This window comes from Marinobacter sp. DUT-3, assembly GCF_050379435.1.
GTDB lineage: Bacteria > Pseudomonadota > Gammaproteobacteria > Pseudomonadales > Oleiphilaceae > Marinobacter.
In genome coordinates this window covers 227,007-342,349 of the sequence record NZ_JBNRMG010000004.1, presented here as the reverse complement: position 1 = coordinate 342,349, position 115,343 = coordinate 227,007, and the positions used below count along the sequence as shown (strand labels likewise).

105 protein-coding genes and 2 pseudogenes (2 of these 107 cut by a window edge) are annotated in these 115,343 nt (G+C 59.5%); 49 read left to right on the top strand and 58 right to left on the bottom strand.

Annotated elements, in window-relative coordinates:
* From ACQUWM_RS09900 to ACQUWM_RS09835, 14 genes are all read right to left on the bottom strand, one after another.
* Window positions 1–269, bottom strand: the start of a protein-coding gene (locus tag ACQUWM_RS09900; RefSeq protein ID WP_428922022.1) for an ankyrin repeat domain-containing protein. Its footprint begins 865 nt before the window's first position; 269 of the gene's 1,134 nt are visible here — the first part of the coding sequence; its start codon is at window positions 267–269; its stop codon lies off the left edge, out of view.
* Window positions 270–384: 115 nt separating this feature from the next.
* Window positions 385–1,197 carry a hypothetical protein gene (locus ACQUWM_RS09895; protein ID WP_406998755.1) on the bottom strand — a complete coding sequence of 271 codons (813 nt, stop codon included), beginning with the start codon at window positions 1,195–1,197 and terminating at the stop codon, window positions 385–387.
* The gene (locus ACQUWM_RS09890) at window positions 1,194–1,643 is read right to left on the bottom strand and encodes a YcfL family protein (protein ID WP_428922021.1); all 450 of its coding nucleotides are present in this window, start codon (window positions 1,641–1,643) and stop codon (window positions 1,194–1,196) included. Before ACQUWM_RS09890 ends, ACQUWM_RS09895 begins: the two co-directional genes overlap by 4 nt.
* Window positions 1,644–1,662: 19 nt before the next feature.
* Entirely contained in the window at window positions 1,663–2,892 is a 1,230-nt protein-coding gene (locus ACQUWM_RS09885; RefSeq protein ID WP_428922020.1) for a hypothetical protein, read from the bottom strand.
* Window positions 2,873–3,514, bottom strand: coding sequence for a penicillin-binding protein activator LpoB (locus tag ACQUWM_RS09880; RefSeq protein ID WP_406998761.1), 642 nt, complete (start codon window positions 3,512–3,514; stop codon window positions 2,873–2,875). The genes ACQUWM_RS09885 and ACQUWM_RS09880 overlap by 20 nt, the downstream gene beginning before the upstream one ends.
* A gap of 60 nt (window positions 3,515–3,574) precedes the next feature.
* Window positions 3,575–4,930, bottom strand: a complete 1,356-nt coding sequence (locus tag ACQUWM_RS09875; protein WP_428922019.1) for a hypothetical protein — start codon at window positions 4,928–4,930, stop codon at window positions 3,575–3,577.
* Window positions 4,931–5,211: 281 nt separating this feature from the next.
* On the bottom strand, window positions 5,212–5,412 hold the full coding sequence (locus tag ACQUWM_RS09870) for a hypothetical protein (RefSeq protein WP_428922018.1): 201 nt from the start codon (window positions 5,410–5,412) through the stop codon (window positions 5,212–5,214).
* 65 nt (window positions 5,413–5,477) lie between these two features.
* Window positions 5,478–7,475 (bottom strand): ribonuclease R family protein, encoded by a 1,998-nt coding sequence (locus ACQUWM_RS09865; RefSeq protein WP_428922017.1) that lies wholly within the window; start codon window positions 7,473–7,475, stop codon window positions 5,478–5,480.
* A 135-nt stretch (window positions 7,476–7,610) separates the two neighbouring features.
* Complete coding sequence (locus tag ACQUWM_RS09860; protein WP_428922016.1) at window positions 7,611–8,075, bottom strand: DUF411 domain-containing protein; 465 nt, start codon at window positions 8,073–8,075, stop codon at window positions 7,611–7,613.
* 129 nt (window positions 8,076–8,204) lie between these two features.
* Entirely contained in the window at window positions 8,205–10,814 is a 2,610-nt protein-coding gene (locus ACQUWM_RS09855) for a heavy metal translocating P-type ATPase (protein WP_428922015.1), read from the bottom strand.
* Entirely contained in the window at window positions 10,811–11,263 is a 453-nt protein-coding gene (locus ACQUWM_RS09850; protein WP_428922014.1) for a MerR family transcriptional regulator, read from the bottom strand. Before ACQUWM_RS09850 ends, ACQUWM_RS09855 begins: the two co-directional genes overlap by 4 nt.
* A gap of 332 nt (window positions 11,264–11,595) precedes the next feature.
* Window positions 11,596–11,910, bottom strand: a complete 315-nt coding sequence (locus tag ACQUWM_RS09845) for a hypothetical protein (RefSeq protein ID WP_428922013.1) — start codon at window positions 11,908–11,910, stop codon at window positions 11,596–11,598.
* A 51-nt stretch (window positions 11,911–11,961) separates the two neighbouring features.
* Window positions 11,962–14,211 (bottom strand): putative bifunctional diguanylate cyclase/phosphodiesterase, encoded by a 2,250-nt coding sequence (locus ACQUWM_RS09840; RefSeq protein WP_428922012.1) that lies wholly within the window; start codon window positions 14,209–14,211, stop codon window positions 11,962–11,964.
* A gap of 161 nt (window positions 14,212–14,372) precedes the next feature.
* Window positions 14,373–14,807, bottom strand: coding sequence for a CoA-binding protein (locus tag ACQUWM_RS09835; RefSeq protein WP_428922011.1), 435 nt, complete (start codon window positions 14,805–14,807; stop codon window positions 14,373–14,375).
* Window positions 14,808–14,972: 165 nt separating this feature from the next.
* Here ACQUWM_RS09835 and ACQUWM_RS09830 point away from each other — a divergent pair, with 165 nt between their 5' ends.
* From ACQUWM_RS09830 to ACQUWM_RS09820, 3 genes and pseudogenes are all read left to right on the top strand, one after another.
* On the top strand, window positions 14,973–15,701 hold the full coding sequence (locus tag ACQUWM_RS09830; protein WP_428922010.1) for an MBL fold metallo-hydrolase: 729 nt from the start codon (window positions 14,973–14,975) through the stop codon (window positions 15,699–15,701).
* Complete coding sequence (locus tag ACQUWM_RS09825) at window positions 15,698–17,395, top strand: hypothetical protein (protein ID WP_428922009.1); 1,698 nt, start codon at window positions 15,698–15,700, stop codon at window positions 17,393–17,395. The genes ACQUWM_RS09830 and ACQUWM_RS09825 overlap by 4 nt, the downstream gene beginning before the upstream one ends.
* A 7-nt stretch (window positions 17,396–17,402) precedes the next feature.
* A pseudogene (locus ACQUWM_RS09820) lies at window positions 17,403–17,696 on the top strand (2-amino-4-hydroxy-6-hydroxymethyldihydropteridine diphosphokinase); the annotation flags it as partial.
* A gap of 84 nt (window positions 17,697–17,780) precedes the next feature.
* Here the strand turns inward: ACQUWM_RS09820 and ACQUWM_RS09815 are convergent.
* Together ACQUWM_RS09815 and folE are read right to left on the bottom strand one after the other, a co-directional pair.
* Window positions 17,781–18,545, bottom strand: a complete 765-nt coding sequence (locus ACQUWM_RS09815; protein WP_428922008.1) for an SDR family NAD(P)-dependent oxidoreductase — start codon at window positions 18,543–18,545, stop codon at window positions 17,781–17,783.
* A 4-nt stretch (window positions 18,546–18,549) separates the two neighbouring features.
* Entirely contained in the window at window positions 18,550–19,119 is a 570-nt protein-coding gene (folE, locus tag ACQUWM_RS09810) for a GTP cyclohydrolase I FolE (RefSeq protein WP_406998782.1), read from the bottom strand.
* Window positions 19,120–19,317: 198 nt separating this feature from the next.
* Here folE and ACQUWM_RS09805 point away from each other — a divergent pair, with 198 nt between their 5' ends.
* Window positions 19,318–20,232 carry an alpha/beta fold hydrolase gene (locus ACQUWM_RS09805; protein ID WP_428922007.1) on the top strand — a complete coding sequence of 305 codons (915 nt, stop codon included), beginning with the start codon at window positions 19,318–19,320 and terminating at the stop codon, window positions 20,230–20,232.
* On the opposite strand, the gene ACQUWM_RS09800 is transcribed toward ACQUWM_RS09805, so the two are convergent.
* Entirely contained in the window at window positions 20,229–21,305 is a 1,077-nt protein-coding gene (locus tag ACQUWM_RS09800) for a GGDEF domain-containing protein (RefSeq protein ID WP_406998786.1), read from the bottom strand. The genes ACQUWM_RS09805 and ACQUWM_RS09800 overlap by 4 nt on opposite strands.
* Before the next feature lie 171 nt (window positions 21,306–21,476).
* Here ACQUWM_RS09800 and ACQUWM_RS09795 point away from each other — a divergent pair, with 171 nt between their 5' ends.
* Window positions 21,477–22,559: a patatin-like phospholipase family protein gene (locus ACQUWM_RS09795; protein ID WP_406998788.1), complete on the top strand. Its 1,083-nt coding sequence runs from the start codon at window positions 21,477–21,479 to the stop codon at window positions 22,557–22,559.
* 241 nt (window positions 22,560–22,800) lie between these two features.
* The gene (locus ACQUWM_RS09790; protein ID WP_428922006.1) at window positions 22,801–23,046 is read left to right on the top strand and encodes a CDGSH iron-sulfur domain-containing protein; all 246 of its coding nucleotides are present in this window, start codon (window positions 22,801–22,803) and stop codon (window positions 23,044–23,046) included.
* On the opposite strand, the gene ACQUWM_RS09785 is transcribed toward ACQUWM_RS09790, so the two are convergent.
* The 12 genes from ACQUWM_RS09785 to pilG all read right to left on the bottom strand — a co-directional run bounded on the left by ACQUWM_RS09785 (window position 23,043) and on the right by pilG (window position 39,752).
* Window positions 23,043–24,038: a PAS domain-containing protein gene (locus tag ACQUWM_RS09785; RefSeq protein ID WP_428922005.1), complete on the bottom strand. Its 996-nt coding sequence runs from the start codon at window positions 24,036–24,038 to the stop codon at window positions 23,043–23,045. The two genes, ACQUWM_RS09790 and ACQUWM_RS09785, sit on opposite strands and share 4 nt — an antisense overlap.
* Window positions 24,039–24,141: 103 nt before the next feature.
* Window positions 24,142–24,954 (bottom strand): zinc ABC transporter permease subunit ZnuB, encoded by an 813-nt coding sequence (gene znuB, locus ACQUWM_RS09780; RefSeq protein ID WP_428922004.1) that lies wholly within the window; start codon window positions 24,952–24,954, stop codon window positions 24,142–24,144.
* Window positions 24,941–25,723, bottom strand: coding sequence for a zinc ABC transporter ATP-binding protein ZnuC (znuC, locus tag ACQUWM_RS09775; RefSeq protein WP_428922003.1), 783 nt, complete (start codon window positions 25,721–25,723; stop codon window positions 24,941–24,943). The genes znuB and znuC overlap by 14 nt, the downstream gene beginning before the upstream one ends.
* Entirely contained in the window at window positions 25,716–26,207 is a 492-nt protein-coding gene (locus ACQUWM_RS09770; protein WP_406998798.1) for a Fur family transcriptional regulator, read from the bottom strand. The genes znuC and ACQUWM_RS09770 overlap by 8 nt, the downstream gene beginning before the upstream one ends.
* Before the next feature lie 155 nt (window positions 26,208–26,362).
* Window positions 26,363–26,824 (bottom strand): chemotaxis protein CheW, encoded by a 462-nt coding sequence (locus ACQUWM_RS09765; protein ID WP_406989508.1) that lies wholly within the window; start codon window positions 26,822–26,824, stop codon window positions 26,363–26,365.
* Window positions 26,825–26,835: 11 nt separating this feature from the next.
* Complete coding sequence (locus tag ACQUWM_RS09760; protein ID WP_406998802.1) at window positions 26,836–27,885, bottom strand: chemotaxis protein CheB; 1,050 nt, start codon at window positions 27,883–27,885, stop codon at window positions 26,836–26,838.
* Complete coding sequence (locus ACQUWM_RS09755) at window positions 27,885–35,294, bottom strand: Hpt domain-containing protein (protein WP_428922002.1); 7,410 nt, start codon at window positions 35,292–35,294, stop codon at window positions 27,885–27,887. The genes ACQUWM_RS09760 and ACQUWM_RS09755 overlap by 1 nt, the downstream gene beginning before the upstream one ends.
* An 11-nt stretch (window positions 35,295–35,305) precedes the next feature.
* Window positions 35,306–36,205: a CheR family methyltransferase gene (locus ACQUWM_RS09750; protein WP_428922001.1), complete on the bottom strand. Its 900-nt coding sequence runs from the start codon at window positions 36,203–36,205 to the stop codon at window positions 35,306–35,308.
* A 27-nt stretch (window positions 36,206–36,232) separates the two neighbouring features.
* Entirely contained in the window at window positions 36,233–38,308 is a 2,076-nt protein-coding gene (locus ACQUWM_RS09745) for a methyl-accepting chemotaxis protein (protein ID WP_428922000.1), read from the bottom strand.
* A 90-nt stretch (window positions 38,309–38,398) separates the two neighbouring features.
* Complete coding sequence (locus tag ACQUWM_RS09740) at window positions 38,399–38,944, bottom strand: chemotaxis protein CheW (RefSeq protein ID WP_428921999.1); 546 nt, start codon at window positions 38,942–38,944, stop codon at window positions 38,399–38,401.
* Between the two features lie 20 nt (window positions 38,945–38,964).
* Window positions 38,965–39,327 carry a twitching motility response regulator PilH gene (gene pilH, locus ACQUWM_RS09735; RefSeq protein ID WP_406989502.1) on the bottom strand — a complete coding sequence of 121 codons (363 nt, stop codon included), beginning with the start codon at window positions 39,325–39,327 and terminating at the stop codon, window positions 38,965–38,967.
* A gap of 32 nt (window positions 39,328–39,359) precedes the next feature.
* Window positions 39,360–39,752: a twitching motility response regulator PilG gene (pilG, locus tag ACQUWM_RS09730; RefSeq protein ID WP_008175635.1), complete on the bottom strand. Its 393-nt coding sequence runs from the start codon at window positions 39,750–39,752 to the stop codon at window positions 39,360–39,362.
* 294 nt (window positions 39,753–40,046) lie between these two features.
* Between pilG and gshB the strand changes: the two genes are divergently transcribed.
* The 8 genes from gshB to ACQUWM_RS09690 all read left to right on the top strand — a co-directional run bounded on the left by gshB (window position 40,047) and on the right by ACQUWM_RS09690 (window position 46,986).
* The gene (gshB, locus tag ACQUWM_RS09725) at window positions 40,047–40,994 is read left to right on the top strand and encodes a glutathione synthase (protein WP_428921998.1); all 948 of its coding nucleotides are present in this window, start codon (window positions 40,047–40,049) and stop codon (window positions 40,992–40,994) included.
* Window positions 40,995–40,996: 2 nt separating this feature from the next.
* Window positions 40,997–41,863 (top strand): energy transducer TonB, encoded by an 867-nt coding sequence (locus ACQUWM_RS09720; RefSeq protein WP_428921997.1) that lies wholly within the window; start codon window positions 40,997–40,999, stop codon window positions 41,861–41,863.
* Window positions 41,860–42,426, top strand: a complete 567-nt coding sequence (locus ACQUWM_RS09715) for a YqgE/AlgH family protein (protein WP_428921996.1) — start codon at window positions 41,860–41,862, stop codon at window positions 42,424–42,426. Before ACQUWM_RS09720 ends, ACQUWM_RS09715 begins: the two co-directional genes overlap by 4 nt.
* Window positions 42,419–42,844 carry a Holliday junction resolvase RuvX gene (gene ruvX / locus ACQUWM_RS09710; RefSeq protein WP_428921995.1) on the top strand — a complete coding sequence of 142 codons (426 nt, stop codon included), beginning with the start codon at window positions 42,419–42,421 and terminating at the stop codon, window positions 42,842–42,844. The genes ACQUWM_RS09715 and ruvX overlap by 8 nt, the downstream gene beginning before the upstream one ends.
* Before the next feature lie 40 nt (window positions 42,845–42,884).
* On the top strand, window positions 42,885–43,394 hold the full coding sequence (pyrR, locus tag ACQUWM_RS09705; RefSeq protein WP_428921994.1) for a bifunctional pyr operon transcriptional regulator/uracil phosphoribosyltransferase PyrR: 510 nt from the start codon (window positions 42,885–42,887) through the stop codon (window positions 43,392–43,394).
* Between the two features lie 41 nt (window positions 43,395–43,435).
* Window positions 43,436–44,446, top strand: a complete 1,011-nt coding sequence (locus ACQUWM_RS09700; RefSeq protein ID WP_428921993.1) for an aspartate carbamoyltransferase catalytic subunit — start codon at window positions 43,436–43,438, stop codon at window positions 44,444–44,446.
* Window positions 44,443–45,750, top strand: coding sequence for a dihydroorotase (locus ACQUWM_RS09695; protein ID WP_428921992.1), 1,308 nt, complete (start codon window positions 44,443–44,445; stop codon window positions 45,748–45,750). The genes ACQUWM_RS09700 and ACQUWM_RS09695 overlap by 4 nt, the downstream gene beginning before the upstream one ends.
* A 216-nt stretch (window positions 45,751–45,966) precedes the next feature.
* A complete protein-coding gene (locus ACQUWM_RS09690) occupies window positions 45,967–46,986 on the top strand; it encodes a putative solute-binding protein (protein ID WP_428921991.1) in 1,020 nt (339 codons plus the stop codon).
* A gap of 38 nt (window positions 46,987–47,024) precedes the next feature.
* Here ACQUWM_RS09690 and ACQUWM_RS09685 read toward each other — a convergent pair whose 3' ends face one another.
* Entirely contained in the window at window positions 47,025–47,297 is a 273-nt protein-coding gene (locus ACQUWM_RS09685; RefSeq protein WP_406989494.1) for an HU family DNA-binding protein, read from the bottom strand.
* Between the two features lie 263 nt (window positions 47,298–47,560).
* Between ACQUWM_RS09685 and ACQUWM_RS09680 the strand changes: the two genes are divergently transcribed.
* Entirely contained in the window at window positions 47,561–48,625 is a 1,065-nt protein-coding gene (locus ACQUWM_RS09680; RefSeq protein WP_428921990.1) for a hypothetical protein, read from the top strand.
* A gap of 27 nt (window positions 48,626–48,652) precedes the next feature.
* The gene (locus ACQUWM_RS09675) at window positions 48,653–50,716 is read left to right on the top strand and encodes a TRAP transporter large permease subunit (protein WP_428921989.1); all 2,064 of its coding nucleotides are present in this window, start codon (window positions 48,653–48,655) and stop codon (window positions 50,714–50,716) included.
* Between the two features lie 10 nt (window positions 50,717–50,726).
* Here ACQUWM_RS09675 and ACQUWM_RS09670 read toward each other — a convergent pair whose 3' ends face one another.
* Entirely contained in the window at window positions 50,727–51,686 is a 960-nt protein-coding gene (locus ACQUWM_RS09670; protein ID WP_428921988.1) for an AraC family transcriptional regulator, read from the bottom strand.
* Window positions 51,687–52,117: 431 nt separating this feature from the next.
* Here ACQUWM_RS09670 and ACQUWM_RS09665 point away from each other — a divergent pair, with 431 nt between their 5' ends.
* The 3 genes from ACQUWM_RS09665 to ACQUWM_RS09655 are packed head-to-tail and all read left to right on the top strand — an operon-like array spanning window position 52,118 to window position 57,895.
* Window positions 52,118–53,311 (top strand): efflux RND transporter periplasmic adaptor subunit, encoded by a 1,194-nt coding sequence (locus ACQUWM_RS09665; RefSeq protein WP_428921987.1) that lies wholly within the window; start codon window positions 52,118–52,120, stop codon window positions 53,309–53,311.
* On the top strand, window positions 53,308–56,511 hold the full coding sequence (locus ACQUWM_RS09660) for an efflux RND transporter permease subunit (RefSeq protein WP_428921986.1): 3,204 nt from the start codon (window positions 53,308–53,310) through the stop codon (window positions 56,509–56,511). The genes ACQUWM_RS09665 and ACQUWM_RS09660 overlap by 4 nt, the downstream gene beginning before the upstream one ends.
* Window positions 56,504–57,895: an efflux transporter outer membrane subunit gene (locus ACQUWM_RS09655; protein WP_428921985.1), complete on the top strand. Its 1,392-nt coding sequence runs from the start codon at window positions 56,504–56,506 to the stop codon at window positions 57,893–57,895. The genes ACQUWM_RS09660 and ACQUWM_RS09655 overlap by 8 nt, the downstream gene beginning before the upstream one ends.
* An 18-nt stretch (window positions 57,896–57,913) precedes the next feature.
* Here the strand turns inward: ACQUWM_RS09655 and nfsA are convergent, their stop codons facing one another.
* The 10 genes from nfsA to ACQUWM_RS09605 all read right to left on the bottom strand — a co-directional run bounded on the left by nfsA (window position 57,914) and on the right by ACQUWM_RS09605 (window position 64,846).
* The gene (nfsA, locus tag ACQUWM_RS09650) at window positions 57,914–58,651 is read right to left on the bottom strand and encodes an oxygen-insensitive NADPH nitroreductase (protein ID WP_428921984.1); all 738 of its coding nucleotides are present in this window, start codon (window positions 58,649–58,651) and stop codon (window positions 57,914–57,916) included.
* Window positions 58,652–58,728: 77 nt separating this feature from the next.
* On the bottom strand, window positions 58,729–59,580 hold the full coding sequence (gene bla / locus ACQUWM_RS09645; protein ID WP_428921983.1) for a class A beta-lactamase: 852 nt from the start codon (window positions 59,578–59,580) through the stop codon (window positions 58,729–58,731).
* Between the two features lie 14 nt (window positions 59,581–59,594).
* Window positions 59,595–59,927 (bottom strand): YnfA family protein, encoded by a 333-nt coding sequence (locus ACQUWM_RS09640; RefSeq protein WP_406989484.1) that lies wholly within the window; start codon window positions 59,925–59,927, stop codon window positions 59,595–59,597.
* 15 nt (window positions 59,928–59,942) lie between these two features.
* Window positions 59,943–60,617 (bottom strand): DUF899 domain-containing protein, encoded by a 675-nt coding sequence (locus ACQUWM_RS09635; RefSeq protein WP_428921982.1) that lies wholly within the window; start codon window positions 60,615–60,617, stop codon window positions 59,943–59,945.
* Between the two features lie 382 nt (window positions 60,618–60,999).
* Window positions 61,000–61,878 carry a PhzF family phenazine biosynthesis protein gene (locus tag ACQUWM_RS09630; RefSeq protein ID WP_428921981.1) on the bottom strand — a complete coding sequence of 293 codons (879 nt, stop codon included), beginning with the start codon at window positions 61,876–61,878 and terminating at the stop codon, window positions 61,000–61,002.
* Window positions 61,879–62,130: 252 nt separating this feature from the next.
* A complete protein-coding gene (locus ACQUWM_RS09625) occupies window positions 62,131–62,847 on the bottom strand; it encodes a hypothetical protein (protein WP_406998838.1) in 717 nt (238 codons plus the stop codon).
* A gap of 23 nt (window positions 62,848–62,870) precedes the next feature.
* Window positions 62,871–63,281, bottom strand: a complete 411-nt coding sequence (locus ACQUWM_RS09620; protein ID WP_428921980.1) for a VOC family protein — start codon at window positions 63,279–63,281, stop codon at window positions 62,871–62,873.
* A gap of 138 nt (window positions 63,282–63,419) precedes the next feature.
* Window positions 63,420–64,124, bottom strand: a complete 705-nt coding sequence (locus tag ACQUWM_RS09615; RefSeq protein WP_428921979.1) for a hypothetical protein — start codon at window positions 64,122–64,124, stop codon at window positions 63,420–63,422.
* Window positions 64,125–64,259: 135 nt separating this feature from the next.
* Window positions 64,260–64,391 (bottom strand): hypothetical protein, encoded by a 132-nt coding sequence (locus ACQUWM_RS09610; RefSeq protein WP_428921978.1) that lies wholly within the window; start codon window positions 64,389–64,391, stop codon window positions 64,260–64,262.
* 74 nt (window positions 64,392–64,465) lie between these two features.
* Window positions 64,466–64,846 carry a MerR family transcriptional regulator gene (locus tag ACQUWM_RS09605; RefSeq protein WP_428921977.1) on the bottom strand — a complete coding sequence of 127 codons (381 nt, stop codon included), beginning with the start codon at window positions 64,844–64,846 and terminating at the stop codon, window positions 64,466–64,468.
* An 81-nt stretch (window positions 64,847–64,927) separates the two neighbouring features.
* Here ACQUWM_RS09605 and ACQUWM_RS09600 point away from each other — a divergent pair, with 81 nt between their 5' ends.
* Window positions 64,928–65,992, top strand: coding sequence for an SDR family oxidoreductase (locus ACQUWM_RS09600; RefSeq protein ID WP_428921976.1), 1,065 nt, complete (start codon window positions 64,928–64,930; stop codon window positions 65,990–65,992).
* Between the two features lie 18 nt (window positions 65,993–66,010).
* Here ACQUWM_RS09600 and ACQUWM_RS09595 read toward each other — a convergent pair whose 3' ends face one another.
* The 4 genes from ACQUWM_RS09595 to ACQUWM_RS09580 all read right to left on the bottom strand — a co-directional run bounded on the left by ACQUWM_RS09595 (window position 66,011) and on the right by ACQUWM_RS09580 (window position 68,711).
* Window positions 66,011–66,553, bottom strand: a complete 543-nt coding sequence (locus ACQUWM_RS09595) for a DinB family protein (RefSeq protein WP_428921975.1) — start codon at window positions 66,551–66,553, stop codon at window positions 66,011–66,013.
* Window positions 66,554–66,641: 88 nt separating this feature from the next.
* The gene (locus tag ACQUWM_RS09590; RefSeq protein ID WP_406998852.1) at window positions 66,642–67,073 is read right to left on the bottom strand and encodes a VOC family protein; all 432 of its coding nucleotides are present in this window, start codon (window positions 67,071–67,073) and stop codon (window positions 66,642–66,644) included.
* A 35-nt stretch (window positions 67,074–67,108) separates the two neighbouring features.
* The gene (locus ACQUWM_RS09585) at window positions 67,109–67,597 is read right to left on the bottom strand and encodes a hypothetical protein (protein ID WP_428921974.1); all 489 of its coding nucleotides are present in this window, start codon (window positions 67,595–67,597) and stop codon (window positions 67,109–67,111) included.
* 91 nt (window positions 67,598–67,688) lie between these two features.
* Window positions 67,689–68,711, bottom strand: a complete 1,023-nt coding sequence (locus ACQUWM_RS09580) for a hypothetical protein (RefSeq protein WP_428921973.1) — start codon at window positions 68,709–68,711, stop codon at window positions 67,689–67,691.
* Between the two features lie 108 nt (window positions 68,712–68,819).
* Between ACQUWM_RS09580 and ACQUWM_RS09575 the strand changes: the two are divergent.
* Window positions 68,820–69,119, top strand: a pseudogene (locus tag ACQUWM_RS09575) (IS110 family transposase); the annotation flags it as partial.
* Between the two features lie 603 nt (window positions 69,120–69,722).
* Here the strand turns inward: ACQUWM_RS09575 and ACQUWM_RS09570 are convergent.
* The 9 genes from ACQUWM_RS09570 to mutM form a co-directional block, all read right to left on the bottom strand.
* Window positions 69,723–70,310: a hypothetical protein gene (locus ACQUWM_RS09570; protein WP_428921972.1), complete on the bottom strand. Its 588-nt coding sequence runs from the start codon at window positions 70,308–70,310 to the stop codon at window positions 69,723–69,725.
* Window positions 70,311–70,452: 142 nt separating this feature from the next.
* On the bottom strand, window positions 70,453–71,091 hold the full coding sequence (locus ACQUWM_RS09565) for a hypothetical protein (RefSeq protein WP_428921971.1): 639 nt from the start codon (window positions 71,089–71,091) through the stop codon (window positions 70,453–70,455).
* Window positions 71,092–71,190: 99 nt separating this feature from the next.
* Window positions 71,191–71,535 (bottom strand): hypothetical protein, encoded by a 345-nt coding sequence (locus tag ACQUWM_RS09560; protein WP_428921970.1) that lies wholly within the window; start codon window positions 71,533–71,535, stop codon window positions 71,191–71,193.
* A 257-nt stretch (window positions 71,536–71,792) separates the two neighbouring features.
* Window positions 71,793–73,325 carry a phosphoenolpyruvate carboxykinase gene (locus ACQUWM_RS09555; protein ID WP_406999787.1) on the bottom strand — a complete coding sequence of 511 codons (1,533 nt, stop codon included), beginning with the start codon at window positions 73,323–73,325 and terminating at the stop codon, window positions 71,793–71,795.
* A gap of 173 nt (window positions 73,326–73,498) precedes the next feature.
* Window positions 73,499–74,353 (bottom strand): Hsp33 family molecular chaperone HslO, encoded by an 855-nt coding sequence (hslO, locus tag ACQUWM_RS09550; RefSeq protein ID WP_406999785.1) that lies wholly within the window; start codon window positions 74,351–74,353, stop codon window positions 73,499–73,501.
* Window positions 74,354–74,433: 80 nt separating this feature from the next.
* Window positions 74,434–74,841, bottom strand: a complete 408-nt coding sequence (gene hslR, locus ACQUWM_RS09545; protein WP_406989468.1) for a ribosome-associated heat shock protein Hsp15 — start codon at window positions 74,839–74,841, stop codon at window positions 74,434–74,436.
* A 41-nt stretch (window positions 74,842–74,882) separates the two neighbouring features.
* The gene (gene yrfG / locus ACQUWM_RS09540) at window positions 74,883–75,572 is read right to left on the bottom strand and encodes a GMP/IMP nucleotidase (protein ID WP_428921969.1); all 690 of its coding nucleotides are present in this window, start codon (window positions 75,570–75,572) and stop codon (window positions 74,883–74,885) included.
* Between the two features lie 77 nt (window positions 75,573–75,649).
* Complete coding sequence (locus ACQUWM_RS09535; protein WP_406989466.1) at window positions 75,650–75,982, bottom strand: hypothetical protein; 333 nt, start codon at window positions 75,980–75,982, stop codon at window positions 75,650–75,652.
* 189 nt (window positions 75,983–76,171) lie between these two features.
* Complete coding sequence (gene mutM, locus ACQUWM_RS09530; RefSeq protein WP_428921968.1) at window positions 76,172–76,984, bottom strand: bifunctional DNA-formamidopyrimidine glycosylase/DNA-(apurinic or apyrimidinic site) lyase; 813 nt, start codon at window positions 76,982–76,984, stop codon at window positions 76,172–76,174.
* A 176-nt stretch (window positions 76,985–77,160) separates the two neighbouring features.
* Between mutM and ACQUWM_RS09525 the strand changes: the two genes are divergently transcribed.
* Window positions 77,161–78,339, top strand: a complete 1,179-nt coding sequence (locus ACQUWM_RS09525; protein ID WP_406999779.1) for a DesA family fatty acid desaturase — start codon at window positions 77,161–77,163, stop codon at window positions 78,337–78,339.
* 180 nt (window positions 78,340–78,519) lie between these two features.
* On the opposite strand, the gene rsmD is transcribed toward ACQUWM_RS09525, so the two are convergent.
* Window positions 78,520–79,155: a 16S rRNA (guanine(966)-N(2))-methyltransferase RsmD gene (gene rsmD, locus ACQUWM_RS09520; RefSeq protein ID WP_428922107.1), complete on the bottom strand. Its 636-nt coding sequence runs from the start codon at window positions 79,153–79,155 to the stop codon at window positions 78,520–78,522.
* A gap of 161 nt (window positions 79,156–79,316) precedes the next feature.
* Between rsmD and ftsY the strand changes: the two genes are divergently transcribed.
* The 7 genes from ftsY to ACQUWM_RS09485 all read left to right on the top strand — a co-directional run bounded on the left by ftsY (window position 79,317) and on the right by ACQUWM_RS09485 (window position 86,831).
* The gene (ftsY, locus tag ACQUWM_RS09515; protein WP_428921967.1) at window positions 79,317–80,501 is read left to right on the top strand and encodes a signal recognition particle-docking protein FtsY; all 1,185 of its coding nucleotides are present in this window, start codon (window positions 79,317–79,319) and stop codon (window positions 80,499–80,501) included.
* Window positions 80,502–80,515: 14 nt separating this feature from the next.
* Window positions 80,516–81,187, top strand: coding sequence for a cell division ATP-binding protein FtsE (gene ftsE / locus ACQUWM_RS09510; protein WP_406999775.1), 672 nt, complete (start codon window positions 80,516–80,518; stop codon window positions 81,185–81,187).
* On the top strand, window positions 81,177–82,169 hold the full coding sequence (gene ftsX / locus ACQUWM_RS09505; protein ID WP_406989460.1) for a permease-like cell division protein FtsX: 993 nt from the start codon (window positions 81,177–81,179) through the stop codon (window positions 82,167–82,169). Before ftsE ends, ftsX begins: the two co-directional genes overlap by 11 nt.
* Window positions 82,170–82,364: 195 nt before the next feature.
* On the top strand, window positions 82,365–83,231 hold the full coding sequence (gene rpoH / locus ACQUWM_RS09500) for an RNA polymerase sigma factor RpoH (protein ID WP_406989459.1): 867 nt from the start codon (window positions 82,365–82,367) through the stop codon (window positions 83,229–83,231).
* Window positions 83,232–83,464: 233 nt separating this feature from the next.
* Window positions 83,465–84,373 (top strand): NAD(P)-dependent oxidoreductase, encoded by a 909-nt coding sequence (locus ACQUWM_RS09495; RefSeq protein ID WP_428921966.1) that lies wholly within the window; start codon window positions 83,465–83,467, stop codon window positions 84,371–84,373.
* Window positions 84,374–84,679: 306 nt separating this feature from the next.
* Window positions 84,680–85,360 (top strand): winged helix-turn-helix domain-containing protein, encoded by a 681-nt coding sequence (locus ACQUWM_RS09490; protein ID WP_406989457.1) that lies wholly within the window; start codon window positions 84,680–84,682, stop codon window positions 85,358–85,360.
* On the top strand, window positions 85,347–86,831 hold the full coding sequence (locus tag ACQUWM_RS09485; RefSeq protein WP_428921965.1) for an ATP-binding protein: 1,485 nt from the start codon (window positions 85,347–85,349) through the stop codon (window positions 86,829–86,831). The genes ACQUWM_RS09490 and ACQUWM_RS09485 overlap by 14 nt, the downstream gene beginning before the upstream one ends.
* Here ACQUWM_RS09485 and ACQUWM_RS09480 read toward each other — a convergent pair whose 3' ends face one another.
* Window positions 86,832–87,083, bottom strand: a complete 252-nt coding sequence (locus ACQUWM_RS09480; RefSeq protein ID WP_406989455.1) for a hypothetical protein — start codon at window positions 87,081–87,083, stop codon at window positions 86,832–86,834.
* 297 nt (window positions 87,084–87,380) lie between these two features.
* On the opposite strand from ACQUWM_RS09480, the gene greB reads away from it, so the two are divergent.
* Window positions 87,381–87,896 carry a transcription elongation factor GreB gene (gene greB, locus ACQUWM_RS09475; RefSeq protein ID WP_406999769.1) on the top strand — a complete coding sequence of 172 codons (516 nt, stop codon included), beginning with the start codon at window positions 87,381–87,383 and terminating at the stop codon, window positions 87,894–87,896.
* Between the two features lie 88 nt (window positions 87,897–87,984).
* Window positions 87,985–88,422 (top strand): hypothetical protein, encoded by a 438-nt coding sequence (locus tag ACQUWM_RS09470; protein ID WP_428921964.1) that lies wholly within the window; start codon window positions 87,985–87,987, stop codon window positions 88,420–88,422.
* Here the strand turns inward: ACQUWM_RS09470 and ACQUWM_RS09465 are convergent.
* Both ACQUWM_RS09465 and ACQUWM_RS09460 read right to left on the bottom strand, forming a co-directional pair.
* Window positions 88,419–88,730, bottom strand: coding sequence for a phage integrase N-terminal SAM-like domain-containing protein (locus ACQUWM_RS09465; RefSeq protein ID WP_428921963.1), 312 nt, complete (start codon window positions 88,728–88,730; stop codon window positions 88,419–88,421). The genes ACQUWM_RS09470 and ACQUWM_RS09465 overlap by 4 nt on opposite strands.
* A 152-nt stretch (window positions 88,731–88,882) precedes the next feature.
* On the bottom strand, window positions 88,883–89,143 hold the full coding sequence (locus ACQUWM_RS09460) for an acyl-CoA-binding protein (RefSeq protein ID WP_406989115.1): 261 nt from the start codon (window positions 89,141–89,143) through the stop codon (window positions 88,883–88,885).
* Window positions 89,144–89,298: 155 nt separating this feature from the next.
* Between ACQUWM_RS09460 and ACQUWM_RS09455 the strand changes: the two genes are divergently transcribed.
* The 18 genes from ACQUWM_RS09455 to ACQUWM_RS09370 form a co-directional block, all read left to right on the top strand.
* Window positions 89,299–89,790, top strand: coding sequence for a DUF4442 domain-containing protein (locus ACQUWM_RS09455; protein ID WP_428921962.1), 492 nt, complete (start codon window positions 89,299–89,301; stop codon window positions 89,788–89,790).
* Between the two features lie 203 nt (window positions 89,791–89,993).
* Window positions 89,994–90,491, top strand: a complete 498-nt coding sequence (gene tssB, locus ACQUWM_RS09450) for a type VI secretion system contractile sheath small subunit (protein WP_406989111.1) — start codon at window positions 89,994–89,996, stop codon at window positions 90,489–90,491.
* Between the two features lie 56 nt (window positions 90,492–90,547).
* Window positions 90,548–92,029, top strand: coding sequence for a type VI secretion system contractile sheath large subunit (tssC, locus tag ACQUWM_RS09445; RefSeq protein WP_406989109.1), 1,482 nt, complete (start codon window positions 90,548–90,550; stop codon window positions 92,027–92,029).
* 3 nt (window positions 92,030–92,032) lie between these two features.
* Window positions 92,033–92,473, top strand: a complete 441-nt coding sequence (gene tssE / locus ACQUWM_RS09440; RefSeq protein WP_406989108.1) for a type VI secretion system baseplate subunit TssE — start codon at window positions 92,033–92,035, stop codon at window positions 92,471–92,473.
* A 127-nt stretch (window positions 92,474–92,600) separates the two neighbouring features.
* The gene (gene tssF / locus ACQUWM_RS09435; RefSeq protein WP_428921961.1) at window positions 92,601–94,373 is read left to right on the top strand and encodes a type VI secretion system baseplate subunit TssF; all 1,773 of its coding nucleotides are present in this window, start codon (window positions 92,601–92,603) and stop codon (window positions 94,371–94,373) included.
* Window positions 94,337–95,353 (top strand): type VI secretion system baseplate subunit TssG, encoded by a 1,017-nt coding sequence (gene tssG / locus ACQUWM_RS09430; protein ID WP_406999757.1) that lies wholly within the window; start codon window positions 94,337–94,339, stop codon window positions 95,351–95,353. The genes tssF and tssG overlap by 37 nt, the downstream gene beginning before the upstream one ends.
* Window positions 95,354–95,375: 22 nt before the next feature.
* The gene (gene tagH / locus ACQUWM_RS09425) at window positions 95,376–96,701 is read left to right on the top strand and encodes a type VI secretion system-associated FHA domain protein TagH (RefSeq protein WP_428921960.1); all 1,326 of its coding nucleotides are present in this window, start codon (window positions 95,376–95,378) and stop codon (window positions 96,699–96,701) included.
* Window positions 96,698–97,231 (top strand): type VI secretion system lipoprotein TssJ, encoded by a 534-nt coding sequence (gene tssJ, locus ACQUWM_RS09420; RefSeq protein ID WP_428921959.1) that lies wholly within the window; start codon window positions 96,698–96,700, stop codon window positions 97,229–97,231. The genes tagH and tssJ overlap by 4 nt, the downstream gene beginning before the upstream one ends.
* Window positions 97,231–98,565, top strand: coding sequence for a type VI secretion system baseplate subunit TssK (gene tssK / locus ACQUWM_RS09415; RefSeq protein ID WP_406989102.1), 1,335 nt, complete (start codon window positions 97,231–97,233; stop codon window positions 98,563–98,565). The genes tssJ and tssK overlap by 1 nt, the downstream gene beginning before the upstream one ends.
* Before the next feature lie 3 nt (window positions 98,566–98,568).
* Window positions 98,569–99,396 carry a type IVB secretion system protein IcmH/DotU gene (gene icmH / locus ACQUWM_RS09410; RefSeq protein WP_428921958.1) on the top strand — a complete coding sequence of 276 codons (828 nt, stop codon included), beginning with the start codon at window positions 98,569–98,571 and terminating at the stop codon, window positions 99,394–99,396.
* Window positions 99,397–99,406: 10 nt separating this feature from the next.
* Window positions 99,407–102,040, top strand: coding sequence for a type VI secretion system ATPase TssH (gene tssH / locus ACQUWM_RS09405; RefSeq protein ID WP_428921957.1), 2,634 nt, complete (start codon window positions 99,407–99,409; stop codon window positions 102,038–102,040).
* A gap of 170 nt (window positions 102,041–102,210) precedes the next feature.
* Window positions 102,211–103,776: a sigma-54 interaction domain-containing protein gene (locus ACQUWM_RS09400; RefSeq protein ID WP_428922106.1), complete on the top strand. Its 1,566-nt coding sequence runs from the start codon at window positions 102,211–102,213 to the stop codon at window positions 103,774–103,776.
* Entirely contained in the window at window positions 103,773–104,417 is a 645-nt protein-coding gene (gene vasI / locus ACQUWM_RS09395; RefSeq protein WP_428921956.1) for a type VI secretion system-associated protein VasI, read from the top strand. Before ACQUWM_RS09400 ends, vasI begins: the two co-directional genes overlap by 4 nt.
* A 32-nt stretch (window positions 104,418–104,449) precedes the next feature.
* Entirely contained in the window at window positions 104,450–105,877 is a 1,428-nt protein-coding gene (tssA, locus tag ACQUWM_RS09390) for a type VI secretion system protein TssA (protein ID WP_428921955.1), read from the top strand.
* Window positions 105,878–105,914: 37 nt separating this feature from the next.
* The gene (gene tssM, locus ACQUWM_RS09385) at window positions 105,915–109,517 is read left to right on the top strand and encodes a type VI secretion system membrane subunit TssM (protein ID WP_428921954.1); all 3,603 of its coding nucleotides are present in this window, start codon (window positions 105,915–105,917) and stop codon (window positions 109,515–109,517) included.
* A gap of 86 nt (window positions 109,518–109,603) precedes the next feature.
* Window positions 109,604–111,715, top strand: a complete 2,112-nt coding sequence (locus ACQUWM_RS09380; protein WP_428921953.1) for a type VI secretion system Vgr family protein — start codon at window positions 109,604–109,606, stop codon at window positions 111,713–111,715.
* The gene (locus ACQUWM_RS09375; RefSeq protein ID WP_428921952.1) at window positions 111,675–112,472 is read left to right on the top strand and encodes a DUF4123 domain-containing protein; all 798 of its coding nucleotides are present in this window, start codon (window positions 111,675–111,677) and stop codon (window positions 112,470–112,472) included. Before ACQUWM_RS09380 ends, ACQUWM_RS09375 begins: the two co-directional genes overlap by 41 nt.
* Before the next feature lie 2 nt (window positions 112,473–112,474).
* Window positions 112,475–115,343: the 5' portion of a hypothetical protein gene (locus ACQUWM_RS09370; protein WP_428921951.1), read on the top strand. 530 nt of this gene lie beyond the right edge of the window; 2,869 of the gene's 3,399 nt are visible here — the first part of the coding sequence; its start codon is at window positions 112,475–112,477; its stop codon lies beyond the right edge, outside the window.

Below are 115,343 nucleotides of genomic sequence, written 5' to 3'. Positions count from 1 at the left end.
AAGAGATCTTTATTAAAGCCGTCGTTATCAGTACCCCGGATGAAGGCTTCTTTGTCAGCAATGAAAGCTTTGTGTAGAGGACGAACGCCGTCGTACAAAACCATGTTGGGGTCAGCGCCTTCCGCGAGCGCTTGTCTTGCCAATCCAATATCCTGTTCGCCAATAAATGCATTTTGCAGTTTCATATTTGGCGTCGTGCAGCCCGAAAGCCACATCATCGTCAATGTGAGGCACAAACATGCCGCTGTCTTTATGTAGCGTTTGATCATAATAGCTGTTCTCGAAAAACACTTGGATTCGGTCCGAAAGCGCCAGACAGGCATCAGCTTGTGCTCTGTTCACTCGCGGCTGACTGCAGGCCCGAAATCCGGGAAGTCGTCGATTTTATAATTCCGCCAGAGTCTGCAATGCCAATTCCTGCCCCACATCCCGCATGGACAAGCGCTTCTCGCGTTTCTCGAAACCGTTCTCCGTGGCAATCCAGCGGCGGTCTTCCTCGGTTTCCGGCGGCATGCCGTTGGAGCTGACCATGGTGCGGACCGAGCCGTCTTTGACGTTCAGAACGCGGATCTGGAAGTCATCGGAGGCCACTTCGCTGAGTACCAGCAGGTAATCCGCGTGCTGGTCGAGGGCGCGCATTTCCAGCCGTGCCTGGTCCGGTGACAGACGCTCGAAGGTGCCATCCTCTAGGGCGTTGTCGGTAATGCGCATGATGGCATCACGGTCGACAACTTTGACCCCGGCGCGGTTCAGCTGGGAGACAAAACCGCTTTGCAGGTCAAAGGCAGGTGCGGCGGGGCCAGAACGTCTGCTGGAGCGTGTTTCGCTCTGAACCGCAGCGCGGGAGTCGCTATCCAGATTCACATCGCCCTCAGGAACTTCACCCCGCAGGCTGCCTGCCCCGGACACGACCACCCGGCGGCGGCTGGCCCAGTCACTGACCTGATCGTTGAACTCCCGGTTCCAGAAGACCGCCATTCTGGGATTGTTCTGGCCCATACCCCGCTGAAAGCGCTCAAGAATGCTGTCGGCCGACTCCGACCGCCGGGAGGCATTGGCCTCGTTCATCAGGTCGTCTGCTGTCAGGGGTTTCTGAGGCGCCGCTTTCATGGGTGCTGGGGCGTGGTCACTGGCAGCCTGGGCCGCCAGTGGTAACAGGCTGGCCGTCATGGCCGCGACAAGGAGTCGTTTCATCATTTGAGCTCCCTGACTTCCACCCGGTACTTCAGCGGTTGGGTGCTGGTGGACAGGGTCTTGTAGGCACTCACGCTGTTGGCGGGAATGGTAGAGCGCTGCCAGGTGGGTTTGGCGTCCACCGGTACGCCATCCTGGTCAAAGAACTGGGTACGGGCCTCGATGCGGTAGTCGTAGTCGGTGTGATTGCGCAGAACCGCAAACACTTCGGTGGTGCCGGTTTCGGTGCGGCGACGGCCATGGTTCTCCACCGACAGGCGATAGGTTTGTCCGCTTCCCATGATGCCTTCATGCCAGGTGCGGCTCAGATCGTAATCGGTGAACACCACGGTGTTGTATTCTACGGGGGCGGTGCGCCCTTCCAGTTTGGTGGAGCTGCTGGGCATGGACGTGCAGCCGGCCACCAACAGGGTGGTTGCGGCGGTCATTGCAATCAGTGTTCGAAACATGGGGTTTCTCCTTTGCCTGTCAGGGCCGCCGGGACGTGGCAAGCGCCAGTCCCTGGCCACGGCCGTCGAAGTGGAATTCAGTGGTATCGGTCAGGCCGGGGATAGGCTCGCCGTTCTTGTCCAGGAAGCGCACCGTCACCTGCTGGCCGGGCTCTGCGGTCACCGGAATGATGTGCAGGGTGTCCGGCAAGGCTTCCCAGTAGCGGATGTCGGCGCGCACGTTGGCGGAGGCGGACATGCCCTGGGCCGCCACGCTGACCAGGCTGATGGCGGCGAAGCCGGCGCCGATCACACCACCGGCGGCGGCACTGGCTCCAGCCAGTAGGTTGTTCTGGCTCACGGCGCTGAGGTTGGTGCCAACGTCCCGTGTGGTTTCCTTGTACTGGACCTGGCCTTCCACGATGCGGTCAATGGCGCGACCGCCCCGGGTGGAAGCCTGGAAATAGATATCCTCCATGGGATAGACAGTTTCCCAGCCGTCATTGGTCTGCCACTGGGCGCCAAAATCCGGGAAGTTCTTGCCGCGGCGATAAACCAGCTGATAGTGGCCGACACCGTCCCCCAGCTTGCGGGGGGAGTGGCCGGTTTCCACAATCAGCAATGCATTGTGTTCTTCCGATGGAATGGGGGCGTCCGGGCGAAACGCCTTCAGCTCCTCGAAATGCTCTTCCGCCAGCTTGTTGCTGTCCATCTGCATGGCCGCCCAGCCGGCGAGGTAGATCAGCGCCGCGAAATCCGCGCTGTTCTGTTCCTCCTCGGCGAAGGCATCCTGGAGCAGGCCGCCAATGAAGCTGGCACGGGCGTTACCGTAGTCTCCCTGATCCAGAAAGGTCAGGCCCAGATAGAGGTACACCATGGAACGCTCGTAGGGTTCACCCTTGAAGTCCTTTTCGGCTTCTTCATACCAGACGCTGCGAGCTTTGCGGGCAGCATCATCGCCAGCGTAGATGCTTTCGATGCTGACCCGTGCACGATCCAGCGCCCGCCTGGCCTCGTCGATATGGCCCGCGCGATAGGCCCTGAGGCCAATCTCCATCAGGTTGAGCACCTCGTTACGGCGGCCTTCCTCATAGAGATTGCGAAAGTCCGCCTGAAGCACGGCGGGTTTGCTGGCGATGATCTGCTCCTGTTCGTCGGAGAGACTCGCGCGGTCGTAGGTCTTGGGGCCGGTGGCGCAACCCGCCAGCGACATCGACAGGATTGCGCTGGCCAGCAGTGCCGGTCGGTTCCTAGCGGTAAACCACATCATCACGCCCCGCCTTGCGCATTTCGTAGAGCCCGCTCCAGACGATGGTGCCCAGCTCCATATCCACCATTTCAAAGGTGAGCTGGCTGTAGCGAGACTGGGTGCCGTCACTGCGATCAGAGGCGTCCAGGGAGGTAATCCGACCCGCCAGGCGATAGTCCGCTCCGGCCTGGGCGGCGGTTTCGCGAATCGTGCCGCCATCCACGGCGCCATCCCGTTTCAGGTCGCGCTCTTTCTGGACCATGCCGGCGTATTCACGGCCGACAAAAATCATGCGGCCATTGGCGGCGCGGTTAAGCTCAATGCGCAGACGGTCCGTCAGCATGTTGGTGTTGATCACCGACGAGCTTTCGTTTCGCATGTACTCGTTATCAATGATGATGCGCGGCGGGACATCACGCCCGGCGAGCATCCGGTTGGCCAGCATGTCGCGCATCATTTCGTCGGTAACCGCGACAATGTCCTGGCTTTCAATGCCGACACCGCCAACCTTGCCGGTGGTGGAGGCATCTTCATACACCGTCGCCTCGCCACGGGTGTTATCAATATTGCTGGCGCAACCCGCCGCCAGGGAAACCGACAATGCCAGGCCCGCTGCCTTGGCAAATGGGGAGATGGAACGCATAAATTAACTCCGGTCAGATGAATCAGGGAACCGGCGGAGCAGGAGCTCCGCCGGTGTTAATCAGTAGGCTGTTGCCAGGGCGCCCTCGAGTTCCGGGTATACCTGCAGGGTTACTTGCATGGCGTCGCCATAAGTCGGCTCCCGACCGTATTTCTGTGTCAGGTACACAGCCATGTCCCGCAGGGAATCAAAGCTCATGTCGGAAGAGTCGCGGATGGTTTCCCAGCCGCCGGAAGCGGAAATGGCAGCCTCGCGACCGGCGTCCTCGCCCATCTGGGAGCCGATTATGCCGCCTATCAGCCCGGCAAACGGGACCGAGTCCAGTACCTGATTAGCGACCATGCTGCCGGCAGCCGCACCAACACCGGAGCCAACGGTACTGCCCATGCTGGCGTTGGTGCCGATATTGACCCATTCAGCCAGAACCCCATCGGAGGTGTACGGGCTCATGTATTCACCCTGATTGTCGCGGCGCACCATTTTGGTCAGCAGGTCATCGGACATGGGTTTGGCGGCGATAGCGGGCATGGTCATGCCGGAGCAGGCGCCGTCATCCACCATTTCGCCATACTGGAAACAGGTTCTGCGTTGGCCCTCGGGGAGCAGGTAGTTGGTCATCCAGCCGTGAGTGACATCATTCAGCATGTTTGTTGAGCTGGTGAGCCGGCTGCCCATGTAACTGTCGACCCGGGCTTGCGGCCCCATGGCGGTTTGCTGGTTCCTGCGAACCAGGGTCGTTGTGGTGTTGGCTGCCGGGTTGGCAGTCAGGATAAGGTGGGTGTCGGATTCGACGCCTGCTTTAAAGACGCCGGAGGTTGCTGTCAGGGTCTGGATGTTCACCGTCTGACCGTTATAGGAACTGGCGGAATTCTGGCGGGTCAGGAAACGCGCTTCACCCTCAAGTTCTCCGCTGTTGGCAGTGGCTTCAGTACGTACCTTTGCTTTGCTTGTCGAACTGCTGGCATCGGTGGTGACGGTCTGGGTGTAACTGCCAACGCCAACGAACGGTCCCTCAGGCATGCCATTGACGCACTCGCCCTCGAGAAGTTTCACAGATTCAATGCGGGTGTCTTGCTCCATCTCAAACTGTTCGCCGTGGCGGGCCTGTATGGCTTTGATTTCAGCCTCGGATTTGCCATGGGTCACCATCCATTGCCCGGCGGTGTTCAGTTCGCAGTCGATGGCATCGGTGGTATCAAAGTAATTGTCCGGAGACGCCCGGAATTGCTGGAAGCTTGTGCGCAGCGCTTTGTGCCGTTGTTGCAGATCCTCATCGGTAAATTGAGGTGAGGATTGCAGTTCCGCCTGACTGACGGTTGCCATGGAGCCGCCCATGTAGGCTGGGTTTGTCGCCAGGCAGCCAGTTAGAGTTGTTGAAAGTATGACAATGCCGAGTAGTGACTTCTTGTTGCTCATCGTTCCGTCCGCTGTGTTGCTGTGTATCCGGACCGCGTCAAATTTTGTGACGCGGTTCTCCTGTTGCATTACAGATACTTCATGCTGGCGGTTACGGAATCCCCTAAACAGGGTATATGGCTAACCTGGTCCTGGATGCCATTAAATGTAAGTGATTGATTATAAATTGGTTTTTCTAAAAAATCGGGAAAACAAAGAAGTGCTCTCAGGTGTCAAACTTTGTAAAACCTGAGCGTGTGCGGGATTGTCGCGGGGAATAAAACGGGGCCGGGTCGAAGTGATCAGTCCTGATCGTCTTCGACCTCATCGGGATGCTCCCGCTTGTAGCGCTCCCATTCTTCCCAGTCGTGGGGCGTGCCGGCATGGGGGCGGCGCAGGTGCTTGGCGTGCTCTATGGCGTTATGGCGCAGGCTGTGGTCCCGCTCCTCGTCGTCTTCGTCGAAACCGTACTTTTTCAGGAACTCATCGGGGCTGATGGGCATGGGAGATGACCTCCGTCGGTGCAATAAACTCCTACCAATTACGATGCGCCCGTCGCCCCGGTTTTTCAAGCCCCGGTGGTTTCGCTGTCTGTGCCCTTGTCCGTTGCTATTTCTTCCGCGCTCACCAGCTTGAAGTTGATCTGTTTCCGTTCCTCGTCCACATCCGCGAAGGTAACGGTGACCGGCTGTTCCAGCTGGAAAATGCGGCCGTTCTTATTATGAATCAGGCGCAGGGTGATGGGATCAAAGCTGTATTTGCCATCCAGGGTGCGGCAGCTGACAAAGCCCTCAAGGCCGTTGGCGTCCAGGCGCACGAAGAATCCGGCGGGCACGGTACGGCTGATCACGCCAGTCATGGGCTCGGAACCCAGGGATTTGGCGAAATCACTCTTGAGCCAGCTTTCCAGGTTGTTGGCGGCCTGGCGGGCATTGATCTGGGTGGCCTGCAGTGCCGCAAGCTGTTCGTCCGTGAGTTCGCCCAGAGGCTCCTGCCACAGCGCCGCCTTGATCAGCCGGTGTACATAAAAGTCGCTGAACTTGCGCAGGGGCGAGGTAAAGGTCGTGTAGGCCGGCAGCCCCATGCCCTGGTGAGGCGCTGCCTCGAATGCCAGTTCCGCACGCGCGAGCTGGCGGGAGAGGATGGCCTTGACCGGTACCTCCGCATCCAGGTTCTCCGTGCGTTTCATCAGTTCCCGGAAGCCCTTGGCGGAAGTGGCATCCACCGCGGACAGATCCGGGGCGTAGCCTTCGAGCAGCGCCCGGACATTGTCGGCGCGGTCGTCACGCAGGCCCGGATGCTGAATAAACAGCCCCTTGCCTTGTTGACTGAGGAAATCCGCGGCACAGCGGTTGGCCGCCACCATGCATTCCTCCACCAGTCGGTGGGCTTCGTTCTGCACCGACGGCTCGATCAGTCGCACCCGCTTGTTCTCGTCCAGGCGCAGACGGAACTCGGGGCGGTCAGCACTCAGCAGTGCGTGCTCACTGCGCCATTTGCGCAGGGCGGTGGCGGCCTGGTGCAGTTGGTCGAGGCTGTTGGCAACGGCGTCCGGCAGGGCCTTGATGTCGTCGTCCTCGCGGCCCTCAATCAGGTTGGATACCAGCTCATAGCTGAGCTTGCCCTTCGACTGGATCGTAGCCTTGTGGAAGCTGTAGTCACCCAGGCTGCCGTCGTTGTTGACCTGCAGATCGCAGACCAGGGCCAGGCGGTTCACCTCAGGCATCAGTGAACACAGCCGGGTGCTGAGGCCGTCTGGCAGCATTGGCAGGGGCTCGCCCGGGAAATAGATGGCGGTTGCCCGCCGGAAGGCTTCGGATTCCGCCGCGCTGCCGGGCTCAATCACCGCTGTGGGGTCGGCAATGGCGATGGAGAGCTTCCAGCCGGTGGCGTTGGGCTCGGCCAGCAGGGCATCGTCCATGTCCTGGGTGCCGGGGCTGTCGATGGTGACATAGGGCAGATCGGTACGGTCCTCACGATCCCCCGCGCGCGTTTCGATGGCCGTCTCGCTGAGGGCGTCTGCCTGTTGCTGAACCGGTTCCGGCCAGGCATCCGGCAAATCGAAGGTCGCCAGCGTGAGTGCGCGCTCAATGCCGGTGTCGCCGGGTTTGCCCAGCACTTTCAGGATCTTGGCCTGGCCCTTGCCGTCCTTGATTGGGTGTTTGAGGATGCGGCAGTATATAAAGTCGTCCTGCCCGGCGTTCATCCGCTCTTTCGGTGGAATGAAAATCCAGCGGTTGATGCCCGGGGTTTCCGGTACCACGAAATGCCCCTTGCCCTTGATCAGGTAACGGCCGACAAAAGTGGTCAGGTTGCTTTCCAGAAGCTCGTCCACCACGCCCTGGGTTTTACCCTTGTCACCTTCCTGTTCGGTGACGTTGACGCGGTCACCGGGCAGCACTTTCTGCATTTCCTCCGGCGGCAGGAACACGTCACGGCCCTCATCCAGCACTACGAAACCGAAACGTCCGTTGGTGGCTTTGACGGTGCCCGGAAAGACCACCTTGTTTTCTTTGATGTCGGTTTTCAGCTGGCGCAACTGGCTGAGGGCGTCGGCATTGAGCATGAACAGGACCTGGCTGGCGAATAATGAATGTCAGGTGCGGAGTATACCGGTTATGACCGGACGCGTCAGACCTCTTGCTCAATCCCGGGTCACGCGGGGCGACAGGCTATCCGACGCCGGAAGCCCGTCATACCCTTACTGGTTATGCTCTGAAAATACCCGGGTCTGGCCATCTTCGTTAAACATGATGACTTTGTAATGGTCCTTCCGGTCGCCCATTTCCATTCCCGGTGAGCCGGCTGGCATGCCCGGAACACTCAGGCCAGTTGCTTTGGGTGCGTCGGACAGCAGGCGTTTAATGTCATCCGCCGGAACGTGGCCTTCGATTACATAGTCACCGACAAACGCCGTGTGGCAGCTTCCCAGTCCGGCAAGGAGGCCAGCCTCGGCTTTGATTTTGCCCAAGTCGTCGGTGTTGGTGGTTGTCACATCAAAGCCATTTTCTTCCAGGTGGTCGATCCAGTCGCTGCAGCAGCCGCAGTGGGGGGATTTGTACACATGGATACTGTCTGCCTCATTAGCGGCCAGCAACGGGCTGCTGGCCAGGGTGCTGAGTCCGAAGGCGGCGGTGAGGCCTAGAACTGTTTTATGCAGATTCATGTCTGTTTCCTCAGTGATGATGGCTGTGATCGTCGTTGGTGGCGCCGGCGGAAGAAGGTGACAGCCAGAACCACCAGACGATGGCCGCCATCATTGCCAATCCTCCGGCATTGACCAGAAGTGTGCCCATCAGTTCCGCTCCTCTTGCTGACTGTTGCTGAATTTGTGGCTGGTCCGGAACAACCGCAGGCGGTTGGCGTTGGAAACCACGGTTACGGATGATAGCGACATGGCGGCGCCGGCCAGGATCGGGCTCATCAGTATGCCCCACACAGGGTAGAGCAGGCCGGCGGCGACCGGAATACCCATGGAGTTGTACACAAAGGCGCCAAACAGGTTCTGATGGATGTTCCGAACGGTGGCGCGGGATATCTCGATGGCATCGGGCACGCCGTGCAGGGAGCCTCGCATCAGGGTGATGGCGGCGCTTTCAATGGCGACGTCGGTACCGGTGCCGATGGCAAAGCCGACATCGGCGGCCGCCAGTGCCGGGGCGTCGTTGATGCCATCCCCCACCATGGCCACGGTGTAGCCCTTGCCACGCATGGCGCTGACTACTTCGGCCTTGTCTTCGGGAAGCACTTCGGCGCGGTAGTCGTCGATTCCTGCCTTGGCGGAAATGGCTTTGGCGGTGGCATCCACATCTCCAGTCACCATCATCACGCGGATACCGGCATCGTGCAGGCGCTGGATGGCGGCTTTGGAATCCGGCTTGATGGCATCCGCCACGCCGATGACGCCGAGCACATCCTGGCCGAGTGCCAGGAACAGCGGCGTGCCAGCCTCCTCGGTGATGGTCCCGGCAGCGTCAGCCAGAGCATCGACGGACAGGCCTTCGGCTTCCAGCCAGCGGCGGTTGCCCAGGCGCAGGGGCTGGCCGTCGAACTCGCCCTGAACTCCCTTGCCGTTCAGTGCCTCGAAGCCGGTGACTTTTTCGGGCTGCACGCCGTCCTCTTCCGCTTTGCCCAGGATGGCCTCGGCAAGCGGGTGTTCGGAATGCTGTTCCAGGCCTGCCGCCAGCGCCAGTAAGCGTTGCTCATCTTCATCGCTCGCGTATACCCGCGTGACGGCCGGATGACCCTCGGTAATGGTGCCGGTCTTGTCGAGAATCACCAGGTCCACCTTGCCGGCGGTCTGCAGGGCATCACCCTGGCGAATCAGTGCGCCGTATTCGGCGGCCTTGCCCACGCCCACCATCACCGACATCGGCGTGGCCAGGCCCAGCGCACAGGGACAGGCAATGATCAGCACGGTGGTGGCCGCCACCATCATGTGTACCACCGCAGGTTCCGGTCCGACGTTGTACCAGACCAGCGCCGCGGCCACGGCAATCAGCATCACGCTGGGCACGAACACCGAGGAGATCTTGTCCGCAAGGCGACCAATGGCGGGTTTCGAGCCCTGGGCCTTTTTAACCAGCTTAATGATCTGGGCCAGGGCGGTATCACTGCCCACGCGGGTGGCCTCGTAGATGATGGAGCCGTGGGTGTTGAGGGTGCCGGCGGAGACTTCGTCGCCTTCGCCCTTGCGTACCGGCATGGGCTCGCCGGTGAGCATGCTTTCATCAATGCGGGTGCTGCCCTCGGCGATAACGCCGTCCACGGGCAGCTTCTCACCGGGCCGCACGCGAATATGATCGCCTTTACGGACGTCTTCCACCGGAATGTCCTGTTCTTCGCCATCACGAATCACCCGCGCGGTTTTTGCCCGCAAATCCAGCAGGCGACGAACCGCCTCGGAGGTCTTGCCCTTGGCCCGCAATTCCAGGGCCTGGCCCAGATTGATCAGGCCGATGATCATCGCGGAGGCCTCAAAATAGACATGGCGCGCCATTTCCGGCAAGGCATCCGGGACACTGGCAACCACCATGGAATAGAGCCAGGCGGTACCGGTACCCAGGGCAATCAGGGTATCCATGTTGGCGTTATGGTGGCGGAGGGCTTTCCAGGCGCCCACGAAGAAGTGGCCGCCGGTGGCGATCATGACGCCCAGGGTGAGAATGCCGAGGTTGATCCAGGTGACCTGGTTGTCTGCGGTCACCATCATCGAACCAAAGCCCATGCCCCAGACCATCAGCGCCACGCCCAAGCCCAGGCTGATGCCCATTTTGACCAGCAGGGCCTTGTACTGTTTGCGATCCTCCTGCTGCCGGCGTTCGTCGTCCTCGTCCTCGTCTTCAATCACACGGGCGCCATACCCGGCGCTTTCCACGGCCTTGACCAGCGCCGCCGGGTCGGCCTTGCCGCTTGCAGTGGCGGTATTGTCCGCCAGATTCATATGGGCATGGCTGATGCCGGACACCGACATCAAGGCCTTCTCAATAGTATTGACACAGGACGCGCAGGTGGCGCCGGCCACGGCCAGATGAACCTGCCCGTTTGCGGTGGCGGCCGGTTCTGCCTGAACGTCTTTGGCGACTGTCCCGGCGGCATCCCTGGATGGATGATCCGTCTGGCCACCGTCGTTATGGCCGTCTTCAGCCGTGTCCGCGCAGCCATTGGCAGATTCTGATGCCTCCCCGACAGGCTCCGCGGGGTAACCGGTTTCCGTCACAATCCGCGCAGCCTCGGTGGCATCCACGCCTTCCGGCAGGGCCACCGTCTGTTTGTCGAGGTCCACTTCCACCAGCTCCCCGTCGCCGGTCAGCGGTGCCAGGGCAGTGCGGATCTTCTTTACACAGCTCTGACACGAGGCCCCGGAAATACTGAGCATGGTTTGTAGCACAGGTGCGTCCGTCATTCGTTGTTACTCCTCAACCCGATCGCCTGCCCGTCAGAGGGCGTTGGTTCTTCCCAGTGTTCGATCAACCGGCAAATGGTGTGGCCATCCGGCGTACCATCCGGCATGTCCTGCCATGCCACCAACGCCGAGGTCATCCGATTGCGCAGCTCCTGCAGCTCACGAATCTCCCGCTCCACCTCTGCCAGCCGCTGCTGAAATACGTCCCGCACCATCGGACACGGCGAATGATGATCGTCCGCCTGATCCAGAATCTGCCGGATCTCCGGCAGTGAAAACCCCAGCTTCCGGGCCTTGCGGGCAAACCGCAGCCGCCGCAGGTCCTCAGCATTGAACTGCTGGTAGTTGTTGTCCGGATTGCGGGTCGGCTTCAACAGGTTTTCCCGGGTATAGAACCGCACGGTATCCGGATTTACGCCGGCGGCCTCTGCAATGTCTTTGACTTTCATAGCCTGTTTCTCACCCCGAAATGAGTAATGGTCAAAGGAATCCACGACTGAAGTAAGCGGAGTGTTGAGGCAGGAGCGACTTCCGAAAATGCTCGGAGCCATGGGTGAAGAGCGACAGCTCTTCACGGGCTGGCCATGGACGGCCTGCCCAGGACCCACCATGCGACGCAGGAGCATTAAGCATGGTGGGGCGGAGAGCAAGCGTACAGGGACGTATTAACAGCGGTTTTCGGAAGTCGCTCCTGCCTCAACACGGCAAACTCCGATAACCCGATAATACTCTAAAACCTGTGAGCAACTCACAGGTCAAAGGTTTTTTTTAGGTAGGAAGGTTACTGCCCCTTGGCGCGAAGGAACGTACCGCAGTGCTTACACTGGTCCGGCGCCATCAGCTTCGCCTGCCAGCCAATCTTGTGACCACAGGCCGGACACGCCAGCCGCAACTGAAGCACAATAATTGGCGTGATCAGAGCCGCAATCAGAACCCCGAGCGGCCCCCAGCTCTCGCCACTGGACAAGCCCAACTGACTGCTGAACACCAGAATGATCGTCAGCGCCACAAAGGCAAAGATAAAATAATTCCGGTTCCAGCGTTCCCACTGGCGAATTTTCCGGTCTTGTTCCGGGGTCAGGTAGTGGCTTGTCATGGTGTCTTACCTTGCTGGGAATTGGTCAGATGCGATGGTTAAAAAGGCTGACTATATGCGCGTATCCACCGGCACGCCGGTCACCATGGTACCTTCGGTGAGAGCCTTTTCCAGCATAGCGGCAGGAACAGGCCGGCTGATCAGGTAGCCCTGGGCCAGGTCACAGTGATGATCCTTGAGGAAAACCAACTGCTCCATGGTTTCCACGCCCTCCGCGACAACCTGGATACCGAGGTTGTGGGCCAGATTGATCACCGCTCGGGTGATCACTGCGTCATCGTGACGCTCGGTAACCTCGGTAATGAACGAGCGGTCGATCTTCAGCAGGTCGACCGGGAAGTCACGCAGATACCCCAGCGATGAATACCCCACCCCAAAATCATCGATGGCCAAGCTCACACCGAGCTGGTGGAGCCTGGACAGCTGGTTGAGGTTGTGTTCGATGTTCTGAATGAAGATTTCCTCGGTCAGCTCTACCTCAAGCCGTTCCGGCGGCACATTATGGGTCTCCAGGGCCTCCCTGATGTGATCCACCAGGTTCTCATCGTCCAACTCACGCCCGGACAGGTTGACGGCAATCCTCAGGTGCCCGAACGGTGTGCCCTGCCACCTGGCCAGTTGCTGGCACGCGGCCATGACCACCCAGCGGCCGATTTCGGTGATGCGCCCGCCCTCTTCCGCCAGTGGGATGAATTCCATTGGCGGCAACAACCCGCGACGGGGGTGCTGCCACCGTATCAGCGCCTCCGCACTGAGAATTTCTGCACTCGCCAGATTAACCTGGGGCTGGTAGTAGAGTACAAACTCGTCATTGGCGAGGGCGTGGCTGAGATCCTTGTCCAGCTCCAGGCGCATGACTTCCCGTTCCTGCATGCCCTCGGTGTAGAACTGGTAGGTGTTGCGCCCCTGTTCCTTGGCCCGGTACAGGGCAATGTCGGCGTTGCGCAGCAGGGTGTCGGTATCCAGCCCGCTCTGGGGATAAATGGCGATGCCCATGGTTGCGGTGATGTAGTGGGCCTCGTTCTGAACTTCGAAGGGCTCGGCGTAACACTGCTTGATCTGCCCCAGCAGATGAATGACATCGTCCAGGTTATCAACGTGTTGCTGGCAGATCATAAACTCATCGCCGCCTGAGTAGGCCACCAGCACTTTTTCGTCGCTCAGGCTGTTCAGGCGCTCGGAAACCTTGATCAGCAGCTCATCCCCGAACTGGTGGCCAAGGGTGTCATTGAGCATCTGGAAGCGGTCGAGGTCGAGCATCACCAGTGCGACCTGGCGCATTTGCCGGTCGGCGATGCTGAGGGTATGGCTGAGATCTTCCATGAAGAAACGGCGGTTCGCCAGACCGGTGAGAGTGTCGGTGGATTCCAGCCGGGCCAGGTCCTGCTGCGCTGCCTTGCGCTGGTCAATTTCGAACTCCAGTTCCCTGCGGGTTTTCAGCAGGGCATGATTACGCTTGAGGACCAACTGCACCAGCAGAGTGGTGAGACTGGTGAGCACTCCCATGAACAAAATGGAGATAAACGTGGTCCAGGGCCAGATGCTTTTCCGGCTGCTGACCCAGTCGGTCGTCGGGGTGACGGTCAGTGACCAGCCCAGCATCGGCAGGTCGACATCCACCGTGTGGGAGTAATCGCTGGCATATTCCCCGCCGGTATTGAGCTCGTAGGCCGGGGCGCCGTCATCGGAAATCCGGATGTGGAAGGCGTCCAGGACCCGGCTGGTGAGCAGGTGGCGGGCCAGGGTTTCCATCTGGAAAACACCGGCAATAAAGCCGTTGTTGCTTTCTCCAGAATAGACCGGAACGTAGATCACCAGCCCCTTGCCGCCCTGCCGGAGGTCGATTATCCCGGAAATATCAATGGTGCCGTTGGCTTGTGCCTCTTCCAGCGCTGCCCGCCGCTCGGGAGAAAACGCCACGTTATAGCCCACCACGTCTTCGTTTCCGGTCAGGGGTTCCAGCCAGCGGATGATGTACTCGCGGTCAATCCACTCCAGGGCCTGATAGACCCCGAAGTCTTCCAGGTAATTTCTGGCGTCCCGGCTCCAGAGTTCTTCCGTGATATCCGGGTCGGCTTCGAGCCTCTTTGCCATGCGGCGGATCGCTTCAACGTGAACCAGGAATTCCCGCTCCAGGCTGTTGGCCATGGCCAGGCTCTCGCTGGCAAGGTTGCTGTTGATCTGGCGCTCGTCCTGTCTGTCGAGGCCGTATTTCAGGACGGAGGCAATGCCGAGGAAAACTATAAGAATCAGTGCCGGAACAACAGGGTGCAGCAGTCCCCTGACGACTTTGTTTGTCACGGATTCAGATTTTTCCACGCGTTGCTCCGGTCAGGTGTTCTCTGAACCACATGGCGCTGCCAGCCCTCGGATTGCTTGGCTCGATTATGGCAGAAGGCAGGGGGTTCGAACAGGTCATTAAGGGCAGCGGAGCAGGCTGACCGGCTGCCGTGATACCAGGCCTACCCTCGGGAGACGGGCGGTACGCCGAGCCGGGGGATTTCCTGTTTGGGGCACCGATCCATCACCACTGTCAGACCGGCGGCCTCCGCTTTCCGGGCACCCTGTTCGTTGATCACGCCAACCTGCATCCACACCACAGGAATGTTGAACTCAATGGCCGCGTCGATGATCGGTCCGGTCCGTTCCGGCGCCAGAAACAGCTCCACCATATCCACCGGCTCGGGCAGGGACTTGAGGTCGGCGTATACGGTTTCCCCAAGAAGCTGCTGGCCGGCTAGCCGCGGGCTCACCGGAATGACCCGGTAACCACGGCCCTGCAGGTAAGCCATTACCTCGTGACTGGGGCGGTGGGATTTGTTGCTCGCGCCGACAAGGGCAATGGTGCGGATGCTGGTCAGGATAGCGCGAATGGCTTCTGGTGTCTGGCTTGGCATGGCTGTGTAAACCCTGGTTGCGGTTTGTGTTGTCGGCCGGTCATCGGTTGCCGGTGTCCGGGGATGATACTATAGGTCTTTGATCGCCAAGGCTTGCATGTAATAGGATCGCTGTTCAAGGTGCTCGCCGTCTGATGCGCCCGGTAACTCAAAAAGGACCAGAGTATGGCAGTCTTGACCATGCTTGGAGTTGGCCACTCCGAAGCGATTGATCACTGGAACAATAATGCCATGGTGGAAGCCGGTGGTCGTCGCCTGCTGATTGATGCCGGTTATACCATCAAATTCGCGTTGCGGGATCGGGGCCTGACCCTGGCGGATGTGGACGCTATTTTCATCACCCATGCCCACGCAGATCACTGTTTCGGCCTGGAGCGCCTGGGGTACGAATGCCGTTTCCGTTATGGCTTCAAACCCACGCTTTACCTGCCTCCCGGCGTTTATGAAGAGCTGTGGGAGCACACCCTCAAGGGCGTAATGGGCCAAGTGGGAGAAGGGCCGGCCGAGCTGTCGGATTTCTTCGATGTGGTCCTGCTGGATGATCAGCCCTTTGAATTCGAAGGGGTCCGTTTACAGCCGTTCCAGAACCGCCATACCCCGGAAAAGCCGTCCTATGGCCTGGTGCTGAACGAGCATTTGCTGTTCAGTGGCGATACCCGTCCCATTCCAGAGCTGGTATCCAGGTACGCCCCCCGGACCATTCTTCATGACGCCACCCTGTCAGACTGGAATCCGGTGCATGCGTCGGTTGGCGAACTCCGTGAGAACTATCCGCAAACCGTGCGTGATCGTATGTACCTGATGAGCTATGAGGATACTTTCGAGCAACACCGGGCGGAGGTGGAAAGGGACTTTGCCGGCTTTGCGCAGCAGGGACAGGAGTTTGTCCTTTGACCGACGACGTAATAGTTGCCCGGATCATCCATTCCGATCTCAAGTCGGGGCGCTTTCTGGTCCTGGTGACCGAAGATCAGGCGCTGTGTTATAGCCACTGGCGCCCGTTCCAGAGGGCCGGGCACCCGGCGGTGACGGTTGGCCAGGCGTTCCGGGTCCGCCTCGGGCGGGATCGTCGGGATGGCCAGACGTTGGTGGTGCGGGAGGTGCTGGACGCTTGCGAGACGGCAGAGGTGGCCGTAACTGGCCACGGCCTGGAGCTGCCAGCGGATCAGCCGCGTCACCTTGCCGGCTCTGAATTCCTTGCCGCCATCGGTGCGGCGGAAGGTGTGGTGGTGATTGCCAATGCGGTGCTGGATGGCTCGGAACAGCCGGATCTGGACATTGCCGGATCGGTGGTGCTGATCAATTGCCGGGTGTCGGGTGATTTCCGCTGGCTCCGTGCGCGGTTTCAGGGCAGCCTGTGGTGCCTTAACTGTCAGTTCAATAACCATTTCAGCCTGAAATCCGCCCACCTGGATGGCAGCGTGGTCATGTTCGACTGTGATTTCAGTGGCGCCGGCGGTATTTCCTTCCGTGGTATCCGGGCCTGTTCCTTGCTGATGGAGTTTGGCACCCGCGGCAGTGATGACATGCTCTGGCTCAACGAAATGACCCTGAGCGGCTGCCTGGCGCTGAACGGCAGTTTCGAAGCGCCGGTACAACTGATGGCCGTGCAGGACGATGCGCCGGTCAACGATCAGCCCGCCCTGGGTGGTGTCTATATCGGACGGCAGAGCTACCACGCCGAACAACTGAGCCGGAATAGCTTTGAGGGAGGACTGTTTTTCGAAGGCTATACCGTCTCCGGCTGTGTCGAGATCCGTCGCAGTCACCTGAACCAGCTACGTCTGACAAACGTCACCGCGGATTCGATCCTGGTCGACAACTGCGAACTCGCGGCCGACCTCTGGCTGGACCGGGTCGTAGTGGTAGACGAAGACACCGGCATTGCCATCGAGGATACCCTGGTGGGCCGCCATCTGCGGATGACCGGTCGACGGCTCCGGGGGCGTTGCAGCCTGGTCGGGTCGTCGGTGAGTCAGGCCTGGATGCTGGAGCTGGAAGCGCCCGATGAGGGCACCCCAAGCATCGAGATGGCCCGCTTTCACGCGGAACAAGCCTGGTTTGATCCGGTGTCACTGGTATACGGGACCAGCCCCGCCCGGCGATCCACGACACCCCCGCCCTTTGGTCTGCTCGCCAGGGCCCGTATGCCTCGTCCCGACCGGGAGGACCGCCGTCAGCTGGCGGAAGCCTACACCCGGTTCAAGAACTGGATGTCCGCCACCGGTCATCTGCGAGAGGAGGATCACGCGTTCTTCCACATGCGCCACCACAAGGAAACCAGCCGGACCCGTCGCTTCCTGCTCGGCGGCGTCTTCGGGTGGGGCATCCGGTTGCGGAATGTTCTGGCGACAGCGCTGATGGTCTCGGTGATATTCTCGCTGCTGTACATGGCCATTGGCGTTGGTTCCGGCGAAGCGGTGATGCTCAGTCTGCAGAGCTTTATCAGCAGCTTCTTCGGCCAGTGGAGTGAACCGGCACCGCCAGCGACTGGCCTGCTTTCCATACTGGTGACCCTGGAATCCATGATCGGAGTGCTGCTGGTGACCGTATTGGTAGGTGCCTATATCCGAAAGCTACTGAGATAACGCCGTCATGTGGTACCTGTGTGGACTTGGAAGCAACATTGAACCGCAACACAACCTGGCCAGGGCGGTTGAGAGTTTGCTGGCTACCCATGGGTCTCTGTGGTTGTCGCCGGTGATCCACACCCGCCCCAGGGGCATCGACACCGAGCGCTCGTTCCTTAACGCGTTGGCGGTGCTGTTCAGTCCATTATCCCCGCAACAGCTGAAGTGTGAGCTGAACCTGCTGGAGGAATCCTTCGGGCGGGATCGCTCCGACCCACTCAGCAGCCGCAAGGACCGCACCCTCGATGTGGACATTCTGGAATACAGCAAGAGTGGGCGATTTGCGGGCTCGGATATTGATGAGCCTTATTACCGGGACCTGTTTGACGGTCGCAATGATGGGTCAGTCCGGGTTTCCCTTGACGTGGCTGATCATACCCTGGGCCAGGCGCCGGCCACCATCCACCGGAATCTGGGCGCCGGTAATGAAATCGTTGTCCACCAGGGCCAGCAACTGGAGAACCACACTGTGAAAGCCCCCTTCGCGGGCCAGCAGGGTTTCTGACAGCACCTGCTGCCGTTGGTTGTCGGTGTGGCGGGGAAGAAAGCGGATCGGCCCGGGCATAATAGCGTTTACCCGTACATCAGGGGCGAGCAGGGCGGCATAGCTCAGGGTCAGGTTGGCCAGGGCTGCCTTGGACGCGCAGTAGGCGCTGTAGAGCGGATTCGGGCGCTCCGCGAAAATATCGGTTATGTTGACGACCAGTGACGGCCGCCCGAACGCCAGGGCTGCCTGTTCCAGAGGGACTGACAGACCGTGCATCAGTTGCATGGGAGCCGTGCTGTTTACCTGAAACAGGTAGGCAGCCTGAGCCGCCCGTTCCCGTGGATCTTCAGCGTCGCTCTCAAACGTGGAGGCGTTGTTCACCAGCAGGCTGACGTTGGCCGTGTCGCGGGCAATCTCGTCAATCCGGGCCTGCAGGGCTTCGGGATCCCCCAGGTCGACCTGTAACGCCGTCGCGCCCTCGCGAACCAGGTGGTCCACGTCGTCGGTGGGGGTCCGGTGCAGGGCAAACACCCGGTAGCCACGCTTGATCAGCGCTGCACTGATCTCATAGCCAAGCCTGCGTCCGGCGCCGGTCACCACGGCTACGGGAGCGGTCGACATGGGATCAGTCCCGGTGGCTGAGCAGTTGCAGGAATTCGGTTCGGGTCGCCTGGGATTTGCGGAACTGGCCCAGCATCACCGAGGTTTTCATGCGGGAGTTCTGTTTCTCCACGCCGCGCATCATCATGCACATATGCTGGGCCTCGATCACCACGGCCACACCTTTGGCACCGGTGACTGTTTCAATGGCTTCGGCGATTTCCCGGGTCAGGTTTTCCTGGATCTGCAGCCTGCGTGCGTACATGTCGACAATGCGGGCGAACTTGGACAGCCCCAGCACCTTGCCCTGTGGCATGTAGGCAATATGGCACTTGCCGATAAACGGCAGCATATGGTGCTCACACATACTGTAGAGCTCTATGTCCTGAATCATCACCATTTCATCCATGGCGGACTCGAAGACGGCATTGTTGACCAGTTCACCCAGATCCTGCTGATAGCCGTTTGTCAGGAACTGCATGGCTTTGGCCGCGCGCTTGGGCGTGTCCATCAGGCCCTCACGGGAGGTGTCTTCCCCAAGACCATTGATGATATCGCGGTAGTGGCCGGCCAAATCTTCCAGAGAGTTGCTCATAATCGGTTCCGGTATTCTGTGTCTGATTCAGGGCGAAGCTTAAGGGAAATCGTCGTTTATCTCCATGGTTTACGTGGACCCGTCCACAAAAGACCACTGATGACCCGGATGACGCCCGCAAATTCGATCAGTGGCTATGGCGGCCCGCACCGGTTTGTTCTACAGTTTTAAGCTGCAAACTCTTTCCAGGAACAGGACATGGATCAGGTGATCTCCGGACACGCAACGGCTTCCCGGGGCAAACAACAGGCTGGAACGCTGGAATGGTGGCAACAGGGCGGTAAGTGGTTCAGCTATGAGGGCCACGCCATATTCAGTCGCATGGCGGGGCAGGGAGAACCGCTGGTATTGCTCCATGGTTTTCCCACCGCAAGCTGGGACTGGAACCGGATGTGGCCGATGCTGACCCAGCAATACAACGTGCTGGTGCTGGATATGCTGGGGTTCGGGTTCTCTGACAAACCGGTGCGTTATGACTACAGCATTGAGGACCAGGCAGATCTGTTTGAGGGCTGGATTGCCGGCCTGGGCTTGAAGAGGGTGCATCTGCTTGCTCACGATTACGGTGACAGCGTGACCCAGGAGCTTCTGGCCAGGGAGCAGGAAGGCTCGTTACCGTTCCGCATTGCCAGTGTCTGTTTTCTTAATGGCGCGCTGTTTCCGGAAGTCCATAGCCCGCTGCTTATCCAGAAACTGTTGCGCAGCCCCCTGGGCGGCCTGATAAGCCGTGGTTTGAACCGTCGCACCTTTGAGCGCAATTTTCGCCGGTTACTGGGGCCGGCCAATCCGCCGGATCACCAGGATATGGACGATTTCTGGCAGTTGCTCACCTACAACAATGGCCGGGGCATCCTGCACCACCTGATTCATTTCATGGAAGAGCGACGTTGCCACCGCAATCGCTGGGTTGGCGCGTTGCAGAACGCAACCCAGCCCATGCGGCTGATTTCCGGCGTGTCGGACCCGGTGTCGGGCGCGGCCATGGCAAGGCGCTACCGGGAGCTGGTTCCGGATGCGGATGTCGTCAGTTTGCGAAACATCGGCCACTACCCGCACTTTGAAAGCCCGTGGGATGTGTTCTCGGCTTACCGGGATTTTCGCAAGCGGATTTAGCGTCCGCTATCGGCGATCATTGCGGTGTGATCGTCATCGGGGCGGGCGGATACATCTAAGGTTCTTGGCGCACTGGCCACCTGATTGCGGCCCCGGGATTTTGCCAGGTACAGCGCCTGATCGGCGCGATTCAGCCACACCGACCAGGTTTCACCCTTGACGACTTCCGCTACGCTGGCACTGGCGGTGACACTGATATCGTCCAGGAAAGGGCGAGCGCTGATGCAGGTGAGCAGTTCCTGGGCCAGGGTATCGGCGTCCCGCTGGCGGGTTTCCGGTAATACCAGCATGAACTCCTCGCCCCCGATCCGGAATAACTGGTCACTCTCCCGCAGACGCCTGCGCATCCTTACGGACAACTCCGTCAGCACTGTGTCGCCGGCCAGGTGCCCCCATTGGTCGTTGATTGTCTTGAAGTAGTCAATATCCAGCAAAATCAGGCTGGATACCCGCTCATACCGTTCCCGCATCTGGATCTGCCCGTTGAGGATGTCCGCCAGTTGCGACCGGTTGAGGCAGCCGGTCAACGGATCGGTTGTCGCCAAGCGCGTGAGTTCCTCATGAAGTCGACCCACCAGCCAGGCAAAGATCATCGCAAACAGGCAGGTGAGACCAAGGGAAAAGGTGATACGCCAGAAATCCGCTTCCGGGAACTGGAGAAACGACACCACAGCCATGACGGTAACAAACAGGATGTTGCAGACGGCTGCTTCCCGTAGCGGTAGCAGGAAAAACAGAGCTGTCGCGGCGGGGTAGGCCCAGTAGAGGCCGGCATGGCCGTTGATGGTGGTGGAATAGGCGGCGCATATAACCGCCAGTAATGGAAACAGGCGCCCTTTCAGGAAATAGACGTTGCGGAAACGGAGAAGCGCGATGACCAGCAGGGCATTGATGCAGAACAGTATCAGCAGTGCGGATAGCAGATAGTTGCCATGATTCCACTGCACCATGACCAGTGGGGCAACGGCAATGAAGGACCAGAAATGAAGGTGGTAGACCAGTTGTCGTTTAAAACCCAGGACCGCGAGAGTCGGGTTGGCGGCCAATGTGTCCGACGATGCAAATGGATTCACAGCCCACTCCTGCTGTTGTGTTCTATGGAGCCCGCTTCCATGACCGGACTTCAGAAAGTCTAGCACGGTGTGTTGCAAGGTGGGTTAGATTGAGTGGATTGAGGTGGTGTCTTCTCTGGCTGACAGCCCGACAGTTCGATAAACTCGCTGGGTTTTCAGGAGGGAGCTGTCATGACCGCCATACATACCCGATCGCCCGCGTTGACCATCCGGGCCGGTCGCCGAGCCCTGCAGCGACTGCACGATAAACCTCTGTCGGCGGACGATGTCCATGTGATCCCCGGCGCCGCCGGTGGCCCTAAAGCCCTGGGTATCTCGGGGCTGGACAAAGCCATCTTCGGAGACTGGTTGCCTGCTGTCCCGCAGGAGCGTTCGCTGATCGGCTCGTCCATTGGCAGTTGGCGCTTTGCGGCCATTGCCTCTACTGATGATCCCAAGGCCCAACTGGCGCGGCTGGCCGATCTTTATACCTCACAACGGTTTGCCAAGGGCGTGAGTACTGCCGAAGTGAGCCGGAAAAGCATCCTGTTTCTGGAAGAGTTGCTGGGTGGTCATGAGGACTATTTGCTGAATCACCCGTTCTATCGACTCAATGTGGTTGTGGTGCGCAGCCGGGGCATGCTGGAGCACGATACCCGGGGCAGGCTGAGCCTTGGTTTGATGAATGCGATCAGCGCCAACATGGTGAGCCGGCGTCACCTGGGTCGCTTTATGGAGCGCGGCATCATTCACGATGCCCGCCTGAAAGCGCCGGTGTCGAAGCTGGTGGATTTCCCCAGCCATGAAGTGGCACTGACCCGTGACAATTTACTGCCTGCGCTGTTGGCGTCGGCGTCCATTCCGATGGTGATGTCCGGTGTGCGCAATATTCCCGGTGCGCCGGAGGGGGTCTACCGCGATGGCGGGCTGCTGGATTATCACCTGGATCTGCCCTACGAACAGCCGGGAATTATTCTTTATCCGCATTTCACCGACAAGGTGGTACCGGGCTGGTTCGACAAGACGCTGCCCTGGCGTCGCGGCGATGCGACACGTCTTCAGGATGTGTTGCTGGTGGCGCCTTCGCCGGAGTATCTGGAGTCGTTGCCGGATCGCAAGCTGCCGGACCGGAAGGATTTCGAGAAATACGTTGGCGATGATGAAGGACGTGAGCGGTCCTGGCGTAAGGCGATTGCCGAGAGTGACCGGTTGGGGGATGAGTTTATGGAGTTGGTTTCCTCCGGGCGGTTGGCTGAGGTGGTTCGGCCGCTTTAGGTTTGCCCTCTCTGGGTTGGGCTGCGGCGGGTAGCGCTAGAGATTGGGCGTTTCGGGCTGGCGGGGTCACAGAGTCAAAAAGGAGAAACGGTGGTTTCTTTGAATTTTTTGACTCTGTGACCCCACCAGCCCTTGTTCGGACCTCGCTATTCCACCGCTATTGGTTTGGGCTGTTGGCAGCGGTGTTGCGCATTGCGGCTATACTGCCAGAGGAAGTGACATCAATGACGAGGAGTCTTCCATGGCCTCTGCAAAGCCTGAAATTCCCAGGACAACGCCCTGCTCGGTTCTGGTCGAGGCAGGCAAGAGCTATTTCTGGTGCGCCTGTGGGCGAAGCCAGTCCCAGCCATTTTGCGATGGTTCCCATAAGGGAACCGGCTTCACCCCGGTAAAATATGTCGCGGAGAAAAAGGAGTGGGTCTGGTTTTGTGGCTGCAAGCAGACGGGCACAGCTCCCCTGTGTGACGGTTCCCACAAGGCCCTTTAGGTGGCGCTGATGCGGTAGCCGGTGTGGCCGTGAACCGGGTCCTGCAGGGCCAGGATGCGGAGGGTGGCCGGTATGGTGTTGCCATCGTGGTCGGCGGTCAGCAATGCCAGATCGATTCTCTGCATCTGCTTGTCGCTGCGAGCCGCCGCCAGGGCCTTGCGGAAATTGGGTTGATTGTCGGGGGCGACCAGTTCCTCAAAGGGGGTTCCCGACAGGTCGGCGGGTGCCCGTTCCAGCCAGTCGGCGACGTTGGCCGATATGAAACCAACGCGGCCCTGTTCATCCAGTTCCCCGATCATCGCGCCGGAGAGCGCCACCAGGTCACGGCTGCGTTGCTCGCTGTCGTTCAGTGCCTGGCGCAGGATCGATTTTTCCACCTGAATATTACCCAGCCGCTGATCCAGTTTTTCCGTGGCCAGCTGTTGCTGGTCCACCTGGTTGCGGAGTGTGTGGATTCGCGCGCACAGCAACAGCGTCAGCGCCACGCCAAGGGCGGTTATCAGCGCGCCTGCTCCCCAGGTGACCAGTCGCGCCTTGTCGGCCTGCTGCCGGAACAAGGTATTATCCGGCATGGTGGTGATCAGCCAGTGGTGATTCTCCAGGTTGATTTCCGAGCGCAGCGAGCCCGAGCTGTTCAGCGGCACAAGGGGGCCGGATTGAAACAGTGGCGTCTTGGTGTGGCGCTCCAGGGTGTCCACCCGTATCGCCGACAGGTTGGGATAAGGTGGGGAAAACACCGACGCCAGCCATTGTTCTACCTGGCGCTCGGGGGACTGGGCGACAGCCCGGGCGTGCAGGTGGCTGACAAGGGCGTCGTGCTGGGCGCGATAGGCGTGTTCCGCAAGAATTCGGGTGTGGTTTGCCAGCTGCTCGGCGGTAAAGGCGGTGACGGTCAGGCCCGCAATCAGCACCACCAGTGGCACCCACAGGAAGGGGCGCCACAGTGAACGCAGGAATTGTCCCGGACTCCTGTTGAGACTGGTGCTTTCCATGGCTCCGTCCGTCTGGCGATCGTAAGGATCTGGGGGCGGATGGAGGTACACACCCGCAGACTTACACTTTAGACCAACGGTGCACCTTAGGGAAACCCGGGGTTCAGGCCTGAGCCTGTCGTGCGCCACCATAGATCAGCAGGAATGCGCTGAATGCGGTGACGACCACCGACGGCCCGGCGGGCGTATCCAGGTGCCAGGATAGAGTCAGGCCACCGCCAACCGCCACGAAACCAAACGCGATCGCCAGCAGTGTCATGTGTTCCGGACTTTTCGCCAGGCGCCGGGCGGTGGCGGCGGGGATGATCAGCAACGCGGTGATCAGCAGCACACCGACGATTTTCATGGCCACCGCGATGACCAGTGAGAACATCAGCATCAGCACCAGTCGCAGGCGTTCCACGGGAATGCCTTCCACCCGTGCCAGCTCTTCATGGATCGTGCTCATCAGCAGGCTGCGCCAGAGCGTCACCAACAGCAACAGAATCAGCAGGGCGCCACCATAGATCCACACCAGATCATTGCGGCTCATGGCCAGCAGGTCACCGAACAGCAGGCCGGTCAGGTCGACACGCACATCGGGCATGAAGCTGAGGGTAACCAGGCCAATGGCCAGCGCGCTGTGGGCCAGGATGCCCAGCAGAGTATCCGTCGCCAGTGTATGGCTGCGGCCCAGCAGCACCAGGGCAATCGCGAGCACCACGCAGGTAATGATGACGCCAACGTTGAGGGGGACGCTGATCAGGAAACTCAGGGCAATGCCCAGCAGCGCGGAGTGGGCCAGGGTATCGCCGAAATACGCCATTTTGCGCCACACCACGAAACAGCCAAGCGGTCCGGCCACCAGGGCGACGCCAAGACCACCGAGCAGCGCCCGCCAGAAAAAGTCGTCCAGTACGGCATCAATGATGGGCATGATCGCACTCCTGGTGGCTGTCGTCCGTGATCACCCCGGATACCACATCGCCGTGCAGGTCGTGGCGGTGATTGTGATGATGGTGGTATACCGCCAGGCTTTCGGCCACCGGCTGGCCAAAGGTTTCGATAAATGCGGGATCGTGGGAGATATCCGCCGGGTACCCGCTGCAGCAGATGTGCTGATTGAGGCAGATCACCTTGTCGGTGGCGGCCATCACAAGGTGTAGGTCGTGGGAGATCATGATGACGCCGCAGTCCAGTTGGTCCCGTAGCTGACGGATGAGGTCATAGAGCGCCGCCTGGCCATTGATGTCCACGCCCTGTGCCGGCTCGTCGAGTACCAGCAGGTCTGGCTTGCGAGCCAGGGCGCGGGCCAGTAACAGGCGCTGCTTTTCGCCGCCGGACAGGTGATGGATGGAGGCATCGACCAGGTGGCCTACACCGGTTTTTTCCAGTGCCGCCAGACATTCGCCCCGGGAACGGCCACTGAGCGCCATAAAGCGTTTGACGGTCAGTGGCAGGGTGGATTCCAGGGTCAGATGCTGGGGAACGTAGCCAACGGTCAGGTTCCTGGCGAGATTAACCGACCCCTCGGTGACTCGCTGGATACCAAGCACGGCCTTGATCAGGGTAGTCTTGCCGGCGCCGTTAGGCCCGATAATGGTGATGATGTCCCCGCGATGGACTGTCAGGTCCACACGGTCCACCACCGGGCGGTCGTCAAAGGCAACGGTTACGCGTTCCAGGGTTACCAGCGGTTCAGTCATGGTGGGCATCCGTACGGCAGCCCGGGCAGAGTCCGGCGATCTCGATCATCACGTCTTGTGGCTGGAAGGCCTCGGCAGAGGCTGCCGTGGACACCGCATGGGCCACTTCCGGAGAGGTCAGTTCCAGCACATTGCCGCAACTGCGGCAGATCAGGAACATGCCGTTGTGGTGCTTGCCGGCATGGGTACAGCCAACAAATGAGTTCAGTGACGCAATACGATGGACCAGGCCATGTTGCTGCAGGAAATCCAGCGCCCGGTAGACCGTGGGTGGAGCGGCGTTATGGCCGTCTTCCGCCAGCTCGGCGAGTACATCATAGGCGCCCAGGGGTTTGTGGGATTGCCAGATCAGCTCCAGCACCCGTTCACGGGTGGGCGTCAGGCGGGCATTCTGTTGCTGGCAGATGGCGCGGGCATCCGCCAGCGCCTGGGCTACACAGGCATCGTGATTGTGCGGGCGATAGGGAAGAGCGCTGGTCGGCATGGCCACTGTCCTGGAGAATTTGCAACATTATAACATTTGCAAACGCCAGTACCATGCCCCGGTATCGATGAAATGTCCGCCCGATCAGATTCCAACGCTTTGTAGGTCGGATTAGCAAAGCGTAATCCGACAAATCACTGAAGTTTCGAATCGGCTCAGTGAGCGACTTCAGCGGCCAGTGATTCCAGGTACTCCAGATTCGGAATCCAGGCGGTATCGCCTTCCACCTCAACCTGCATCAGGTCGGCGGGACCGGCTTCACCATCCAGCTTGCGAATCTGCTCTTCACTCAGGCGCGCCTGGCTGGGGATGCCCTGGGTTACCAGTGCCATGAACGGAACCTGCCGATGTTCATTGCCAATGGTATTGAGCACCACAATGCGGCCGCGGTTGTCGCCGGGAATGGTCAGGGTGGCGCCGTTGGCGGCGTCGTAGGAAATGACCGGCAGGTCCAGTCCCCGCCAGTTCAGGTGCCCTACCAGCCACTCCGGCGTGTTGGCGCCGGCATCGGAACTGGCGTAATCCACCACCTCGGCAATGGATACGTTGGGTAACAGGAGTTGTCTGCCGTTCATCGGGATCATGACGCAGGAGAGGGTTTGACTGTTATCGCTCATCACTCATTTCCTCAGGCGGAATCCCTTTTTTGCCGGCCCTTGAGCAGGCAGGATTCTTCAATCGTTTTGACTAGTTCCCGGGCCAGCTGTTCCGGCGTGCCGACGAAGGATGCGCAGCCGGTGGCGGCCACCGAGTCCGGCATGGAGCTGTTCCCGCAACTGTTGCTTTCCTGGACCCAGATCTTGCTGCCATAGGCTTTCAGCAGGGGGGCGGCAATGGCGCCGTCGTTGCCCATGCCGGAAAACAGGATAGCATGGCAGCGGCTGCCGTAATGGTCACCCACGTTCAGCAGCACCTGGTCGATGGAAGGGCCGTAGGGGCCGGGCCAGGGTGATTCCTTCTCGACCAGCGCGCCCTCGGTGTTCAGCGTCCACTCCCGTTCCACCGGCAATAACACAACGTCGCCATTGCGAACCCGGTGACCGGGCTCCGCGCCCTTGAGCTGATAGTGGGCATGGCGGCCGAGCACGCGGGTCAGCACATCGGTGAAATTGCCATCGATATGCTGGGCGTAGATAAAGCCCACGGGCAGGCCGGGTGGCAGGTGGTCAAGGAAGCTTTTGACCGCTGCGGGCCCACCCAGGGATGCGCCGAGTATCCAGACTTGCTCCGCGATGGAGCCGGGGGCTGCCGCCGGAATCCAATGGGGCAGCTGGGGCGCATCCGTTGGTGACTGTTCGGCGAGCTCTTCCAGGCTGGCTTCCGAATCCAGTTCTTCCAGGTGGCCCAGTTGCTGTTCCAGCTTGCCGAGCAGCCGTTGCTCCCAACGGAAATAGTCCGTGGTGCCGGGCCTTGGCGCCGGGTCCAGTCCGAACAGCACGGGCGCGTCAGTGTTTTCCAGCAGATGGTCAAACAGCACCGGGTGATCCGCTTCATCCTCCAGGGTGACCAGCCAGAGGCTGGCATCCGGAAATTCCGGGTAATCCTGCAGGCGATCGGGATCTCCGGAAAAGCACACGTCGAGACCAAACTTCGACGTGGCCGCCTGCAGGCGGTGGCGCTGCAGGACAATGTCCGAAACGATCCCGACGCTTGGCCGGCCTGGCGACAGGCCGGCCATCACTGGTTCCCGGTCAGCCGGATAATGGTGTCAAGCAGCTCGGTTTCCTGGAATGGCTTGCCGAGGTATTCATTGACACCAATAGCCAGTGCCCGTTCGCGGTGCTTCTCACCGGTTCGTGAGGTGATCATGCAGATCGGGGTGTCCCGCAGGTTGTCGTCATGGCGCACAAAGCTGGCCACTTCGAAACCGTCCATCCGGGGCATTTCGATATCCAGCAGGATAATGTCCGGGCGGTGATCCTGTAGCTGTGCCACGGCGTCGAGACCATCCTTGGCGGTGATGACCTCCATGCCGTTGCGTTCCAGCAAGCGTGAGGTCACCTTGCGCACGGTCACCGAGTCGTCCACCACCATCACCACGGTTTCGCGCTGTTCATAGCGGGCGGACTCGCGGGCTTTCTCCATGCTGGCCAGGCGCTGGCGCTCGGACAGGATGTCGGAACGGATCATCGCCGGCAGATCGAGGATCACCACCACGTTACCGTCACCGAGAATGGTAGCGCCGGACACGCCCCGCACCGAGTTGAACTGCGGCCCCAGGGATTTCACCACGATCTCCCGGCTACCCATCAGGTTGTCCACCTGCAGGGCCATGGGTTGCTCCGCGCCGCGAACCAGAATGACCGGCAACGGCAGGGCCTGGCCCTGGAGCTTCGGGTGGTGATCACTGTTGAGCAGGTTGCCCAGGTACTGCAGCCGGTACTGCTGGCCGGCGTACTCATACAGCGGTGCGTCCGGTTTGTAGTATTCCTCAAGCTCGTAGGTGCTGACCCGCACAATACCTTCAATGGTGTTTAGCGGGATGGCGTAGAAATCCTCGCCCGTGGACACCATCAGGGCCCGGTTGACGGACACCGTAAAGGGCAGGCGCACGGTGAAGGTGGTGCCGCGACCCACGGTGGAGTCGATATCGAGGCTGCCGCCCAGCTGTTTGATTTCGCTGGCGACCACGTCCATGCCCACACCGCGGCCAGAGATCTGCGTTACCTGCTGGGCGGTGGAGAAGCCCGGCTGCAGGATGAACTGCAGGACTTCCCGATCGCTCAGGTCCTCGTCCGCCGACAGCATGCCCTGGCGAATGGCCTTGTCGCGGATCACGCTGGAGGGAATGCCGGCACCGTCATCGATCATCCGCAGTACCACATCACCGCCTTCCCGGGTCAGTGACAGGGTTACTTCACCGGTTTCCGGCTTACCCGACTTCTTGCGATCAGCCGGCGTTTCGATGCCGTGGTCCAGGGCGTTACGCAGCATATGTTCCAGCGGCGCAATCATACGTTCGAGGATGTTGCGGTCCATTTCCCCTTCCGGGTTGCGGACGTCGAACTCGACTCTCTTGCCCAGCTCGCCGCTGATCTGGCGCACGATGCGTCGCAGGCGGGGAACCATGGAAGCGAACGGAATCATGCGGGTCTTCATCAGACCTTCCTGCAGTTCCGTGTTGATGCGGGACTGCTGTACCAGCAGGGTCTCGGTATCCCGTACCCGGTCGGACAGGGTCTCACGCAGGTCCGCAAGGTCCGAAGAGGACTCGGTCAATGCCCGTGACAGCTGCTGGATGGAGGAATAGCGGTCCATTTCCAGGGGGTCGAAATCGTCGCCGTAGTCCGGTCCGTGCTCCTTCTCCGCTCGGAACAGGATCTGGGTCTCGGTTTCGATTTCCATCCGCCGCAACTGCTCGCGCAAACGTTCGATGGTGGCCGCCATTTCGTCCAGGGTGTGGCTGAAATCGCTGCTTTGCTGCTCGAGACGGCCACGGGTAATACTGGTTTCGCCCGCCAGGTTAACCAGCTCGTCCAGCAACGGCGCCGATACCCGGATGGATTCCTGGGCCGCGCGCTGCACATCGGTCGCTTTCTTGCGGGGCTTGGCCGCTGACTTTTGCGGCGTTGGTGCTGGCGCTGGTTGAGACGGTTTCTCGGGCGCCGGAGCCGGTTCGGCCACGGGAGCCACCGGCTTTTCTTCCGCATCCGGCTTCTCGGGTGCAGGCGCTGGAACGGCGCCACCTTGCCCGACGCCATCGCGGATCCGGTTGACCAGCGCCACGATGGCGTCGTTATCATCAGTAATGGTTTGCCAGGTCTGGTCGTCCGGGGCGTTACCACCCAGGTCGATCAGTCGGGTTTCAAAGGCGTGGGCCTTGTCACCCAGTTCGCTCAGCTGTGACAGGCGAGCGCCCCCCTTGAGGGTATGCAGCGCGCGCTGGGCTTCCTGATTGAAGTGGTGGTTGGCCGGTTCCTTGCGCCAGTCTTCCAGCAGCTGTTCCAACTGGTCGAGGATCTCGCCGGCTTCCTCCAGGAAAATGTCCAGGACTTCAGGATCAACGTCTTCGTCCGTGGTTGCCGGGGACGTTTCCACGGGCGTTTCGTCCGCGGCTGCCCGGTGTGCGTCCTGCAGGGCCTGCACCAGTTTCTGGTCGGGGTCTGGCTTGCCGCCTTCTTCCAGGCTGTTCAGCATGGTTTTCAGGCTGTCCAGCGCCTGATCGCTCAGTGTCAGCAATGTAGCCTGGTTACTGGCGCCGCTGATCAGCGGATCAAGGGCATCGGACCAGGCCTCTGCGAGATCGGCAATGGGATCGACGTCGGACAGGCGGGCGCCGCCCTTCAGGGTATGAAGTTCCTGCTGAAGCTGGGTCACACCACTGAGTTCGTCTGGTTCATCCCGCCACTGCGCCAGGCACTCGCTGACGGCAGCGTGAATTTCCAGCCCCTCGTCCAGGAAGATGCCTACCAGCTCGTCGTCGGTGGCTTCCGGCAGGGCTTCGGTCACGCTGTCCGGGGCGTCGGATGGCGCCGCATCGGTCACGTCCTGACGGGACGGTACCGGTTTGCCGGAGAGGATCGCCTTGACTTCAGCGACCAGCTCGTCAGCCGGCGGGCAGGGCTTCTGGGTGGCGACCTGTTCGACCATCTGGGCCAGCCGATCATGGCAGGCAAACAGCAGGTCGTTCATGCTATTGCTGGCTGCCAGCTGGCCTTCAGCGACTTTCTCGAACAGGTCTTCCAGTACGTGGGTCAGGTCGCCAATGGCATCAACGCCGGCCATGCGCGCGCCGCCCTTGAGGGTGTGCACATCCCGTTGCAGCTCCGCGGCGATCGCCCGGTCGGAAGGATCCTCGCTCCAGCTGTGCAGGGCACTGCCGGTGGAATTGATCAGGTCATAGGCTTCTTCCAGGAAGATGCCCACCAGTTCCGGATCGAGGTGCGATAGATTGGTGGCTTCCGGTTCCGGCTCGTCCTGCACGGCCTGGAGCGGTTGGTCGTCGTCCTCGGTCGGTGTGCTGACGTCGGTGACCGGGCGGGACCCGCGGGTGTTGTCCATGTAAGTATGGATCTCGCCGATCAGGTCCGGAGCCGGGCGCGGTGACTCCTGTTGTTCCAGCGCATCCACCATGCCGGCAAGGCGATCATGGCTGCGGAACAGCAGATCCGACAGTTCGTCGGTAATGGACAGTCGTTGCTCGCTCAGGCCTTCGAACAGGCTTTCCAGTTCGTGGGCCAGATCCCCCACCGCCGGAATATCCGCCAGCCGTGCACCACCCTTGAGGGTGTGCAGGTCACGTTGCAGCAGTCTCAGCAGATCGAGGTTGCCGGTGTTGTCACTCCAGTTGTGCAGCGTGTCGGCGGAGCTGTTGATCAGGTCGCGGGCCTCCTCAAGGAAGATCTCCGCGAGTTCGTTGTCCATGTCCTCGTCGGTTTCCACCAGCGGAGGCTGCTCGCTGTCTCCGGCGGGACGCTCCTCTTCCTCCATGTCGAAACTGAGGTCAATTTCTTCCAGGTCGCCGGTGAATTCCTGCTCAAACGCATCAGGCCGGGCTTCGCCGGATTCGCTCAGGTCGGCGGTCAATGCTGCCAGTTCGGCAATCAGTTCCTCGCCGGATTCCGTCGCCAGCCCGGCAGCCACCTGATCCATCATGTTGATCAGTTGTTCGTGGGCAGCGCGCACGGTGGTGAAGAAGTCTGCATCCGGTGTGAAATCCGGGGAACCGGCACGCTCATAGGTCTGGCCGAGGGCGCCGGACAGGCCGGCCACATCGGTCAGGCCGGTTTCCTGTGCGCCTTCGGTCAACTGGTGCAGTTCGGCGCCCAGTTTATCGACGGCGGATGTGTTCTGCGGATCCGCAGCCCAATCGTCCAGAATGCGATCGGCGTCCAGCAGAATGTCGAGGCCTTCATTCAGGAACAGCTGAACCAGTTGTGGCGCGGGCTGTTGCCGGGGCGCTTCGTTATCCACGCTGGTGTGGCTGCGCAGGGTTTCCGCGGTGATGCGGTCAAGGCGCTGCAGGTAATCGTCGGCGCCGTCCAGCGGGGCCTGTGGGTCCTGTCGTAACTGGCTGAGCCCCTGGGTTAGGAAGTCGCAGGCCTCGGCGATCAGTCCGACGATTTCCTGATCCGCTCGCTTGTTCTGCGCGCGGGATTCCTTGACGAAGCGTTCCAGTGGCGTGATCACGGCCGCAATCGGGCCAATGCCCGCCGTGTGTGCACTGCCCTTGAGTGTATGAAGGGCGCGGGAAAGATCATCGGTGTAGGCGACGGAGGCCTTGTCACCGGCGCCTTCCAGGAATGCCTTCAGAGTCTGGAGGTGGGTTTCGGCTTCGCTCTCGAAAATGTCGAGCAGCACCGGATCCACGCCCGAGTCATCGTATTCGGTGTCGACCGTTGTGCTATCCGCATCGGCGGTTTCTGCCGGGTCGGATACGGGCATTGCCGCTGCATCCGGAATCTCGCCGTTGGCCAGGGAGTTGGCGCGCGCTTCCAGGGGCGCGGTATCACGACTGGGTGCCTGGCGCTTCTCGAAGTCTTCCACCAGAGCGGGCAGGGTTGCGGTGACATCCTCGAGCAGAACAGCAATGTCATCGTTCATGAAAATGCTGCCGTCAATCACCCGGTTGAGCATGTTTTCCACGGACCAGGCCAGTTCACCCACGACCAGTGCACCCACCATGCGACCGCTGCCCTTGAGGGTATGGAAGGCGCGACGCACTTCCGACAGCGCGGTACGATCATCATGCTGGCGTAGCAGCATGGGCAGGTATTCCCGAATGGTGTCGAGGACCTCACCGGCTTCTTCGATGAAGATTTCGAGGATTTCGTCATCGATCAGGTCGTCATCGTCGGCGGTGTCGTCAGCGGCAACGTGATCCACCGGTGGCTCCGAGGCCAATCGTATCTCCGGCGCTTCTTCCTCGATCGGGGCCGGGGAATCGTCGTCGGTCTTGCGGGTGGTGGACATGGCCTCGGCACGTTCGATCAGCTCAACCACGTCACCGCCGGACTGGCCTTCGCGGAATTCGCGGATAAGTGACGGAATGCGGGCGTTCACGTCGTCGATCAGGGCGAACAGGTCGTCGTTGGGCCTGATGGTCTGGTCGATCACCCGGTTCAGCAGGTTTTCAACGGACCAGGCCAGTTCGCCAATGCTGGTGGCACCGACCAGGCGGCCGCTGCCCTTGAGGGTGTGGAACGCTCGGCGCACTTCCGTCAGTGCTTCACGGTCATCGTGGTTCTGGCGCAGACGCGGATAGAATTCGTGGATGGTCTGCAGGACTTCCTCCGCCTCTTCCACGAAGATACCGAGAATCTCATCATCCAGCAGTTCTTCGTCGGAGCCTTTGGCTTCGGCCGGTGGCATTTCTTCGGGGGCGGTCACCTCGCTGTCGACCACCGGAATATCTTCCTCCGACGGCTGCTGCCAGGTTGGTTCGGAACCCACGGGGAAGCCCAGGGACACCAGGCTTTCCTCGGCGACGTGCAGAATGCTGTCGTTCTCGCCGATGCCTTCCGCCAGACGTTCCAGGTAATACTCAATGCTGGTTACCGCATCCGCGAGGGTATCCAGTTGTTTCCAGTCCGGTACCTGCTTGCCACCCAATAACACATCGGTGACGTAGCGTTCGGCGGAACCCAGCATGTCGGCCACGCGCTCCAGGGGAATCAGCCCCAGTCCACCGCGGATGCTGTGTAACAGGCCGGGAACATGTTCGATTTCACGGACATCCCACTGGGATGCAATGAAATTGACGATGGCGGTCTTCACCTGCTCCAGGGTGTTTCTCGATTCCCTTAACAGCGCACCACTGGCTTCACCGAGTTCACGGCTGCCAAGGTTGATGACCTGTTCACCATCGTCGGATTCGTGGGTTTCCTGGTAACGGTCACTGTCCAGACCCGCCAGGCTCGCTTCGACATAAAGCAGCGCCCCGGCAATGTCCATCAGAGTGCCGTCGTCGACAGCCTTGGGCTGTCTGGACAAGCGTTCTACCAGCTCGATCTGGTCGGTCACCACCTTGCGGGGGATGCCGAGGCCGAGCACTGCGAGGGTATTGGCCACTTGCCTGAGCCCCGGCAACAGGTCTTCCAGCTCATCGTTCTGCCTCAGCTCCGCCCTTACAAACAGGTCGAGCTGATCCTTGAGCTTGGCCAGTTCCTCGTTGAGGGCGCTGACTACCGAGTGGATGGCTTCGCGACCGGGACCGGAGACCCGGGTCCTGGCGGCATCAACGTCGTCTTCCGACGGCAGCGCCTGTTCCAGGTGATAGTCCTTGCGCAGCTCCGCCACCCGGGGCGTGTCCAGATCGCGGGCTCGTGCGACATAGTAGAGCAGATGCTTGAACAGGGCTTCCGGGATCGGCTGCTGAAGGATGTCGACATGCTCGTCGCTCAGTCGGCGGATCTCGCTGTCCAGTTCCCGTAGCAGGGATTTGACCGCGGTGTTCACCGGGTTGATACGGTTTTGCAGGGTTTCCACGAACGCCGAGGCCGCTTTCCAGAGTTCGCCCCTCGGGGTTGTCTGGCACAGCCGGATCAGTCGTTGCAGAACCTTCTGCATGTAATCGAAGTGGGCATCCAGATCCGCTTCGCGGACCACGCCAGCGAGGGCAAACTGGTACATCTGGCGCAGTTTGCGGATATGACCAAGCACCTTCGGATCCTGCAGGCGCTGTGACGCATTGCTGGCAGCCCGCTGCTGTGACCGGCTCAAGTCAGGCTTGAACAGGGAGGTGTCTGACAGCAGGGACTCGCCACGAGCGGCCCGCAGGTCATTCAGCAGTGGCAGCAGCACCATGGGGAAATCGTCCTTGCTGGTCGCAAGGTGCTCCAGGTACTGGGGCAGTTGCAGGATGGCCTGCATCAGCACTTCAACGGCGTCGTCCACGCTCCCGACGGTATCGTTCAGTACCGCCTGGGTGAGCTTTTCCATTTCTTCGGTAAGCAGGGCAGCGCCATACAACTCCACCATCTGCAGGGTGCCATGCACCTGATGGAGGTAGTTCAGGCAGAAGCGCAGACGCGCGGTATCGTCGCGGTTTTCGACATACGCTTCCAGTGCCTGCTGACCCTGGGTCAGCGTGTCCTGTATTTCGCCCCGAACCCAGTCCAGGGCGATGCTGTCATGGTGATTGCCCATAACCACTCCGGTTATTCTTCGTCAGTCTGGCGTTTGATCCACGCCAGCACATGTTCCGAGGGTACCCTCTGTAAGCCAGGGGGCTGCCAGTCGGTCAGCTCTCCCTGGCCCAGGACCAGCAACCCCCCGGGCGCCAGCCTTTCTGCAAGCCGCTTCACGATTTCTCGCCGACGCCAGCGCCGGAAATAAATCAGCAGATTCTGGCAGAAGATAATGTTCATCCCGTGCATGGGAGCCTCGTTCAGGTCCAGCACGTTCAATTGGGTGAAACACACCCGTTCCCGGATACTTTCGGCCATTTCCACGGCATTTCGTTCCGCCGGTCGAAAGTACCTGGCCTTGAGATCGTTGTTCACGCCCGCCAGCTTGCGGGTATTGAACACGCCCTTGCGGGCCCTTTCGATGGCTGGCTTGCTGATGTCCGATCCGGTTACCCCGAACAGCGGTGGCAGCGCCAACTGGGTCATGCATTCATTCAGAATCATCGCCAGGGTGTAGGGCTCTTCCCCGCTGGAGCAGCCGACACTCCAGGCTTCCAGTGGTCGCCGTTTCAGCTGCTCCCTTGGCCGGGTCAGGACAAAGTCCGAGACGAACCGGAAGGCATCAGGGTCCCGGAAGAACCGGGTTTCCTGAACGGTCAGGCGGTCAACCAGGGTTGCCCACTCCACAATGGCATCGGGCCCGGATACGATTTTTTCGTAGTAGGCCTGGTAACTGTCGCAGCCGATTTCCCGCATCCGGATCCCGAGATTGGTCTCAAGAAAGGATCGGCGACCGGAAGCCAAAGTGATTCCGGTCCGCTGTTCCAGCAATGTTTGCCACTGGTTGAACTGCGCCTCATCCATTTCCGGAAGCCGGCGCAGGGACCAGACGCCCTCGGCAGGTGAGCGGTCGTCGCGTGTTTCAGCCATAAACCGTCAGTCGCCTCGGAAATTCGATCAGCCCACCACCGGGACGTCGCTGTCTTCCTCTTCCTGCTGTTCCGCCCCTTCTTCCTCGGGCAGGGTGAAGCCGGCAACGGAGGACCGCAGCTCGGACGCCATTTCTGCCAGGTTACCGATCGACTTCGCAGTCGCGTTGGTACCGGAGGAGGTCTGGGAGGTGATTTCCTGGATAACGTTCATCGTGTTGGAAATGTGCGCTGCCGAAGACGACTGCTGACGTGCAGCGTTGGAGATGTTCTGGATCAGTTCCGCCAGAGACATGGATACGTTCTCGATTTCCTCGAGGGCGATACCCGCGTCCTGGGCCAGACGGGCGCCACGGACCACCTCGGCGGTGGTGTGCTCCATGGAGATAACCGCTTCGTTGGTATCCGACTGGATCGTCTTGACCAGTGCTTCAATCTGCTTGGTTGCCGCAGAGGAGCGTTCCGCCAGGCGCTGAACTTCGTCCGCAACCACCGCGAAGCCCCGGCCCGCGTCACCGGCCATGGAGGCCTGGATAGCGGCGTTCAGGGACAGGATGTTGGTCTGGTCGGCGATGTCGTTGATCAACGATACGATGTCACCGATTTCCTGGGAAGATTCACCCAGACGCTTGATCCGCTTCGACGTTTCCTGGATCTGCTCACGGATGTTGTCCATGCCGCGGATGGTGTTCTGTACCACTTCCGCGCCTTTCTTCGCGATCGCAACCGACCGCTCCGCAACCGCGGAGGATTCAGCGGCGTTCGAGGATACCTGGTCGATGGACACCGCCATCTCATTCACCGCCGCAGAGGCGCCGGCAATTTCCTGGGCCTGGTGCTCGGAAGCATCGGCCAGGTGCATGGCCGTGGCCTGGGTTTCCTGGGATGCCGAGGCAACCCGTACCGCCGTGCCACGAATCGCCTGTACCAGCCCGCGCATCTGGTCGATCGCGTAGTTGATGGAGTCCGCAATGGCGCCGGTAAAGTCCTCGGTAACCGTGGCCTCCGTGGTCAGGTCACCATCTGCCAGGTCGGCCAGTTCGTCCAGCAGCCGCAGGATCGCGTTCTGGTTCTGCTCGTTCTGTTCCTGGGTGGTCGCCAGACGCTCCTGGGCTTCGCGGTATAGCACCACGCCGATCAGGACAACAATACCGACCATGCCGGCAAGGATGATAAAGGCCAGGGTCGGGCCGATCAGGCGGGAGCCGGCCTGCCCGGTAAACTTGTTGGCCAGGACGGAAATGTCGTCCAGCAGGATCTGGGAGTTCTGGAAGATGTCAGAGGCCGCGGTACGCACCTTGAAGAGGTCGGGAGAAGCCTCAAGGATGGCGTCAACGTTCTGGGAAACGAACTCGAACAGCTCGCCAACCGCTTCCAGGCCGTAGATGGCGTCTTCGTCATCCACGCGGGAGATGCCCATGGCCGGGTTGCCGTTCATCTGCCCGTCAAGTACGCGACCAAAGAGGCTGGCGTCACGGCCGAACCGGTCAGCGGCGATAACCGCGTCTTCGTCACCGGACAGTACGTTGTTCACAGAGCGAACGATACGCTCGGCCAGCAGGGACTGGCGCTGGGCCAGTGCCACCTGTTCGGCCGGGGCGTTGTTGTCCAGCAGGATCTGTACAATGTCATCGTACTCAACCTGCAGCTGGGGGATGGTTTCGTTCAGGGTTTGTGCCACTTCATGCAGGCCTAGGACCGCGTCCCGTGTGGACAGGATACTGTCGGCATTTTCACGAACCGCGTCCCAGTTGGCCTGAACGCTGCTTTCCCGAGCAAACTCGCTGGGAGGCAGGCCGGTTTCCGGGTTACCGTCAACCACGTAGGACCACAGTTGCTGGAACTCATCACGGGACCGGCGCAGCTGGTCGAAGGCCTCGGCGGTACCGCCTGCGGCTTCCGTCGCGTTCTTCGCGATTTCCTGTGACAGTACCCGCAGCTCGGAGGCGTGGGCGATGTATTCCTGATCGTTCTGGCTGTCCTTGTTAATTATGAATAGGACCACAACAAGCAGGACGGTGAGTGCAATCAGTGCGGCAATCAGGCCGGCAACGAGCTTGTTGCCTCCCTGGCCCATACTGAATCTTCCGGCTCTGTTTTTCATTTTCTGGCTCCCGGCCTTTTCATCATATTGGCAAGTTTTCTTATGCGGGCTTGGGTAGCAGGGATGATGCTCCTGCCGTGGTCATCACCCTTACCACTGCGCAACGTCCAGAAACCGCTCGTCTTCCACCAGGTCGGCGGCGGAGAACACTTTCCAGACCTCTTCGTTCCGTTCATAACCACCGTTAACAAACGGCTGAACGTTCGCTGGGACATCGCCGGGCGAGGCCACGAAGTTGTCCCGAGCGAAGTACTGCATCCCGGATACGCTGTCGACCACCAGGCCGCTGAACACATCACCCTGTTCCACCACCAATACCCGGCGCTCACGCTGACTGCGGGACGAGCGTGGGACATCAAAGAAGCCGGCAAGATCGACAAGGGGAAGGAGGCGGCCACGAACGTTGGCGGCCCCCATCATGAACGGCTGAACCCCCGGAATGTGAGTAAACCGGGGGACATGAAGGATTTCGGTGACTTCGCCCATGGGCGCCACATAGCGTTCGCCCGCCAGAACAAAGCCGATGCCATTCCAGAGTTCAACGGCTTCCTGCTGTTCCGGCAGGCCGGCCGCCATGGACCGGCTGCGCTGGGCGATATCCGTCAGAACGGCATAAGGGGCGGCCTGGGCGGACATGCGTACTCCAAGGTTGGGGATCAGGCAATCAGGCTGTTGATTGTTTTGATCAGGTCATCTTCTTTGACAGGTTTGACCAGGTAGCCCTTGGCGCCCTGACGGGTACCCCAGACACGGTCGGTTTCCTGGTCCTTGGTGGTCACAATCACCACGGGGATGGAAGCGGTTTCCGGAGCGCGGGTCAGTTGTCGGGTGGCCTGAAAACCATTCAGGCCTGGCATGACCACGTCCATCAGAACCAGATCCGGAGTCTCGGCGCGGGCCTTGGCCACACCGTCAGCACCGTTATCAGCAGTCAGTACTTCGTGCTGGTGCTTTTCCAGGATGCTTGAGATTTTTTTAACCTCGGTGGGGGAGTCGTCAACAATCAGAATGCGGGCCATGATTTCCTCAATAGTTCTTTGCTTCGGCTGATTTACTGTTCCGCCTGGGGTACATATTGGCGGATGGTGTTGAGCAGCTCGTCCTTGCTGAACGGCTTGGTCAGGTACTGATCAGAACCGACGATACGGCCCTTGGCCTTGTCAAACAGACCGTCCTTACTGGAGAGCATGATGACCGGCGTCTTTTTGAAAGAGGAATTGTTCTTGATCAGTGCGCAGGTCTGATAGCCGTCCAGGCGGGGCATCATGATATCGACAAAAATGATGTCCGGCTGGGAATCGGCGATTTTCGCCAGAGCGTCAAAGCCGTCAGTTGCGGTGATGACCTCACAGCCGACCTTTTTCAGAAGGGTTTCCGCGGTGCGACGGATGGTTTTACTGTCGTCGATCACCATAATCTTCAGATTCTCGAAGTTGTCATCCATTGTCCAACTGCCTTGCGCTCTGCGACTGTCGTTATTTTAAACGGGGTTTTTAACACAAACCTTGGGATTCTTCTATAAATCCCGCTCATTTATAGAGGATCGATGGCCGGATAAAAAGCACAACTTTGTGACTAAATGTACTTCTGCCTGCAATGTCACGTTACAGACCCCGGATTTCTGCGGATGCATTCAAAGCTCGGGTACAATACCATCAGTGTTCACAGCATAGCACTTAATCTATCCTTCGCTCTGCTGACCGGTTCGTGTTTTTAACCCTGGAGCTCAAGAGGCATTATGACAGTCCGACTCGGGATCGTGATGGACCCCATCGAGAAGATCCACTTCAAGAAAGACAGTTCACTGGCGATGTTACTGGCGGCCCAGAAACGCGGTTGGCAGATTGAGTACATGGAGCTCCCGGACATGTATCTGAAGGGCGGGCAGGCCAGGGCGCACACCCGTGACCTGACGGTACACTTGGACCCCGAGAACTGGTACGCCTTTGGCGCCTCCCAGGACCGGGCGCTGGGCGACCTGGACGTTATCCTGATGCGCCAGGACCCGCCGGTGGACCGGGAATTCCTGATGGCGACCTACATTCTGGAAGCCGCCGAACAGCAGGGCGCGCTGGTTGTGAACCCCGCCGCGACCCTCCGTGACTGCAACGAGAAACTGTTCGCCACCCAGTTCGAGGACCTGACCCCGCCGCTGATTGTCACCCGGTCCTCCACCCGCTTCCGTGAATTCTACGCGGAGCATGGCGATATCATCATGAAGCCGGTGGACGGTATGGGTGGCCGTTCCATCTTCCGCGTCAAGGAAAACGACGCCAACCTGGGGGTCATCATCGAAACCCTCACCAACTACGGTGCCCACCAGGCCATGGCCCAGAAGTTCATTCCCGAAATCAGCAATGGCGACAAGCGCATCCTGCTGATTGACGGCGAACCTGTGCCCTACGCGCTGGCGCGTATCCCGTCCCAGGGCGAGAATCGCGGAAACCTGGCGGCAGGCGGCCGTGGCGAAGGTCGTGAACTGACCGACCGTGACCGGGAAATCTGTGAACGGGTGGCGCCGGTCATCAAGGAGAAGGGGCTGATTTTTGTGGGTCTGGATGTGATCGGTGATTACCTCACTGAAATCAATGTCACCAGCCCGACCTGTATCCGTGAACTGGATGCGGCCTTCGGTATCGATATTTCCGGGCAGCTTATGGACGCCATCGAGAAGCGGTTGAAGTAACAATGGCAGCGCAGGTAAATGATTTCGATCGGTTTTCCTTTACCCTGTTCATGGCGCTGGCCGTGCACGCGGTGATTGTGCTGGGGATTACTTTCGCGCCGGAGTCGCCGCGCTCCTCCGCGCAAACCATGGAAATCACTCTGTCGCAATTTGACGATGAAACCGATCCGGATGAGGCCGACTTCCTGGCCCAGACCAGTCAGCAGGGCAGCGGGACCGAAGAGGAAGCGCGGGAAATGACCTCGCCGCAGCCGACGGACATCAGCCAGCCGGACATTGCCGAGGTGCAGCCGGAGCCGCCGTCCCGGACCGAGCCGGTACAGCAGCAGGATCGCGAGACTGTAAAAACCGATTCGGCGTCCAGTCGCCAGGTCCGGGAGCCGGAAGAGGCGGTGGAACCGACGGAAGAGCCGTTGCCGGTGCGCGAGAAAAAGAGTCTGATGGAGCGCAGTCTGGAAATTGCCAGCCTCGAAGCCCGGTTTGATGCCCAGCGCCAGGCTTACGCCAAAAAGCCCCGCATCATGAGGGTGACGGCGGCGTCCACCCTGCGTTCAAGCAATGCCTGGTATGTTCAGAACTGGATTACCAAGGTGACACGGGTCGGCAATATCAACTATCCAACGGAAGCGCGGCGAGCCGGTATCTATGGCACACTGAGAATGCTGGTTTCTCTGAAAAAGGATGGCACAATCAAAGAAGTCGCCATCCTGCAATCCTCCGGCAGCACCGTGCTGGATGATGCCGCCATCCGTATCGTGCGAATGGCCGCACCATTCGCACCGTTCCCGGACAGCATGAAAGAGGAGGTCGACGAGCTTGAAATCATTCGAACCTGGTCTTTCCAGCAGCGGGGGCTGACATCGGGATGACGGCATCAAAACATTCTCCCAACAGTTTGCGGCACCACTTCCTGGTGGCCTCTCCCTATCTTGAGGATCCGCGTTTTCACGGGGCGGTGATCTACCTGTGCGAACATTCCGACGACGGTGCCCTGGGGCTGATGATCAACCATCCCCTGGACATTCACCTGGGGGAAATCCTCGAACAACTGGATATGGAGGGCGGCGAACTGGACCTGCCGGTCTTCAGTGGCGGTCCGGTGCAGCCCGAGCGCGGCTTTGTCCTGCATTCGCCCGGCACCACCTGGCACAACACCGCCCAGGTGACCGATGACGTCATGCTCACTACCTCCCGGGACATTCTGGAAGGTATTGGTTGTGATGAGGGCCCGGATGAATTCCTGGTGGCCCTGGGGTATTCCGGTTGGGGAGAGGGGCAGTTGGACAGCGAGCTGGGCAGTAATTCCTGGCTGACCTGCCCGGCCAATACCGACATCCTGTTCCGTACCCCCTGGGACAAGCGGTACGAGGCTGTGTTGAAGCTGATCGGCATTGACCTGAACCAGTTGAGCGAGTCCATCGGCCATGCCTGAGGCAGGTAACCGCCGGGTTATGGCGTTTGATTTTGGCACCCGCCGTATCGGTGTGGCCACCGGCCAGCAGCTACTGGGCACCGGCCAGCCCCTGACCCTGTTGCCGGCCCGGGACGGCATTCCTGACTGGGATGCCATCGGCCAGTTGCTGGATGAGTGGAAGCCGGATCTGGTGGTGGTCGGTCTGCCCCTTAATATGGACGACAGCGAAAACGACATGTGCGCCCGCGCCCGCAAGTTTGGCAAACGCTTGCACGGCCGCTTTCACGTGCCGGTGGAAATGGTCGACGAGCGCTTGACCAGTTTTGAAGCCAAGGGTGAGGTGATGGCCGGTGGCGGCAGTCGCGATTTCGGTCGCCACGGCGTGGATGACCGCGCCGCCGTGCTGATCCTGGAAACCTGGTTTCACCAGCAGTAAATCCCGCCGGATACAGCCGGTGGCGTTAAGTGAGGGAATAATGACCGCATTGCTTGATATGAACCGGTTGCTGGATGAGCTGGAGGCCGGATTGCGTGACATCATGGCTGAGCGGGGCGTGGAATCCCCGGCACTGATCGGTATCCGCACCGGCGGCGTCTGGCTCGCCGATGTCATGAGGAAGCGCCTGGGGCTGGAAGAGCCCTACGGCGAGCTGGATATCTCCTTTTACCGGGACGACTTCAGCCGTATTGGCCTGAACCCGAAGGTGAAGCCGTCCAGCCTGCCGTTCAGCACCGAGGACCGCGACATCATCCTGATTGACGACGTCATCATGAGTGGGCGCACCATTCGCGCGGCAATGAATGAAATCTTCGATTATGGCCGTCCAGCCAGTATCATTCTTGCCACACTGATTGACCTCGGTGCCCGGGAACTGCCCATCCAGCCGGATGTTACCGGCAAGGTTTTGGTGCTGGAGAGTCATCAGCGGGTAAAACTCCGCGGCCCCGATCCGTTGCGCATCGAATTGCAGGAAACCGGGCAGTAACCACCGCGAAACTCTCTCGTGAACAGGCGAACAGGCGACACATGATAGACCAAGCTTCCAAACGATCCCTGCAGCTGACCGCAGATGGTCAGTTGCGGCACTTCCTGACCCTTGACGGGCTCGACCGCGCCCTGTTGACCGACATTCTCGATACCGCAGATTCTTTTATCGAAGTGGGCGAGCGCACTATCAAGAAGGTCCCCCTGCTTCGGGGGCGCACGGTGGTGAACCTGTTTTTCGAATCCAGCACCCGCACCCGCAGCACCTTCGAACTGGCCGCCAAACGCCTGTCCGCCGATGTTCTGAATCTGGATATCAGCACCTCGGCCACCTCCAAGGGCGAATCGCTATCGGACACCCTGCTCAACCTGGAGGCCATGGCCAGTGACATGTTTGTGGTTCGGCATTCCCAGAGCGGGGCGCCGCACTTCATCGCCGAAAGCGTGACTCCGGGCGTCGCCATCATCAACGCCGGTGACGGTCGCCATGCCCACCCCACCCAGGCGATGCTCGACATGCTCACCATCCGCCAGCACAAGGGCGGCTTTGAGGGCCTGAAAGTGGCCATCGTTGGCGACGTACTGCATTCCCGCGTGGCCCGCTCCCAGATCCGCGCCCTCAACGAGCTTGGCGCGGCGGAAGTCAGGGTCATCGCTCCGGGCACGCTGCTGCCCCGGGACGTGGAAAGCCTGGGCTGCACTGTGGAGTACGACATGCAAAAAGGCATGAAGGATCTGGACGTAGTGATCATGCTGCGACTTCAGAGAGAGCGGATGGAAGGGGCACTGCTGCCCAGCGAGAGGGAATTTTATCGCCTCTATGGCCTCAGCCAGGACAAGCTGGCGCTGGCCCATCCCGAATGCATTGTGATGCACCCGGGGCCGATCAACCGTGGAGTGGAAATTGAATCTGCCGTGGCCGATGGCCCCCAGTCGGTGATCCTGAATCAGGTCACCAACGGCATCGCCATCCGTATGGCGGTGATGTCTATGGCGATGGGCGGGCAGGTTTCAGAGCGCAACCAGAAACAGGCCGGGAGGGAGCAGGCGTGACGGTAACCAACAACACACCTGGACTATCCCTGAAAATCATCAATGGCCGGTTGGTACTGCCGGGTAGTGATGAGCTGACCGAGGCGGCCGTTGTGATCACGGATGGTGTGATCAGCGCTGTTGGCAAGGCGGCCGAGACCGTCAACACCGATGAGATCTTTGACGCCGCCGGCAGCATTGTCGCGCCGGGCCTGGTGGATCTGTGCTGCAACCTGCGGGAGCCTGGCAACGGGCAGAAAGGCAACATCGCCTCGGAAACCCGCGCGGCGGCACGCGGCGGCTTCACCACGGTGTGCGCCTCACCAGAGACGTCACCGGTCAATGATTCCGGGGCGGTCACCCATCTGATCCGGGACGGAGCCCACGCCCGTTCGCCGATCCGGGTACTGCCGGTAGGCGCGGTGACCCGGGGTCTGGAAGGGGAGCTGCTCAGCGATATGGCGGGCCTGTCTTCCGCCGGCTGCGTGGCATTGGGTAACGGTGGCCGTGGTGTGCGCAATGCGCGCATTCTCCGTCGCTGCATGGCTTACGCCAAAACCTTCGGGTTGACGGTGATGTTCAGTCCGGAGAACCAGGCGCTGGCGGCGGACGGTTATGCCCACGATGGCCTGGTAGCCTCACGCCTTGGCCTGCTGGGGATTCCGGAAGTGGCGGAGACCGCTTCGGTGATGGAAATGCTGTTGCTGGCGGAGGAAACCGGTGTGCGCCTGCACTTGAGCCAGCTGTCGTCGGCGCGCAGTGTGGAAATGGTCGCGGATGCCCGCCGTCGCGGCATCGCCGTCACCACCGATGTCGCCATGCACCAGTTGCTGTTCACCGAAGACGCCCTGTCCGGGTTCGACAGCCGTTTCCACGTGCGCCCGCCATTGCGGGCCGAGTCCGATCGCCAGGCCCTGCTGGCCGGTGTCCGTGAGGGTGTGATTGATGCCATCGTCAGCCAGCACCAGCCCCACGATTCTGCCGCCAAACAGGCGCCTTTGGGCGCGACCGAACCGGGCCTGTCCACCATCGAGAGCACCCTGTCCATGGGGCTGATGCTGGTGGCACGTGGTGAACTGACCCGGTCTGCGTTGCTGCGGGCAATGACCACCGGACCGGCGGCTATCCTCGGGCGGTCGGCCAGCCTGGCGCAGGGCGAGGCGGCGGACCTGTGTATTTTTGATCCGGACGCAACCTGGACCCCGGGGGAGGACAGCCTGGTGTCGACCGGCCGCCACGCGCCGGTGATGGATGAAGCCATTCCCGGCGTGGTCAAGCTGACCCTTTGCGAGGGGCGCGTTGCCTGGGGCCCGGGCGTACTCTGACCCGGTTGCCCGGGCAAGGAAATGCGGCAGAGGTTGCCCCGCCTCTGTCGAGCCCATCACAGATTCTCACCTTGTTGCTGAAAAGCCCTTGAAGGCAGGCACCTGTGCCAACGTATTCTTGTGACACCCGACCTAATCTCAGGTCAGGGTCTCACGATGTACGGGTACAACAGGATGTGCCCGCCGTCTGACAATAATAATTCAGGAGTTATCCCCGTGAAATCAGCTAACCTCCCGCAACGGGTGGCTGCCGCTGCCGCCCTGTGTGCCAGTCTGTTGCTGGCGCCTGTCAGTCAGGCCGAAGAATCCATACTCGAACGAAGTTTCTGCGTGTTTGATCCGGTCGGTGCCAATGGCCCGTTGTTCGCCATCACCAAAACCTTCCAGCCCGAGGCCATGAAGCAGGGCATCAAGCTCAACCTGCACGCCTACACGGATGAAAAAGTGGCCGCCGAAGATTTCAAGGCCGGCCAGTGCGATGCCGTCCTGCTGACGGGCACGCGCGCCCGTGAATTCAACAAATTCACCGGTACTCTCGAAGCCATGGGTGCGGTCCCCGGCGAAGAGGAGATGCGCCTGCTCTACAACACCCTGAGCCAGCCCAAGGCCCGCCAGTTCCTGGTTGACGGTCCCTACGAAGTGGCGGGTGTGTTCCCCGGCGGCGCGGTGTATCTGCATACCCGTGATCGTTCCATCGACTCAGTGGAAGAGCTGCAGGGCAAGCGTATCGCAACGCTCGACTTTGACAACGCGTCGGTGCGCATGGTGCGCCACGTGGGTGCGTCCGTGGTGGGGTCCAATTCCGCCAATTTCGCCGGCAAGTTCAATAACGGCAGCGTGGATCTGGCCTATGCTCCGGCCGTGGCCTACGCCCCGCTGGAGCTGTACAAGGGCGTGAATCCCGACGGCGGGGTGTTCAAGTATGCGCTGGCGTACATGAACTTCCAGGTCATCATCCATCGTGACCGTTTCCCGGATGACGCAGGCCAGATGGTTCGCGACCAGGCCATCAAACGCATCGATGAGGCCTACGAGATCATTGCCCAGGCCGAAGCCGAAATTCCGGAAGATGTGTGGATGCATCCCCCGCAGGAAGACGTGGCGGAATACGACAAGATGCTGCGCAAGGTGCGGTTGTCCCTGCTTGAGGACGACGTATACGACGAGCGTGCGATCAAGCTGATGAAGGCGATTCGTTGCCGGGTGGATGGCTCCCGGTCTGAGTGTGCTTCCTGAGGATTGGCTGAAGGCCCGCACTCGCGGGCCCGGTCAGCTTAGCTGATCGCCTCTTTCAGTGCCTTGCCGGCCTTGAACCCGACGGTCTTGCTGGCAGGTATTTTGATGGTGGCGCCGGTCTGTGGATTGCGTCCGTCGCGGGCTTCGCGAGTGCGGATGTTGAAAGTGCCGAATCCGATCAGGGTGGTGTCTTCGCCTTTGGAGGCCGCCGCCGAAATCTGGTCGGTCACGGCGGTAATGACCTCGCTGGCTTTCTCGCGGGTCAGGCCGGTCTTGTCGGCAATGGCGGCTGCCAGTTCAGGTTTGCGCATCGGGTACTCCTTGTTGTCGTTTTTGGTGTCAAACCGGCGGCAAGCCAGCCGCAGGCTGAACAAATCTATAGTGGGTTTGGCTGCAATGTGCAAACCCATGATGATAAAGGATAGCGTTTTACCGTGTTCATTTGCGGTGCGGTTCTCATAAAAACAGAGGTTTGTCCGCCATAATGCGTGCCCGGTTACAAACGGTAACGCTTCGCAAGCGGTGGTCCGGGCGGCCCGATTGCTCTGAAAACAAAAAAGAAGGTGCAGAAGTTATGAAACGTTTCCAGAAAGCTGCGGGACAGTGGTTGCCCGGTTTGGCAAAGCTGCGTGGCGTGACCGCGGCAGTGGTTGCCAGCGTCGCCCTGAGCGGATGTGGGGTGGTGAACCACATGGTTTACAAGACCACCGGCGATGTCCTTCAGGGGTTCTCCCGAAACCATACCGTACCCTATCTGCTGAGCACCGATGACCTGGCCATGGGGTGCGCCATGAGTGAGGCAACCGCTCCGTTGTTGATGTCGTTTGGTCGGGTAACCAATGAGCCGGACCAGATTGCCGTGATGCTTTACCTGTCGGCCGCTGGCTGCGCGGATGAGCAGGCCCGTGAACACGAACTGACCGGACTGGCTGCGCTGGGTAACATGGATGGTAATGCTGCTGAAGACGCGATGATCCGCCAGAAGCGTGCACACGCCCTGGCTGCCAAGCGCTATTTCCGCAGCTGGCAGCATCACAATGCTTACTACGGCGAGCCCAGTAATGGCGAGTGCCCCGATTTCGATGACGACCTGGACGAATTCATCTACATGGCGGGCCTGCTGTCAGGACTTCAGGCGCTGAACGCCGAGATCCAGTCCACCTCCGCTATTGGTGTGCCCAAGAATGTAGGCTCGGTGGTCGGCAGGGCAACCAGCTGTCTGGATAGCGACAAGTGGTGGGGCGCGCCGATGGCGCTTCGAGCGACTATTTGGGCGATGATTCCCGGCGCCATGCCCGAGGGCGAGAACGCCTTCGAGCGGCTGGAGATGTCGGATCGCCAGGGTGAACAGGCAGGTGTTCGCCTCAGCCATGTCTTCCACGCGATTGCTGCCATGAACAAGGGTGACAATGAGCGTCTGCGTGACGTGATCCGCCGTCATGCCGAGTCCATTGAGGAAACGCCTTCGAACGAGGAGTGGGCCTTCGTCGATGCCATGTCGACACAGATGATTGTGGCCATTTCCGATCGCATGTGGGTTGAGAACACCGGCTATCGGACGCCGCTGGGTCGCCTGGGCACCTTCTGGGATGACGAGCCGGAAGACGTTGAAACCATGGATCTGGATGATCTGCTGTAACCCATAATGTCTTCAGGGCGCGCCGTTATGTCCCAGGTTGGTTTTCGTCGTACCGGGCTGGAGTGGTTTTCCTCTCTGCCCGCTTGCCTGCTATTGCTGGCGGTGGTGCTGTTTTCCACCAGCAGTGATATTCACAACCAGATGCTGGGGGCAGGGGAGCAGATGTGGGGCGGCTACTACAAGCTTCGCTCCGATCTGGTCCAGCCTACCTGTGACCCCAACCGTGATATTGAGTCCGCTGTCGAACAGGAGCTGTCCGAAGCGGGTGGCTCCGAAAACCCGATGGCGGCATTGCTGGGTGACCAGGAGAAAGACCCGGCGGATGTCCGCCTTGCCATTGAACGGTCGGTAGCGGATTGCCAGGCCAGCTTCGCCAGCTACGAGAACCTGAAGGACAAACTGACCCCCGGTGTCCGCGCTTATCGTGCCGTCGAGTTATTCATTGCCGACCTGATTGCGTTCGGGCTGGAATCCCAGCGTTACATTCTGGTGATCCTGGTAATGTTATGTGCGGTGACCGCAACCCTGACACGCCACCACATTGCCATGCGGGCCATGGAAACCCGGCTCGATTACACCGTATCCCATACTCTGCAGACCATCGCCAACGCCATGTTGCTGGGCTCCAGTGTGATTTTCCGGCAATCGAGCCTGGGCAGCGACACCTCCATGTCACCGGAAGCGCTGCTCCTCCACAACCTGTGGATCATCGGTTTTTCCTGTCTAACCCTTGCCAGCCTGTACCGTTTGTTCCGGGTACCCGATGACCTGAAGGACGGCGGCAGCTTCAACAAGGCTTTCCTGGCGGTACCGCTGTATACCGTGATGTGTCTGATCTCGGGCACCTACTTTGCCCTGATCGGGCATGCCTCCGGCATCGGCATCTATCTCGGCAAGATGATGGAGCTGGCGGACATGTTCCTGAATGTCGGGCTCTACGTCTGGGTAGGGATGATGCTCAAGCAGACACGGCTGGCCACACTGGTCTTCAACGTGTTTCGTCCGTGGCGGATGCCGCCGGAGATGCTGGCCGTGGTTGCCGTGCTGGTGGCGGCGGTACCGACGGCCTATACCGGCGCCTCAGGCATTTTCGTTATCGCCGCGGGGGCAGTAATCTACAGCGAATTGCGGGCCGCGGGCGCGCGCCGGCACCTGGCCCTCGCCGCCACCGCTATGTCCGGCTCCCTGGGGGTGGTGCTACGCCCCTGTCTGCTGGTCGTAGTCATCGCCTATCTTAACCGGGAGGTGACCACCGACGAGCTGTTTGGCTGGGGTATCTGGGTGTTCGTGCTGACCGCCATGATGTTCATGACCGTGGCGCTGACGGTCAACCGCCAGAGCAAGTTTGATCTGGCACCGTCCGCTGAGGCATTCCCGGCCATGATGCAGGCCCTGCGACCACTGATTCCCTACGCCCTGGTGATCGCCGGTGTGGTGCTGCTTTACCGTTTTGCCCTGGACGTCAAGATGGACGAGTTCTCGGCGCCGCGCCTGTTGCCGGTGATCATGCTGGCGATACTGCTGTTCGAGCACGTGACCCTGAAGAAGAGCGCGCGCCGCGCCAGTGAGGGGCCTCCGCACCAGGGCCTGGAAAGCAGCCTGCGGTCAGCCACTAACGACACCACCGCCGAGATCGGGGCGCTGCTGCTGTTGCTTGGGCTGTCCGTGAGTATTGGCGGTGTTATCGAGCGCTCCCAGCTAATGGAAGCCTTCCCCCAGGCCTTCGACAGCGCCTGGTCCGCAATGCTGCTGATGGTTGTCATCCTGGTGATCCTTGGCATGATCATGGACGCCTTTGGCGCCGTCATCCTGGTGACCGCCACCGTGTCCACCATCGCCTACAGCAGCGGGATCCACCCCATTCACTTCTGGATGGTCACCCTGGTGGCCTTCGAACTGGGCTACCTGAGCCCGCCGGTGGCCCTGAACCACCTGCTGACCCGACAGGTGGTCGGCGAAGCGGAAGTGCTGGCGGCGCAGCAAGAAGGCGGCACTTTCTACCAGCGCCATGAACGCATCATCATGCCACTGATTGCCATGGGTATATCCCTGGTGCTGGTGGCGTTCGTGCCGTTGCTGTTCTACGGCTGAGTGCGGCCGGTCACACGGGTTCGGGCGCTCTCCGTTCCCCGCGCAGGAAGGTGACGTCCGCCCTGGGCGGTGCGCCAAACAGGCGGCTGTACTCCCGGCTGAAGTGGGAGGGGCTTTCGTAGCCGACCCGATAGCTGGCGGTGGCGGCTTCCAGGCCTTCGGCCAGCATCAGGCGCCGGGCTTCGTGCAGGCGCAGTTTCTTCTGGAATTGCAGCGGTGACATGCGGGTGACCTGTTTGAAGCTATGGTACAGGGTGGACTCGCTCATGTTTGCCGCGTCCGCCAATTCGCGGATACGCAGGGGCTCTGCGTAGTGATCCTTCAACGCTGAAATGACCGTGGAAATCCGGTGCGCCTGGGAATCGGCGGCAGCAAACTTGCGCATGCGTGAGCCCATGTCTCCGATCAGGGCCCGGTAGATGATTTCCCGGCGGGCCAATGGCGCCAGTATGGCGATGTCTCCGGGGGAATCGAGCAGGCTCAGCAGTCGGTAAAGCGCGCTCTGCATCCGCTCGTCCATCGACGAAATACACAGGCCACACTCCACTTCCGGGCAGGGGCCATGGGGATCCAGCGGCGGGGCCTTGTCGCCCAGTTCCAGTACCAGATCCGCCACTTCCTGTGGTTCCACGGTGAGCTTCACCGCCAGGTAGGGATGCTCCGGGGTGGCGTCGACAATTCTGCCCAGAACCGGCAGATGGACGGAACTGGCCAGATAGGTCAGCGGTGCATAGGTAATTTCCCGGTCACCCAACAGAATAGTTTTGGTGCCCTGAATCACGAAACACAGGGACGGCTCGTAGACGGTGGAGCCGCAATTGGAGGGCTGGTCGCAACGAATCAGCTCCAGGCCATCAATGGCGGAACTCTGTATCCCTTGCTGTGATGTCCAGCGACCGGCCACCCGGGCCAGTTGCTGCTGCAGGTTCAGAGCGAGGTTGGTGGCAAACTCAGGAATGGTGGCAGTCATCGTCGCGTCTCCCTTTCGCGGCAGTATAATCCTTCGAAACCTGAACTGTATGCCCTTTGAGCAGGTTCTGCAGAATCAGGCAATCACTGCGCAGAAACCGGCAACCGGTGCGAAAACCCAGGTAAAAACACCGAAAGCCTGTAACCGACGCGAAATACTACGGAAATCGAACGGTCATTCTTCCGCTCCCGGGGCCCCGGTGGTGTGGGTTACAGGTACATTGGCAGAATCGGGCAAGCTTCCCGCAGTAACCCGATACCCTCCTGCACTCAACACTCCTTATGTTAGACGACCAATCGGGGAAGAGGGACTGAAATATACCGTTTCATGTCGAAAAACCTCTACCCCAACCGACCTAACAAGCGATCTGACCGGATCTCTTGATTAACGGGAACGCTCACAAGGCGCCCCTGACTGCGGAGCTAGGAATCATGGAACGTCTGACCGGAAAAAACTTCAAAGGACCTGGCCGGGTGTTGGTCCCGGCTCTGGTAATGATGACAGTGTTACTGTCCGGATGCGATGTGCAGAGTGACGAGGCGATGGCGATGCCGCCACCACCGGAGGTGGATGTGGCGGAAGTCATTGTGGAGCCGGTGACTCTCTGGGAATCGTTCACTGGGCGCGTGGAAGCACCTGAAACCGTGGACCTGCGGCCCAGGGTCAGCGGCTACATTCACGAGGTAGCCTTTGAGGAAGGGGAGCTGGTGCAGGCCGGTGACCTGTTGTTCCAGATTGACCCCCGCCCCTATCAGGCCCGTGCGCAGGCGGCCCGTGCCGATCTGGCGTTGGCCAGGAGCCAGCTGGAACTGGCCAGGAGTGAAGCTGGCCGCGCGAAGACGTTGCTGGAGAGCCGGGCCATTTCGCAGGAGGAATACGATCAGCGTAACGCCGCGTTGATGAGTGCCCGCGCCCGGGTGGAAGCCGCCCAGGCAGCACTGGATACATCGGAGCTGGACCTGGAATACACCCGGGTTACCGCGCCGGTGAGTGGCCGTGCCGGCCGGGCGCTGGTGACCCGTGGCAACCTGGCCAACGCGGACCAGACCCTGCTGACCACGGTGGTGTCAGTGGACCCGGTGCACGTCTATTTCGAGGCCGATGAACAGGCCGCATTCAGCAGCCAGCAGCTGCTGGCCAATGACCAGCCCCGTAATGTGCGCATTGCCCTGGGTGACAACGGCCGCCAATACCAGGGCTTGCTGGATTTTGTCGATAACCGGCTGAACCCCGGTACCGGCACCCTGCAATACCGGGCGGTATTAGGCAATCCGGGTGGTCGGATCAAGCCCGGTCAGTTTGCCCGGGTGGAAATGCCGGTGGCCGAGCTGGACCGTGCACTGTTGGTCAACCGCAAGGCGGTACTGACCGATCAGGACCGCCGATACGTCTACGTGGTGGACGAAAACAACCAGGTTGCTCCCAAGCAGGTTACCGCCGGTCATCAGGTGGAGGATCTGCTGGTGATCCGGGAAGGCCTCAACAGCGGTGACCGGGTAATCATCAACGGTGTTCAGAAAGTGTTTGGCGCCGGCATGGAGGTCAAGCCGCAACTGGTTGCCATGAGGGAACCGGATGCCAGTCAGGGCCCCGCGGTTGCGGTAGCCGGGGAGTCTGTGCAATGAATGTCTCGCGCTTCTTTGTGGACCGGCCGATTTTCGCGGCGGTGCTGTCCATTATCATTCTCGCCATCGGGGTGATCTCCATCCCCAACCTGCCAGTGAGTGAGTACCCGGAAGTGGTGCCGCCTTCGGTGGTGGTGCGCACGGTCTATCCCGGCGCCAACCCCAAGGAGATTGCAGAAACCGTGGCGACACCGCTGGAGGAAGCCATCAGCGGTGTCGAGGACATGATGTACTTCAAGTCCGTGGCCGGTTCTGACGGTGTCTTGCAGATGACCGTTACCTTCCGCCCCGGCACGGATGCGGAAGATGCCACCGTGCGAGTGCAGAATCGTGTCAGTCAGGCGCAGGCGCGGCTGCCGGAGGCGGTACGCCGTCAGGGCGTGACCACCCAGAAGCAGTCACCGACTTTCCTGATGGTGGTTCACCTGACGTCGCCGGACGGCACCTACGACACCCTGTACCTGCGCAACTACGCCCGGCTGCATGTACGGGACCGGCTGGCCCGTATCCAGGGGGTAGGGGATGCCCAGATCTTTGGCGGCGGTGACTACGCCATGCGCGCCTGGCTGGATCCGGACCGGATTGCCGCCCGCGGCCTGACCGCCAGCGACGTGGTCCGTGCCATGCGTGAGCAGAACGTCCAGGTCTCCGCCGGCCAGATCGGCGCCGAACCGGTGCCGGACAGTGACTTCCTGACCCTGATCAACGCCCGTGGCCGGCTGGAAACTGTGGAAGAGTTCGGCGACATTGTGCTCAAGCGTGGTGACAACGGCGAAATCCTGCGGCTGGAAGACGTCGCCCGGCTGGAGATGGGGGCTGGTGACTACACCTTGCGCTCCCAACTCGATGGCAAGGACGCCGTGGCTATTGGTGTGTTCCAGGCCCCGGGGGCCAACGCCCTGGACATCCGTGATGAGGTGATCGACACCATGGACGAACTGGCCACCCGGTTCCCCGCGGGTGTCGAGTATGAAGCGGTGTACGACACCACCATCTTCGTCAGTGATTCCATCAAGGCGGTAGTGGCCACGCTGCTCGAAGCGGTGTTGCTGGTGGTATTGGTGGTCACCCTGTTCCTGCAGACCTGGCGGGCGTCCATCATTCCGCTGCTGGCGGTACCGGTGTCAGTCATCGGCACCTTCGGCGCGCTCTACCTGCTGGGGTACTCCATCAACACCCTGACCCTGTTCGGGCTGGTGTTGGCCATCGGCATCGTGGTGGACGACGCCATCGTGGTGGTGGAAAACGTTGAGCGTAATATCGAGGAAGGCCGGAGCCCGCTGGCGGCGGCCCACCAGGCCATGAAGGAAGTGTCTGGCCCTATCATCGCCATCGGCCTGGTGCTGTGTGCGGTGTTTATCCCCATGGCCTTCCTTTCAGGTGTGACCGGCCAGTTCTACCGGCAGTTCGCGGTGACCATCGCCATTTCCACGGTGATTTCCACCATCAATTCGCTGACCCTGTCACCGGCGATGGCGGCCATGCTGCTCAAGCCTCATAGCGCTCCCAAGGATCGCCTGCAGAGGGGTATCGATTTCCTGTTCGGCTGGGTGTTCCGGCCCTTCAACCGCTTCTTCAACGCCAGCGCGGAGAAATACCAGGGCGGCGTGTCCCGCTCCCTGCGCCGGCGTGGCGCGGTGTTTGTGGTCTATGCGCTGTTGCTGACCGGCACCGGGCTGATGTTCAAAGCGGTGCCACCGGGCTTCATCCCCATCCAGGATAAGCTGTACCTGATGGCCGGGGTGAAATTGCCGGAAGGGGCCTCCCTGGAGCGCACCGACCAGTTGCTGCAACAGGTGACCGATATCGCCATGGAAACCGAGGGTGTGGCCAACGCTGTGGCCTTCCCGGGCCTGAATGCGCTGCAATTCACCAACACCTCCAACACCGGTGTGGTGTTCTTCCCCCTCAAGCCGTTTGATGAGCGCAGCCTGAGCGCGGGGGAGATTAACGCCCAGATCAACCAGAAAATCAGCGGGCTGAAGGAAGGTTTTGCGTTTTCCTTCATGCCACCGCCGATCCTGGGGCTGGGCAATGGTTCCGGCTACCAGTTGTTCATCGAAGACCGGGGCAACCTGGGCTACGGTGCCCTGCAGAACGCGGTGAACCAGTTCCAGGGCGCCATCAGCCAGACCCCGGGCATGGGCTATCCCATCAGCAGCTACCAGGCCAACGTGCCGCAGCTGGATGCGGAAGTGGACCGGCTCAAGGCCAAGGCCCAGGGCGTGCCGCTGACGGAGCTGTTCGCTACCCTGCAGACCTATCTGGGTTCCACTTACGTCAACGACTTCAACCGTTTTGGCCGTACCTGGCAGGTGATTGCCCAGGCGGATGCCCCCTACCGCGACAGCGTGGAGGACATCGCCCGCCTGCGTACCCGCAACGAGCAGGGCGAGATGGTGCCCATTGGCTCCATGGTGGATATCCGCCAGAGCTTCGGACCGGACCCGGTGTTGCGCTATAACGGCTATCCTGCCGCCGACCTGGCCGGAGAAGCGGACCCACGGGTACTGTCTTCGGCCCAGGCCATGGACACCCTGACCGCACTGGCAAACGAGACACTGCCCGCTGGCATGGACTTCGAATGGACGGACCTGAGCTATCAGCAGGCGACCCAGGGCAACGCTGCGCTGGTGGTGTTCCCACTCGCCATCCTGTTGGTGTTCCTGGTGCTGGCGGCGCTGTATGAGAGCTGGACGCTGCCGCTGGCGGTGATCCTTATCGTACCCATGTGCATGCTCTCGGCGCTGATCGGTGTCTGGTTCGGGGGTGGTGACAACAACATCTTCGTCCAGGTGGGGCTGGTGGTATTGATTGGCCTGGCCTGCAAGAATGCCATTCTGATCGTGGAGTTCGCCCGCGAGCTGGAACTGCAGGGGCGAAGCGTGGTGGAAGCGGCGCTGGAGGCCTGCCGGTTGCGGCTGCGGCCCATCATCATGACCTCCATCACCTTTACCGCCGCCGTGGTGCCGTTGGTGTTGGCCACTGGTGCCGGCGCCGAGGTGCGCCAGGCTCTGGGCACCGCGGTGTTCGCCGGCATGATCGGCGTCACCCTGTTCGGCCTGTTCCTGACGCCGGTGTTCTACGTGGCCCTGCGCAAGCTTTCCGGCAGCCATCGCCTGAAGAGCCACCATACCTCCACCCTGATTTGCGACGAGGACGAGGATGAAGACGCACTGCCGGGAGGTAGCCATGCTTAAAGTACTCACCATGACCAGCGCGCTGGCACTGCTGGCCGGTTGCGCCGTGGGGCCGGACTACCAGGCACCGGCCACGCCGGAACCGGACGCCTTCTCGCAAGGGCAACAAGCGAGTGCCGGTGTTGATCAACAACGCTTCTGGCAGGGTTTTGATGATCCCTTGCTGGCGCAGTTGATCGACCGGACCCTGGCCGCCAACCACACCCTGGAAGGGGCAGTGGCCCGCTATGAACGCGCGGCTGCCCTGTTGTACGGCGCCGAAAGGGAGCAATGGCCCAGCGTGACTGCCAGTGCCTCCGCCGCCGAGCAATACCTGGCGGACATTGAGCAATCACCACCGGGCGCAGGGCCGGAACGGGTTCAACGTTACCAGGCTGGTCTGGCCGCCAACTGGGAACTGGACCTGTTCGGACGCCTGCGCCGCGCCACCAATGCGCAACGTGCGGAGCTGGAAGCCGCCGGTGCTGACCTGGGTGCGGTACAGGTCGCCCTGGCCGGGCAACTGGCCAGCAGTTACTTCGAACTGCGGGGCCTGCAACAGCAGTATCGGGTGGCACAGCAGAGCGTGGCACTGCAACAGCAGTCCCTGGACATTGTTGAGGCACGGGTAGGGGCAGGCCGGGGCACCGAGTTTGATCAGGTGCGTGCCCGTGCCCAACTGGAACGTACCCGCGCTGAATTGCCCACCCTGCAGGCGGGCATCCGCGCGGCCATGCATCGCATCGCCGTGCTGACCGGCCAGCCGCCGATGGCACTGGTGGAGACACTGTCGCCTCCGGCTGAACTCCCTGAAGCCTTGCCGGTCATTCCCGTGGACAGCCCCGGGGACGTACTGCGCCGTCGCCCGGACATTGCCGCTGCGGAGCGCCGTCTGGCCGCTGCCACCGCCCGTATTGGCGTGGCTACCGCCGACCTGTTTCCCCGCTTTACCCTGAGCGGACTGCTGGGTTCGGTTGCCGCAGACACCAGTGACTTGTTCACCGGTCCGGCGGAATCCCGCCGAGTTGCCCTGGGCATCGACTGGACCTTCCTGGACCACGGGAAGGTCAAGGCCCGCATCGAGGCCGCCGGCGCCGACAGTCGTGCGGCACTGGCCAGCTATCAGCAAGCCGTACTGGAAGCGCTGGAGGAAGCGGAGACTCGGCTGGTGCGTTACCAGCGTGCGCAGGAAAGGGAAGGGCGACTGCAACAGGCCATGACCGATGCGGAGAAAGCGGTGGAGCTGGCCCGCACCCGTTACGAGCAAGGCTTTATCGGCTACTTTGAAGTACTGACGGCGGAACAGGAATTCACCGCCACCCGGGACGCGGCGGTACGCAGCCGCACTGAGGTAACCCTGGCCATGGTGGACGTATACCGGGCGCTGGTAGGGGCGCCCGGTTAAGTAGCCCCGGCTTCGGCGTTACTTCATTTTAAAACCCTTGCCAAGCAGGAAGTCTCGCATGTGGGGTCGCAGCTTGGAGGTGAACAGCGGCTTGAGCTGTTCCGACCAGTTGGTGTCCTTATTGCCCCCGGTGCGGACGTGGTAATAGGTGCGCATGGTGGCGTCGAATTCCGCCACCAGTTCGGGGTCGCGCTCATCCTGGTAATAGTCCTCCTTGAGGACTGACGCCAGCGGCAGGCGCGGCTTGACCTCCGGATTCTGGTCCGGATAGCCCAGGCACATGCCGAATACCGGGTAGACATGATCCGGCAGGCGCAGCAATTCGCTCACCTCGGCCGGATTGTTGCGGATGCCGCCGATGTAACACAGGCCCAGCCCCTCGGATTCCGCTGCTGTCGCGATGTTCTGGGCGACCAGTGCAGTATCGATACTTGCTACCAGCAGTTGCTCGGTCATACCGCGAACCACCTCGGCACCGGCACGTTCGGCGGCATCCGTGGCCCGTTTCATGTCCGCGCAGAACACCAGGAAATCGGAGCACTCTGCCACATAGCGCTGGCCACCACTCAACTCCGCCAGGGCCTCACGGTTCTCCGGTTTGACCACATGGATAATGGAGTAAGCCTGCACGTGGCTGGATGTGGCGGCACTCTGGCCGGCACGAATCAGCTCCTCGAACAGCTCGCGGGGAATCTTCCGATCCTGGAACTTACGGATCGAACGGTGTGACTTGAGAAGTTCAATGGTCGGATTCATGGCGCCCTCTAGCACAAAATCAGGAAGCGGTTATCCTGCCACCGTCACACCGGTTTGGCAAAAGGGGCCAGGTGTGTTCAGTGGAGCTTTACAATCACGCTCCCAATCTCCGCAATGGCCTTATTGCGTTCATCGAATGATGCTTCGGTCTCGGTGATATAGATGGCAAGTACCAGAGGCTGACGGTTGGGTGGCCAAAGCACGGCAGCAATGGAGCGTGAGCCGTAGCCTCCGGCGCCCGAACGATCTCCAATTTGCCAGTCCCGGGGGAGTGCAGACCGGAGTAAGTTGTCACTTACCCGGTTACCCTTGAGCCAGGTTATTAGCCTATCCCTGGAATCAGTAGCCAGGGCATTGCCCAGCACGAGTTTGCGGAGGTTGCCCACCATCGCATTGGGTGTTGTGGTATCTCGCGGATCACCCGGCGCGGCCTCGTTGAGGGTGGTTTCTGTTCGGTCCAGCCGCGTAATCTTATCCCCCAGATCGCGAACAAACCCGGTCACACTGCCGGGGCCGCCGATGGCATTCAGTACAAGATTGGCCGCCGTATTGTCACTGGTGGCCATAGTAGCCTCACATATCTCCCCCAGTGTCATGCCAGGCTCCCCAGTGCGTGTCTCGGTCACTGGGGAGTAGGTGACCAGATCGTCTTTGTCGAACGTGACTCGTCGATCGAGGTCCTCCGTCCCTCCATCCACCCGCGCCAGCAGCGCTGCGCAGGCCAGGGTTTTGAAGGTACTGGTCATGGGGAAACGAGCATCGCCCTGATAGTCCCAGGTTTCTCCGGTGGCAGAATCGTAGAGGGTGACACCTACGCGGGCGTCCAGGCGTTGTTCTACCGTTTTCACGACTTCAAGCAACGGACTCGCATGGGTGAGGGAAAAGGCGGAAGTCATCAAGAGCAGGGTAAGAGTACGCAAAGTGATCATTCAGCGGGGTCCTATCAGGTGCTACGTGGCGCAAACATAATAATCGCCATGCCCAGAATGGCCACCGATGAGCCCACGAAATCCCAGACCGTTGGCCGAATGCCGTCCACCGCCCATAACCACAGTATTGCGGTAAAAATATAGACGCCGCCGTAGGCCGCATACACCCTGCCAGCGGCAGTCGGGTGCAATGACAGCAGCCAGGCAAAGGCGGCGAGGCTCAAAGCCCCTGGCACCAGAAGCCAGATGGTCTTGCCTTCGCGCAGCCAGAGGTACGGCAGGTAACAGCCAACGATTTCAGCAATGGCCGTGATGAAAAACAGGCCGGCGGTCTTTAGCTCGGGCAAATCGGAGATCCCTGGTTATGTATCGTATTCGTCGTGCATACGCCACCACTCGAACGGCGGGGTCTGTGGCCAGCCCTCGGGTGAGTCTTCCCAGGTTTCCTGGCGGCCATAGGGTGTCAGGTCCAGCAACCGGAAATTGGTGTCGAACAGCTCGCCGCCGCGATCCGTGGTGAAGTAGGTGCGGTATACACGGTTGTCATCATCACGAATGAACACGTTCACCGCAAACCCTTTTCCCGCATCGAAAGCGTCGGCGAAGCGGCGGCCGTGATCCGTGTACCAGGGCGTGTCCCAGCCCATCCGCTTCTGCAGGGCGGTGATTTCGCTTTGCGGCGCCGGTGAGGTGAACACGAAGGTGGTGTCCCGGGCATTGACGTGTGAAATATTGTGGCCAATGTTGTCCATGACCATTGAACAGCCCTGGCAGGGCGCTGCGCCGGGCTCCAGCATGGCACAGTAAACGATCAGTTGCCGGCGGTCGTGGAACAGGTCAACCAGCGAAACCTCACCCTCCGGCCCGGTGAAGGTGAAGTGGTCTTCGACAGGGACCATCGGCAGCCGGCGGCGCTCGGCGGCCAGTGCGTCCTGGGCGCGGGTCAGTTCCTTTTCCTTGACGAGGAGCGCCTGGCGGGCCTTTTGCCAGTCTTCGAGCGTACCGATAGTTGGAAGTGCAGTCTTGTTAGCCGACATGATTTGAGCTCCTGTTGTTTGAGGTGCACTTCATAGTCGAACGGGATAGGGCTAATTCGACAGTTCCTCGTATTCCCTTTGATAGGTTTCGTAATCCTGGCCATAGGTATTCATGCTGGCCGCATCCTGGCAGTGGTTCAGGCCTCTGGTGCTAACAGAAGTATCTTGCTCACAACGATTTTCCACATATAACTGTCGGCCACTGGTCGTAAAGAGCGAACACCCGGATAAGAACATAAACAACGCTATCGAGAGTGACTTATCAAGTTTCATTTAAACCTTTCCCTGTATACATCTGTGCCTTGGAAACCAAGCGCGAAGCGTTCGGAAGCGGCGACCAGACTGTCCGGTGGAGGGCCGTCAGACCCGGAACGTAATGGAACTATTGGTTAGGAAGTCGTAGCGTTCCATTGCCAACCAAACAGACTTTACCCCTTATGGTCACGTTCAATTCAGAGCCTGCCTGAACAGTCGCATAAAGCTCGCTTGGCCTATGCAGAAATCGTCCCTGCGCCAAAACAAGGGTATCATTTACGGGTGCGCGCCCATGTGTAACCAAATACACCGCTGCCGGCCCTGCTGCACTGCCAGTGGCGATATCTTCGACACTACCATCATTTTCCCAGGTACGTCCTTCGAGTTCGTTTACTTCCAAGACGTAAACAAATTTGGCACCCACTGTCGCTAACAAATCCTCAAAGTCAGAAGCAACGATCCGGGCGCGTTCAAGGTTGGAAGTTATAGGCACGATTAGGTAAGGAAGTCCCGTTGAAACTACCTGTAACGGAAGCTTTGGAGCCAGATCAGTGATTGAAAGATTCAGCGCCTCTAAAAAGGCTTCATTTCTTTCCGCTGGAATCGGGGGATTAACGGTTGCAGTTCCTTGATCCATTTCTGCGACATAGGACTCACCTTGGCGACAGCTAGTCAAGTTGATGCTCCGGCCATGAATGACAAACTCAAGGCGAACCTCATCTTCCGTCAAGAAGAACTCAGAATGAAGCATCGCTGCCGCCCCGATGACTGGGTGTCCGGCGAAGGAAAGCTCCTCTTCCATTGTGAAAATCCGAGCATTGAATTTTGATGATTGATCGGTCCGCTGCAGGAAAATTGTTTCGAACTGGCGCATTTCCTGAGTAATGCTCTGCATGACATGTTTGGGCAAATCGTCATCAAGCAAGAACACACTCAGTCCATTGCCTGACAATGGCTGGTTAGCGAATACATCAACGAGCCAAAAGGGGAGAGTTCGTAGAGTCATTGTGGTTTCCTGACAGCAATTAGATAGAACGCTTCGATATCGCGAAAGCTGACCGCTTGATTATTACGACTTTTCGCTCACGAGCGTCATGCCCATAAACCAGGCAGAACAACAGCTTAGTTCATCTATCCTGTTACTGTCATGTAATCGCGTGACGTCCTCATTTTGTGCTTTCAATCATGCTGCACAGAACAGCCATCCAGCGGCCTTGGTGTCCTGGTCTGCTTCGCTGGAGCGTACAGGCTGGCCGTGTTAGCCACCATTCTCACCTTCAACAGGAAAAACTTCTGAAATTTTCTCTGTGAGCCCGTCGACAGCTCCATCAACAATAGGCGACATATATTCCGATGCGCTTTCCAGCAATGCCTCCCCGGTGTCTGATGCGACTTTACCAGCAACCTTTTTGAGGACTGCTTTCAGCACCCCTTTAAAGGACTTGTCTGGAGCTCCAGCCGCAATGAGCGCTTCCTTAACCGCCTGGCGTTCATGTTCAGGGATGTACAGCTCGATCAGTGCAACAACTGCGTCCAGGGGCAGTTTGACGATACTGGGAGAGAAGGAGCCGTCTGAAACGTGGCCGAGTAACTGGACTTTGGATCGTAAATGGTCAGATATCAGCGGGTTTTCAATTTCTAGAACGAATTGGTCGCCAGACTTCTGAATGATTGGGCGCTTGAGAAGATTCTTTACTCGCGAATCCAGTTCCGACACTGAAAGCCTTCTCAGCTCTCTCTCGTAGATTAATTTACGGGCTTTTGTTCTTGTAACACGGAGCTTTGATACGAGCTCATATACTCCGGGCTCAGATGAAATTGCCCCTACTTCTTCCAGAGCGTTCAATACGAGCAATTCAATCTCTGACTTTGGCAAGGCTCCAAAGGCCGGGTCTAAGAATCTTTGAAGCAACCCCTTCAGAGCGATTGCTGATCGCTCGTCGCCGGCTTGTCGAACTATTTCATCCAGATCCAAAAGTTTTCCCTTATATTGATCTATTACTCATCCGAAGGCCCGACCCAAAACAGCGGGTTATGTGCGATTTCCCAGAGATAACCATCGGGGTCAGAAAAATAACCGGCGTAGCCACCCCAATCCGTTTTTTGGGCAGGCTTGGTGACAACGGCACCCGCTGCGACCGCCTGAGCCATGACCTGGTCTACCTCGTGCTCAGAGCTCACATTGTGCGCCAGACTGAACCCCGCAAACCCTTCAGAAGGCCCCGACACCGACGCATCTTCCGCCAGGGCTTCACGCCCGTACAGGCCGAGCCAGGTACCGTTCAGGGTAAAAAATGCCACTTCAGGTGGCGAATCCATTCTAGGAAGGCCCAGGCCGTGCTCGTAGAACTTGATCGAACGCGGCAGATCATCCACACCCAGAGTGATCATACTGATCCGTGGTTTCATGGTTCCTCCCTGTATCCCCGGTGTTAATCAGCATCTTGCCAAAAAACGATAAAACAAGAGCTTAGCCCATCGCCCGGCCCGCTGCCATGCAATCGCGTGACGTCGTTTGCACACTTCAGGTGTTGTGCCGACCCCGGCTTACTCACTCATGATGGATTCCAGCAGGGTATCGAAGTCCATATCGATCTCGCCTTCCTCCGCACGTCTTGTCAGGGCGATCATCGACCCCTGAAGTTTTGGATCGTCATCCAGCATGAGCAGGTCGGGGTTGATGAGGGTACTAACGGTGTCCTGCACAACCCTGGGAGCCTTATTGAATTGGCGGCGAAGTAAGCGGGTGAGGACTGATCCGTTTTTTACACCATCGAGGGTTCGCAGAAGCGTGTATTCACGCTCGGTCACCAGGTAACGGCAGAGTTTCCTCATCACCGGGGTGTCCGCATTGTTGATGATCAGGGTGCCCCGGGAGACGAGCATCTTGTCGACGTAGTAAATGGCCACCAGCGCCTGATCGAATGGGCCCACTTCGTTAATGATAGCCAGATTGATGGCTCGGTTCTGGAAATAGAAATCCGGAAGCACTTCATCGGCGGGCGTTCGGTTCAGCTCGACCAGATCCATCACCGTTTCCACGTTCCGTTTCCGGGTCTCTTTCAGAAACTCGGAATGCTGAAGAAGGTTGGGTGTGAGCAGTGTCAGCGCTGAATTGTCCAGTGTGTTAAGCGCACGGCAGACCGACAACGTCAGGTCAAAATCACCCAGGCCGAGTTGCAGGACTTCCTGGGGCGCCTGGTCTTCAATAAGGGAGGTAACAAATGAGCTTCGTGGTTCTTCTGGAGTCATGGTTCTGTCTGATACAGCCTGTGTTCGTCGGAAACGGACGGTTGGGCTGAGCATGGTAGCGGTGTATCCAGGCCAATCCCTTGGCTTGGGGCCACACCATTCGCGGTCAGTCCCGCGAGTCGGGAAAGTAAGCCATTAGCCTCCCCAGATCCCCAACATGGCACCGGTGCCCAGTACCAGCGCGCCGCCCACTTCCTCGACGATCAGCGACACCATAAACGCGCCCGTCATCCAGGGCGGCAGACAGATTTGTTCAGCCAGGGGCATGGATTTGTTCCTTGGTTATGGCTGGAAGCCCGAAGTATACCCGGGGGGAGTGTTGAACGAACTGAAGCGGTTGGTTACTTGCAGCGCCCGCTTTCGCGTAAGGCCGCCGCGCTTTCTTCTAGCCTTTTCTGTTCACGGCCAAGCAGGGCGCTGACCTGTTTCAGCTCGCGAATCCTGTCTTCTACCGCCGCCTTTTTTTCTGCCATCAGCACCGCGCCCTGTTCACAATCAATGCTGTCACTGCGCAACGCATCCAGCACCTCTCGAATCTCACGCAGGGAAAAGCCCAACGCCTTGAGCTGACGGACCATGGCGACCCGCTCCACCGCCTTTTCCGGGTAGTTCCGGTAATTGTTGCCGCGCCGTTCCACTTCCTGCAGCAGGCCGGCCTTTTCGTAATAGCGCAGAGTGTGGCGGTTCACCCCAGTACGCTGCTCCAGTTCCGCAATCTGCATAATACTCCCTCAACCGGGTGTTGACCTTAGAGCATACTCTACCCTTTAACGTGGTGGCAGACCTTAACAAGGAGACCTGCCATGACCCTGCTCATCACCGGCGCCACAGGCTTTATCGGCCGCCATGTCTGTGCCCAGTTAACCCGTAGTCACGACCTGTGTGCCGTATTGCGCCAACCTGAGAGTCAGCTCCCGATCTTGCGCCGACAGGTGAATGCCCTGGGCGGGCAGGGTGACCGCCTACATGCAGTGCAGGGGGATCTGGATCTGCCCGGCCTGGGCCTGCCGGAGGACCTGCCCGCTTCCCGGGTCATCATTCATCTGGGGGCCCGCTTTGCCTGGCAGCTAGCCCCTGCCACGGCCCATCGCACCAATGTAGCCGGCAGCCTGGCGGTGGCCGAGCTGGCCAGGCGTCACCACAGCCGCCTGGTGTTTATCAGCGGCTTCATGCTGGAAAACCAAGATCACCTGCTGCGACTGGGAATCAACGACGATAATCCTGAACAAGTGAACTGGCGGCGGGTTTACCGTCGGGCCGGCGGTTATGAGGCCAGCAAACTGGAAGCGGCAATCCGGGTACGCGCGCTGGCGGCTGCAAGCGATCTGGACCTGGTGGAAGTACAACCCGCCACTGTCGCCGGCCACAGCCACACAGGCGCTCTGGATCCGAGCCAGCCACTGTTTGCCTTGCTCGACAACCTGGCCCGGGGGCGCATGGCGATGATCCCGGGCAGTCCCGACCACTGGCTGCCCCTGGTGGCTGTGGATCATCTGGCGTCACTGATTGCAGTTGCCGCCACCAGTGACAACGCCCCGAAACGGTTGTTGGCCCTGGACCCGACCACGCCTAATTTGCAGGGTATGCTCGCCATCGCAGCCGACTTCCTGGGCCGGCGGGCGCCCCAGCACCATCTGCCGATTCCGGTACTCGCCGCCCTGCTACACCTGCCCGGTCTGCCGCGGCTGATGAACACCTGGCCCGAGGCCCTGCACTTTATCCAACCCACCCGCTTTGACACCGCAAGCACCGATGCTTTCTTGCGGGAACAAGGGTTGGCGCGCCCTCCGATGGAGGCGGTTATTGCCGCCAGTGCCCGCTGGTACCAGCAATGCGGACGTAACTCACCGGCGCCAAAGCCTGCCTGATCCGGCAACAGCGGCTGGTTATAGATGAGTCTCCTCTGGAATTTGAGCTAACAGGTCAGTGACCCCAACATCTTCACCGGCCTGTAATAACAAGGTAGAAACCTGCCCTCGATGATGAGTTTGATGATTAAAAAAATGAAGAACCAGGCTCGAATACCGTTTTCTGGCAGGAATGCCTTTGATGTCGTGGTAGCTGAGAACGAAATCCAGATCGCCTTCGGATAGCTCGGCTATCCAGTTAATAATCTGGCGATCCAGCCAGATGCGCTGGTCAGATAAGCGACCAAGATCGTCAAAGAGTATTTGATCCAGGCTTGTCGGATTCTGGAGATCAGCGACCTCCCGCAACGAGTGCAGGCAGGACGGATGGGTAGCAAACCGTTTGAGCCAGAGGATGTCACCAACGAGGATGTGATTCAGGGTACCCAGGATGGAGCCAAAAAAGGCCCCACGGTCTTTGGCCAGATCGGTTGCAGAGAGCTGTCCCGCAGCCTCATAAACCTTCGAGTTCATCCACTGATTGTAGGCGGCTAGCAATTCAAAGTGATTTTTCAGGCTCATCAGAGTTCCTTCTCATGTATAACGCCCCAATAACCGGCGCGAGCTTGCGAGCGTCCGGCAGCCGGAGGCTACAGAGTGCTGAACTTGGCTATGTGTTGATGCTGCCGCCATTCTGGTTCGACAGGTTGAGCTGCCAGGACACCCCATACCTATCCTTCAACCACCCAAATTTTTGGCTAAAACCATAATTATCCAAAGGCATTAGCTCGGAGCCACCTTCAGCCAAGGCCCGAAATGCCGCCTCAATTTCGCTCGTCGATTCACACTCAACATACAGTGACATGGAGGGTGTAAAATTGAACCGGTGGTCAAGGTGGCTATCCAGCGCCATAAACTCGGTACCGCTTATCGTAAACCGAGCCATCTTGGCAGAACCTTCTGGTTCGAGCTCACCAGCTTCGTAGCGCTGAATATCGGTGATCTCTGAACCTGGAAATAAAGAGGTATAGAACTTGATTGCCTCCTCGGCTTTCCCGGCCTGCTCCCCGACAAACATGAGCGAGGTCGTAATGGACTTCATCTGTTCCTCCGTTCTGGTCGGTAGACATAGCGCCATCAGGAACCATCTGGCTCGACTAGCCGCACCGCGACATTGGCATGGCGCGACCCGGCTTCACTCTCGTGAAGCGAGCCAAACAGGTTTACCCATTGACCCTTCTCCAGCAAGAGCTGCCCTTGGCCCGAACTATCCCCGCTACGTGTGGTATATGTGCCAGCATAGTTGAACTTGAGTTTACCGGATGAGTTTTTGATTCGACTGAACTCAAAACCGATTGAAACTTCATGGGACGAAGCAAAGCCCTTATCTTCGGCGGCCGCAGCTACCCTCAAAATACTCGACTCTTCCAGAAAACCCGGTAATAAATCGGATGGACGACTATCGGGTTTGGTGGCCTCGCATTCACAGTATCGGACTTCCAAGACCAACTGTTTACTGCCGATGTAGTCGTCAGGGTTAGCTTGTCCAGCAAGTGCAAGTCCTGGGAATACGAACGAAGCGGACAGAATCAGCTGGAAAATTGGGTGTGGTGTCATCCTTGGCATACGACGTCCTGCTTTCTGGTTTTAACGCTGCCAACACCGACCGAGCGTAGCGAGGTCCAGCGCACGAAGTGCGCGATGGTGCTTGACCTTGCTAAGAGGCATTGGCACGTTCCGCTTCTTCCAGTTTCTTTAATGCGAACTCACCCCTCTCAGATACAGGGTGAGATTTGTCTAACGCAAATCGCTCAGCAAAAGCCCTAGTTACAGAACCTAGACTGTCTAGCTCTCGTATCAGAATCTCTGCTGAAACTCGTCTAACGATAGATGAAGGATCTTCAGATGATCTTTTTAGCAATTCGATTAGTGGGGTTTTAATATTCAACTTTCGTTCAGCAACGATAGGCTTCAGCCGGCCTTCACAATATCGTATATCGGTCCACTCCCATTTCCGGCCTTCCATCCATACAACTCGCCCTTCAAATAAGCTACGGTATGCTTTAGCTCGAACGCAAGGCTGAATAGCTGAACCAGCTATTCCTTCAATTTTTCCATCAAGTATCGGGGTGCGACCAAGCTGAGAAAAGAGCGAAGGCATAGGCCCAGAAGCTGATAAAACCAACTTAGACCTAAGCGACTTTGCTATTTCCTCTTCACAAATGATTTGAAGAAGCACCTCTTTATCCGCTTCTTCGATCCTGCCCCAGGAGTTCCAATTGGAAAGTGCAACACACAGCGCTTCAACAACATATTTAGGATCAGTCGATCTTGCTATCTCAGGAAGCTTGTCCCTTGCGGCCTTACGAACTTGAGGCACCCAATCATTAAGCCTGCGGACAGCAAGAGAGAAAAAGAATGTATTGGGTGCCTCCCCCGACAGGGCTCGTAGAGCTTTTTCTCGCCTGTAACCATCCCAGCTAATTAGATCAATCCAAGTTATCAATGCTTTAGTCTTTGACCATGCCTTCCACTTCGGAGCGTTTGATTCTCTTAGTGCTGAAGAAAACTCGGAACGAATCAATCGCTCCCAGTAGTCAAAACTCGAAAGAGGCAGCTTATCCGTCACATCTATTAGTGAAGACATGTCAGCAACGACCTTGCTCCCCGAGTTTATCGAGTCAGCAAAGTCTTTTACTGCTGAAATAATCTTATCTTCCATAATCTGCGATTGTTGCATCTACTACCCGCCTCTTAATGAATGATATGGACTCCCCCTGCTCCCACGGCATCCATGTGCCGCATTGAAGGTGTTCGACATCTTGAATCAAAAGCAGGAGGAGTCATCATGTATGTTCTAACCATTGGCATCGATCTGGCGAAAACTGTGTTCAGTATTCATGGCACCGACCAACACAACAAGGTCGTGGTTCGCAAACGGGTGAATCGACTCAAGCTGTTGCCGTTCTTCGCACAATTACCTTCGTGCCTGATCGGCATGGAAGCCTGCTCGGGCGCCCACTACTGGGCGCGGGAAATGACCAGGCTCGGCCATGACGTTCGAATTATTGCACCGCGAATCGTGGCACCCTATCGCAAGAGCAGCAAGAACGACGACAACGATGCCGAGGCCATCTGCGAAGCGGTCGGCTGACCCAATAGGCGCTTCGTTCCTATCTGAAGAGATCCTCGCCTTTAACCGCGGGATCGTAGCTCTGAAAATCGGCCATGTTAAAAACTAAAACTCGCAGTGCGCGTAAATTTTTTCAATATTATCAATGTAGTGAACGTCATTTTTATGAGCACTTTTATGAGCTTCAATGTAATCTGTGGTATCAAACAAATATACTTTTTTATACGATCCATATGCCATTCATAAAGATCTTTGGTGCTTGAATTAAGTAGGCTATACTAAATTTAAATATCGGGGTTAGGCCTGCAAGACTTTGCATAATCTAGCAATTTAACCATTGTTCTTCTCAATGGGTTGTAAAGTAGTCATGTGTCATCTTCTACAATATTTTCCTCATAATTATACTGCTGAAGAAAAAATGCAGAAATAAATCCTAAAGAGAAAAAATCGAAATAATTGCGAAGCTTTTGATGCTTGATTCCTCTAGGTCGAAAAAAACTAATAACTCTAGGATTAATTTAACGCCAGTGGTAAAAGGCGCCAACGGAGCGCAGCGTAGTTGGCGTCCCATTAACCACCTTCGACAACAGCCGCTTGTTATGGGGCTACCAGTGCCTCCTAGCGCTGAAAGTAGTCACTTACACAGCCGGCTTGAAATGCCCAACTATTATCTGTATATACTCCACATATAAAACCGGTCAATTTATAAGGCTCCTCATAGTTCCTAAAAACCGGATCTTTATTTTTATAGTATATTGCTTCACATTGATAATCTTCCTCATGATAGAATAAAGGAATCGTTACCCCGGCACTAATCGCTAACATATTAGTATATTTTATTTTATTAAATCTGTAGACAGTCTTTGATTTATAACTTTCGACTTCTACGTCTCTGAAGTGAGAGCGCAACCTTTCAGGCTTTAATTGGCTTTCACGCTCTATCTCTAAATGGCAAAGGCGCGCGCCTCGCAACAAATCCTCAGCACTTAATTCCGGCCCCTCTTCCAATCCAAATCCTGCATGAATCCCGACACACCCTGACAACAGGAAACTTACAGACAAAATAACCAGAGCAGTCTTGGTTGGCAACATTTTGAACCCATAACGCCGCCAGCACGCGCGGCTTTGTAGTGGAGGCGAAGCCGCAACGGAAAAGCCGTCGCTGTGGCTGGCCTTGTTATATTTATGGCCTACTAAGAGCGTCATTAACAATGTCTAGCACACCGTCTAAAGGCATTACGAAGCCTTGTTCCGTGGGAATATTAATACTCACGTTTTCTCCCTTGGCGGAGTTATCGATGCGTGTCTACTGAAGTGGGGGAAGTGCAGCGTCCCGTTGACCACTTGGTTAAATTTCCTTGAGCACCAATTCTGAGAAATGTAGAAAATCCGTATTCTCCATCTGGGCAGAACATGATGGCTTGTAAGCTCCGTTTTCGTAGTCTTTTGCTGTCGAATCCAGGTGCTGAAGATACTTGTTCTCGATCTCTTCCAATGCTCTTTTAGGTAGTTTTTCCTCGAGTTCTGAATTCACCCGAATGAAAAGGTCTTGCCACTTCTCTGCTGCTTTCGGCTTTCCGCAGATTTCCTCAGTTACTGTCATTACAGCCATTTGAACAGAGAAGGCTTCGAATGCTTTGGCCAGTGGCGGCCTCATCTCACTAGCGATTTTCGCCACTTCCGTAGGAGCCGCTTTTTCTTCTTCTGAGAGACTATCAACATATTCTTTCAGCTTCGAGCGGCCGGCCGGATCTTGTAAGAGTATATCCATTTCACGATTTACTCTTGAGGCAATGGCTGCATGACGAATCAGCTCATCTCTTTGGCTCTCAACTGTTTCCATCAGCGCAGCGTAATCAAAACCAAGTTGGGCGTCGATGTAGCTCTGAATGTACTCAACACCACTTTGCTCACTTTCTGAAGATGAGCAGCCAGTTAGTAACAGCACCAAGAGGGCTTGAAAAAACGTCCGTGTATATCGATTCACTCGTTACTCCGATCAGAAATTTAACGCTTTTGTTTAGCGGCGCCCCGACAGGGGCGTCCGGTGGAAGGCCGGAGGCCTGGAACGTACTACAACTACTGGTTAAATGCGCCTTGCAATGAACTTAACTACCAGGCCACCCAATACACTCGGCACGAAAAACATCGATATCACGACGAATAAAATGCCTTCAAGGCCTTGCTCTGCACCTGGTTTGGATAAAAGTGACATTCCAATCGTAACTAAAAAGGGCATGGCAACGGCTAACATGAGAGCCATTGCCAAAGACAAAAAGAATGTCAGCACAAAACCAACGGTGCACAGGAAACCTATCAGCAACCAAGGATTCAAGCTTTGATGAGGAAGCAGGCGGTCCATGAGCCCCAGAATCAATACCAACGCGACCGGGGAACCTACCACGAATAAGATCTGCTTTTTTATGGGCATGCGATTTGCCATTTAACATTTGTATATGAGTCTGAATGATCACTTTTCCACTGACTCATATCTCAATTCAATAATCCTCCAAAACTAGGCAGAAAACCCCATCAGGTCAATGAGTTCCGAGTAATTTCCTGATCACCATCCCAAACAAAAATGATCACAACGACTGTTTTTCCAGCTTCCGGGGCTGTGGGAGTTCTGAAAGGCACAAAAAAAGCGCCGTGCTCAAGGAGCAGGGCGCTTTTTCAGTAAAGGCGGGCTTATGCTTTGGGCCCGGCCTCTACGATGGCGTCAGAGACGTCGAACTTCTTGAAGTTCTCGACGAACTGGCCGATCAGTTCGGCGGCCTTGGCGTCGTAGTCTGCTTCGCTGGCCCAGGTGTTGCGCGGGTTTAGCAGGTTGCTGTCTACGCCGGGCACGCTGACCGGAACGCTCAGGTTCAGGGTGGGCAGGTGCTCGGTTTCGGCATCGTCCAGGTCGCCGTTCTGGATGGCGCTGATGATGGCGCGGGTAGTCGGGATGCTGAAGCGCTCGCCGACACCGTAGGAGCCGCCGGTCCAGCCGGTGTTAACCAGGAAGACCTTGCTGCCGAATTCGTCCATGCGCTTCATCAGCAGTTCGGCGTAAACGCCGGCCGGGCGCGGGAAGAACGGTGCGCCGAAGCAGGTGGAGAAGGTGGACTTCAGTTTGGAGGAGGAGCCCATTTCAGTGGATCCCACCAGCGCGGTGTAGCCACTCAGGAAGTGATAGGCCGCGGCTTCCTTGCTGAGGACGGACACGGGCGGCAGTACGCCGGTCATGTCGCAGGTCAGGAAGACGATGTGAGACGGCTCGCCGGCGCGGTTCTCTATTACGCGCTTCTCAACGTGCTCCAGCGGGTAGGCGCAGCGTGAGTTTTCGGTGAGGGAGACGTCGGTGTAGTCCGGCTCGCGGGTTTCCGGGTCGATCACTACGTTTTCGACGATGGCGCCGAAGCGGATGGCGTCCCAGATGATCGGCTCGTTCTTCTTGCTCAGGTCGATGCACTTGGCGTAGCAGCCGCCTTCGATGTTGAAGACAGTGCCCGGGCCCCAGCCGTGCTCATCGTCACCGATCAGGAAACGATCGGGATCGGCGGACAGGGTGGTCTTGCCGGTGCCGGACAGGCCAAAGAACAGGCAGGTCTCGCCGTCTTCGCCGACGTTGGCGGAGCAGTGCATCGGCAGTACGTCTTTCTCTGGGAGCAGGAAGTTCTGTACCGAGAACATCGCCTTTTTCATCTCACCGGCGTAGTGCATGCCGGCCAGCAGCACCTTGCGCTTGGCGAAGTTGATGATCACGCAGCCATCGCTGTTGGTGCCGTCACGCTCGGGCACGCACTGGAAGTTGGCGGCGTTGAGGATCTGCCATTCCTGCTTGTCGGCCTGGTTGTAGCTGTCCGGGCGGATGAACAGGTTGCGACCGAACAGGTTCTGCCAGGCGGTTTCGGTGGTCATTTTCACCGGCAGGTAGTGTTCGGGGTCGGAGCCGACGTGGACGTTGGAGACAAAGCGGTCTTTTTCCGCGATGTAGGCTTCAACGCGATCCCAGAGGGCATCGAACTTGTCAGCGTCGAATGGACGGTTGATCGGACCCCACTGGATATCGTCAACCGTGCTGGGCTCTTCGACGATAAAGCGGTCCATCGGGGAACGACCGGTGCGTTCGCCGGTGCGGACGACCAGTGAACCGTTGGATGCCAGTTGGCCTTCGCGTCTTTCCAGTGCCAGCTCGACCAGTCGTGCTGAACTCAGATCATTATAAGTGTTGCTCACTTCGACCTCGCCCTTGGGGTGTCTTCATGATTGCCCAGACCGCACGGTGAGAATTGGCGGAAATCTGAGCAATCGGGTCAATTCAGGCGCGCTATTATGCCAGAGACGCCGGTAAAAAACGACTGCCCCGAAAGCCGCGCCAATACTGGCATTGGGGCTAATTCATCAAGGCCTCAGTGTAACGTATGGCCGGTGAAAAGATGATCAATATCATTTCTATCGAATCGATAGTGAGCATGACAGAACTGGCAATCCATTTCGATGCTGCCCTGTTCTTCGAGGATGCTGTAACACTCTTCCTGACCAATACCTTCCAATGCGCCCAGGGTGCGTTCCCGTGAACAGCTGCAGTGGAAGGTGACCGGTTCGGCGTCGAACACGCGCACGGTTTCTTCGTGGAACAGGCGGTGCAGCAGGGTTTCGCTGTCCAGTTCCAGCAGTTCTTCCGCTTCCACAGTGCGGGCCAGGTGGTTGATGCGGTCCCACAGATCGTCATCGTGATCGCTGGCGCCTGGCAGGCGCTGCAGCAGCAGGCCGGCACAGCGCTGCTCGTCGGCAAAGATGAACAGGCTGGTGGCCAGCTGTTCCGAGCGTTGGAAATAGTCTTCCAGGCAGCCCGCCAGGGTATCCGCTTCCCGGGGTACCACGCCCTGGTAACGCTGGCCCTGGTCCGGGGTGATGGTAATGGCCATGCGCCCCTGGCCCAGCAGGTTGTGGAAGTTGTCTTCCATCACCGCGTGTTCGTCAAAGCGCGCCAGCCCGCGGATCTTTCGGTCGTGGCTGCACTCGGCCATCAGGGTGCGCAGCGGGCCTTCGCCCTGGGCCTGCAGCGACAGCGTGCCTTCAAATTTCAGGGTGCTGCTCATCAGTACGCTGGCCACCAGGGATTCTCCCAGCAGCTGGCGCACGGTGTCGGGGTAGGGGGCCTGGCTGACGATTTCCCGGTAGCTGTCACCGAGTTGCACCCAGGCACCACGAACCTGGCTGTGCTCGAAAATAAATCGCTGGAACTGGTCCCGGGATGCCATGGTGATGTCTCCTGAAATAAATAGTGTAATAAGCGGGCAGTGGATAACAGGGTTGTGGTGTTTCTGGCTGGAACGGCGGTTCAGATGCCGTTCTGTTCCCGGAAACGCTGGATATCACGGCGATCTTTCTTGGAGGGTCGCCGCGCCGGGGGAAGTTGGGCTGCCTGCATGGTCTTGCGTTGCCAGGCCAGTTCCTCACGACGTTTCACGCTGTCATCGGTTTCGTGGTATAGCTTCTGGGCTTCGGGCGCACCCCGGCGGCGGTCGCTGATGTCATCAATGATGACGATGCGTTCCTGCCAGCCCAGCCTCACGGTCAGCTTGGCGCCGGTTTCCACGAGTTTTCCGGGTTTGCAGCGCTGGCTGTTGTAGTGGACTTTGCCACCCTCGATTGCTTCCTTGGCCAGCGAGCGGGTTTTGTAGAAGCGTGCGGCCCATAACCACTTGTCGAGCCGGACACGGTGATCGTCGGTGTTTGTCGCCGTCATGTCTCCTCACCTGATGAGCGTATGGTCATATTATAACCGGCTCATTCGCCCGATGGCAGGGGCTGTCGTTCACGCAGCGCAGGCAGCACTTCGCTGAAGTGATGAATAGAGGGTATTTCCGGGTGCTTTTCCCGGGCCTGCTGGCGGCTGTCGGGGGCCAATATGGCCAGGCACTGGCCGATGCCGGCGGCACGGGCACTTTCCAGTACGGGGAAGCTGTCATCCACCATCAGGGTGCTCTCGGGCTGGTAGGGCTCCCGTTGGGCGAGATCGCGCCAGAACTCGGGGTCTTCCTTGGGTTTGCCCAACTCATGGCTGGAGATGATGCCATCCACCCGTTGCTCCAGCTGGGTGTGGCGCAGTTTCAGCGCCAGCGGATCGGGGTGGCAATTGGTGACGATCACCGAGCGCAGCCCCGCCTGGCGAATGGCGTCGAGAAAGTCGGTCACGAAGGGACGGTAGCCAATGCGATCGCCCACCTCGGCCTTGAGGCCGGTAATGTCGAGCTTCAGGCGGTCGCTCCAGTAATCGGTGCAGTACCACTGCAGTGAGCCACGCTCGGCCATGATCATCGGAACCACAGTGTCGCGGGCTTCTTCCGGGCTGAGGTCGTAGTGCTCTGCGTAGCGCGCGGGCAGGTGTTCCAGCCAGAAGTGGTTGTCGAAATGCAGGTCCAGCAGTGTTCCATCCATATCCAGGAACACAGTGTTGAGGGAAGACCAGTTCACCATAAACGAAAACAGCCTGAAGTGAGTGTCACTTCAGGCTGCCGAATCCGCCGGGTTTTGGCAAGCCGGGATACTACGGATCAGTTGTCTTCCTGTTCGACCGTTTCAGCCTTGCGGCCGGTGCGGCTGCAGCCGAGGCAGCGAACGAAGGTGGCCTTGGCGGGGCCAACCACCAGGACTTCGCCCGCTTCGCCGGCGTTCCCGCCCAGTGCCGAGAACGGCAGGGACACCAGATAAACCGCGCTGCCAATAATGGTGGTGGCCAGCAGGGCCGGGCGAACGAAGATCGCGTCACCGGTCATGGCGAGGGCGGAGGGCTTTTCATCAACAGCCCGGGCGTGGCCAAGGGAAGAGAACGTCAGCAGGCAAACTGCCAGGGTTGTCATCGCTATGCGGGAAATTGTACCGGTCATTTCTTGTGTCTCCTGAAATCTTGCCTGTCTTTCCAGTTGGTGTCGGCCAGTCCGTATTGGCTTTTTGTTGGTCGCCGGGCCGCAGGCTGTGAACGCATGAATAACAATTGTAGCCTACAAATGTGGATACTCTGTTAACTATGAATCATATTTGCGCATTTTCAAACGATTTTTCTGTTTCAGAGTGCATCAGCGCTGGCAGCGGCCACAGTACACCGTGGAGCGCTGGTTCATGCGGATTTCCTTCAGCGGCGTACCGCATTCCTCACACGGCAGGGCCGCACGGCCGTACACCAGCAGCGATTGTGCGAAGTATCCGGGCTTGCCTTCGCTGTTGACGAAGTCCCGCAGGGTGGTGCCACCCATCAGGATGGCGGCGCTGAGGGTTTCGCGGATGGCGTCCACCAGGCGGTTATAGCGGTCCAGGCTGATGCGCCCGGCCTTGCGTTTGGGGTGTATTCCGGCCTTGAACAGGGCTTCGTTGGCGTAGATGTTGCCCACGCCCACCACCACGTGATTGTCCATGATGAAAGACTTCACCGGTGTCTGTTTGCCCCGGGACAGGCGGAACAGCATCGCTCCGGTGAATTCCGGCGCCAGCGGTTCTGGGCCCAGGTTGGCGAGCAGTGGGTGTTGCTCCGGGGTGTCCGACCACAGCCAACAGCCGAATCGCCGGGGATCGTTGAATCGCAGGCGGACGCCGCTGTCCAGCTCCAGCTCGACATGATCATGGGGCAGTAATGGGGCATCGTCGGTGATTACCCGCAGACTGCCGGACATGCCCAGGTGTACAATGGCGCTGCCCTTATCCACCTTTAATAGCAGATACTTGGCGCGACGTTCCACGCTGCGGATGGTGGCGCCGGTCAACTGCTCGTCCAGCTCCCGGGGAATCGGCCAGCGCAGGCTGCGGTTGCGGATGGTGACCCGTTGTATGGTGCGTCCTTCACAGTGGGGCGCAATACCACGGCGTGTGGTTTCGACTTCCGGTAATTCTGGCAAGCGGGGTTCTCCGGTAGCAGGGGGATGCACGAACGGTTTGAAACCCGTTAAGTGTAATCAGTAACAAATTTTCGTCCAAATGCAGTTGTTGGAGCTTACAACTGTACGCTAAAGTGCCCAATACGGTTCTCCGGTTTTCGTGCCGGTGGAACCACGATTATGATTGAGGATTGAATATGTGGTTTAACGGTCTCCTTGACCTTTCGGTGATGCAACTGGTCCTGGTTGCATTGGGCATGACCCACGTCACCATCGTAAGTGTAACGCTCTACCTGCATCGCCATTCGGCTCACAATTCGCTGGATCTGCATCCGGTATTGAAGCATTTCTTCCGTTTCTGGCTGTGGCTGAGCACGGGTCAGAACACCAAGGAATGGACCGCCATCCATCGTAAGCACCACGCCAAGTGCGAAACCGAGGAAGACCCCCACAGCCCGGTTGTTCTGGGTATCCGCAAGGTTCTGTTCGAGGGCGCTGAGCTCTATGCTGAATCCGCCACGCCGGAAACCCTGGAGCGTTATGGTCAGCGCACCCCGGAAGACTGGGTTGAGCGCAACGTCTACAGCCGCTACAAGATGCTGGGTGTCGCTCTGATGGCGGTGATCGACCTGATGCTGTTCGGTGTTCACGGTATCTGGATCTGGGCGGTTCAGATGATGTGGATTCCGGTCTGGGCGGCGGGCGTTGTCAACGGCATCGGTCACTGGTTCGGGTACCGCAATTTTGAGTGTGCGGACAATGCCCGCAACATTTCACCGCTGGGTATCCTGATCGGTGGTGAAGAGCTGCACAACAATCACCACACCTATCCGAATTCTTCCAAGCTGTCCCGCCGCTGGTTCGAAGTGGATATTGGCTGGGGTTACATTCGCCTGTTCCAGCTGTTTGGTCTGGCCAAGCCGAAGGGCTTTAAGCCGATTGCCCATTATGTGCCGGGCAAGCAGGAAGTGGACGTAGAAACCGTTCAGGCCATTGCCAACAACCGCTTTGATATCATGCGCCAGTACCGCAAGCGCGTTATGGAGCCGGTGCTGCGTCAGCAGAAGGCGCTGATGGATGATGAGATTCGTCCCCGTTACCGCAAGCTGAAGCAGTTGCTGTCCCGCGAGGTGTCGCTGATCAAGCCGAAGGAGCAGGAGCACCTGGAGACGGTGCTGGAGCGTAATGCGGCGTTGCGGAAGATTTATGAGATGAGTCATGAGCTGCAGGCGCTGTGGCGCAAGCGTGGGGTAAAGCCCCAGGAGAAGATGCAGGCGCTGGCGGACTGGTGCAAGGAGGCGGAGGCCAGTGGCATTCGCTATCTGGAAGAGTTTGCGGCGCACCTTCGGGCTTATTCTCTGCGGCCTTCAGCTTAATTTCTTTCTGCCCTTTTGCAGGCTGACCATTGTAGCCTAAAAAGGGGTGGGGTGGTCCCGGGGTGGGGTGCCTTTTCTTACGGGAAAAGAACTCGCTGCGCTCAGACACCTTTAGTCCCGTCAGAAAAAGCACCCCACCCCGAGACCTGTCTGACTTTTGTGAGATATCTCTGTTTCCCTTCAAGTACCTTCTGATTCTTCTGTTTTGAATAAGCAATAAGTGACCTGGCCGGCGGACTTTTGTCTGTGCAGGGTCCAGTTCTCGGGTGTTTCCGGGGTTGTCCGTTCGCTTTCATGTTCCACGTAGATCCAGCCGCCGGGTCTGACCCAACCATAACCAGCGATCAGCGGGAACAGGTTTTCCAGCCAGCCCTGGCGGAAGGGTGGGTCCATGAAGAGGATGTCGAAAGGCTCGGCCGGAGGTTGGGCCAGGTAGGTGTCCACGCTCTGGCAGACCACGTCTCCCTTTTCTGATTTTAATAGCCGCAGGTTACCGCGCAGGGCCTGGGCCAGTGCTGGTGTGTGGTCGACGAATACGGTTGTACCGGCACCCCGGGACAGGGCTTCCAGGCCGAGGGCGCCGGAGCCGGCGAAGAGGTCGAGGCAGCGGCTGCCGGCCAGTTGGTAGTTCAGCCAGTTGAACAGGGTTTCCCGGGTGCGGGCGGGGGTGGGGCGTACGCCGCCGGTTTCCGGAAAGCGCAGTTTGCGGCTGCGCCAGTCGCCGCCGATGATTCGCAATTCACCGCCGCTAGCGGCTTTCGCCGGTCCGCTGTGACCAGTCCGTGCGCTTTTCTGTTGTCTTGGTTTCCGCCCCATGGTTCCTGCTGTCCGCCGCTGTTTCTGGAATGGCGACATGGTAACGGAAAATCGTTCTGTCGCCATCCGGGTTGCCGTTGGCATGGGCCCCAATTACCTCCGACAGTCTGCTAGAATGTCGGCTTTCTTTTGTCCCGCCAATTTTAACCGATGGAATGAGTATGACCGCAGAGTGGATTTCAATTGGCCTGTTGGCCCTTCTTGTCCTCGTTTTTGCTCTGGACCTGGCCGGCAACCGGAAGCGTATTCCCCGGCCCAAACCGGTACCCCAGAAAAAACCTGAGCCACAGCCGGGCGCCGAACCCGCACGTGAACAGGCGGAAGCATCCGCGCCTGAGGCGCCGTCCGCAGAGGCGCCTGTTGCGGAAGTGGAGCCAGCCCCTGCACCTGCCGCGGAACCGGAGCCGGCTCCGGAAGAGCCGCAGGTCAGTGTTTTAGAGCGTATCCGCCAGGGCCTGGGTAAAACCCGCGCGACATTGTCCACCGGGTTATCCGATCTGTTCGCCGTCGGCAAGAAGATCGACGAGGATCTGCTGGAGGAGATTGAAACCACGCTGTTGATGGCGGATGTCGGTGTCACCGCCACGTCGGAAATCATTGAATCCCTTACTGACAAGCTGGAGCGTAATCAGCTCAAGGACGGCGCGGCCCTGCGTAAGGCCCTGCGCGATGAGCTTCACGGCCTGCTGAAGGATGTCACCAAGCCGCTGGAGCTGGATTCGACCAAACAGCCCTATGTGATCCTGATGGTGGGTGTGAATGGTGTTGGCAAGACCACCACGATCGGCAAACTCACCAGGAAGTTCCAGGATGAGGGCAAGTCGGTGATGCTGGCAGCGGGGGATACCTTCCGTGCCGCTGCGGTGGAGCAGCTGCAGGTCTGGGGTGAGCGCAATAACGTGCCGGTGGTGGCCCAGCATACCGGTGCCGACAGCGCTTCGGTGATCTTCGATGCCATTCAGTCTGCCCAGTCCCGCGAGGTGGATGTGGTGATTGCCGATACTGCCGGCCGACTGCAGAACAAAGAGAATTTGATGAACGAGCTGGAAAAGGTCGTTCGGGTGATGAAGAAGTTGGATGACACCGCTCCCCATGAGGTGATGTTGGTGCTCGATGCCGGTACCGGCCAGAACGCCCTGAGCCAGGCCCAGGTGTTTCAGCAGGCGGTGGGTGTCAGCGGTATTACGCTGACCAAGCTGGACGGCACCGCCAAGGGTGGTATTGTGTTCGCTATCGCGCGTCAGCTGCAGCTGCCCATCCGCTTTATCGGCGTGGGTGAGCAGGTGGCGGATCTGCGCAGTTTCGATGCGGAAACCTTTGTGGATGCCCTGTTTGACGACCAGTGATGCAGTAACGGCTAATGATTGAATTCCGTCAGGTCACCAAGCGCTACGACAGCGACCATACCGCCCTGCGGCAGGTAAACTTCAGCCTGGACCGGGGCGAGCTGGCGTTCCTGACCGGCCATTCCGGCGCTGGCAAGAGTACCCTGCTCAAGCTGGTCATGGTGATGGAGCGCCCCAGTGCCGGCGAGGTGATCGTCGGCGGGCAGATGCTGAACAAGCTCCCCAAGCGCCAGATTCCCTATATTCGTCGTCACATTGGCGTGGTATTCCAGAATCACCAGCTGTTGTTCGATCGCACGGTGTTCGACAACGTCGCCATGCCCCTGGAAGTGATGGGGGTACCGGCGCGGGACATTGGCCGCCGGGTGCGGGCCGCCCTCGACAAGGTCGGACTGCTGACCAAGGAAAAGATGAACCCCCTGCAGCTGTCCGGCGGTGAGCAGCAGCGCGTCGGCATCGCCCGCGCGGTGGTGAACAAGCCACCGGTGCTGCTGGCGGATGAGCCCACCGGTAACCTGGACCCGGAGTTGTCGGCGGACATCATGCGCCTGTTCACCCAGTTCAGTCAGGTGGGCGTGACGGTGCTGATTGCCAGTCACGATATTGCCCTGATCAATGATATGCAGCGCCGGACCCTGACCCTGGATCACGGCCGTTTAATTGCGGGAGGTGGCCATGGCGCCTGACCCCCGTAAACGCAAAGGCGCAAGGCAGGGCCCGTCGCCCTGGCAGGAGCTGGCGGAGAGTTACCTGGTGCATCACCGCAAGGTGGCCCGGGACAGTGCCGAGCGGCTCTGGCGTACCCCGGTCGCCAGTTCCATGACCTGGATGGTGATGGGGGTGGCGTTGGCGCTGCCGGTGGCGCTGTTGTTACTGTTGACCAGTTTGCAGGGCGTCAGTGCCGGCTGGGAGAGCAGTGCCCGCATTACCGCCTATATGGGTGAGAATGTCTCGCTGGAGCGCGCACGCGAACTGCGGGCCGAGGTGCTGGATGACAGCCGTATCCTGGAGGTGGAGCTGATCGACAAGGAGCAGGCGCTGTCGGAGTTCCGGGTCTCCTCCGGTCTTGATGATGCGCTGGATTATCTGGAAGGCAATCCGTTGCCCCATACCCTGCTGGTGACGCCGGATGAAGCCTCTCGCAGTACTGGCGGTGTGGAGACGCTGGTCACCCGCCTGCAGGGCCTGGATGGCGTTGAGCGCGTGCAGGTGGATCTGGGCTGGCTGCAGCGCCTGAACGCCATGACAGACCTGCTGGCCCGTGCGGTCTGGGCCCTGGCCCTGTTGCTGGCGGCGGCGGTAGTGTTGGTGATTGGCAATACCGTACGGCTGGCAATCGAAAACCGCCGTGATGAGATCCTGGTGGCGAAAATGGTGGGCGGCACCGATGCCTTTGTGCGTCGCCCGTTCCTGTATACCGGGGCCTGGTTTGGTCTTGGTGGCGGTGTGGTGGCCTGGATTCTGCTGCAATTGTCGTTGTGGTGGCTCAGCGGCCCGGTTGAGCGGCTGGCGGGGTTATACCGCAGCGACTTTTCCCTCAATGGTCTGACTTTCGATGGTGCGCTTGCGTTGCTTATTGTGGCCATGCTGTTAGGCTGGTTGGGGGCCTGGGTAGCGGTCAAGCGCCATTTGGACGATATTGAGCCCGGAGAGGTCGCTGGAGGTTAATTCGGGATTGCGGGAAAACCGTATTGTAGAATTTGCGGCAAAGGGCGTAGTGTCTCTATTTAAGATACAAAGCGGAAATTTCCAGTCAGTTGTTTTTAAAGGTGTTACTGGGAAATTCCAAGAACTTTTTAAGGTCTTGGCGATCAAAAAATCACTTGGTATATTTAACGGTCGTCAGGTTCGGAGGTTAAAAGCATGGGTACGAGTTTACAGCTGATTGACAGACTGGTTCCGGGTGCCAATCTCGAGTCTTACATCCAGGCTGCGAGCAGGATTCCGGTATTGTCTGTTGAAGAAGAGCGTGAGCTTGCTGAGCGTCTCCACTATGAGGGTGACGTGGACGCAGCTCGTCAGCTGGTGCTCTCTCATTTGCGGTTTGTGATCCACATTGCCCGGAGCTATTCCGGTTATGGCCTGGCCCAGGCCGACCTGATCCAGGAAGGCAACGTGGGGCTGATGAAGGCCGTCAAGCGCTTCAACCCGGAGTACGGTGTACGTCTGGTGTCCTTCGCGGTGCACTGGATCAAGGCAGAGATCCACGAGTTTATCCTGCGCAACTGGCGCATTGTGAAAGTGGCCACCACCAAGGCCCAGCGCAAGCTGTTCTTTAACCTGCGCAGCCAGAAGAAGCGCCTGGCGTGGCTCAGTCACGATGAGCTGCATGCCGTGGCGGAAGATCTCGGCGTGGAACCGAAAGTTGTGCGTGAGATGGAGGGCCGGCTGGCTTCCCAGGATACCGCCTTTGATGGTCCGCAGGACGATGACGACGACAATGCCTACCAGGCGCCGGCTTATTACCTGCAGGATCAGCGCGGCGATCCGGCGGTGCAGCTGGAAAACGCCGACTGGTCAGAGGACTCCAACGGTCGTCTGATGCACGCGTTGGGAACTCTGGATGAGCGCAGTCAGGATATCCTGCGGGAGCGCTGGCTGTCCGAGAGCAAGTCCACGCTGCACGAGCTGGCTGACAAGTACGGTGTTTCTGCCGAGCGAATCCGGCAGCTTGAGAAGAACGCCATGAAGAAGATCCGGACGAGTATGGTGGAAGCCGTACCGGCCTGATTCTGAGGCGCCCGGATATTCCAGAACGCCACCATCCTGATTCAGGTTGGTGGCGTTTTTGTTTGTATAATCGGTTGAAGCAAACCTTGGGGGCGGAAGCGAGTGGATAGGCGTTTCCAAAACACGCTGTGAATACGTCCCTGTACGCTCCGCTCCGCCATCCATGGCTCCGCAGGGTTTTGGAAACGACTATCCACTCGCTTCTCCAACTTCAGAGCAAGAGTTCAAAAATTATGAGCGCGAATCGTTTTCATATTGCCTTTTTGGGCATCGGTTTGATGGGGGCGCCCATGACCCGGAATCTCCTGGATGCCGGCTTTCCCATGACCCTTTGGAACCGCACGGCCAGTAAGTGCGACCCGTTCAAGGGGGAGGCTGCCATTGCGGATTCACCAGAACAGGCCGTCCGGGATGCGGATGTCGTCATTACCATGCTGGAAAACAGTGATGTGGTGGAGCGGGTGCTGGTAGAGCAGGGGGCAATCGCGGCATTGAAGCCCGGCGCACTGGTGATCGATATGAGTTCTGTTCAGCCGTCTGTAGCACGCCGTCACGCCGAGCTTGCGGCGGAAAAGGGAGCGGGCTATGTGGATGCACCGGTGTCGGGTGGAACGGTGGGGGCGACCGAGGCCCGTCTGAGCATCATGGCCGGTGGTTCGGAGCAGGATGTGGACCGTGCCCGCCCGGTTTTCGAGGTGCTCGGCAAGTGCACCAGGATCGGTCCTGTTGGCTCAGGCCAGTTGGCCAAGCTGGCTAATCAGGCGATTGTGGGCATCACTATTGGGGCGGTGTCGGAAGCGCTGTTGCTGGCGGCGAAAGGCGGTGCCGATCCGGCGGCGGTGCGGGAGGCGTTGATGGGCGGTTTCGCCGGCAGTCGTATTCTGGAGCTGCATGGTCAGCGCATGATTGACCGTGATTTCTCCCCTGGCGCGCCGGCCCGTATTCAGCTCAAGGACATGCGGATGATTCTGGATGAGGCCCGGGCGGAGAACCTGACCCTGCCGCTGGCGCAGCAGGTGCACAATGAATACCAGTCACTGGTGGCCAATGGTCATAGCGATGTCGACCACAGCGGCCTGTTGCTGGATCTGGAGCACCTGAATGGCGCTCTGATGGGCACCCTCGGAAAACCGGAAAAATAATCAGGCTGAGCGTTACTGCTATTCTGTATACCGGGGTTATTCCTTGATAGCTCTGCCCCGGACCGCTGAAATTAACTTTTCGAATGTTTTCGCGGGCTGGATGAACTGGGGTACAAAGGCTGGTTAAGTGCGGGGTATCGCCCCGCAGCCACGACGGCTAAGAGCCTGGGTTGGTTTCAGAAGGTGTCGTGACCGTCGCCATAGGCGACACCCTCTTACAAGATCGTAACTGGCCGGGTTACCAAGTTCTTCGTACCCTGTTTGTAATGTAATGCTTAAAGTAATCCGCTATCGGGAGGATAACCGGTGAAAGCGCTGGTAATTGAAGACGATCAGGATGTAGCAAGCTACCTTGTCAAAGGCCTGAAGGAGTCGGACTTCGTGGTCGACCATGCGGCCGACGGCAAGGAAGGGATGATGATGGCGGCCAGTGAGGATTACGACATCATGATCGTGGACCGCATGCTGCCGGGAATGGATGGGCTGGCGATCATCAAGACCGTACGGGCCACCGGAAACCAGGTGCCGGTGCTGATCCTCAGCGCGCTGGGCGATGTGGATGACCGGGTTGAGGGGCTGCGTGGCGGTGGTGATGATTACCTGACCAAGCCGTTCTCCTTTACCGAGCTGCTGGCCCGCATTGAATCGCTGGTGCGTCGTAACCGTCAGTCGGCCGAGACCGAAACCGTGCTGCGGGTGGCGGACCTGGAAATGGACCTGCTGGCGCGAACCGTCAAGCGGGCCGGCCAGAATATTGATGTGCAGCCCCGGGAATTCCGTCTGCTGGAATACCTGATGCGCAACGCCGGCCAGGTGGTGACCCGCACCATGCTGCTGGAAAAAGTCTGGGACTATCATTTTGATCCCCAGACCAACGTGATTGACGTGCATATCAGCCGGCTGAGAGCCAAGATCGATAAGGAATTCGAGACTCCGTTGCTGCAGACCATACGGGGTGCAGGGTACATGTTGCGTGAAACTGCTTAGCCAGCTCCGGACGTCGTCCTTCCAGTTAGCACTGTTGTACATGGTGGTGTTTGCCACCTCGGTATTCCTGCTATTGGCGTTCATATACTGGCGCACCGCCGGCTTCATGACCGCCCAGACGGACCAGACCATCGAGGCCGAGATCGCCGGCCTCGCGGAGCAATACCGCGGTCGCGGCATTAATGGTCTGATTACCATTATCCGCGAGCGTGTGGCGCGGGACCCCAACGCCAAATCCATCTACCTGCTCACCACTGATGACTTCCTCAAGCTCGCCGGCAATATCGAAACCTGGCCGGAGGGCGCGCGGTCGGAAAGTGGCTGGATCAATTTCACCCTGAACGAGTCGGTGGGCTGGCGAGGCCCGGAACGCTTGGCCCGTGCCCGTATCTTCGAGGTTCAGGGAGGGTTGCGGTTGCTGGTCGGCCGCGACGTGGATGAACTCACCAACCTCAAGCGCGTCATTGAAACCGCCATTAACTGGGGGATGGGCATTACCCTGGCACTGGCCCTGCTGGGCGGCTTCCTGATGAGTCGAAGTACGACCCGGCGCATAGAAGTCATCAATAATACCTCCCGGCGAATCATGAACGGCCACCTGTCGCTGCGTATTCCCACCCGGGGTACCGACGATGATTTTGACCAGCTGGCGGAGAACCTGAATCAGATGCTGGACCGGATCGTCTACCTGATGGAAGGCATCCGCCACGTCTCCGACAGTATTGCCCACGACCTGCGAACCCCGCTGACCCGGTTGCGTAACCAGCTCGAGAACACCCTGATGTCTGTCGATAACGACGAGGCGCGGGAGCAGGCCGGCCGCGCGGTGGCCGAGGCGGATCAACTGCTGGCCACGTTCAACGCCCTGTTGCGGATCGCGCGGCTGGAAACCCGGGGCAACACCGCGGACATGAAGCCGGTGTCCCTGGATGGTCTGGTGAGCGATGCCTGCGAACTCTACGAAGCGCTGGCGGAAGACAAGGATCAGGTGTTCGAGCAGTCCCTGGAAAGTCAGGTGATGATTGAAGGTGATCGGGACCTGCTGTTCCAGATGGTCAGCAATCTGATCGACAACGCCATCAAATATACCCCGGAAACGGGCGCCATTCGGGTGGCGGTTCGCCGTGAGGGTGACGATTGCCTGTTTGAAGTCAGCGACAGTGGAATCGGTATACCGGATGACGAGAAGGAACAGGTCTTCCAGCGTTTCTATCGGGTCGGCAAGAGCCGTTCATCACCCGGTAACGGGCTGGGGCTGAGTCTGGTGAGTGCCGTGGCGGAAATTCATCAGGCAAGGATTGAGCTGTCGGACCACCGGCCGGGAGAGGAGAATCCCGGGCTGACGGTGACTATTCGCCTGCCAGCCTATGTGGTTGAGAAGAAGCGTATTCGCACAACCCAGGCTGATCCGCAGGATGGAGCGGATGGCGGGGAGCAGAGGGGCTCCCCGTCGGAACTCTCAAAAGTCTGATCAGCTGGCAGCGCCGCGGAAGCGGTTGACCTGATTCAGCACCGGACGCACAAGGCTCTCAACCTGGGCGCGACGGCGATCCAGTCGAACCTGAATGCTGTCCCACTCACCTTCCAGATGCTTCTGTTCCAGCATGATGAAGGCGGCCAGATTGTGGCGGTTCACCTTACCGGTGATGCCGTACTGGTCCAGCCGGTAGCCCAGGGCGTCCAGGCTGTTCAGGGCAGTGTTCATCAATTTCTGGGTGTTCATGCGTGTTCCCCGTGATCATTGTGGAAAGGTTTCAAATATACTGACCTCAAACGCTATTCCCATTCTCTAGAGTGCGCAACCTAATCCGCAGGCTGACGACCATATCCCTGACCAAAACGTAATTCACTGGCCACGCCCGTGTAATCCCCGCTGTGCATAATGGAGACTGTAGATTTGGAGGCCGGCAGTCATCACTGCTTGCTTCTCCCTCCAGCACAGCGCTAGCCTTACCCCGTTTTTACGGGGTTTTTTTATGCCCGCATTCACCATTTCCGATACCGAAACAGGCGTCTTGATATGAAACAGCAGTCCGGTGCTGCGCGGGGACGAACCCGATACATTACCCCGCAGGGCGAACAGGCCTTGCGGGAGGAGTTGCGCTACCTGTGGAAGGAAAAGCGCCCGGAAGTGACCCAGGCGGTGCGTGAGGCGGCGGCGTTGGGGGATCGTTCGGAAAACGCGGAGTATATCTATGGCAAGAAGCAGCTGCGCGAGATCGACCGGCGGGTGCGCTTTCTGACCAAGCGGCTGGACGAGCTGACGGTGGTCAACCGCCTGCCGGATGATCGCGGCAAGGTATTCTTCGGTGCCTGGGTGACCATTGAGCATGAGGATGGCAGTGAGCAGTGCTACCGGCTGGTGGGGCCGGATGAGTTCGACCTGAGCCGGGGTTACCTGAGTATTGATTCGCCCATGGCCCGGGCGTTGCTGGGCAAGCGCCTGGACGATGAGGTCAGTGTGCGAACGCCGGAGGGCTGGCACTCGGTGGTCATCACGGGGATTCGTTACGAGGAGCCTGCGGGCAACCAGTGAAAACCGTCACAAACCTGACGACTCGTTGAGTTTTTTGTCGCCTTTGGCGATAGACTGATCAAAAATTGACTCACGGATCGGGTTTGGTATGGGTTCTTTCTGGAAATTCACAGGTGGTTTTGTGCTGGCTCTGGCCCTGTCGCCCGCGTCACTGCTGGCGCAGGCGACGGCTGAAGGTGAAGGCGGCGAAGCCTTTGGCTATCGTGAGCGTTCAACGATGGAAACCATCTCCCTGCGGTCCATGGCCGAGGACACCCTGGCTGATACCGTCATCGAAGGTGGGCTGGAAGCGCCTGCCGCCGGGGTGCCGGTGCAGCCCCGCACCGATGAGGACTTCTACCTTGATCCCCTGGCCTTGCAGCCAAGGGATCCTCGCACCGACCTGGGCCGCAGCGAAATTCCGGTGGAATTCCGCTTCAGCAACCCCAAGGTGATTCCCGGCCAGACCCATAGCAACAACTATACGATCCGCCCGCCAGAGAATCGCACCTACGAGACGCAGAACATCAACATGATTGAGCGTTAGGCGGCTGCGGTCTGTTCGGCTGGCGTCTTCCCGAGTACATCCTCGTAGAAAAACGTCAGGGCCTGGCTGGCCTGGTTCAGGCGTGCCCGTGACAGCTGAATCCGGTCCTTCAGGTAGGTGAGAAACAGTTGGCGGTCTCTGGTTTCCAGGTGCTGCGGATCCTTCAGCTCGTGAAACAGCACGAACCGTGATATCCAGTGCAGGTAGGTTTGCTCTGCCCGCTGGTTCAGTTGGTGCTTCTGGATTGCTTCGTTAACGCGGCCGACAAGGCCAGGCTGGGTTTGTTCCAGCGCCTCGGTAATGTTCATGGCTACTCTTCCGGATGCATTGTTGTTTTTATGTTGCGCGCATCTTATGACAATCGTTTGAATGTCGCAAAATATTTAGGGCGGGTTGCCGGCATCGGGGCCCGATCCGCCGCTGGTGGGCGGCGCCCATGCCGGCAAAGGTCTGGGCAGGATTATTTCAGGGCGTTGAGCTTGTCGATGTATTTCTGCATGGCTTCCTCGCCGGAAGTGCCCTTCAGTTCGGCCCAGGCGTCGTACTTGGCGCGGCCCACGAAGTCCATCATGCCCGGGCGCTTGCCGCTGACATCCCCTTCGGTTGCCTGTTTGTAAAGGGCGTAGAACTCCAGCTTCACTTCGTTGGATGGCTTGAAATCGCCTTCAGCGGTTTGGATATAGTTAACCGCTTCGTCAAATTGGGCTTTCAGGTCACTCATGGCTGTTTCCTTTGTTATTGAGAGGGTTATCCGTGAACTACGGTTTTGCCGAGTATAGCCACAGAGGTGACGGGCGTCATTGACTGAACGTTCCTTTCCTTCGACGAATGGGTTATTGTCCTGCCTCAAAATTTCAGCTAACCGGAGAGACGTCCATGGCCGCCACCAACAAACTGACCGGTATTGTCGGCAGAATCAACAAGCTACCCACGTTTGCCCGGTCGCGGGCGCTGACCCTGTTTTTTGGCAAAGTGGTGCCTTTCACGGGTACTGCCGGTATTCGCATTGAGCACCTGGACGCGGAGCGTTGTGTCATCAGTATTGCCAACAAGCGCCGGGTTCAGAATCACATTGGTGGTGTTCATGCCGTGGCGTCCCTGTTGCTGGCGGAGTCCGCGACCGGCTTTCTGGTGGGCCTGAACGTACCGGACGACAAGATCCCCGTGATCAAGACCGTCCATGCGGAGTACACCCGTCGCGCCAAGGGTGACATGACCGTGGAAGCCCGCCTGACTCCGGAACAGCGGGAGCGGGTCCAGGTGGAAGAAAAAGGGGAAACCTCTGTGCCGGTCACCATCCGTGACAGTGAAGACCAGGAGCCCATCGAGATTGAAATGATCTGGGCCTGGACGCCGAAGCGTCGTTAATGGCGACATGAGTTTCCGGCGTTGTGGCTCTGATCCGGGCTTTGTTTGGCAAAACTTTGCCCGGTCGCACATTTTTGCCACGCGCTGGCCAATTTTTGCTTGAGAATGGATATCATCCTGTGTAGAGTTTTGATCGTTGCGTACCGGGACGGTATGCACAAGGGATTGAACTACTGCAAATGATTTGCACAGGGAGCAAGCGCATGTCCTCAAAAGACGGTTCCGTCGCGCCGAAAGAGCGCATCAATATCAAATATGTCCCCGCCACTGGTGATCAGCAGGCTGAAACCGAACTGCCACTGAAAATGTTCGTGGTTGGTGATTTCAAGGGGCAGCCCGAAGAAACCCCCATCGAGGACCGAAAGGCCATCTCCGTCGACAAGAACAATTTCCGTTCTGTCATGAAGGAAGCCGATCTTAGCCTCACCACCACGGTATCCAACCAGCTGGATGACAACGCCGACGAACTGCCGGTGAACCTGGCATTCCAGACTCTGGACGACTTTTCCCCGGATGGCATTGCCCGCCAGGTACCTGAGCTGAACAAGCTCATCGAGCTTCGCGAAGCCCTGGTTGCCCTCAAGGGCCCGCTGGGTAACGTGCCGTCATTCCGGTCCAAGCTGCAGGAACTGCTGGACAATGACGACGCCCGGGACAAACTGCTGGCCGAACTGGAATTGGCCACAGACAGCGACGAATAACCGAACGTTCGCCGTCAATCTCCGACTTAATTCAAAACGTACTGAAGGGATGTGGTATGTCTGACACTGCTGAGCAGCAATCTGCTGCCTCCGAATCCGTAGCGGAAGGGTCCTTGCTGGACCAGGTTATGGCCAACAGCCGAATGGCGCCGGCCGACGAAGGCTACGATGTGGCCCGCAAAGGGGTGGCGACCTTTATTGCCAACCTGCTGAAAAGCGACGAGAAAGGCCAGCCAGTCAACAAAGCGCTGGTGGACCAGATGGTGGTCGAGCTGGATCGCAAGATCAGCGCCCAGATGGATGAAATTCTGCACGCGCCCAAGCTGCAGGAGCTGGAATCGTCCTGGCGCGGCCTGAAGCTGATGGTCGATCGCACCGATTTCCGCGAGAACATCAAAGTGGACATCCTCCACGCCACCAAGACCGAGCTGCTGGAAGACTTCGAGTTCGCCCCGGATGTCACCCAGGCTGGTTTCTACAAGCACATTTACTCCACCGAGTACGGCCAGTTTGGCGGTGAGCCCGTGGGTGCGGTAGTTGGCAACTACGCCTTCACTCCGTCCACCCCGGACATGAAACTGCTACAGTACGTGTCCTCCGTGGGTGCCATGGCCCATGCGCCGTTCCTGTCGTCCGTGGCGCCGTCCTTCTTCGGCGTTGACAGCTACCAGGAACTGCCCGCCATCAAGGAACTGAAAGCGGTCTTCGAAGGCCCGAAATACGCCAAGTGGCGCTCCCTGCGTGAGTCCGAAGACGCCCGCTACCTGGGCCTGACCTCACCGCGTTTCCTGCTGCGGGTGCCTTACGACCCCACTGAAAACCCGGTGCGCAGCTTCAACTACAAGGAAGACGTGTCCGGCGACCACGAGCATTACCTGTGGGGCAACACCGCCTATCTGTTGGCCACACGCCTGACGGAAAGCTTTGCCAAGTACCGCTGGTGCCCGAACATCATCGGCCCGCAAAGTGGCGGTGCGGTAGAAGACCTGCCGGTGCACCTGTTCGAATCCTTCGGCCAGCTGGAAGCCAAGATTCCGACCGAAGTACTGATCACCGACCGTCGCGAATACGAAATGGCCGACGAAGGCTTCATCGCCCTGACCATGCGCAAGGGCAGCGACAACGCGGCGTTCTTCTCCGCCAACTCGGTGCAGAAGCCCAAGCAGTTCCCGAACACCAAGGAAGGCAAGGAAGCGGAAACCAACTACAAGCTGGGTACGCAACTGCCTTACATGATGATCGTGAACCGCCTGGCGCACTACATCAAAGTACTGCAGCGGGAACAGATCGGTTCCTGGAAAGAGCGCCAGGACCTCGAGCGGGAACTGAACACCTGGATTCGCCAGTACGTGGCCGACCAGGAAAACCCGCCAGCGGACGTCCGCAGCCGTCGCCCGCTCCGCGCGGCGCAGGTGACCGTATCCGACGTCGAAGGCGATCCGGGCTGGTACCAGGTATCCCTGGCGGTTCGGCCCCACTTCAAGTACATGGGTGCCAACTTCGAACTGTCACTGGTTGGCCGACTGGACAAGGATTAATCCGTGTTCAATCACCCGGCCAGCGACGGATCGCAGGCCAGCAGCGGCAGCCTGTTCGAACGACTGGAACAGGCCGCCGAGCCAGCCGGCCAGAGCATGGGGGAAGTCTCCCACGTTGTTGAATCCATCAAACGCCACCTGGTCCGCCTGCTGAATGCCCATCCGGGTAACAGCGCCAGCGTACCGGATCTGGGCCTGCTGGATTTCAACGACGCCACGCTTGGCACTCACGATCTGAGCGTTCAGATCCGCGGTGCGATCCGACAGTGCATTGAGAAGTTTGAACCCAGGGTGAAGCGGGTGGATGTCGTCAACCTGCCGCAGGGGCCAGACCCCTTGCAGTTGCGGTTTCAGGTGACGGTCTACCTTCGCGTTGGTTCGGAAGACGATAAGACGACCATCGATTTGTTATTGGATGACAAGCGCTACTATCGAGTGATGTAGCGGGCAAGGATGAGAGGGGGAGGGGGATGCTTTTCTGTCGGGAATAAAGGTGTCTGAGCGCAGCGAGTTCTTTTTCCCAGAAGAAAAGCATCCCCTTCCCCCTCGGACCCAGACTGGTGCAGTAGTTATGAAGTTGAACCGATTTTACAGGGACGAGTTAAGTTTTCTCAGGCTCCAGGGCCGGGAATTCGCGGATGCCCATCCGCAGCTGACAAGGTTTCTGTCGGAGCAAAGCACCGATCCGGACGTTGAACGGCTGCTGGAAGGCTTTGCCTTCCTGACCGGCAAACTCCGCGAAAAAGTCGAAGACGAATTCCCCGAGATTACCCACTCGCTGCTGAACATGCTGTGGCCGAACTACCTGCGGCCGGTGCCAAGCTGCACCATCATGCGGTTTGATCCGCAGTTACACTCCATCAGCGAGCGCCAGCGGGTAGACCGGCATACCGAAATCAAAAGCCGACCGCTGGGCGATGCCACCCGCCAGACCCAGTGCCGGTTCCGCACCTGCCGCGCTGTCGACGTGTATCCAGTGAGCGTAGCGGCGGCAAACGCCGAGCACTCGCGGGAAGTATCCTCCGTGACAGTGGATCTGGCGTTGCATACCGATCAACCGCTGTCGTCCCTGGGGATGGACAGCCTGCGGTTTTACCTGGGTGGCGAGAGTCATGTTGCGGAAACCCTGTTCCTTTGGCTGAACCACTACCTGGAACGGATTGAACTGGTGGTGGGTGAGTCCGTCTACCGTTTGCCGGCGTCCCTGCTACAACCGGTCGGGTTCGGGAATTATGAAGGGTTGCTGCCGTATCCGAAGAACGCCTACTCCGGTTATCGGATATTGCAGGAGTACCTCAGCTTCCCCGAAGCCTTCCGATTCGTGGATATCCAGGGCCTCGCGCGGCGGTTGCCGGCGGTACAGGCGGACGAAATCAGCCTGCGGTTCCATTTCAACCGGATCCTGCCGCCGGACGCCAAAGTACGGGAAGAGAATTTCCAGCTTTACTGCACGCCGGCGGTGAACCTGTTCACCCACGAAGCGGAGCCGGTGGACCTGAACGGGCGGCAGACCGAATACCGGATCTCGCCCTCCAGCCGCTCTCCGGACCACTACGAAGTGTTCAGCATCGAACAGGTGGAAGGCTGGCTGGAAGGTCGCTCCGGGCGGGGCGAACCACGCATCTATACCGCATTCGAGAGCTTTCAGCACGAAGTGGAACGGGATCGTGGCCGTACCGCACTGTATTACCGGGTACGGGCGAGGGACAGCGTTCGCGGTGATGGCTTTGACCATTACATGTCGTTTGTGCGGGGCGACGAGTCCGAGTGCCTGAGTCGCCAGGAAGCCATCTCCCTCACGCTCACCTGTACCAACCGGCAGCTGCCGAGCCAACTGGCGGTGGGGGAGATCTGCATGGCGACGGAGAGTACGCCAGCGTTCGCCACCTTCAGCAACATTACCCGGCCCACGGCCACATTGAGGCCGACGCTGGACGGCAGCCTGCTGTGGACGCTGATCTCCAACCTGTCGCTGAACTACCTCTCCATGCTGGATGTGGACGCCCTGCGGACGGTGCTGCGGGTTTACGACTTCCGTGCGCTGGTGGATCGCCAGGCCGAGCGCGTGTCCCAGAAGCGGTTGTCCGGCATTGCGGGCATAGAAACCTCACCGGTGGACCGCATGGTGCGGGGATTGCCGGTGCGGGGGATTCGGTCAGTATTGAAGCTGGACCAGACAGCGTTCGCCTCGGAAGGCGATCTGTACCTGTTTGGCACGGTTCTCAGCCAGTTTTTTGCGCTTTACGCGAGCATTAACGCCTTTCACCAATTGGAAGTGGTGAATACAGACAATCAGGAACGGTATACATGGACGTTACAGCAAGGTCAGCAGCCGCTGATGTAGCCGAGCTGCAGCCGGTTCTGGGCAACGCACGGCGCTACAGTTTCTTTCAGCTGGTGGATCTGATTCACCGGCACCACGGGGATGACCTCGAGCGGTCCCAGGATGACCTGCCCCGGCGTGAGCGCATTCGCTTCTCGGCATCGGCCGGGCTGGGGTTCCCGGGCAGCGACGTGGTCTCGGCGTTCTCGCCGGAGCATGAGCACGCGCCTTACCAGATGGAAGTCAGCTTTCTGGGGCTGCACGGATCGCAGTCGCCGCTGCCCGGTTACTACCTGGAAGATCTGGCCTGGGAAGCGGGTCAGGAGCTGGGCATTCGCCGTCACTTCCTGGACTTTTTCAATCACCGGCTGGTGACGTTGTTTCACCGGGCCTGGCGCAAGTACCGCTATTACGTGCGTTTCAGACCCGGCGCGTCGGACGGTTTTTCCGACCACATATTCGCCCTGGTGGGCCTCGGCGACAGCCGCCTGCGGGACGCAACCCCGGTCAACTGGTCGAAGATGCTGGCCTACGCCGGATTGATGGCGGGCCGCAGTCGTTCTCCGGAAGTGGTCAGTGGCATTGTTGCCCACTGCTTTGATCTGGATGACGTCAGTATCGAGCAGTGGGTATTGCGCCGGGTAGCCATCCCGGAAGATCAGCAAACGCGCCTGGGGTGCGCCAACGCGGCGCTGGGGCACGACACACTGGTCGGCAACGGTATCCGCGATCGCAGTGGCAAATTCATCCTGCGCATTCGCAACCTGGATCGTCAGCGCTTTGCCGACTTCCTGCCCAACGGCAAGGACCATCAGCGGCTGGTGAAGCTGGTGGAGTTCACCACCCGGGAACAACTGGCCTACGACCTGGAACTGCAGATGCGGCCGAAAGATGTGAAGCCGATGCAGACAGGGGCAGAGGTGCGGCTGGGCTGGAACTCGTTTTTGACGCCGGAGAAGGCCCGCAAGCTGCCGGCGGTTCGCCTCCAGATTCGCCGCTGAGTTAACGACAAGGAAACCGGACATGGACGAACGTCAGTCACTGAAACTGCAAATCAGCAATCCCGCCACCGTGGGCAGTGGCTTGCTGCCAGAACATGTATTCACCATGGCGGGAGGCTCCATTGGTACGGCTGAGAACGATACCTGGAAACTGTCGTCCCATCGCACCGGGGCCATGGCGGGACACGCCGAGGTGCGATTCATTGACGGTGTGTTCTGCCTTATTGACCGCAGTGGCCGCACCTATATCAACAGCGCCAGCCAACCCATCGGCCGTGGTCGCCGGGCGCGGCTGAACAGCGGTGACACCATCACCATCGGGCGTTACCAGATCCGCGCCGAGCTGATGCGTGGTCGCCAGAGCGGCTCCGGCCCGGCTCCGGTTGGCGAGGGTGAGGATCGTACCCTGGTGGATGTGGAGGAAAGCGGGCTGGTCCGGGGAGAGGGCAGGGAGCTGGAAACCGCGGGCCATGAGCCTTTGCAGGGGCTGGCGCCGGCCCCGGGGCAGTCGGTCAGCACGGATCCGCTGGATCACTGGGCGTCGGATGACGCCAGTCAGTCGGAAGAGACCAGCACCCGCGAGGCGGATCTGTTGGCAAGCAAGCCCGAATGGTTCGCCACCGAGGGCGAAGTGACCGATGAATACCGGGAAAATCGTGATGTCGCGGTCGGACTGCCGGTCAGACAAGGAGAGCAGGACAGGATGTCAGTACAACTACCTCGCAGAACGAAACAGGAAGCCACCGACCAGAGTCGCCAGCACATCAGTGGCGCGCCGCTGCTCAAGGGCATGGAGTCCGAACTGGGCTTTGATGACAGCGACGAGATGCGGCTGTTCCTGGAAGAGGCCGGCCAGACCCTGAAAGCCACGGTGGAGGGCCTGCTGGCGCTTCACCAGGGCGAGGACAGCCGCCACCAGGCGCTGCGCACGCGGCTGCAACCCATTGAGGACAACCCGCTGCGTCTGGGGCAGACTTACCAGGACACGGTCCAGACCCTGTTTGCCAGCCAGCGCAGCCCCGTTCACCTGTCCGCGCCAGCCGCCGTGAGCGAGAGCCTGCAGAGTCTTCGTCACCATCAGGTCGCCACCAGCGAAGCCATTAGCGAAGCGCTGGACGCCATCCTCCACGCCTTTTCCCCGGAGGCCCTGCTGCGCCGTTTCCACGGTTACCGTCGTGGGCTGCAGCAGCATGAGGACGAAGGCCGCTGGGCCTGGGACATGTACCAGCATTACTACCGCGAACTTAAATCCAGTCGTCAGCAGGGTTTTGAGCGTCTCTTCCAGGAGGTGTTCGAACAGGCTTACGACCAGCACTTGCGTCAACTACAGAGGGAGAATCTGTCGTGAAATACAGTAAAGGGATTTTACTGGCCGTTGTCTTTGCGATGGTGGGGTGCAGCACACCCTACAACGCTGTCTCGAAAACCGCCAAGGTACTGTGGGACCCCGATATCCCCGTAGGGTATCCGGAGGATCTGCCCAGCCGCGTGGATCTCACCATGCTGGCGGAGCCGGACGTGAACCCGAACGAGTCGCTGGCGCCGACCCCGATTGCGTTCCAGGTGATCGAAATGCGGGACAGCTCCATGCTGATGGCCGGGGATTTTGACCAGTTACTGAACGACCTGGAGGACTCACTGGGGCAGAACTACATCGATCACGATGATTATTCCCTGGTGCCCGGGCAGTTCCGGTTTATCGAACCGTTCGAGATCAGCGAGGATACGCGCTTTATCGGCATCATCGCGTTCTATGCCTACCCCAACCTGTCCCAGTGGAAGAAAGTGGTGAAGGTGGATCCCATTGGTGGTCGTTATCACCTGCTGGTCAACCTGCGCGAGCGGGAAGTTCAACTCAGAAGATCGGATGAATCCTGATGGCTGTCATGAATCGAGTGGTCTGGAGTGACGGGCTGTTCATCAAACCCCAGCACTTCCAGCAGCAACAAAGGTACCTGGAACACCAGATCAACGAACGCGCGCTGGCGATATCGGACTACCTCTATGGCTTTGGCGATCTGGAACTGAACGCGGAATACCTGAGTTTCGGACGTATCGGTCTGGTGCATGCCAGCGGGCTGTTTCCGGATGGAACCCGTTTCAGTCTGCCCCAGGATGACGTGACGCCGGAGCCACTGGAAATCACCGACGCGTCCGTCGCCAACCAGGTGGTGTACCTGGCGCTGCCCCTGAGCAGCGACGCCCTGGCGGAAGTGGAATGGCCGGAGGCCGCCGTTTCCGGGCGGTTTCGTGCCCAAACCGAGGAAGTCCGTGACCTGCACTCCATTGACGGAGACGCCCATGCCATTGATGTGGCACGGGTGGCGCCGCGACTGATGCTGGAGCGTGAGGATCGTAGCGCCTACGCCGCCCTGGCCATTGGCCGGATCCTGGAGAAACGCCCCGACGGCAGCCTGGTGATGGACCCCAACTTCATGCCCACCATGCTGAGCGTGCGGGCGGCTCCGCGCCTTCAACGGTTCGTCGGCGAAATGGCAGGGTTAATGAAGGAACGGGCAAGGAACATTGCCGAACGTGTCGGCGCACCGGGGCAGGGTGGCGTCGCCGATGTGGCGGATTTCATGCTGCTGCAGATGCTCAACCGGGCCCACCCCCGCTTCATGCACCTGGCCCGCCTGCGCCAGCTCCACCCCGAGCGGCTGTATGAGGCCCTGCTGGAACTGTGCGGTGAGCTGGTAACGTTCACCGATGAAAACCGGCTGCCCCGGGAATACGCGGCCTACGACCATGACCTGCCGGAAGCGTCGTTCACGCCGCTGATGCAGGTGCTACGGCAGTCCCTGAGCACGGTTCTGGAGCCGCGCGCACTGGCGATCCAGCTGCAGGAGCGGCAGTACGGCCTCACCGTGGCGCCCATCCAGGATACCCATTTGCCGAGCAGTGCGGAGTTCATCCTGGCAGTGAAAGCAGACATGCCACTGGACGACCTGCGCAAGCAGTTCACCCAGCAGTGCAAGGTGGCCTCGGTGGAGAAGATTCGCGATCTGATCAGCTTGCAGTTGCCGGGTATCCCGCTGTCGGCACTGCCGGTGGCGCCGCGTCAATTGCCGTACCACGCCGGCTTTGTGTATTTCCGTCTGGACGACCAGAGCCAGGCCTGGCAGATGCTCGACAACGCCAGCGGCTTTGCCTTCCACGTGGCCGGCAGTTTCCCCGGTATGGAAATGCAGTTCTGGGCAATCAGGAGCTAAATCATGGCAGATGCACCGGTGATGGATTCACCCAATGGCAACATGGAAACCGATGGCAGTGCGTTCAGTGACCTGATGTTTGCGGACAGCGGTGACAACGACCGCGCCGTCAGCCAGGGTTTTGCCAACCAACAGTTCCAGCTTCGTGGTCTGGAAGACAACCGCCTGATCGATGCGGCCACGCCGTTGCTGGGCCTGGTCATTCGGGTGCGGCGGCTGGCGGATTTCCGGGAGGTGGAAACGCTGTACCGGCAGGTGGTGGACGAAGTGGCAGCCATCGACCGTGAACTGGTGGAGCAGGGCTATGAGCGCCCGACGGTGGTGGCCTATCGCTACGTGCTCTGCGCCTTTATCGATGAGGCAGTGCTGGGTACGGACTGGGGCGCGCACAGCGTGTGGTCCCAGCATTCCCTGCTGTCCCGCTTCCACAACGAAACCTGGGGCGGTGAAAAGGTCTTCGCCATCCTCTCCCGCATGGAACGGGAACCGGCTCGCTACCGGGACATGCTGGCGTTTATCTACCTGTGCCTGTGCCTGGGATTTGAGGGCCGCTACAAGGTTATGACCAATGGCCGCGAGGAATACGAGGACATTATCCGTGGTCTTCACGAACAGCTGAAAAGCCTGCGGGACGACGACCAGGACCAACCCCTGGCGAATGCCCTGGCGAATGTCACCCCGGCCCGCAACCACCTGCGCAGCGGCTTGCCGATCTGGGGGATTGGCGGCCTGTTTGTGTTGGCCATGGCCGGAATCTATTCGCTCTACAACATGGCGCTGAACGAACGCATCAGGGATGTGCTCAGCGTACTGGAACAACTACCGAAATAAGGATATCACTGTGATTCGGGTAGAACTGCCGGCGCTGATCGGGCGCCTCAACGACATTTGCCGCCAGGGGCTGGAATCCTCTGCGGCCCTTTGCATCAGCCGCCAGGGCGCGGAAATCACCCCGGCCCATATGCTGTTCAAGCTGCTGGAAACGCCGTTCTCCGATGTACGCCAGATTCTTGAGCAGGCGGGCATCAACCACCTGGAGTTTCAGCCCCTGGTGGGCGACAGCCTCAATGGCGAGCCCCAGACGGCGGAGCCCTATCCCTCGTTCTCACCGTTGCTGGTGGACCTGCTGCAGGACGCCTGGCTTCTGGCTTCCACCGAACTGGGCCACAAGGAACTGCGTTCCGGTGCCATTTTCCTCGCCCTGCTGATGAACGCGGACCGTTACCTGATGCCCCGGGTCAGCCAGCAACTGCGCGACATCAACCGCGAACAACTGCGTCGCCAGTTTGATGCCATGACCGTCGGCTCCGCTGAACGCCCGGAACTGGAACAGGGCGATGGCAAGGCGCCGCTGGCCGAGACCGACATGGACCCGCTCAAGCGTTACGCCACCGACTTCACCGCGCTGGCCCGTGGCGGAAAGCTGGATCCGGTGGTGTGCCGCGACTCCGAAATCGACCAGATGATCGACATCCTCTGCCGCCGCCGCAAGAACAACCCCATCGTGGTGGGCGATGCCGGCGTGGGTAAAAGCGCCGTGGTGGAGGGCCTCGCCCTGCGCATCGTCAACGGCGATGTACCGGAGCGCCTGACCGGCGTGGAACTTTGGACCCTCGACATGGGCGCGCTGCAGGCCGGCGCTTCCGTCAAAGGCGAGTTCGAGAAGCGCCTTAAAGGTGTCATCGAAGCCGTGAAAGGCTCCGCCACCCCGATCATCCTGTTCATCGACGAAGCCCACACCATAATCGGCGCCGGCAACAGCGAAGGCGGCTCCGACGCTGCCAATCTGCTGAAACCCGCCCTGGCCCGTGGCGAGCTGCGGACCATCGCAGCGACCACCTGGCGCGAGTACAAAAAATACTTCGAAAAAGACCCGGCCCTGAGCCGCCGCTTCCAACCGGTAGCGCTGGACGAACCGACGCCGGGCGAAGCGGTCCACATCCTCCGTGGCCTGCGCACTGTCTACGAAAAAGCCCACAAGGTCCTGATCGCCGACAGCGCCCTCAAAGCCGCTGCCGAAATGTCCGCCCGCTACCTGGCTGGCCGACAGTTGCCGGACAAAGCCATCGACGTACTGGACACCGCCTGCGCCCGGGTCAGCCTTAACCTGAGTACCCCGCCGCGTCGACTCAGCCACGTGCGTAGCGAACTGCACCAGTTGGCCATGGAGCAGGACCTGCTCAGCCGCGAACACACCCTGGGCCAGGCTGTCGACGCCGACCGCGAGCGCGAACTGGAAGCACGGATCGCCACGCTTGAGGAAGAAACCGCGGAACTGGAGCAAAGCTGGAACGACCAGCGAGAACTGGTCACCCGCCTCGTGGACATCCGCGAGCAATTGCTGACCGATAACGAAACCGTTGAGGACACTTCCGGCGAAGAACCTGAGGCCATTAACGAAGAACGCCCGGACCTGAAAAACGAGGCCGCCGCCATCGAACAGGAACTGGCCGAACTGCAGGCCGACGAACCGCTGGTCCACGCCCGGGTGGATGCCCGCCAGGTCGCCGAAGTCATCGCCGACTGGACCGGTATCCCGGTCAACCGCATGACCACCGACGAACTGGAAAAAATCACCCACCTGCCGGCGTACCTGCAGGAACACATCAAAGGCCAGGACACCGCCATCGACAGCCTGCACCAGCACCTGCTCACCGCCCGTGCTGACCTGCGTCGCCCGGGCCGCCCCATGGGCGCATTCCTGCTGGCCGGCCCCAGTGGCGTGGGTAAAACAGAAACCGTGGTGCAACTGTCCGAACTGCTCTATGGCGGTCGCCAGTTCCTCACCACCATCAACATGTCGGAGTACCAGGAGAAGCACACCGTCTCCCGCCTGATCGGCTCACCTCCCGGTTACGTCGGGTTCGGCGAAGGCGGCATCCTCACCGAAGCCATCCGCCAGAAACCCTACTCCGTGGTGCTGCTCGACGAAGTCGAAAAAGCCCATCCGGAAGTCCTCAACCTGTTCTACCAGGCCTTCGACAAGGGCGAACTGGCAGACGGCGAAGGCCGCCTGATCGACTGCAAAAACGTGGTGTTCTTCCTCACCTCCAACCTCGGCTACCAGACCATCGTCAACCACGCCGAAGAACCGGAAAAAATCGAAGAAGCCCTCTACCCGGAGCTGGCCGACTTCTTCAAACCGGCGTTGTTGGCCCGCATGGAAGTGGTGCCTTATCTGCCGCTGGGCGAAGACACCCTTAACCGCATCGTTGGCGACAAACTCGAGCGCCTGGCGGATCAGATCAAAAACCGCTACCACACCGAAGTGGTGCTGGAAGACGGCCTGGTTGAAGCCATCCGCAGCCGCGCGACGAGAAGCGAAAACGGCGCAAGGATGCTGGAATCGATTATCGAAGGTGAGCTGTTGCCACCCGTTTCACTGGCGTTGCTGGAGAAGCTGGCAGCAAGAGAGCCGGTTAAAAGTGTCACTTTAGGCGTAGAGAACGAGAAATTCACCGGGGTTGTTGCTTAAGGCAACTGGGAAGTAGCGGGCCCTGTGGTTCGGCTTTCCAAATACCCTGCGGAGCCATGGATGGCGGAGCGGAGCGTACAGGGATGTATTCACAGCGTGTTTTGGAAAGCCGAACCACAGGGCCCGCGATCGGCGAACTCAACATCTCAGGGAAAAGAAACATGGGACGGATGCAGACGGAACTGCACACCGGCATCGACCTGGCGGTGGCACTGATCCGACAGGACAACCTGCCGGCGTTGCTGAAAACCGCCACCAGACAGCTGGAAAACGCCTTCGGCCTCACCCGCTGCTGGGCGCTGGAACTGGACCTGAGCGGCCGCACCCTCCATTGCGCCGAGCTGGACCAACACGGCGAATTCGACTGCGGCGACTTCAGCCACCCCTTCGCCCACGTACTGCAAAGCGGCAAACCCCGGGAACTGACCCGCGCCGCCAGCTACCGCCTCGACCACAGCGGCTTCCAGGCCCTGCTGGACGCCAGCGACCGTCCGCGCTCCTTCTGGCTCGAACCTATCAAGGGCGACGACGGCCGCACGCTGGGCATTCTCGTGCTCTGCCATGACGAGCCAGAATGGGACGGCATTACCGCCATGCCGCTGTACCAGGGCCTCAAACAGCTGCTTACCCACCAATGGGTCAGCCAGCTCCAGAACCGCGACCAGGTCTGGCAGCGGCGCCTGCTCAAGCGCTCGCTGGACCACCTCCACGATGCCGAAACCGTGCGCCGCCGCTGCGAACAACTTGCTGGTAGCCTGGTGGGCGGCTCCGCCGACATGGTCAACCTGCGGTCACAAATCATCCGCGCCGCCGGCAGCCAGCTCTCCGTGCTAGTGCAGGGCGAAACCGGCTGTGGCAAGGATCTGGTCGCCAAGGGCATCCACGAATTCTCCGACCGTGCCAATGGTCCGCTGGTGGTCGTTAACTGCGCCGCCATCCCCGACACCCTGCTGGAAAGCGAACTGTTCGGTCACACCAAAGGCGCGTTTTCAGGGGCGGACAAGGCCAAAGAGGGCCTGCTGGCCCAGGCCGACGGCGGCACCCTGTTTCTGGACGAAATTGGCGACATGCCCATGGCGCTGCAGTCGAAACTGCTGCGAGTACTGGAGAGCCGGCAGTTCCGACCGCTGGGCGCCCAGCAGGAACAGCACTCCGATTTCCGCCTGGTGGCCGCGACCCACCAGCCGCTGCAACAAAGCATCGAAGACGGAAGCTTTCGCCGCGACCTGTTCTACCGCCTGAGCCAGTTTCCCCTTCGGGTTACCCCGCTTCGCGACCGGCCGGAAGACCTGGCACCGCTGTGTCGGCACTTTATTTCCCTGTACCAGCAGCGGGAGGGGGCCGGCCCCATGGGCATCAGCAGCCATGCGCTCCATACCCTGTCCGGATATGCCTTCCCGGGCAACGTTCGCGAACTGAGAAATATTCTGGAATTCGCCTGCCTGCAGACTCCGGTTGGCGACGACATTCAGCCGGAAGTGCTGCGCCTGGACGACCTGTTCTCCGACCAACAAAGCCCGGCTTTTCAGGAGGCCGTACCGGCTACCCTGCCGGGCGTCCCTGTGGCCGATGACATCCGTGACCTTAAAGCGGCCGCACAGGCTTTCGAAGCGGCGGTAATCCGCGAACGGCTGAGACAGTACGACGGCAATCGCACCCAGGCGGCGGAAAGCCTCGGCTTGCCGAAGCGCACCCTGGCCCATAAATGCCTTAAATATCAGGTGTCTGAAGAATGATGACCGCTCATTTCCCCAGCCTTCGCTGTTGGCTGGCCATAACACTGCTTATCAGCGGGTTTGCACCGGTTGCGGCCAGCCAGCTGGACGACGCCCGGGAATGTACCCGGGAATCCCAGCGGCTGGAGCGCCTTGCCTGTTTTGATTCGGTATTCGGCACGCCCCTCGAGACGACAAGTGTCACCGGCGCACCGGAGGCCAACCGGCCAGAGCGATGGCTGCAGGCGTACGCCCAGGAACAGGCAAGGGAGCCCGGTGACGGCCCCCTCTACCGGGACACCGGGGATCGTGCCGGGCAACTGGTCACGCTGGGTGCGCTGGGCAGCCAGCCACCACGCCCGATCCTGGCCTTGCAGTGCCATAACAACATCACCGAGCTTTCCCTGATGTTGCCCGCGGCACTGGAGGCCGAACGGGTGAGTATCGGTTTTGGCGCGCAACGGGATGCATGGCGGGTACGGGATAACGGCTTCGTTGTCAGCAGCGGTCGTGGCTTGCCGGCCATCCGGGTTGCCAAGGCGCTGCTGGGGCGGGGAGATGCCCGGATCAGCTCCTCCCATGGCGCCCTGGATGGCCTGATGTTCGACCTGGAAGGCTTCCGCGACGCCATCCGGCCGTTGCGCGCCAAGTGCGGCTGGTAACTGAACTGGAAACGATCGAAAGGCAGATTCGAATGCAGGTTGTTGAACAACATCCCTATGTGGAACAGGTGCTGGAAACGCTCGGTGGCGAGTCCGACATGGGCGAATCGCTGGCTGACGACGACACCCTTGAATTCCTCGAAGACGAGATCATGAAAGTGGGCTCCCTGGCCCATAACGAGATCGACTGGAGCAAGGTTGAAAGTGAGTCCCTCAGACTGCTGTCGGACCGGAGCAAAGACCTGAAAGTACTGGGGTTCCTGCTGCTGAGCCTGCAGCGGGGCGGCGATGGCGAGCGTTACGCGCTCTCCCTGTTCCTGCTGCACCAGGTACTGGACTCCTGGTGGGAGCAGGCCTGGCCCTATCCGGGTGACAAGGGTAAGCGGGCGCGCAGAATGATGTTTACCCAAATGCTTCAGCGTGCCGTCAAGGAAGTGGATTCACTGAGGTTTGACCGTGAAGTGGGGGATGGTCGCAGTTATTGCCTAGGGATGATCGACAACCTGATTACCCAGGCCGGGGATCGGGAGCTGGCGGATGACGGGTTATACGAGATCAAACGCGGCGTAGAAAAATTGCCGGCTGACCCGGAGCCGGCGCCGGCCGCCACCGGAGAGCAGCCGTCGGCAAAGCCGGCCAGCAGCGCCGCCGCTACACCCATCAACACGGCACAGCGGGCCTCTCTGGGGGAGCTGACCCTGGATCCCGCAAACGAACGGGCGACCCGCCAGAGCCTGCTGAAAGTGGCGGACCTGTTGGTGGCGTCCGAGCCGGATACACCCTTGGGCTACCAGTTACGCCGTTACGCGATCTGGCAGGGAATTACCTCAGTACCGCCTTCCCGTGACGGGGTAAAAACCGACCTGGCGGCGGTGAGTGCGGATCGGGTCGCCGAGTACCGTGAGGCGTTGGACAAGGCCCCGGATGTGGAACTGTGGCAGCGTATCGAGCAGAGCCTGTCGGTCAGCCCGTTCTGGCTTGATGGTCACTGGCTCAGTGCGGGCGTGGCCGATGCGCTTGGCCATGGTCCCTGTGCCGAGGCGATACGGGAATCCGTCCTGGGCTTTGTCGAGCGGTTGCCGCAGCTGGCGGACATGACATTTAACGACGGCACGCCGTTTCTGTGCGCGGAAGCGGCGGACTGGATGCAGACGGCGCCGGCGAAGGCGGGCGTTGCCGGCGGCGCCAGTCCCTGGGAGCAAGCCTATGAACAGGCCCGGGAGTTGGCCGGCCAGAAAGGCCTGGCGAAAGCGATGCAATTGCTGGAAGACGGTCTGGCCGGCGCCCGGGAACCGCGGGAGCGCTTCCACTGGCGGCTTGCCAGTGCCCGCCTGCTGAAAGACAACGGGCTGAAAACCCTTGCCGGCCAGCAGATCCAGGATCTGCACCAGCAGACCCGGGGCCTGGCCCTGGAAGACTGGGAACCAGGGCTGATCTCGAAACTGGAAAAACTGGTTTAACGCCTTCAGGAATCACTCAGATATCTCAATTTCAGGAATGGACGCCATGTGGAGAAAAGCATTACTCATCGGTCGAAGGATTCTTCCGTACCTGCGCAGCGCCGCGCCGATTACCCTGGCCCTTGGGGTCATCGTGTTGTTGGGGGCTACCTGGTGGTTGGGGCCCCGGCTCGAGATAAACGGTGAATACCCGCTGGCCGCCTGGCAGATGCGAGCCCTGGTCACCCTGGGGGTTGTGTTGCTGGTGGCCATGATATGGGGAACCCTGCTGGCGCGTCGTCTGGGCAAGATCAATGCCGCCAAGGCCGATGAACAGCGAGAAGAGGAAGATCCCATCCTGCCGCTGGAGCGGCGGCAGAAACGCCTGCTGGATCGTCAGCTGCAGGCGCTCAAGAGCAACCTTCCGGGTCGCAAAGAGTTGTATCGCCTGCCGTGGTATCTGGTGATGGGGCTGGAGGACGCCGGCAAGACAAGCCTGATTCAACGCTCTGGCCAGACCTATACCCTGACCAACGTGACCCGCAATCCCCGGTCGGATCGTAACCCGTATGGGTTTGAATGGTGGATTGGCGACCACGGCGTGCTGATTGATCCCGATGGTGAATTGCTGAGCCAGAATAACGGTGAAGGCGCCCGTCACGAATTGCAGCAACGGTTGTGGCAGCACTTTATGCAGTGGCTGGAGAAAAACCGGCCCCAGCGCCCGCTGAATGGCGTAGTGCTGACTATTGATCTCGCCAGCCTGAGCACGGGCAGCGATCAACAACGTCAGGCCCAGGCGATTCTCCTGCGCACTCGCCTGCGGGAGCTGATGGAACAGCTGGGATCAAGGCTGCCGGTGTATGTCAGTTTTACCAAGCTGGATCTGCTGTATGGTTTCGGTCCCTTCGTGCAGACCCTCACCAAGGCAGAGCGGGAACAGCCCCTCGGGTTTACCTTCCCGCTTGAAGCACAGCTGGAAGGGGATGACTGGCTGGAAGACTTCTCGGAACGTTTCACCGGTCTGGTTGAGCAACTGAATGCCCGTCTCCCGGATGTGCTGGCAGTTACCCGTGATGCCGAGGAGCGGGCGTCGGTCTATTCCTTTACCCGGCAACTGGCAGGCCTGAAGCCGGTACTGGAGCAGTTCCTGGCGGATCTGCTGTCAGAAGATGCGTTTTCGACCCCGGCTCTGGTGCGTGGTACCTACTTTACCTCGGTGATTCAGGAAGGTGTGCCGGAGGATGCCTTTGTGTCCGCCGCAGCCGCGAATTACCAGCTCTCGGACCCGATCCAGCCTGCCCAGCGCAAGGGCCAGTCGGCCAGCCTGTTTACCCACGGGCTGTTCCCGGATGTGATTTACCGGGAGTCAGGACTGGCCGGCGATAATCGACGGGTTGTCCGCAGTCGCCAACGCCAGGTGGCGGTTGCCGCCGTGGTGGCGGTTGCGGCGGGTCTGGGTATGACTGCAGGCTGGCAACACTACTTCATCAAAAACGCGGAAGCGGCCACGGCCGTCGAGCAGCGGGTACGGAGCTTTATCGACAACTGGCGGCCGGTTGGTTACGAACCGGACACCACCGGAAGCAATCTGCTAGAGCCACTGGATGAGTTGCGTGAAGCCACGCTCGCCTTTGGCGATTACCGGAACAGCTGGCCCCTGGTGACCGATATGGGGTTGTACCAGGGCCAGCGTGTGGGCCCGGAAGTGGAATCTTCCTACCTGGATATGCTGGCGTACCAATACCTCCCCACGTTGATGCTTGGTGTCATGGGGGAAATGGGCCGCGCACCGGATAACAGCCCGGAACGGATGGACCACCTCCGGGTGTTGCGCATGCTCTACGATGCCAGTGGCCGCCGGACCGATATCGTAACGGACTACATGGCCAAGTACTGGCAGGCCCGGTTCCCCGGGCAGGGCGACAGGCAGGAACGGCTACGCCGCCACCTGGATTACGCCCTTGCCCACACCGATCTGGCGGAGCAGGTCCGTCAGGGGGACGTGACCGCAGACATGGCGCTCGCGCCCTTCCGCAGCAGCGTGCAATGGGCGCAGCATGAGCTGGGCCGTATCTCCACCACCGATCGGGTGTACGACGACCTTGAGAAAGAGGCCGCCCGGGAATTCGGGTCGCCGCTGGATCTGGCGCGGAAATCGGGGCCGGCCTTCAGCACCGTGTTCACCAAACTCGACGAGGGTGGTGAACCCTTGCAGGAGGAAAGCCTTGAAGAGGACCCGCTGGTGATTCCCTCACTGCTCACCCGCGAAGGGCTGAACAGCTGGTTCCTGCGCAAATCCGATTCCGTTACCGAACTGGCCCTGGTGGACGCCTGGGTTCTGGGGCGTCGGGACGATGTGGATTTCAGTGAATCCGACGAGGAACAGCTGACGGCGGAGCTGCAATCCTTGTATGCCGACCGTTACGCGGATGCCTGGCGCAAAGCCCTGAGCCGGGTTGATGTGCAGAGCTTCAGTGACCTCAACCACGGGGTGCGGGTGCTCGAGAGTCTGACCAGTGGCCATCAGCCCCTGCAGCAGTTGCTGGGACAGGTAACGCATCATACCCGGCTGGTTCCGGAAGTGAGTGATGAGGAAGACGCTGGTGCGGTTGCAGCCCGTAAGGTTCTGGAGCAATCCTCCCACTTCGCCATGATCCAGGAAATTGACCGCCAGTTTGCGGAACTTAACCACCTGAATCAGAAGCAGGGCGATAACCCTTCCGGCATGGAACAGCTGATGGGCGTGATCGGTGACCTGCACGAATACATGCGGGGCATTCAGGAAGCGCCGGATAGCGGCAAGGCTGCCTTGCAGGCCGCCCGTGCAAGAATGGGATTGCAGGGGGCTGACCCCATTTTCACCCTGCAGCGACTGGCATCAAACCAGCCGGCGCCATTGAACCGGATGCTGGACAAGCTGGCGGCGGAAAGCTGGCGCGTGGTTCTGGATCAGGCCGTTGCGCAACTGGAGCGCCAGTGGTACCGGGAAGTGTACCAACCGTTCCAGCAGTCCCTGGCTCGGCATTATCCATTCAACCCCGGAGCCGGCCGTGACGCTGCCCTGCAGGACTTCGAACGGTTCTTTGCCCCGGAAGGCGTGCTGGACACCTTCTATACCGATAACCTGAAACTGTTCCTGGAAGATCATCCGGAGCACGTGGCCGGATCACGGCGGGCAGGCCTGGTTCGGAGCGATGTCCGGGCCGCACTGGAGAAGGCCAAAACCATCCGCAGGGCATTCTTCACCCGTGGTGGCTCCCTGGATGTGGAGTTCGCACTGGAGCCCCTGAATCTGTCCTCCAACAAGCGCCGCAGTGTGGTGAACGTGGACGGCCAACTGGTGGAATTCAGCCACGGACCCAGCCAGAGCATTCCGCTGGTCTGGCCAAATACTCTGCGCGACACAGTGGAAAGCCGTGTGACCCTGGTGCCGACCCAGATAAACCGTTCGCCCCGCAGTCTGTCTGAAAACGGGCCCTGGGCGTTGTTCCGGTTGCTCGACCGGGCGGATATCACCGGCGTCAGCAGCAGCGCGGTGGACGTGAAGTTTGCGCTGGATGACGGCGAGATGCGTTATCGCCTTCACGCGGCCAGTAATACCAACCCGTTCACACAGGAACTCCTTGCGGGGTACCAGATACCACGCAGTCTGTATTAGACTATGGGCCGCCCTGCACAGGACCGTGTAGGGCGGCCAGCGTTACTGAGCCTTTAATTGCACCAGATTCTTCAGGGACCGAAGACATGCCCCAGGCAAGCGGACTGCAGTTCACCGCCACCATTGGCGAATTTTCCTCTGATCACTTTTCCGTTGTCGGCTTCGAGCTGACCGAGAACCTTTCCGAGCTGTTTCAAGGCAAGCTGGCGCTGGCCAGCACCGACCCGTCGGTAGCGGCAGCCGATGTACTGGAACAGGCCGTGGACCTGGTGGTCTGGCAGGACGGCGCGCCGTTGCGTCGCTTCACCGGTGTGGTCAACGAATTCTCCCGCGGTGATGCCGGCCACCGCCGCACCCGCTACGAACTCATCATCCAGCCCCCGCTGTGGCGTCTGGGCCTGATGCACAACAGCCGCATCTTCCAGACCCAGACCACCGACGCCATCGTACGCACCCTGCTGGAAGAGCGGGGCATCGTCGATACCGTGTTCGACCTCAAACGCCGCCCGGAAGAACGGGAATACTGCGTCCAGCACCGGGAAAGCGATCTGGATTTCGTAGAGAGACTGGCCGCCGAGGAAGGCTGGCATTACCGCTACCATCACGGCTCCGTCGACGGTGAAGAACAGCCGGCCCTGATCATCGCCGATCACCACGGCGACGCCCCCAGGCTCGAGTCCGTGACTTACAACGGCAAAGCCGGCGGCAGCACCCAAACCCCCTGCGTGTTCCGTTTCGCCCATCAGGAGCGGGTCCGCGCCAGTGCCGTGGCCATGAAGGATTACACCTTCAGGAACCCGGCCTATGCCCTGATGCACGACAGCGCGGCTGGCGATGTCCAGCACCGGGAAGACTACCAGCACTACGACTACCCCGGTCGCTTCAAACAGGACGCCAGCGGCCAACCCTTCACCGAAGCCCGGCTGGACGCCCTGAGAAACGACGCCAGCACCGCCAGTGGCAAGAGCAACCGCGCCGACTTCACCGCCGGCGCCAAAGTGGCCCTCACGGACCACGACAGCGAGACCCTGAACCGGGAATGGCTGCTGACCGCCATCACCCACACCGGCAAACAGCCCCAGGCGCTGGAAGAAGAGGGCGGTTCCGAGCCCACCAGTTACAGCAACAGCTTCAATGCGATCCCCGCCGACCGCACCTGGCGTTCGCAAATCAAGCACCGTCCCAAAATGGACGGCCCGCAGATCGCCATCGTCACCGGTCCGGAAGGCGAAGAGATCCACTGCGACGAACACGGCCGGGTGAAAGTGCGCTTCCCGTGGGATCGCTACTCAAAGAATGACGAACACAGCAGCGCCTGGCTTCGAGTCAGCCAGGGCTGGGCCGGTGGCCAGTACGGTTTTATGGCATTGCCGCGAATCGGCCACGAAGTCATCGTCTCCTTCCTGGACGGCGACCCCGACCAGCCGATTATTACCGGAAGAACCTATCACGCGACCAATACACCGCCGTATGCGCTGCCGGAACACAAAACCCGAACCACATTAAAAACCCAGACCCACAAGGGCGAGGGCAGCAACGAACTGAGATTTGAGGACGAGGCAGACAAAGAGCAGATCTACGTCCACGCCCAGAAAGACCTGGACCTGCTGACGGAAAACAACCGTACCGAAGTTATCAGGAACGACAGCCACCTGACCGTGGACAACCACCGCAAGGCCCACATCAAGGGCGATGACCACGCCACAGTGGATGGCGAAAAGCGGGAACAGACCGGCAAGGATCACAGCTTCAACGTCACCGGCACCCTGCACCTGAAAGCCGGCACCGCCTGGCTCAGCGACTCCGGCACCGAACTGCACATCAAGGCCGGCCAGAAAGCCGTGATCGAAGCCGGCGCCGAAATAACCCTCAAGGCCGGCGGCAGCTTCGTGAAAATCGACCCCAGCGGCGTCGCCATGGGCGGGGCGGCCATCAAGATGAATGTGGGTGGTTCGCCGGGTAAGGGCAGCGGGCAGAAGGTTCAGGTGCCGGAGATGCCTGGGTTGGTGGAGAAGAATGGCGGGGCTGTGGCGCCTGTGCAGATTGCGGAGGTTGGTCAGCGGGAGAACGCCGGTGCCTCGCAAATCAACCCGGATGCACTCTTGACGGCAGCATCTGATCGAACACCGGCACAGCAAATGTGTCAGAAGAAAATGGATGGAACCTGCGATGTTGTCGACTGCCCCTGTGTTGGATAGATCGCATTCGTTGACTCACTTTAATCAAGCACTTAATGACTGGAAGGTGTCATCTTGGGAGCGCTGCCTGCTAATCATCGACGCAGCAAGATACGATGAAGGGGATGTTATCCGGCAGATTTATGCTCTCGATGACAACCCCGATTGGTTCTGGCTATTCGACGAAACGCCTTTTGAACAGCATAAGGACGCCGGCCCCATTGTTGTTAAGACAACCCTCAACAGTGTGCTGTGTCAGCGTGCCGTATCCCAGTGGGGGGCTGATGAGGCATTGGCCATCCTGGTGTCAGAACGAGAACAGGGCTCAGCACTGGCGGGTATTCGCAAAAGCCTGATGATCCATTTCGAAACCTACGGCCCCTGTTTCGTGCGGCCGTATGATGGGCGTTTTCTCGAAGTTCTGAATACCTGCCTGCCCGAGGCAGTGGGCAGCCTGATCGGCGAAGACGATCTACTGATCTGGGCCACTAGTCACGGGGAAGGAACGCATTGGTCGAGCGCAAGGGGAGCCAGTACGGAAACAGAGGGGTTGCACGCTCACCAGCCAAGCTCCTTTGAAAGGCTGTTGACGTGGGTAAGTGGTTGGCCCCGATGCATGACCATCGCGAATCAACAACACACGCCAAGTCATCGAATCCGGATTATTCGTGAATTGTGGTCTGCTGGCCATCAGTGTCCCGAATCGGATGCCGAGCTAGGCGCATTGTGGCAACACACGGAACTGGAATTCCACGGACTACATGAAAAAGGACTTTAGCAATGTCAGCCATTAAGCCACCACCCTGCACACCGTCGCGCACCTTTTGGCTGGAACTGGTTGGGGAGGGTTCCCTGGACGGGCACCATTACAGTTTGTTGGATCACGAAGCGGAGAGCCCTTCTACAGAGCCAATGGAGTCCTGTGGCGATCACCGTGGGCGAATGGGGCCGATTCTGGCCGGCCATGTAGAAGCACCCTCGCAACGGTCCCTGGTACTGGAACTTCATGGCGACGAAAAAGTCATGGTGCCTGTGATAGACCAGGAACAGATCGCGCCCCAAACGCTCCGGCCTCCCCAGAGGAACTACCAGGACAGCCTGATGGTGGCGGTGCATCCCACGGTGTTCTGTGACGCCGGAGAACTGAGCTACCCGCGCCCCATGACCGGTTATGAGGAAAGTGTGGCGGCACCCCTGCGGACTGGGTGGGTGTACGTCTTTTTCCAAGGGCGCCTGTGGCGTGAACTGTTTGTGGTCACCTCCGAGGAATCGGCGCCGTTACTGCGGGATACGGACCTAGCACGATTCCGACAGGCTGGCGAAGAAGACCGAAATGAACGGCCTCCCGTAGGCCCCGAAGTGGACACAGTGCACATACCGGCCCGGTTGCTCGGCCGGGACGTATACGATGATGTGGAACTGGCATTCAGCGATACCCAGTGGTCCTGGCAGCATATCGAAGCATTGGAAACCGACGACTCGCTCCGTGGCAGCCGGTGCCGTAATGCCCGTGCCATAAAGGGTTTCCTGGATCGGATACCCGGAGGGATGTTCCCCGACTGGCACCGGGTTGACGAGCTTGTTCCCATGCGTGCCCGGGACAACCCGCTGGAGCGGGACATCTTCATGCCGAACCAATGGTTGCGTGATATTGATGGCAGCGACACCCAGAGAACGATGGATGAGATTGTCACCCAGCGGGACGCCATTGAGTCCGATGAGGCTGTTGTCGATGCAGACATGGATATCTACCCCCAGATGCTGGTACCACGCTGGCGACACCAACATCTGAAAGGCGAATCAATGCCGCAGATCACCGAAGGCGTGGACGTATTCGAGACCCTGCGTGATCGTCACCTGTTATCCCTGACATTGCGGGACCCGCTGTTTGCGGCCAGGCACCTGGTTCAGCACATGAATGAAAGCCTGGCACTTCTTCTGGCGTTGGTGGACAACATCAAGAAGCGGCCCCACGGCGTAACAGCTGAACTGTTTCATAATAATTTCCGGCGAGAGGTGCTTCCGAACGGCTCCAGCAACCCCCTGCACATCGAGGGGAGCTGGTTCGACAACCGGCTGGATGACAGCGAGGATGGGCGTTTGCTGCGTACCGTCTACGAGGTGGAGCGCGCAGCCCTGCGTCGCTACCTGATCGAGGCCCAGGGCGCTGTTGTACGCCTGATGGAAGACACACGCGCGGAAAACCTGACGGAAGTACTGCGTGATCTTTTCAACGCCGAGGCAGGTAACGACGTGGCCGGATACGTTCAAGCCGGCCCTCTGCTCCAGGCCCTGACCATGCCGATAGGCAGGGCCGACCCGCTGCTTTTGCCCCAGAACGCGGGCCGGATGAAAGCCAGCGGCGCGGAAGACCTGAACGAATCCCTGATGGTGGGTGAGCACGCATTGGCGGCGCTGCTGTTGCCCTTCAAAGACCCGTCCGAAGCATTGCCCGGCGACGCCACCGGTGAAAAGCTCCGTACCATGATCAGCGCTCTCCAGGAGCGTGAACAGCCCATGCGAGTGGCCGAAGCCAACGTACTGCGCAGCCTTGCTGAGCATTTTGATAAAACCAGTGCTCCTGATACCTCGGAAATATTCTCGGATACTCGCTTCGGTATGCACGCGCTGTCCGTGCCCTTAGCGGAACTCAGTCAATGGTGGCTCGGTGGTGTGCAGGAAACCCTCCTGAAGAAAGGTGTTGCCTTTGAAGTCAAAGTCAGCCAAGTGAAAGGGGCATTCGAAGGCTTCGCTGAAGCCGCCATACCGGGAAAGACCATTCTCCAGTTGAACAGTGCCGAGGATGGCAGGCTTTATACGATGCTCGACGTGGTAGATGAACAGGGGCATACCCTGACTTCTGGCGCTGCGGTGGGTGCAACATTGAAGCTGGCAGACAGTCAGGCTTTTGAGGAAGTGGCGAGGCAGCGCCCGTTTAGGAAGTTTTTCCATACGGCTTCGGTGAGTCCGATAGGGTTGCCGCCGTTATTGGTGGTGTTTGATATGATTAATTTTTGGAATGCAGTCAATTATTCTGGGGATGGGGCACGTTATAGCGCTGGGTTTATGAGTGCTTTATCGGATCTACTCGTCAGTTCCGGGCAGCTACTGTCGGTGTTACCCAAAAGAACCGTTTGGCTCGACAAACAGGTCAGTGTCTGGAAACAGGAAGCCAAATGGTTTTCCAAAATGTCTGGTAGCTTCAACTCGGAAAACAGGTTTGCCCAAGCCGTTGTCCGCAACAAGCTCCAGGCCGCAGGTTGGGTAGCCGGTATGTTTACTGTCTCCATTATGATCTGGGATGCGGCGGCAAATGCCTTCCAGGGGCGCCTGAAACTGGCCGCAGCTGACCTAACCAAGGCGGTGGGGGTGGGTGTTGTGACCAATTCCGACGTTATTGCCGGCCGAATCCTCACCCCCATGGGGCGCCAGTTGGTGCACCGTACCGGTGAGCGGGCAGTGGCAACGGCGCTGTTATCCAGGGCCGCTACGGCGATAGGCTGGGGAGGTACGGTCAGCGCGGGCTGGGTGACCGTGATTGGTCTGGGCATCTATGGGTTGGGTGAATGGCTGTATTACGAAATCAAGGATGATGCCATCAGTAACTGGTTGCGGGGCGGCCCGTTCTCGGGAAGCCTGGAAGATCAAC

Coding starts and splice junctions, on each gene's coding strand:
- ACQUWM_RS09895 (WP_406998755.1), bottom strand. CDS start 1,197: ATGATGAAACGACTCCTTGTCGCGGCCATGACGGCCAGCCTGTTACCA.
- ACQUWM_RS09890 (WP_428922021.1), bottom strand. CDS start 1,643: ATGTTTCGAACACTGATTGCAATGACCGCCGCAACCACCCTGTTGGTG.
- ACQUWM_RS09885 (WP_428922020.1), bottom strand. CDS start 2,892: ATGATGTGGTTTACCGCTAGGAACCGACCGGCACTGCTGGCCAGCGCA.
- ACQUWM_RS09880 (WP_406998761.1), bottom strand. CDS start 3,514: ATGCGTTCCATCTCCCCATTTGCCAAGGCAGCGGGCCTGGCATTGTCG.
- ACQUWM_RS09875 (WP_428922019.1), bottom strand. CDS start 4,930: ATGAGCAACAAGAAGTCACTACTCGGCATTGTCATACTTTCAACAACT.
- ACQUWM_RS09870 (WP_428922018.1), bottom strand. CDS start 5,412: ATGCCCATCAGCCCCGATGAGTTCCTGAAAAAGTACGGTTTCGACGAA.
- ACQUWM_RS09865 (WP_428922017.1), bottom strand. CDS start 7,475: ATGCTCAATGCCGACGCCCTCAGCCAGTTGCGCCAGCTGAAAACCGAC.
- ACQUWM_RS09860 (WP_428922016.1), bottom strand. CDS start 8,075: ATGAATCTGCATAAAACAGTTCTAGGCCTCACCGCCGCCTTCGGACTC.
- ACQUWM_RS09855 (WP_428922015.1), bottom strand. CDS start 10,814: ATGACGGACGCACCTGTGCTACAAACCATGCTCAGTATTTCCGGGGCC.
- ACQUWM_RS09850 (WP_428922014.1), bottom strand. CDS start 11,263: ATGAAAGTCAAAGACATTGCAGAGGCCGCCGGCGTAAATCCGGATACC.
- ACQUWM_RS09845 (WP_428922013.1), bottom strand. CDS start 11,910: ATGACAAGCCACTACCTGACCCCGGAACAAGACCGGAAAATTCGCCAG.
- ACQUWM_RS09835 (WP_428922011.1), bottom strand. CDS start 14,807: ATGCCAAGCCAGACACCAGAAGCCATTCGCGCTATCCTGACCAGCATC.
- ACQUWM_RS09830 (WP_428922010.1), top strand. CDS start 14,973: ATGGCAGTCTTGACCATGCTTGGAGTTGGCCACTCCGAAGCGATTGAT.
- ACQUWM_RS09815 (WP_428922008.1), bottom strand. CDS start 18,545: ATGTCGACCGCTCCCGTAGCCGTGGTGACCGGCGCCGGACGCAGGCTT.
- folE (WP_406998782.1), bottom strand. CDS start 19,119: ATGAGCAACTCTCTGGAAGATTTGGCCGGCCACTACCGCGATATCATC.
- ACQUWM_RS09805 (WP_428922007.1), top strand. CDS start 19,318: ATGGATCAGGTGATCTCCGGACACGCAACGGCTTCCCGGGGCAAACAA.
- ACQUWM_RS09795 (WP_406998788.1), top strand. CDS start 21,477: ATGACCGCCATACATACCCGATCGCCCGCGTTGACCATCCGGGCCGGT.
- ACQUWM_RS09790 (WP_428922006.1), top strand. CDS start 22,801: ATGGCCTCTGCAAAGCCTGAAATTCCCAGGACAACGCCCTGCTCGGTT.
- ACQUWM_RS09785 (WP_428922005.1), bottom strand. CDS start 24,038: ATGGAAAGCACCAGTCTCAACAGGAGTCCGGGACAATTCCTGCGTTCA.
- znuB (WP_428922004.1), bottom strand. CDS start 24,954: ATGCCCATCATTGATGCCGTACTGGACGACTTTTTCTGGCGGGCGCTG.
- znuC (WP_428922003.1), bottom strand. CDS start 25,723: ATGACTGAACCGCTGGTAACCCTGGAACGCGTAACCGTTGCCTTTGAC.
- ACQUWM_RS09770 (WP_406998798.1), bottom strand. CDS start 26,207: ATGCCGACCAGCGCTCTTCCCTATCGCCCGCACAATCACGATGCCTGT.
- ACQUWM_RS09765 (WP_406989508.1), bottom strand. CDS start 26,824: ATGAGCGATAACAGTCAAACCCTCTCCTGCGTCATGATCCCGATGAAC.
- ACQUWM_RS09760 (WP_406998802.1), bottom strand. CDS start 27,885: ATGGCCGGCCTGTCGCCAGGCCGGCCAAGCGTCGGGATCGTTTCGGAC.
- ACQUWM_RS09755 (WP_428922002.1), bottom strand. CDS start 35,294: ATGGGCAATCACCATGACAGCATCGCCCTGGACTGGGTTCGGGGCGAA.
- ACQUWM_RS09750 (WP_428922001.1), bottom strand. CDS start 36,205: ATGGCTGAAACACGCGACGACCGCTCACCTGCCGAGGGCGTCTGGTCC.
- ACQUWM_RS09745 (WP_428922000.1), bottom strand. CDS start 38,308: ATGAAAAACAGAGCCGGAAGATTCAGTATGGGCCAGGGAGGCAACAAG.
- ACQUWM_RS09740 (WP_428921999.1), bottom strand. CDS start 38,944: ATGTCCGCCCAGGCCGCCCCTTATGCCGTTCTGACGGATATCGCCCAG.
- pilH (WP_406989502.1), bottom strand. CDS start 39,327: ATGGCCCGCATTCTGATTGTTGACGACTCCCCCACCGAGGTTAAAAAA.
- pilG (WP_008175635.1), bottom strand. CDS start 39,752: ATGGATGACAACTTCGAGAATCTGAAGATTATGGTGATCGACGACAGT.
- gshB (WP_428921998.1), top strand. CDS start 40,047: ATGACAGTCCGACTCGGGATCGTGATGGACCCCATCGAGAAGATCCAC.
- ACQUWM_RS09720 (WP_428921997.1), top strand. CDS start 40,997: ATGGCAGCGCAGGTAAATGATTTCGATCGGTTTTCCTTTACCCTGTTC.
- ACQUWM_RS09715 (WP_428921996.1), top strand. CDS start 41,860: ATGACGGCATCAAAACATTCTCCCAACAGTTTGCGGCACCACTTCCTG.
- ruvX (WP_428921995.1), top strand. CDS start 42,419: ATGCCTGAGGCAGGTAACCGCCGGGTTATGGCGTTTGATTTTGGCACC.
- pyrR (WP_428921994.1), top strand. CDS start 42,885: ATGACCGCATTGCTTGATATGAACCGGTTGCTGGATGAGCTGGAGGCC.
- ACQUWM_RS09700 (WP_428921993.1), top strand. CDS start 43,436: ATGATAGACCAAGCTTCCAAACGATCCCTGCAGCTGACCGCAGATGGT.
- ACQUWM_RS09685 (WP_406989494.1), bottom strand. CDS start 47,297: ATGCGCAAACCTGAACTGGCAGCCGCCATTGCCGACAAGACCGGCCTG.
- ACQUWM_RS09680 (WP_428921990.1), top strand. CDS start 47,561: ATGAAACGTTTCCAGAAAGCTGCGGGACAGTGGTTGCCCGGTTTGGCA.
- ACQUWM_RS09675 (WP_428921989.1), top strand. CDS start 48,653: ATGTCCCAGGTTGGTTTTCGTCGTACCGGGCTGGAGTGGTTTTCCTCT.
- ACQUWM_RS09670 (WP_428921988.1), bottom strand. CDS start 51,686: ATGACTGCCACCATTCCTGAGTTTGCCACCAACCTCGCTCTGAACCTG.
- ACQUWM_RS09665 (WP_428921987.1), top strand. CDS start 52,118: ATGGAACGTCTGACCGGAAAAAACTTCAAAGGACCTGGCCGGGTGTTG.
- ACQUWM_RS09660 (WP_428921986.1), top strand. CDS start 53,308: ATGAATGTCTCGCGCTTCTTTGTGGACCGGCCGATTTTCGCGGCGGTG.
- ACQUWM_RS09655 (WP_428921985.1), top strand. CDS start 56,504: ATGCTTAAAGTACTCACCATGACCAGCGCGCTGGCACTGCTGGCCGGT.
- nfsA (WP_428921984.1), bottom strand. CDS start 58,651: ATGAATCCGACCATTGAACTTCTCAAGTCACACCGTTCGATCCGTAAG.
- bla (WP_428921983.1), bottom strand. CDS start 59,580: ATGATCACTTTGCGTACTCTTACCCTGCTCTTGATGACTTCCGCCTTT.
- ACQUWM_RS09635 (WP_428921982.1), bottom strand. CDS start 60,617: ATGTCGGCTAACAAGACTGCACTTCCAACTATCGGTACGCTCGAAGAC.
- ACQUWM_RS09630 (WP_428921981.1), bottom strand. CDS start 61,878: ATGACTCTACGAACTCTCCCCTTTTGGCTCGTTGATGTATTCGCTAAC.
- ACQUWM_RS09620 (WP_428921980.1), bottom strand. CDS start 63,281: ATGAAACCACGGATCAGTATGATCACTCTGGGTGTGGATGATCTGCCG.
- ACQUWM_RS09615 (WP_428921979.1), bottom strand. CDS start 64,124: ATGACTCCAGAAGAACCACGAAGCTCATTTGTTACCTCCCTTATTGAA.
- ACQUWM_RS09610 (WP_428921978.1), bottom strand. CDS start 64,391: ATGCCCCTGGCTGAACAAATCTGTCTGCCGCCCTGGATGACGGGCGCG.
- ACQUWM_RS09605 (WP_428921977.1), bottom strand. CDS start 64,846: ATGCAGATTGCGGAACTGGAGCAGCGTACTGGGGTGAACCGCCACACT.
- ACQUWM_RS09600 (WP_428921976.1), top strand. CDS start 64,928: ATGACCCTGCTCATCACCGGCGCCACAGGCTTTATCGGCCGCCATGTC.
- ACQUWM_RS09595 (WP_428921975.1), bottom strand. CDS start 66,553: ATGAGCCTGAAAAATCACTTTGAATTGCTAGCCGCCTACAATCAGTGG.
- ACQUWM_RS09590 (WP_406998852.1), bottom strand. CDS start 67,073: ATGAAGTCCATTACGACCTCGCTCATGTTTGTCGGGGAGCAGGCCGGG.
- ACQUWM_RS09585 (WP_428921974.1), bottom strand. CDS start 67,597: ATGCCAAGGATGACACCACACCCAATTTTCCAGCTGATTCTGTCCGCT.
- ACQUWM_RS09580 (WP_428921973.1), bottom strand. CDS start 68,711: ATGCAACAATCGCAGATTATGGAAGATAAGATTATTTCAGCAGTAAAA.
- ACQUWM_RS09570 (WP_428921972.1), bottom strand. CDS start 70,310: ATGACGCTCTTAGTAGGCCATAAATATAACAAGGCCAGCCACAGCGAC.
- ACQUWM_RS09560 (WP_428921970.1), bottom strand. CDS start 71,535: ATGCCCATAAAAAAGCAGATCTTATTCGTGGTAGGTTCCCCGGTCGCG.
- hslO (WP_406999785.1), bottom strand. CDS start 74,353: ATGGCATCCCGGGACCAGTTCCAGCGATTTATTTTCGAGCACAGCCAG.
- hslR (WP_406989468.1), bottom strand. CDS start 74,841: ATGACGGCGACAAACACCGACGATCACCGTGTCCGGCTCGACAAGTGG.
- yrfG (WP_428921969.1), bottom strand. CDS start 75,572: ATGGTGAACTGGTCTTCCCTCAACACTGTGTTCCTGGATATGGATGGA.
- ACQUWM_RS09535 (WP_406989466.1), bottom strand. CDS start 75,982: ATGACCGGTACAATTTCCCGCATAGCGATGACAACCCTGGCAGTTTGC.
- ACQUWM_RS09525 (WP_406999779.1), top strand. CDS start 77,161: ATGTGGTTTAACGGTCTCCTTGACCTTTCGGTGATGCAACTGGTCCTG.
- rsmD (WP_428922107.1), bottom strand. CDS start 79,155: ATGGGGCGGAAACCAAGACAACAGAAAAGCGCACGGACTGGTCACAGC.
- ftsY (WP_428921967.1), top strand. CDS start 79,317: ATGACCGCAGAGTGGATTTCAATTGGCCTGTTGGCCCTTCTTGTCCTC.
- ftsE (WP_406999775.1), top strand. CDS start 80,516: ATGATTGAATTCCGTCAGGTCACCAAGCGCTACGACAGCGACCATACC.
- ftsX (WP_406989460.1), top strand. CDS start 81,177: ATGGCGCCTGACCCCCGTAAACGCAAAGGCGCAAGGCAGGGCCCGTCG.
- rpoH (WP_406989459.1), top strand. CDS start 82,365: ATGGGTACGAGTTTACAGCTGATTGACAGACTGGTTCCGGGTGCCAAT.
- ACQUWM_RS09495 (WP_428921966.1), top strand. CDS start 83,465: ATGAGCGCGAATCGTTTTCATATTGCCTTTTTGGGCATCGGTTTGATG.
- ACQUWM_RS09480 (WP_406989455.1), bottom strand. CDS start 87,083: ATGAACACCCAGAAATTGATGAACACTGCCCTGAACAGCCTGGACGCC.
- greB (WP_406999769.1), top strand. CDS start 87,381: ATGAAACAGCAGTCCGGTGCTGCGCGGGGACGAACCCGATACATTACC.
- ACQUWM_RS09470 (WP_428921964.1), top strand. CDS start 87,985: ATGGGTTCTTTCTGGAAATTCACAGGTGGTTTTGTGCTGGCTCTGGCC.
- ACQUWM_RS09465 (WP_428921963.1), bottom strand. CDS start 88,730: ATGAACATTACCGAGGCGCTGGAACAAACCCAGCCTGGCCTTGTCGGC.
- ACQUWM_RS09460 (WP_406989115.1), bottom strand. CDS start 89,143: ATGAGTGACCTGAAAGCCCAATTTGACGAAGCGGTTAACTATATCCAA.
- ACQUWM_RS09455 (WP_428921962.1), top strand. CDS start 89,299: ATGGCCGCCACCAACAAACTGACCGGTATTGTCGGCAGAATCAACAAG.
- tssB (WP_406989111.1), top strand. CDS start 89,994: ATGTCCTCAAAAGACGGTTCCGTCGCGCCGAAAGAGCGCATCAATATC.
- tssC (WP_406989109.1), top strand. CDS start 90,548: ATGTCTGACACTGCTGAGCAGCAATCTGCTGCCTCCGAATCCGTAGCG.
- tssF (WP_428921961.1), top strand. CDS start 92,601: ATGAAGTTGAACCGATTTTACAGGGACGAGTTAAGTTTTCTCAGGCTC.
- tssG (WP_406999757.1), top strand. CDS start 94,337: ATGGACGTTACAGCAAGGTCAGCAGCCGCTGATGTAGCCGAGCTGCAG.
- tagH (WP_428921960.1), top strand. CDS start 95,376: ATGGACGAACGTCAGTCACTGAAACTGCAAATCAGCAATCCCGCCACC.
- tssK (WP_406989102.1), top strand. CDS start 97,231: ATGGCTGTCATGAATCGAGTGGTCTGGAGTGACGGGCTGTTCATCAAA.
- icmH (WP_428921958.1), top strand. CDS start 98,569: ATGGCAGATGCACCGGTGATGGATTCACCCAATGGCAACATGGAAACC.
- ACQUWM_RS09400 (WP_428922106.1), top strand. CDS start 102,211: ATGCAGACGGAACTGCACACCGGCATCGACCTGGCGGTGGCACTGATC.
- vasI (WP_428921956.1), top strand. CDS start 103,773: ATGATGACCGCTCATTTCCCCAGCCTTCGCTGTTGGCTGGCCATAACA.
- tssA (WP_428921955.1), top strand. CDS start 104,450: ATGCAGGTTGTTGAACAACATCCCTATGTGGAACAGGTGCTGGAAACG.
- tssM (WP_428921954.1), top strand. CDS start 105,915: ATGGACGCCATGTGGAGAAAAGCATTACTCATCGGTCGAAGGATTCTT.
- ACQUWM_RS09380 (WP_428921953.1), top strand. CDS start 109,604: ATGCCCCAGGCAAGCGGACTGCAGTTCACCGCCACCATTGGCGAATTT.
- ACQUWM_RS09375 (WP_428921952.1), top strand. CDS start 111,675: ATGGAACCTGCGATGTTGTCGACTGCCCCTGTGTTGGATAGATCGCAT.